Origin of the sequence: Paenibacillus periandrae (assembly GCF_022458865.1) — a bacterium.
Lineage (GTDB): Bacteria > Bacillota > Bacilli > Paenibacillales > NBRC-103111 > Paenibacillus_S > Paenibacillus_S periandrae.
Map to the genome: position 1 here is coordinate 57,378 of NZ_JAJNMU010000022.1, position 115,343 is coordinate 172,720.

The following is a 115,343-nucleotide window of genomic DNA, read 5'->3' on the forward strand; positions in this document are numbered from 1 at the left end:
AGGATACCATCGTAGCCAAAAGATACGCAAAAGCGCTTTTTGAGCTAGCCAAAGAACAGAACAAGATTGCTCAGGTAGAAGAAGAACTGAAGTTTATCGTAGCGGTTTTAAAGGAAAACAGTGACTTGCACAAGCTGATCAAGCATCCAGGGATCGGGACTGTATCCAAAACAGCGCTGCTGAAAAACATTTTTGAAAGTCAGCTTTCGGAAATTACCTTTAGCACTTTGCTGTTGCTCATCGATAAAGGCAGGGAAGAATTGCTGGAATCGCTAGTGGGTTACTTTGTAACGATTGCCAGTGAGGCCCTTGGTCAGGCAAAAGCCACTGTTTATACGCCGGTTGTTCTTCAACAAGCTGAGCTTGATCATATTGCTGCGACATTCAGCCAATTGGTTGGCAAACAAATTCGTGTTGAAACGGCTATTGATACAAGCTTGTTAGGCGGAATTAAAGTGCGCATCGGTGATCGTCTGTATGACGGCAGTTTATCCGGCAAGCTGGATCGACTGCAAAAATCCTTGAATTCAACTCAAGCACTGTAGATAGGGGTGAGGAAATATGAGTATCAAACCTGAAGAAATCAGTACGCTGATTAAACAGCAAATTGAACAATATAAATCTGACATTCAAGTCGTTGACGTAGGTACAGTTATCACTGTCGGTGATGGTGTTGCCCGTGCGCACGGTCTTGAGAATGTTATGGCAGGCGAATTGCTTGAGTTCCCCAACGGTGTTCTTGGCTATGCCTTTAACTTGGAGGAAAGCAACGTAGGTATCGTTATTTTGGGACCTTTCACGGATATTCGTGAGGGAGACCAAGTAAAACGTACCGGTCGTATTATGGAGGTTCCTGTAGGTGAAGAATTGATCGGCCGCGTTGTTAATGCGTTGGGTCAACCCGTGGATGGAAATGGTCCTCTAAGTACAACAAACACACGTCCGGTTGAATCACCGGCTCCAGGTGTTATGGCTCGTAAATCCGTATTCGAACCTATGCAAACCGGAATTAAAGCGATTGACGCGATGATCCCGGTAGGCCGTGGTCAACGTGAGTTGATTATCGGTGACCGTCAAACAGGTAAAACAGCTATCGCGATCGATACGATTATTAACCAAAAAGGCAACGGCGTGAAATGTATTTATGTTGCTATTGGACAAAAACAATCCACTGTTGTTAACGTAGTTGAAACCCTGCGTCGTGCTGGCGCGATGGAATACACTATCGTTGTAACAGCAAGTGCTTCCGAGCCTGCTCCAATGCTGTGGCTGGCTCCTTATGCAGGCTGCGCAATGGGCGAATATTTCATGTACAAAGGCGAGCACGTGCTGATCGTTTATGATGACTTGTCCAAGCAAGCAGCTGCATACCGTGAGTTGTCGCTCTTGCTTCGTCGTCCACCGGGTCGGGAAGCTTACCCAGGGGACGTTTTCTACCTGCATTCCCGTTTGCTTGAGCGTTCAGCCAAGCTGAGCGATGCACTTGGCGGCGGATCGATCACAGCTCTTCCGTTTATCGAAACACAAGCTGGTGACGTATCCGCTTATATCCCGACGAACGTTATCTCGATTACAGATGGTCAGATTTTCCTGGAGTCCGATTTGTTCTACTCCGGTCAACGTCCAGCTGTTAACGTTGGTATCTCCGTATCCCGGGTAGGTAGCTCCGCACAAATTAAAGCAATGAAAAAGGTTGCCGGTACGCTGAAGACTGACCTCGCCCAATACCGCGAGTTAGCCGCTTTCGCAGCATTCGGATCCGATTTGGATAAAGCTACGCAAACTCGTTTGAACCGTGGATTGCGTACATTGGAAATTTTGAAACAAGGCGTTCATCAACCACTGTCCGTTGAAAAACAGGTCGTTTCGATCTACACGGTTGTTAGAGGACATTTGGACGAATTGCCAGTACAAGATATTCGCCGTTTTGAAGCTGAATTCTTGGCTTTTGTAGATACGAAGCATCCTGAAATATTCCAAAGCATCCGTGATACAAAGGATTTGACTACGGATAATGAAAATGCTTTGAAAGAAGCGATCAAGCAATTCCAAAAAGGCTTCGCTACTTCGACTGTATAATACACAATGAACAAGGGCTTCTCTTTATAGGGAAGCTCGGTGTTCCATTTTAAGTCTTTTATCAGGCTTTTCGAGTGAAGGCTTTTCCTAAACAGAGAAGCTTCGAGAGAGAGGTGAGTCAGTTGGCAAAAGGAATGCGCGAAATTAAGCGCCAGATCAAGTCCGTACAAAACACAAAGCAAATCACCAAGGCGATGGAAATGGTAGCTGCATCGAGATTGAGAAAAGCTCAGGCAGCTGCTGAGGCTTCACGTCCTTACACGGATAAGCTTAAGGAAGTTGTCGGTAGTATCGCTGCAGGCAGCAAAGGTTTGAAGCATCCGATGCTCCAAAATCGCGAAATCAAGAAGACCGGATATCTTGTTGTTACGTCAGACCGCGGTCTCGCTGGTGGCTATAATGCTAACGTATTGCGCAGAGTGATGCAGGAGATCAAGGAAAATCACAAATCACCTAGTGAATATGTGATTTTTGTAATCGGTCGTAAGGGCCGCGATTTTTTCCGTCAGCGCAATATCGCCATAGCAGAAGAGGTAACGGGAATTCCCGATTCTCCGAGCTTTGCGGATATTAAATCGATTGCTGCGTCGGCAGTGAAAAACTTCGAGAACGGTTCATTCGACAAGTTGTATCTGGTTTATAACAAATTTGTTAATGCCATCACGCAGGAACCGATGGTTAAGCAGCTTTTGCCTATGGAAAACATGGGTGGTGTTGCATCCGTTGCTAACTATGAGTATGAGCCGTCTCCTGAGGGTGTGCTTGAAGTACTGCTGCCTAAATATGCGGAAACTTTAATTTATAGTGCGGTATTGGAAGGTAAAGCAAGTGAGTTTGGTGCCAGAATGACGGCTATGAACAATGCTACGAAGAATGCTACCAAGATGATCGGATCTTTGACACTGGTGTATAACCGTGCTCGTCAGGCTTCGATTACACAGGAAATTTCGGAAATTGTTGCTGGTGCAAATGCACAAGCTTAAAACTTGCTAGTAAAGAAAGTTTTGCTTAAGCAAAACTTAGCATATGCTTACGAAGCAGCTTTATCCAAAAATAAAGCTTAGGAGGAGAAAACATTGAGCAAAGGGCGCGTTGTGAATATAACGGGGCCGGTTGTCGACATTGAGTTCGAACGTGGACAGCTCCCTGAGATTTTGAATGCAATCACAATTGAGAAAAAAGCCGAAAAAGCTGGCGAGCAGGACATCAAGTTAACCGTTGAAGCTGCTGTGCATTTGGGCGATAACCTGGTTCGTTGTGTTGCGATGTCAACTACGGATGGTCTTGTTCGTGGTACAGAAGCAATCGACACAGGTGCAGCGATTTCGGTACCGGTAGGTGCAGCAACACTTGGACGTGTATTTAACGTATTGGGTAACCCGATTGACGGTAACGAAGTAGTAGACCGTACATTAACGAGCCCAATTCACAAAAGCGCACCTGCATTCGACAACTTGTCCACGCAAGCGGAAATTTTGGAAACAGGTATCAAGGTAATCGACTTGATGGCTCCTTACGTTAAGGGTGGTAAAATCGGATTGTTCGGTGGTGCCGGTGTAGGTAAAACCGTAACGATGCAGGAATTGATTCACAACATCGCATCCGAGCATGGCGGTATTTCCGTATTTGCCGGTGTTGGTGAGAGAACGCGTGAAGGTAATGACTTGTATCACGAAATGAAAGAATCTGGCGTTATTGACAAAACCGCAATGGTTTTTGGTCAAATGAACGAGCCTCCAGGTGCACGTCTTCGTGTAGCCCTGTCCGGTTTGACAATGGCAGAGTATTTCCGTGATCAAGAAGGCCGTGATGTGCTTCTGTTTATCGATAACATTTTCCGGTTTACTCAAGCGGGTTCCGAGGTATCTGCCCTTCTGGGTCGTATGCCATCCGCAGTAGGTTACCAGCCAACGCTGGCAACGGAAATGGGTCAATTGCAAGAGCGTATTACTTCAACTAAAAAAGGCTCTGTAACATCAATCCAAGCGATTTATGTTCCTGCCGATGACTATACGGATCCGGCTCCTGCTACAGCATTTGCCCACTTGGATGCAACAACAAACCTTGAGCGTAATATTGCTGCAATGGGTATTTTCCCGGCGGTTGATCCACTTGCATCTTCTTCCCGTATTTTGACTCCTGAAATTGTTGGTGAAGAGCACTATAACGTAGCGCAAGGCGTTAAAAAAACTTTGCAACGGTATAAGGAATTGTTGGATATTATCGCAATTTTGGGTATGGATGAGTTGTCTGAAGAAGACAAGCTTACCGTATACCGTGCAAGACGGATTCAATTGTTCTTTGCTCAACCGCTTCACGTTGCTGAAGCATTTAACGGGATTCCAGGGCTTTTCGTTCCGGTTAAAGATACCGTGCGCAGCTTTAAGGAAATTCTTGAAGGCAAGCATGATCATCTTCCGGAGCCAGCATTCCATAACGTGGGTGCAATTGAGCAAGTTATCGAAAAAGCAAAAACCATGTAAGTTTGCATTAGCCAATTGAGTAGCGGCATACACAATGAGTTTGCATACGCAAACCTGGTGCAATATAGCTTCTATTTGAAAGGTACAGATCATGCTTACGAAGTAAAGCTTTCCTTACGGAAAGCTCTTAGGAGGAGTCCAAGTGAGTACTTTCTTGCTGGAAATTGTTACCCCCGAGCGTAAAGTGTATGCCGATCAGGTGGACATGATTAGCGTGAAGGGTGCAGAAGGAGAGCTTGGTATTCTGCCAAATCACATCCCTTTGGTGACTCCATTAAAAGTGGCACCGGTTATCGTGAAGCAGGGCGGTAAGCAGCATTATATCGCCGTGAATGGTGGCTTTATGGAGGTACGTAAGGATAAGGTGGTCATATTGGCGGAAAGCGCCGAGCTGCCGGAACAAATTGATGTCGATCGTGCTAAAGAAGCCAAAACACGTGCTGAACAGCGTATGTCTTCCAAACAGGATCAAGTCGATTTCAAACGCGCTGAACTGGCTTTGCAAAGAGCGGTTAATCGGATCAACGTTTCCAGTAAATCATAAGGAAACGAACATAAACGGAGGGACACATGTTCCTTCGTTTTTTGTGTTATATAAAAAATGTGATATGGAATATTGATTAGACACCTAAACACCCATTTGATATAATTGTGGGGCATATACGAACAGAAGTTATGTGCATGTTTCGATTTGCAAATGAGGGAAGGCTTCGCGATTGCAACTTGGGTGCGCTTACAAGCTTACATGAATGGACTTTTCTTATAAATCTGACAGCACATTTCCATAAAGCTTAACTATTTTAGCATGGGGAGGCGAGTCGTTCACGATGTATATGAACAATTACGTTGTCGTATCCATTTTTCTCATTCTTGGAGTATTGCTTCCTGTTGTAGCGCTTACGGCAGGCCGTTTCTTGCGTCCTTACAAGCCGCTGGATGAGAAGTATACTACTTATGAGAGTGGTAACGAACCGGTGGGCGAAAGCCATGTGCGCTTTAACATCCGGTATTATTTATTTGCGCTGATGTTTGTCATTTTTGATGTGGAAACTGTATTTTTGTATCCTTGGGCCGTTGCGTTTAAGCAACTCGGCTTGTTTGCTGTTGTTGAAATGGCGATTTTCGTAGGATTGCTTGTGGTTGGATTAATTTATGCTTGGAAGAAGAAGGTGCTGCAATGGACTTCAATCTAGAGTCAATTACTCCGGAAGAAAGAGAAGAGCTGGAGCGCAATGTGTTTATGACAACGCTTGAGCAGGTCAAGGCTTGGGCAAGAAGTAATTCGTTGTGGCCTTTAACCTTTGGATTGGCATGCTGTGCGATTGAAATGATGGGTGCCGGGGCTTCCCACTACGATTTGGACCGTTTTGGCGTTATTTTTCGGACTTCACCAAGGCAATCCGATGTTATGATCGTAGCAGGTACCGTAACCAAGAAGATGGCTCCGCTGCTGCGCCGCCTTTATGACCAAATGCCAGAGCCCAAATGGGTTATTGCGATGGGCTCCTGTGCCACCGCCGGTGGACCTTACGTCAAATCCTATGCCGTTGTTAAAGGCGTGGATCAGGTCGTACCGGTTGATGTCTACATTCCAGGCTGTCCACCGAACCCTGCCGCTCTGATTTATGGAATTAATAAGCTGCAGGAGAAAATTCGTTACGAGGCGAAAACCGGCAAGCAGGTGACTAATCGATGAGTGATGAACAAAAGAAAGATGAATTGGATACAGATAAACGGAATACGGATAAAACGGAGACTGAGAGCCCTTCAGCTCCAGATGCAGATGCAGATGCAGCTACAGTAGATGCAGACAAGGAGGCAAAGGCTAAGGCTGACGCGGAAGCGCGAGCTGCCAGAGCCATCGCCCGAGCCAAAAGGGCTGAGGCTGCAGCCGGGGCGTCTCCTACTGCGGCACAAGGCGCTGCTTCGACAGAAGTTACCGCGGGTGATCCAGCAGCAGCGGATGATGAGAAGGAAGCGAAAGCGAAGGCTGCCGCTGAAGCACGCGCCGCTCGTGCCGCTGCCAGAGGCAAGAAAACAGAGGGTGAAGAGGACGCAGGTCCGAAGGTACCTTCACCTTTACAACCGCGGCTGGATCATTGGGTAAAGCTGATCAAGGAGCAGGTAGGCGAGACTGCGATCGAAGAAGCTTTTATTAATGAAAGGGATGCACATTTGCCTTATGTGATCATTAAGAACGAACACTGGGCTGGAGTTGCATTATTGTTGAAGCAGCATTGTGAGCTGAAGCTGAACTATTTACGAAATGTTTCAGGTATTGATCAGGAGACTCACATGGAGGTTGCCTACCACTTGCTCAGTCTGGACACGAAGGCGGAGATGTGCGTGAAAGTGAAAACGTCTCGTGAAACACCATCCATACACTCCGTCACACCGATATGGCCAACTGCCAATTGGAATGAGCGTGAGATCTTTGATCTGCTCGGTATTGATTTTCCCGGACATCCGGACTTAAGAAGAATAATGATGTCCGACGATTGGGTCGGCCATCCGCTGCGTAAAGATTATGAAGCGCTTGATCCGGAGGTGTAGAAGCTTTTGATTAGAACGGAAGAATTGCTGCTGAATGTTGGACCTCAGCATCCCAGTACGCACGGGGTGTTTCGGATAGTGGTCAAGCTGGATGGTGAAATCATCACTCATGCTGATCCTGTTATGGGTTATCTCCACAGAGGGACGGAGAAGCTCGCAGAAAATTTATCGTATACACAAATCATTCCTTACACGGATCGTATGGACTATGTTTCGGCGATGACCAATAACTATGTGCTTGTGCATGCAGTAGAAAAGCTGATGGGATTGGAAATACCGGAAAAAGCTGATTTTCTGCGACTTATTGTGATGGAACTGCAGCGGGTTGCCAGTCATTTGGTGTGGTGGGGAACCTATTTGCTGGATATTGGCGCGATGAGCCCGTTTTTGTTTGCATTTCGCGACCGGGAAATTATTATCGATCTGTTCAATGAATTGTGCGGTGCCCGTTTAACCTATAATTATATGAGGGTTGGCGGCGTGAAGTGGGACGCTCCTGAGGGCTGGATCGAAAAAGTACGCAAATTCATACCCTACATGAAAGAGAAATTAATTGAATATGGTAATTTAGTTAGCGGTAATGAGATTTTTCTGGCACGGATCAAGGGCGTTGGCAAATATGATGCAGAAACAGCGATTGCTTATGGGCTGAGCGGTGCTAATTTGCGCTGTACAGGAATCAATTGGGACATTCGCAAGGATCAGCCTTATTGCTTGTATGACCGGTTCGATTTTGATGTGCCTGTAGGTACCACAGGGGATTGCTATGATCGTTACCTGCTGCGTTTTGAAGAGATGAGACAGTCGCTGCGGATATTGGAGCAGGCCGTCGAGCAGTTTCCCGCAGAGGGTGAGATTATGGGTAAGGTGCCTCGTGTGCTTCGCGCTCCAGAAGGAGAGGTATATGCCCGAATTGAGTCGCCTCGCGGTGAAATCGGATGTTATATCGTATCCAGAGGCAAGGATAAGCCATATCGGTTGAAGTTCCGCAGACCTTCCTTTGTAAACCTGCAAATATTGCCCAAATTATTGGTTGGAGAAACAATGACCAACCTCATCACGATACTCGGAGGCATTGATATTGTCGTCGGGGAGGTGGATTGCTAATGGCCCAACTTTTAAATGAGCAGTTAACGTGGATCAATTTTGCGATTTTTTTCGCATGGGGTGTCGTACTGCTGATGGTTGTATTAGGCTTCGTTACTTATGCGATTTATTTTGAGCGAAAGGTTATTGGCTGGATGCAGATGCGTATTGGTCCCAATCGGGTAGGGCCGCTTGGGCTCTTGCAATCGGTAGCCGATGTACTGAAGCTGTTAATCAAGGAGGATACGATTCCTCATAAGGCGGAGCGGGAGCTGTTTATTTTGGCTCCGGTCATCACGTTTATCCCGGCTTTTGTCGTTATCGCAGTCATTCCGTTCAGCGACAAGCTGTTTAGTACAAACCTCAATATCGGGCTGCTGTTTTACGTGGCGCTATCGGGAATATCGACGATCGGCATTGTGCTTGGGGGTTGGGCCTCCAACAATAAGTATGCCTTAATCGGTGGTATGCGCTCCGCGGCACAGATGATCAGCTACGAAATTCCGTTGGTCATTTCCGTTATCGGTGTTATCATGATGTCAAGCAGCTTGAATCTGAATATTATCGCGCAATCACAGGCCGGAGGATTCTGGCATTGGAATTTCCTGCCCCAAATTATTGGCTTTGCGGTGTTTGTAATTGCGGGGGTATCGGAGCTGAATCGAACTCCATTTGACCTTCCAGAGGCGGAGTCAGAGCTGGTGGCGGGCTATCACGTAGAGTACAGCGGGTTCCGGTTTGCGTTCTTTATGCTTGCGGAGTATGTTTATGTGTTCGCCATTGCCGGACTTGCAACCACGCTGTTCCTTGGGGGATGGCATGCACCCTTTGCTTTTCTTGATTTTATCCCAGGCTTAGTCTGGTTTTTATTGAAATTCTCAACCATCGTTTTCTTCTTGTTCTGGATTCGGGCTACGCTGCCGCGGATTCGCGTCGATCAATTAATGGGATTGGGCTGGAAGCTTTTGCTTCCGTTAGCGTTAATCAATGTGCTTGTTACTGCTGTTTATATGAGCATTGGCAGGTCATAAGCCCTTGCAGTCGGTGTATTTCTTCAAATAGGAAGGGTGAGAATTGATGAAAGGGATAGTGAAAGGACTCAGAGTTACCCTCAAAAGCATGACGCAAAAAAAAGTAACCTATGCTTACCCTGAAGTACCGATAAAGATGCCGGACCGGTTTCGGGGAATTCAACACTTTGATCCTGAAAAATGTATTGTGTGCAACCAGTGTGCCCGTATTTGTCCAACTGAATGTATTACGCTAACAGGTAAAGCCAATCCGGATCCAGAGAAAAAGGGCAAAGTTATCGATACGTACGATATTAATTTCGAGCTCTGTATTTTGTGCGATTTGTGTACAGAGGTGTGCCCGACTGAGGCTATTGTCATGACGAATAACTTTGAGCTTAGTGCTTACAGCCGTGACGACCTTTTCAAAAATTTGGCATGGTTAAATGAAAACAATGTGAATGTGCGCAAGGAAAACAATTCAGCGCTTCCGAAAGGCGGGGCTAAGTAGCATGTTGAGCAATATGGGGACTTTTTTGTCCAGCGGCGAGAACATTGCCTTTTTCATCTTTGCTTTAATGGCTATCGGCGGTGCGATCTTTATGCTAAGCTTCACAAAGGTTGTGCATATGGTCGTGGCAATTGCAATGACTTTTATTAGTATGGCTGGGTTATATGTCATACTGAATGCCGAGTTTGTCGCATTTGTGCAGGTGCTGATTTATGCAGGCGCCATTTCGATCCTGATGATATTCGGGATTATGATGACCAAGCATCAGGGTGAAGAGATCGAACCGAAACGACCTGTGTACAATACACTGCGCTTTATCGGGGCGGCAGGTTTGTTCGGGGTTCTGTTCTACGCCATCCAAAATACAATGATGCCCACAGGTGAATTCAAGGACGCAGCAGACAACACGATGGAAATCGGGAAGCTGCTGTTCAAACAGCACGTCATTCCGTTCGAAATTATGTCTGTGCTGCTGACGGTGTCTTTTATCGGTGCTATTGTTGTAGCCAAAAGGGAGGAGGATTAATCGTGAGTGGATTAGCGATACCTTACTTAACACTGGCGGCTATTTTGTTCTGTATAGGGCTTTATGGCGCTTTGTCCAAAAAGAATGCGTTGATCGTGCTGCTGTCGATTGAACTGATGCTCAATGCGGTCAATCTAAATCTGGTCGCGTTCTCCAAGCTCGGGATACACCCTAACTTAACGGGACAGATTTTTTCTTTGTTCAGTATATCTGTCGCGGCAGCAGAGGTTGCGGTTGGTATTGCGATTTTGATCACGTACTATCGCAACAGAGGCACAACGGATGTTAATGAAATGAATTCGTTAAAACGATAAGACGTTGTTAATGGGGTTCATAACGCTTTCGACGTAAGCTTGCTAAAGCAGGCTTGAAGTAATGCTTTCGATGTAGCTTGCTGTGCAAGCTTGAAGGAGGACTTGAATTCATGGTATCGGCCTACTCACAGTACGCCTGGCTTATCCCGTTGTTTCCGTTGCTTTCTTTTTTGATTATGACTGCTGTCGGTCGTCAATTGAAAGATGCAGGAGCCTATATCAGTATTGTTGCCATCTTCGCTTCCTTTGTGGTTTCCCTGATGATTTTTATTGAGCGTTTGGGTGGCAATATCGAAGACTATACATGGAACAAGCTGCAGTGGATTAAGCTCGGAACGGGTTCCCTCACAATGGGATTCGAAATCACAAATTTAAATGCGCTAATGCTGGTTATTGTGACTTTGGTTAGCTTGCTGGTGAACCTGTATTCCAAGGGATACATGCACGGGGACGAGCGAATCAATGTGTTTTTTGCTTACATTGCGCTGTTCACCTTCTCTATGCTGGGTCTGGTCATTTCGGAAAATCTGATCGAACTGTACATATTTTGGGAGCTTGTCGGGGTGTGTTCGTTCCTGCTGGTCGGTTTCTGGTACTTCAAACCCGAGGCGCGCGCTGCTGCGAAAAAAGCTTTTATCGTTACACGGATCGGTGATGTCGGACTGCTGATTGCAATATTGCTGTTATTCTGGGCAATGCCAAATCACGCAATGGATTTCACCTCGATTCATAATGCATTTACGACTGGCAAAATTTCCGGAGGCACAGCCACACTGATTGCGATTCTGATCTTTGTAGGCGCTGCCGGAAAATCGGGTCAATTTCCATTCCATACTTGGCTTCCTGATGCGATGGAAGGGCCAACACCAATCAGCGCCTTGATTCACGCGGCAACGATGGTTGCAGCCGGCGTATATTTGGTTGCCAGAACGTTTGACATTTTCCAGGCTTCGCCAACAGCGCTTCTGGTCGTGGCATGTGTCGGTGGCTTTACAGCTATTTTTGCTGCAACGATTGGTACAGCGCAAAATGATATTAAGCGTATTCTTGCTTATTCCACAGTCAGCCAGCTCGGGTATATGATGATGGCTCTTGGAATCGGAACGTCAGTGGCGTATACAGCCGGTATTTTTCATTTACTGACGCATGCCTTCTTTAAAGCCCTATTGTTTCTTGGTGCTGGTAGTGTCATCCATGCAGTCCATACACAGGACATTCATGAAATGGGTGGAGTCGGCAGTAAAATGAAGGTTACCGCATGGACGTTTGGGATCGGAACACTTGCCATTTCCGGTATTCCTCCTTTGTCTGGATTCTGGTCGAAGGATGCGATCTTGTCCGAGGCGTATTCACACAATATGCCGTTATTTTGGGTAGGGCTTATCGCAGCATTTTTCACGGCATTCTACATGTCAAGATTGTTTTTCCTCGTATTCATGGGCAAGCCGCGGCATCAAGTCAAGCTGCATGAGTCTCCTACGAGTATGACGCTGCCATTGATTGTTTTGGCAGTACTGGCCGTAGTTGCCGGATTTGTATTTACACCGTTCAGTCCATGGCTCGGCACCTGGCTAAGCGGACATGCAGAGGCGGAACATGCGAATATCGTCGTGATGGTGCTGTCCACGCTGGTCGGTTTATTGGGTATTGGACTTGGTTATTTGGTTTATATCAAGCGTTCGATTCCAAGCGATGCTATATCCAGCCGTGTACCATGGCTTGTTCGTTTACTGCAGCGTAAGTATTATATCGATGAAATCTACCATGCTGTATTCGTAGAACGGCTCAAAGGCCTTGGTAGTCTGCTCCACCTATTTGATGTGTATGTGGTTGATGGTATTGTTCGATTGGTAAGCTTCTCGGTGGTCGGTGTAGGAAGGGTAGGCTCGCGTCTACAAAACGGTCATGTACAAACCTACGGACTGGCAACACTGCTGGGTCTGCTTATTTTGATCCTGGCTATAGCCGGAAGGAGGTTCATCAATGCCGGATAGCTTGCACCTCTTATCGCTCATAGCTTTTTCACCACTGCTTGGTGTATTGATCCTGTTGTTTGTGCCAAAAAATCAAGGGCAATGGATCAAAGCCATAGCGATCATCACGACACTTATCCCACTGGGGTTGTCCGCGTGGTTGTATGCGGCATTTAATCAACAGGTGGCGGGTATGCAATTCAAAGAGGAATTAAGCTGGATTCAAATACCGCTCAATCATGAGGTATTAAACGGGATCACTTCATTTTTCTTTGAATTTAAGTATATGATGGCGGTTGATGGTCTTTCCTTACCGCTTGTCTTTTTGACGGCACTGGTTGCCTCGATGGCGGCACTTGCTTCGGTGTATATCAAAAAACGCTGGAAGTCGTATTATATTTTATTTTTGCTGCTGGAGACCGGAATGTTCGGTGTGTTTATGGCTCAGGATTTGTTCTTGTTCTTCGTGTTTTTTGAAATTACAATTATTCCGATGTTCTTTCTTATTGGGATATGGGGATACATGGACCGCGAAAGAGCGGCTAATAAATTTCTGATCTACAATGGAGTTGGCTCAGCGATCATGCTGATTGCTTTCCTGATTCTTGTCAGCACGGCGGGCTTTGGACAGATCTCGAATGAGACAGGGAATTCCTTATATTACAGCGGGGATATCAGCGTCATTACCAATCATTTATTTGAGACAGAAAACTCCTATGTCAATGCGGAGGACATCCAGAACCCATTCTATATGGGCGCGGGCATGAAATGGACCTTGTTCATTATGCTGTTGGTTGCGTTCGGCATTAAGCTGCCGATTTTCCCTTTTCATACCTGGATGCTCAAGGTACATACGGAGGCACCGCCATCGATTGTCATGATCCACTCCGGTATTTTGCTGAAGATGGGGGCGTTTGGTTTAATCCGTTTCGGGATTCTGCTCTTTCCAGAGCAGGCGACGGCATGGGCGACAGTGTTGACTGTGCTCGGCGTCGTTAACATTTTGTATGGGGCTATTCTGGCTTTTGTACAAAAGGATTTCAAGCTGGTGCTGGCCTACTCGAGTATAAGCCATATGGGTATTGTGCTGCTCGGTATCGCTGCGTTTAATACGATTGGGATGGAAGGCGCAGTGTTTCAACTGGTGTCCCATGGCTTGATCTCGGCGCTAATGTTTCTGCTCGTGGGTGCTATCTATGAACGAACAAAAACAACGATGCTGGATGAGCTTGGCGGCTTGGCAAGAACGGTGCCTTTTATATCGGGGATTCTGTTAGTATCCGGTATGGCTTCACTCGGTCTGCCTGGATTATCTGGTTTTATAAGTGAATTTCTTGTGTTTGTTGGTTTATTTCAAACTGCGAAGATTCTTACCGTGGTTGGAACGCTGGGTGTTATTTTTACGGCTGTTTACATATTACGAGGGGTACTGGGTATTACCTACGGCCCAACCAAGGTGCTGCCAGAAGGCATTCGCGATGCGCGTTTAGTGGAGGCAATTCCTATGATCACGCTGGTTGCTTTTATCGTCGTATTGGGTATTTATCCAGCCGTGCTCAGTGAGCCTCTGCATCAAACCGTTAATGGCTTCGATCAATTTATCCATACAATAGCAAAGACAGGGGGCTAGACCGGTGGAACAACTACATCTCCAATGGAGCGATCTTGGATATATGACACCGGAGTTGACTCTGGTTATTGCTGCGGTGGTATTATCGTTGCTGGATCTGGTGCTGCCTAAGCGAATTAATAGAACCATGCTCGGCTGGTTATCCTTGGCGAGTATTCTCATTTCTATAGGCTTTGTCATTAGCTTCCTTCAGCCTGCGGAAACGAAGCAGCTGCTTGGTCTCAGCTATAGAATCGATGATTTTGCCAATATCATCAAGCTGATCCTGCTTACAGGAGCGGGCTTTGTTACCTTTATGAGTATCGGCCTGATCAAAGAACGCGAAATCCCGCATATCGGCGAGTTTTTCTATTTGCTGCTTCCTGCAACATTAGGTGGTATGATCATGGCCTCCTCCGGGGATCTGATTACCCTATTTGTAGGCCTTGAGCTGCTAAGCATTACGTCTTACATCTTGGTCGCGATGCGCAAAAAAGATCTACGGGCCAATGAAGGTGCCTTTAAATATATGGTCCTTGGCGGAATTTCCTCGGCTATTATTTTATACGGAATGTCGTTTTTATACGGGATGTCCGGATCGACCAATATTGTCGAAATTGGCAGTGCAATCGGTCAAAATGCGGCAGAACTGCTGCCATTGATCTATGTTTCATTTTTCCTGCTGCTGGCAGGCTTTGGATTCAAAATCGCCGCGGCACCCTTTCATATGTGGGCTCCTGACGTGTATCAAGGGGCAGCTACGCCAGTTACGGCTTTTCTGGCTGTCGTGTCGAAGGCTGCTGCTTTTGCCGTCACATTCCGCATCATGTATGTTGTTTTTGCTGTAGGGCCTTTGAGTCAACTGCCGATTCATGATGATGTGCTGCTATCATTGATGGTGGTTGCTGCGCTGGCGATGGTCATGGGTAATTTTACAGCGCTTCGTCAAACCCATATGAAGCGACTGCTGGCGTATTCCGGTGTTGCCAATTCAGGCTACTTGCTGGTGCCGCTGGCAATCTACTTTTCCCAGGTCCATTTCGCCAACTTCTCGGAGTTCACCTTCTACTTGATTGCCTATCTCTTTATGAACATCGGAATCTTTGCTGTTGTGATGATTATCGAGCATTCTACAGGTGATGAGACTACGAGCGGTCTTGCTGGTTTGTACTATCGGGCACCAGCAACTGCAGTGGGCACTGTGTTTCTCGTACTCAGTTTGGCGGGATTGCCGATATCGGGTGGGTTCTTCGGAAAGCTGTACATTTTACTTGGCACCTTGCAAACCCACAATTATTGGCTTGCTGCAGTGCTGATCGGGACGAGTGTCGTCTCCTATTACTATTACTTCGGATTGATCCGTCAAATGTTCATGCGCAGTGATATGGAGTCGCGTGAGGTGTTCATTACATGGCCGCTTGGTATTACCCTGTGGTTGTGCGTTGCAGCCAGCGTTGTCATGGGGATTGTGCCTCAATGGGTGCTGGGCTGGATCGAACGAATATTTTCGTTAACACAGGATTTGCTGTTTATCGGTTGATTCTGTCTCTCTAGGATTACAGGCCTGGTAGCTGCGCAGTTTGCGCACCTGCCGGGTTATTTTCATTGCTTGCAAAGGAACCCTTCCTCTGTTCGCATCATGGCTGCTTCTGGTGTTTCATCCCCATCAATCAGAGAAAATCATCGCTACTTGGAAAGAGCTTAAAAGGCCATAAAGATAATTCAAGTCCACCTGTTTGCTGAATGAGTCTCTTGGGTAATTACCAGCATGTAATGTTCATAAAACCTCCACTATTTACTATCCCTTTTTCTTCAATCAAGGCAGGTAATTCATATCTCACTATCGAATACAAGAAGGCTACACCATAATGAAGGAAAAGGAATCAAGGATATGCTTCTAAAACAAGTCATCGCGAAGCTGCTACATTGTATGATTGGAGTTGCTCTGTTCGCCCTATTCTCAGGTATTGTTCATGGAGAAGAGCAAGCTGTTACCGTTGCTGCTAGCGGAGATGATCCTTTAGCGGGGAAGCAATCCTATTTAAAACAAATCCACGCTGAGGAAGCCTGGGACACGGTTAAGGAAAATACTAACCTTACCATCGCTATTGTCGATACAGGTGTGGATTTAAACCATCCTGATCTCGTAGCTAACCTTGTTCCCGGAGTAAATCTGATTAATAGCAAACGAACACCGCAGGATGATAATGGTCATGGCACGAATGTTGCAGGGGTAGTTGCTGCCGCAGGAAATAATGATACGGGAATTACAGGTATTTTGTGGAAAGCCCGAATCATGCCGATTAAAGCGTTGGAGTCTGATGGTTCTGGCGGCGAGGCTAAGCTTGCTGAAGGGATTCGTTACGCAGTTGATCATGGCGCCAAGATTGTCGTGTTATCTCTCGGATTAAATAAGTATTCGACCCTTATGAGCGAGACTGTAAAATATGCAGAGGAACATGATGTGCTGCTGGTAGCGGCAACGGGGAATGAAGGTAACAGTGTCAAGTATCCTGCTGCCTATGCTACCGTATTGGCGGTTGGAGGGATGACAGCAGACCGTGCAGCGGATGTCCGTTCCAACAAAGGAATGGAGATTGATCTGGTGGCTCCCTGGGATGTGTTTACGACAGCTCTTGGGGGTTCGTATGAATATAAGGACGGTACCTCCATGGCTGCGCCCCAGGCAGCAGCTGTTGCAGCTCTGGCTTGGAGCCGGCACCCTGAGCTGCAAGCCTACCAAATTCGACAGCTGCTCAGACAGACGGCAGATAATCTGGGATCACCCGGCTGGAACGCGTCCACAGGTTATGGCTTGCTGCGTGCAGATCGTGCTGTCAATGAAGCGCCGCTGCAGGATATGTATGAGCCCAATAACCGCAAGGATCAGGCTAAGTCGATATCCATAAGCAAGATGCTGACGGCTTCCTTCGCCGACGGGTCCGATCCGGATTGGTTTTACTTCGATGCTCCGTATGATGGAACTGTTCAACTGACGTTTGATTTAGCTGCCGACCAGCAGGTTGCTGTGCAGCATACAGATGTCACTGGCGCTTTTACCAGTGTGACGGCGGTTCCAGGCACTCCTGTCAATTTGAAAGTAAACAAGGGTCGCAGCTATGTGCTGCTGCAGCTTGCTAATCGCAACTGGAAGCAGGAGGTTCCTTACAAGCTTACGACTGATTTTCAAATTTATCGTGATCAATTCGAAGATAATGACCGACAGTTCAAAGCTTACGTACTGCCTTCCAAAAGTCAGAGCCTTACTGGCACCTTTCATCAAAATGAGGACCAGGACTGGTTTGAATTTCCTGTCGAGCAATCCGGTAGCTTGAGTATTGAGGTCAGCACAGATACGGCAAGAATGGATCTGGTGCTGTTCGTGCAAAAGCAAGGTGAAAAAGCCTATACGGTGGACGAGAACGAGGATGGTGGCTCGGAATCCTTGGTACTCCCTCAAGTGTTTCCGGGAAATTATTTTATCCGGGTTACGAACGTGAAGGACTACGCATTTCCTATTGCCGGCGAGTACACATTGAAAATTAACTATAATGTCAAGCAGATGGATCCGAATGAGCCGAACGATCGATCTTATCAGGCAACAACGATTTCCTTAGGAACAGCTTATTATGGTTTAATTGATAAAGTGGATGATCTGGACTGGTTCCAGTTCAAACTGGATGAGGAGAGCATGACCCAGATCGAGCTCACGGATATACCGGATGGTTCTACGATGTTTTTATCCCTATTTGATGGAGCCTTGAAGCCTGTGTATAATACGGGTGGAGTTACTGAAATCAGTGCCGCACAGCGATTGACAGCGGGAACGTATTATGTGAAGCTGAGTGCGAATCAACCGTTTGACCGCAGTCTGTATCAATTCATGGTGAATGCGAAGCCGCTAACTGGTGGGTTCTCAGACATTCGCGGACATTGGGCTCAGGATGCGATTCTTTCAATGAGCGCCAAACAGATCGTCAATGGTTATGATAATTACACCTTTCGACCGGACCAAACGATCACACGTGCTGAAGCGACCGCGATATTGGGGCGTGCCTTTCAGCTAACGCAGTCCAAAACTATTGCTTATACGGATCTTACACCTAAACACTGGGCATATGACTGGATCGCTCGTGCTGCAGGAAGAGGCATTATAGACGGCTATCCAGATCGCTCATTTGCTCCAGATCAACCGATTAGCCGAATGGAAATGACCTCTATGATGGCCAGAAGCATGAATATAACAGGAAACCAACGAGGAGCAGTGCCTTTTACCGACGTGGACGACCAGTATTGGGGCGTCGGCATATTGCGGCAAATGAAGGCCGGAGGCTGGATTGGCGGCTATGCTAATGGTTCCTTCCGTCCGGATCAACAAGCGACACGAGCTGAGTTCATCACCATGCTGACACAAATACTGCGGTAATCGCGCATGAACGGTTCAAGATTGTAATAAAGGAGTACTCGCATGGATTATGTGGAACAAATGAATTCCTCACTTGGTATGAATGGCTTACTGAATATCTTTATTGCTTTGTTCTGCATAGGGTTCTCCTGGTGGGCGCTGCAGGAGCTGCAGCTGGAACGAATATTGAAAAGACCCAGAGGCACGCAGGCCAAGCTGTTGCAAATTTTGCTGTCTATCGCTTTGGGCTATCAGGTTGCCAAATTTATTATCGATTATTTCCATTGGTCCACCTGGCTTCCGGGGATGTTTTGAGTCGAATTCCGCATAAACAAGGTGGATTTTGTCAACAATGGTTAGTATAGCGACCTTAAATTTTTAGTTGGTTTCGAATCCTATCTTACAGATCAGTCAGATAAATCAAATTTACACGCTGCAGGTTCAATGCTAAACTAGACAAAGCTTGCATAGAAAACAGCGCAGAGGGGGACCATGATGAACAGAATTATTGTCCGCGGCGGCCGACGATTATCAGGCAGAGTCAAAATACATGGGGCTAAAAATGCCGTCCTGCCGATTATCGCAGCCTCAATTCTGGGTATAGAGGGAGATAGCGTTATCCATGATGCACCTCCTCTAGATGACGTTCTTGTGATTAACAGCGTCCTGGAAAGCATCGGAATTGAAGTCGAATATCATAACGAAACGATACGTGTTAATGCGCAAAATATTCGTACTTGTGAAGCATCCTATGAATTGGTACGTAAAATGAGAGCTTCATTTTTGGTCATGGGTCCTTTATTAACCCGTATGGGACAGGCGAGAATTTCTCTGCCTGGCGGCTGCGCGATTGGCACACGTCCGATTGATCAGCATTTGAAAGGCTTTGAAGCGATGGGGGCGGAAATTGAGCTCGGTCAAGGTTATATCGAAGCCAGGGTACAGGGAAGACTGAAGGGTGCCAAAATTTATCTGGATGTAGCGAGCGTAGGGGCTACCGAAAATATTATGATGGCAGCAACCTTGGCTGAAGGAACGACAACGATTGAAAATGCAGCCAAGGAGCCGGAAATCGTCGATTTGGCTAATTATTTAAATGCGATGGGTGCAACGATACGCGGTGCAGGTACCGGACTGATCCGGATTGATGGCGTGGAGAAGCTTAGAGGCGCTGTACATACGGTAATTCCAGACCGGATCGAAGCCGGTACATATATGGTCGCTGCGGCGATTACACGAAGTGATTTGTTTATTGAAGGAGCTATTGCCGATCATTTACGTCCGATCATCTCGAAGCTGCAAGAAATGGGAGTTCAGATCGAGGAGGACGAGAATGGATTACGTGTCTTTACCGATAAGCCGCTCCGAGCCGTAGATGTGAAAACATTACCGTATCCTGGATTTCCTACCGATATGCAGTCCCAGATGATGGCTCTGCTGCTAACGGCTGATGGTACGGCCATTGTGACAGAAACCGTGTTTGAAAATCGTTTCATGCATGTCGAGCAGTTGGTCAACATGAACGCTCAAATCAAGGTTGATGGACGAACCGCGGTGATTAGCGGAGGCAGTAGACTGCAGGGAGCCAAGGTTTGCGCGACCGACCTGCGTGCCGGAGCTGCTCTAATTCTCGCTGCGCTTGCCGCAGACGGTGAAACGGAAGTTACCGGAGTCCATCATATTGACCGGGGTTACGTAGATATCGCCTACAAGCTGCAGCAGCTGGGAGCCGATATTCAGTGCTTATCCCATAAAGTAGTTCCTGTAGAGGAAGAAGAAGAGATGCAGATCTTCTCAGTGAGCCCGATTTTGGCTTAATTGCTAAAGGCATTTACGATAAAAAGACTCTCTCCTGTTTGTGGAGAGGGTCTTCTCTTTGTGTGAGGCTGTTCTATTCTATCTTTTTGATTCATACAATGAGGTGACTAAGCATAGTTTTCAGGCTGAGTGATCTTGGAGTTGACAAAAGAAAAGATGGAGGGACAAGCCTTGGACCCAAAGAAAGCAATCCGCCTAGCGCTCCTGTGTTTGTCCAGCTTTGTTGCAGTAGTCGTAGCAGCGCCTTCTATTATCTGGAAAAATAGCGCGCCCGTGTCGCTGTCACCCGTAATATCAGCTAATCCGACTGCCGAGAAGGACTCTTCCTTACCATCCGTCTACCGACAGGGAACGCCGTCACTGTTTATTCCAGTATATCTCACAAAGGAGAAAAAGGTAGAGTCACTGCCGCTAGAGACATACGTACGAGGGGTATTGGCCGCGGAAATGCCCATAGAATTCGAGCTGGAGGCGTTAAAAGCGCAAGCAATGGCTGCTCGTACCTATATTATTCGCAAGCAGCTTGAGCAGGACATGGGTAATATACAGCCTGGGGAAGCTCTAGTAACCGATACGATCAATCATCAGGTTTATGTGAGTGATCTTGAGCTTAAAGCGCGCTGGGGGTCATGGTATGAAGGCAATTCGGACAAGCTGGATCAGGCCATACGGGAAACAGAAGGAATTGTTTTAACCTATGATGGGAAGCCGATCGAAGCCAATTTTTTCTCTACCAGCAACGGGTATACGGAAAATTCGGAAGATTACTGGAATACATATATTCCTTATTTGCGCAGTGTGCCAAGTCCGTGGGACCGCACGCTTTCACCACGTTTCAAGGAGACCATTGAGCTGTCAGCTGCTGCTTTAAGAAATAAGCTTGGCATTAGCAGCACCCTCTCTGTTTCTGCGGGTAGTGGCAGCGGCTTGCAGATTATAGAGCTGTCTCAAGGACATCGCATCAAAAAGCTGAGGATTGCAGGTAAGGCGTTCAGCGGGCGTGAAGTACGCGAAAAGCTTGGGCTGAATTCATCCCAATTTCAGTGGAGCTGGCAAGGAGACCGCTTGCAGATCACGACTTATGGTTACGGCCATGGAGTGGGTATGAGTCAATGGGGGGCACAGGGAATGGCCCTTGAAGGACGTAAGGCCGAGGAGATCGTCAAATACTTTTATACTGGAATTGAAATGGGCGAAGCTGCAAACTTCTCAAAAGGAAATAATTTGCAAAAAAAATAGTAGTCTCGCGTATAAAACTCGCAACCGTGGCAACAATGGTTAGCGAGGTGATAGTCTATGAGTGATCAAAAAAGAGATTTACAGACCAAGCAAGAAGCTCCTAAATCAAACACGGGAGCGCAAGGCAATGCAGCATTTTCGTGGAAAAGATTGTTGTCCAAAAAATGGGTATTTCCAGCAACCTACATGGCAGCGGCGGCAATTATCTTAACGTTAATGTGGGTTTATCAAGACGCCGGCAAATCGGTTCTCAAGGGCGAATTCGGGGTCGGGCAGGATATAGCCAAATCGACAGTAACCGAAAACGTCATGAAGCCTGAAACGCTGCCAGTCAACGTAGCCACAGAAACGATGCAGAGGCCTTTTAAAGAAGCGGGCGAGCTGGAAGTAACACTTCCCTTCTTTGACAGTAAAGCTTCTAGCGAAGTGCGCCAGGCTGCTATGGTTGAGTACGGGGATACTTTCACCCCACACATGGGTATCGATTATGCCCAACCCGACAATCAGCCCTTTGATGTAGTCGCAGCTATGAGCGGCAAGGTAACGGCAGTAGAGAAAAATCCAATCGTCGGCAACCTGGTGGAAATCACGCATAGCAATGGCCTTGTGACCGTATACCAAAGCTTGAGCGAGTTGAAAGTTGCCAAGGATGCTGACGTCAAAAAAGGCGATGTCATCGCCAAGGCAGGACGCAATGAATTGGAAAAAGATCAGGGTGTGCACCTTCACTTTGAAGTTCGTCAGGGCCAGGGTGGTCCTGCTGTTAATCCCGATCCGTTCTTTAGCGAGCATTAATCCCAGATAAATGAGTGTTTCTTGGAGCGCAATTGCGCTCTTTTTTTATTTTTAGCGCTTTTTTTGAAAATAATGGTCATATAAAGCTTGTCACGCTTGGAAACAGAGAATATAAGCTAGCTCCCCTCATATAATGTACCAAACTGACTCGAGTAGGGAGGCGAGGGGAGTGCACGATTACATCAAAGAGCGAACCATTAAAATCGGACGTTGCCTAGTGGAAACGAAGCACACGGTTCGCACCATTGCAAAGGAATTTGGCGTTTCAAAAAGCACGGTGCACAAAGACCTGACGGAGCGTTTACCAGAGATTAATCCCGATCTGGCTAATCAGGTAAAACACATTCTGGAGTATCACAAATCGATTCGTCACCTGCGGGGAGGAGAAGCCACCAAGATCAAATATCGCAAAACCCGCAATCCGAAATCGCATGACAAGCTTGTAACAGCCAAATAAACAGGGAACCGCAAGTCATGAAAAACCTCCCGAAAACACGTCTAATAAAAGAAGCAGGTTTTGTCGATAAAAATGATATAAAAAAAGAGGAATTTGCAATTTAATAGCGAAATTAGTTGAGATAACGGTTATAATAGGAATACCGCTTCTTTTCGAGGATGGACGGTTTTGTTTAGGGAGGAACTTTTCAATGTTAAGCAAGGATATTGGCATCGATCTAGGGACAGCGAACGTCCTTATTCATGTGAAGGGACGCGGAGTTGTGCTGGATGAGCCGTCTGTCGTCGCTATAGAAAGCGATACGAAGCGGGTGCTGGCTGTCGGTGAAGAAGCATTTCGCATGGTGGGACGTACACCAGGGAATATTATCGCCATTCGCCCGCTTAGGGACGGTGTTATTGCCGATTTTGAAATTACAGAAACGATGTTGAAGCATTTTATTAATAAAGTAGGGGGCAAAAAATGGTTCAGTCATCCCAGAATCCTTATTTGTGCCCCTACCAATATTACGTCTGTCGAGCAAAAGGCCATTCGTGAGGCTGCAGAACGAAGTGGAGCTCGCGAGGTGTTTTTGGAAGAGGAGCCTAAGGCAGCAGCTATTGGTGCGGGCATGGACATATTTCAACCCAGCGGCAACATGGTTGTAGATATTGGCGGTGGAACTACAGATGTAGCGGTATTATCGATGGGAGACATTGTTACCTCTTCTTCCGTGAAGGTAGCAGGCGACATGTTTGACTCAACGATTATGAAGTATGTAAAGACCAAGTATAAGCTCCTCATTGGGGAACGCACTTCAGAGGATATTAAAATCAGAATTGGAACGGTATATCCAAGCGGCCGACGTGAATCGATGGACATTCGCGGCAGAGATATGGTCAGTGGCTTGCCGGTAACTATTTCTATTAACTCGGAAGAGATTTACGAGGCGCTGTGGGATCCGGTTTCTTCGATTGTTGCATCGGCAAAAAGCGTGTTGGAGCGAACGCCTCCTGAGCTGTCGGCTGATATTATTGATCGTGGTGTGATTCTGACTGGCGGTGGAGCACTGCTGCATGGTATTGATCAATTACTGGCGGACGAGCTTAAGGTTCCTGTGCTGATAGCCGAGGATCCTATGCATTGCGTCGTCAAAGGTACGGGCATTATGCTGGACAACCTGGATAAAGTAGTCAAGCGCAAATTTTGATCGGAATTGCCATCACACCAAATCGCCAGCCTATAAGGGGGAGCCTCGATGTTAAGAGGACTATACACTGCTGCATCTGCCATGATCTCACAGCAGCGGAAGCATGATATTGTGACTAATAATATTGCGAACATCAATACACCAGGCTTTAAGCAAGGGTACGGAATAAATCGTTCATTTCCCGAGATGTTGATTTCGCGTATTAATAATGGCTTGGGTGAGCCCGGTGCTGTACCTGTTGGTCGTCTGAATACAGGCGTTATGGCAGAGGAGAATATCGCCTTGCACACACAGGGTGATATGCAGGAGACGAATAACCCATTCGACTTTGCGTTGGTTTCGAATATTCAATTGCCAGGAGCGACGTTCGATGCGTCAGGTAAATATGTGGATGCGAACGGACAGCGGACGATTCAGCCGCAAGCTTTCTTTACCATCCTTAACGATAACGGTGAGCAGCGCTTTTCACTGAATGGAAAGCTCTCTGTAGATGGGACAGGCCAACTCATCACCCCGGATGGTTATCGGGTATTGGGAGGAGATGGGCAGCCAATCCTGCTGCTGGATCCTGCAACACAAACGCCTGTAACCAATTTTCGTATTACGAAGCTTGGACAGTTCACGAATTCGGATGGTTTGTTCCTGCAAAACGCAAACAATCAGCCATTGAATTTGCTTATCAGTCGTGTCGAGGATCCGAATCAACTGGTGCGTGAAGGAAATGGCTTATACCGACTGAATGCGGGCAGTGAAGGCTTGGCCAGAGCCATTAATCCGGAAGATCAGGTAGAAGTTCGTCAAGGGTTTGTTGAGCGTTCCAATGTGGATGCAAGTCAATCGATGGTGGATATGATGGCGGCATCACGCGCCTATGAAGCGAATCAGAAGATCATTCAATTTTATGATCGAAGTATGGACAAGGCAGTGAATGATGTAGGTCGTGTATAATTGTCCTTGTATGAGGATGTTATTTAATTCAGCTATTGATCACGAGGCTGCATAGAGAGCATGTTCGGTATCGAATCCTGCAATCAGGTTCGAAGCGCGGTGCCGATAGGAGGAAACCAAATGAATAACTCCATGATTAATTCATCCGTGTCCATGCATGGACTTCAGCAAAAGCTGGACATGCTGGCTAATAATATCGCTAATGTTAATACGACCGGCTATAAACGTAAAGAAGCCTCCTTCCAGGATGTTCTTACCAGCCTTAAACAGCAGCCAAAGGGCTTCGAAAAAGAAGGCAGACTTTCCCCCTTAGGATATAACCAAGGCTGGGGCTCGCGGCTCGTTCAAGCTCAATTGACGATGCTGCAAGGTTCACTGAAAGCTACGGAAAACCCATTGGACACGGCTATTGAAGGCAATGGTATGTATGAGATTAATACTTTTGTAAGAGATGCCAACAACACTCTGATTCCGCAGACAGCATGGACTCGTGACGGCTCGTTTGAGCTTACACCCTCTGGGACGGACCCTAATACATTGTTATTAACGACCAAGGATGGACACTATGTGATGGGCGCCGATGATCAACCGGTTCAGGTTCCGAGCAATCATCGTGTGAATATTCAACCGGATGGCAGGATCATGGCGTACGATGATGCTGATAAAACAGCGCCACCTATTGAAATGGCTCAAATTAAGCTTGTGCGTGTGATACGTCCACAGTTGCTTCAGCAATTAGGAGATAATTTGTTTACTTTGCCAACGGGTCTGGCCAACCAGCAGGATGTGCTTCAAACTGTTGATGCTGCCAATAATGCAGTGGATCCTATTACAATCAAACAAGGCTTTTTGGAACAATCCAATGTAGTTTTGGCTGAAGAAATGACAGACTTGATTCAAGTTCAACGCGCGTTCCAATTAAATTCCCGAGCCGTTACTTCTTCGGATACGATGATGGGCATTGCGAATAACTTGCGCAACGGCTAGCAGGAACCCTTGAAGTGAGGTTGGTAAATATGACGGAAGCAAATGATGAAAAGGCTCCAGCACCAGCGCCGGCCCCCAAAAAGAAAGCGAAAGTGCGTAAGAAACGAAGGCGCTGGGTTGTTCTTGCTTTGCAATGGATTGGCATTCCTTTATTGTGTATAGTTGCTCTCGGCATTGGTTTAGTCATCGGTTACGTATATATAGGCAAACAACCGATGGAAGATGTTTATGAGATTGAAACTTGGCGCCATCTGTACGATCTGGTATTTGCCGAGACGTGAATAGTCTGACTGCTGACTCCCTGACCGGGAGTTTTATTTTTGTTTCAACAACGGTATAATAAACAGAAAGGATCAACGTCTTGTGGGGGGAGGCATCATTTAAGTGCGGAATTTACCGAACCTGTTAACACTATGCCGTTTTTTATTAATCCCTCTGTACATACTGGTTTTTGAAGCGGGTTATGTGCGCACAGCTTTTCTCGTACTGCTGGTCGCAGGCTTGACGGATGTGTTGGATGGCTACATAGCACGCAGTCGCAACCTGGTCACCCCACTGGGCAGCATGTTGGATCCGCTCGCGGATAAATCGATGATGATTACCGTACTATTATCACTGGTATGCTCTGGAATGATCTCCGTACAAGCAGCTATCGCTATGTTTGTACGAGAAGCGGGAATGATTATCGGTTCGGCCATTTTTCATTTTCGTGGCAAGCAGACCGTTCCGGCCAATGCTATGGGCAAATTAACAACGGTTTTATACTATGTAGCTATTATGCTTCTTATTTTTGAGTTGCCTTTGGCAGAGCTTTATTTGTGGCTAGTCATCGCAGTATCCTTTTTGACCTCCATCATTTATATTTTCCAGTTTTACAAACTTAATAATAAACCGGAATATGAACGTAAATGATGATGTGATTTTTTAAAAAGAGCTTATGTAAGAGTAAGCATAATTTGAATGCATGCAAACCGATACATAAGCTCCCTTATATCAACCTTCAATACTGCAGATCATGAAGGAATGCTGTTAGTGTAAGTTAAATCGATATTTTTTATACCACCTTGGAGAGGAGCAATGAAACTGTGTTAGATGCCGTACAAATTCAAGCGATCATACCCCATCGATATCCTTTTTTGCTAGTAGACCGAATTTTAGAGGTGGAAGCAGGCGTCAGTGCCAAGGGGATCAAAAATGTAACGATCAATGAACCGTTTTTTGCAGGCCACTTTCCATCATATCCGGTAATGCCCGGCGTGTTGATCGTTGAGGCCCTTGCTCAGGTTGGAACAGTTGCCATGCTGTCTTTGGAAGCCAATAAAGGAAAGCTTGGTTTTTTTGCGGGAATTGATGAATTTCGCTTTCGCGGACAGGTCGTACCTGGAGATACTTTGACGCTTGAGGTTACCATTACACGATTAAAAGGCTCTATCGGCAAAGGCAAGGCTGTTGCCATGGTAGGGGATAAGATCGTAGCTGAAGGTGGATTAATGTTTGCGTTATCAGACGCAGCCAAAGAATAGGAGATGAATTTATGACGGTACATAATCGAGTTCAAGAATTATATGAGCAATGGATAACAGATCCGGCAATTGATGAGAGTACAAAGGCAGAGCTTAACCATATTAAAGAGCAGCCTAAGGAAATCGAGGACCGCTTCTATCGTGATCTTGAATTCGGTACGGGGGGGCTGCGTGGTGTTATTGGGGCAGGAACCAACCGGATAAATCGTTATACCGTAGGTCGGGCCACACAAGGACTGGCAGATTTCGTCAACGCTTTGGGAGCAGAGAATCCGTCCGTGGTCATCGCTTACGACTCCCGCAATCAATCTCCTGAATTCGCACTGGAAGCTGCCAAAGTATTGGCTGGTAACGGCATTAAAGCGTATGTATTCGAATCGCTGCGGTCAACTCCTGAGCTCTCCTTCTCTGTACGGGCTCTGCAGGCTTCTGCTGGTATTGTGATCACAGCTAGCCATAATCCACCTGAATACAATGGATACAAGGTGTACGGCTCTGATGGAGGACAGCTCGTTCCCGATCAGGCGGAGCAGGTTATTGCCGCTATCCAGCAGGTACAATCCTTTGCAGATGTGAAACGTGAGAAACGGACGACTGCAGAAGCCAAAGGTCTATTGGAGTGGATTGGTCAAGATATCGATGAGCAATATATCAAAGCTGTGACTTCCGTGAGCCTGAATTCGGATATCGTGAAACGGACTACCAATCAATTTAAAATCGTATTTACACCGCTGCATGGTGCCGGTAATCTGGCTGTAAGGGCTGCTTTAAAAACGATAGGTTTCAGTCAAGTGGTGGTTGTAGCGGAGCAGGAGCTTCCTGATGCCAAATTTTCCACAGTCAAATCTCCAAATCCAGAGGAAAAAGAAGCTTTCACTCTCGCTATTCGCAAGGCCAAGGAAATAGATGCGGATATTATTATCGGTACAGACCCCGACTGTGATCGGATGGGTGCGGTTGTCAAAGATGAGAAGGGTCAATATTTTGTCCTAACGGGCAATCAATCCGGAGCCATTATGGTTGATTACCTACTTAGCAGCCTGAAAAAGCGGGGTCAGCTACCCGACAATGGTGTTGTTATCAAGACGATTGTGACGAGCGAAATGGGCGCGGCAGTAGCTAAGTATTACGGTGTGGAGACCATTAACACGTTAACTGGATTTAAATATATTGGTGAAAAGATGTCGCAATTCCAAGCGTCCGGCGATTCCACCTTTTTGTTTGGGTATGAAGAAAGCTATGGTTATCTCGCTGGTGATTATGCCAGAGACAAGGATGCAGTCATTGCCTCCATGCTGATCTGCGAAGCAGCTGCCTACTACAAAAGCAAGGGCAAAACGTTATATGACGTTCTTCAGGAGCTGTATGTTCGACATGGCTATTTCCTTGAGAAGCTCGAGTCCCGTACCTTGAAGGGTAAAGATGGCGTTGAGCAAATTCAAGGTATTATGAACAATTGGCGCGATCAACCGCCTACCGAAGTGAATGGGCAAACCGTTACTAAAATCGAGGACTTTTCTCAAGGGCTGTATGGGCTGCCGGTTGAAAATGTGCTCAAATATACATTGGCCGACGATTCGTGGTTTTGCTTGCGGCCATCAGGAACAGAACCGAAAATAAAAGTGTATTTTGCTGTTCGCGGTACAAGCGCAGAAGCTGCCGCTAAAGCCATCCAGGGATTAGTTAGCTCCGTGATGAGCAGAGTTGACCAATAATACGGCAGGAGTGAATGTATTGATCGGGCGTTACTTACAATGGAATAAGAAAAGCATGAAGTGGTTATGGTGGCTGGTTATCCTTGGGATGCTGGCCTCCATTCCTGTTGCTTTTGAAAGGTCGCAAACAGAAGAAGGCTCGGGCCGTAAAGTTGAGTTTGTTTTTGATTATCGTGATTTGCTGGAGATTGGGGATCTGCAAACAGACCCGCGGCAATTCGTAAACACACAGCTGAAGGAATTGAAAAAAAACGGTGTGCATTCAATGGCACTTTATGAAGCAACATTGAACGAATTGCGATTGAGCCGTCGTATCGAAATTTTCTCGTCACACGAAGCGACTGCGCTTACGCAAAGTCCGATATCGCCTAACGAGAATTTTACCTATATTTTATTTGCTGAAAAAGAATCGCAGGACAAACTCGAGTCTTTGATTACCAAAGCATTTGGCAGTCTGAATGCCAAAGTTCGTCCGTGGACCTTTAAGAATCAAAATGGTCTCATTATCGAGATGAGTCGGGATGAAGCTGGATTGGTCACGATGGACCCGGATCCGATTGCACTGCAATCACTTAAGGACCAAGGCTTCCATATCGTTGTTCGGATGTCCAATCGCCGACCTTTCAATGCGGAGCAGATGGAAGTGCTGCTAGCTAATTTGCAAAAGTACGGAGTAACACGCTTCATTGTTGATGGAGAGACCGTGCCTGGTTACGTGAGTGACACTAATCTCGCAAATCTGGACACGATGGCTGAGCTCATGAAAAAATATCATATTGGGCTGGCTAACATCGAGCTGCAAAAAACGCAGCAAAAGGGCTTCAATCGCTTGTCGAAAATGATTCAATATGATGTCGTCCGTCTTCACTCCTTTACCGAACGAGACGGCGAGAAACTGACGGAAAACCTGACAGAAGCTGAATTAGAGGACAGAATTCAAGTGGTATCTGACAGGTTCGTTCTTGCGGTTAAGGATCGTAATATCCGGATGGTTTTTCTGAATGCACGTGCTGTTAAGAACCTGGATAAGGGCAAAATCCTGAACCCTCTTGATTCCATATATGAAAGCTTAACGGGTAAGGACGGAGCAATCAAGCGTATAGAAGCAGCTGGTTATGTAATGGGACCTGCAGGGAAATTTGTTTTGGTGCATTCCAATTGGCAATCAGGAGCCAAGCTGCTGCTTTGGATTGGTGCTGTGGCTTTAATAGCGCTGACGATTTCTTATTTTGTTTCCGAGCTTACGCTGCTCGTATTTTTGCTTGGAATGGTGGGCTCGGCTGGATTATTCGTACTCTCCTCCAGTTTGTTTGCCCAGGGACTCGCTTTAGGAGCGGGAACATGTGCACCGATCCTGGCCATGATTATGGCTGTAAAATCTGTTCGCAGCAAATATCAGTCACAAATGGGATCGAGGTTAGGATATGCGATTTGGCTGCTATTGAAAACCGCGGCAATATCCGTCATTGGGATCTTTTTTATAGTGGGTCTGCTGAACCAGATTACGTATTCACTTGTGCTTGAGCAATTCCGGGGTGTTAGCCTGTTGCATTCACTTCCTATTGTAGCGATTGCTTTCTACTGGCTGCTATTCAACGATAGTCTTTCTCACAAGGATAAGCTGAATAAGGCTAAAAAGCTGCTTGCTTCTTATATCAGCGTACTATGGATTATAGGGGCCGCGGCCATTGCGGCTGTAGGATTTTATTATTTATCACGTACGGGTAATGAGGGACAGGCTTCAGCTTTTGAAAAGCTGTTTCGTTCCTTCCTTGAAAATACATTGGGCATTCGTCCGCGTTTAAAGGAATTTTTAATTGCCCATCCGCTGTTTATTTTGGGTGCTTACCTGGCGGTTAAATATCGTAATGCGGTATTGCTGGTCTTGATTGGGGTCATAGGTCAGGCATCCATCGTAGATACCTTTGCCCATCTGCATACGCCGCTGCTCATTTCATCCGGACGTATTGTGTACGGTCTAGCATTTGGTATTTTGATTGGGATCGGTTATATCGCAGTTTGGGAAATTGTCATAAGGAGTTGGCGTCGTTGGACACCCTTGCTGCTAAAAAGATCGTAATATCAGGGTACTACGGCTTCGATAACAGTGGGGATGAAGCGGTATTGCAATCGATTTTGCTCGCTTTGGAGGAGCAGGGGCGCCAGCAGGGTATTCGTTTTATTCCTGTGGTGTTGTCTGCCGATCCGGCCAAAACGAGTCAAACCTATGGTGTCGAAGCTGTGCACCGGATGCGTCCGGGCGCTATGTTTCGAGCGATCCGCAGAGCCGATGGTTTAATTAGCGGAGGCGGCAGTCTGCTGCAGGACGCCACAGGGGCGAAGACCATTCCTTATTATTTAGGAGTTTTAAAGTTAGCCCAATGGCTTGGGAAGCCGACATTTATTTACTCGCAAGGGATTGGGCCCGTTTATCGTGGGATGTTTTTTGGATGGATACGCTCAGTATTTAATCGCTGCCGTCTTATATCTGTTCGTGATGCCGAATCGAAGCAGCTGCTTTTAAATATGAAGGTAACAAGTGAAATTATTGTAGTACCGGATCCGGTAATGGGGATGCCGCGTAGTGATGGAGAACAGGGTCAAATCGAGCCTTTATCAACGGATAAGCCAGTCATAGGTATATCGGTTCGATATTGGAATCAGGATCGGTCAGAGCTAAAGGCGCTTGCAGAAGCTGTCTCCACGATTTTGAAGCAGACGGATGCGCATATTCGCTTTTTACCCTTTCACCTGCCTTCGGATGAAGAGGCATCCAACGTTATAAAAGCTCAGTTGAGCAGCCAGTATGACGATCGAATTTCGATTTCTCACGGAGCCGTACATCCCCAGCAGATGCTGGCTGAGGTTGGCCGCTGCGATTTGTTGATCGGCATGCGGCTGCATTCCTTGATATACGCTGCCTCACAGCAAATACCTATGCTGGGCATTTCCTACGATCCAAAGATTGATCAATTTTTAAATCGTTTGGATATGCACGCAGTGGCACATACGACTTCGATTCATAATGAGACGGGTGGCAGCATAGCAGCTGAGGCTGTCAAGCTTTTGGAGCAGCGGTCGAAATGGCAATCCGATAAGCAGCTGCTTATCGAACGTTTGAAACAGGAAGCACAAACTCCAGCTGAGCAAATCGCTTTATTTTTTACTAAAGGAAGGGATCATCATTGACTATACCTAAAGTGTCGATATTCGGTGTTCCCTTCTCCAAATTAAGCATGAACGAGACCGTTAATTTGGTTACACGTATGATTGAATCCAGGGAGCCTCATCAAATTATTACGGCGAATCCGATTATGGTTATGTCGGCTGTAGATAGTCCTGCCTATTTGGAACTTCTTCAAGCGGCTGATCTGGTAGTTCCAGATGGAGCAGGCATCGTATGGGCCGCCAATTATGTGGGCAATCCCGTTGCTGAGCGTGTAGCCGGATTTGATTTGCTTCATCGGCTGATGCAGCTTGGAGAACCAAAAGGCTGGAAAGTATATTTGCTGGGTGCTTCTACGGAAATGATAGAAGCAGCTGCCAGCAGTTTAAAACGACAATATCCTGCACTGCAGCTTGTCGGTTACCGTGATGGTTACTTTCAAGCCGATGAGGATGCTGCTGTTATTGCGAATATTCGGGAGCATGATCCGGACATCCTATTGATAGGTCGATCAGCTGATAAGCAGGAGCCGTGGATTGCACATTATAAACAGCAGCTGGGAGTTCCTGTTATTATGGGCGTAGGAGGAAGCTTCGACGTACTGTCGGGGAAGCTGAAGCGTGCACCTGGGATTTTTCAAAAGCTGCGTTTGGAATGGTTTTACCGTCTTCTACAAGAGCCTTGGCGTTATAAAAGAATGCTTGTACTGCCGAAATTCGCAATGAAAGTGATCCGTGAGAAGAAAAACGTGCAAAATCGTGGGAAATAACATAATTAAGACTGGAAATCAACAACTTTCATATAAAATGAAGGTAGTAATATGCGCCCGGACGGAGTATAATTTAAATTGTTTTCTGGGCTTTTATAGATACAAAGGGGCTGTGTAAATAGAATGAACGTATTGTACGGAATTGGCTTTGTAGTGGCCTGCTTGATTGCCTTGCTGATGACGCCTTTGGTGAAACGCTTTGCATTTTGGGTAGGGGCTGTGGATGCACCCAATCACCGGAAGGTACATAGTCGGATCATGCCTAGACTAGGTGGACTTGCTATTTTCATTGCATTTGTAGGGGCATATTTTGTGGTTTCACCTGCGGTTCAATCCGATGTAGCGTTGGGCCTGCTGGTGGGTGGAGCAATTATCGTGTTGGTAGGGGCCTTGGATGATCGTTTTGACCTATCTCCAAGAATCAAGCTGCTTGGACAAATTATTGCAGCCTGTGTCGTTGTGTACTCAGGGGTCGTAATTGATCTGGTTAATGTGCCTTTTGGAGATACGATGATTTCCTTGACGTGGCTGTCTGTACCTCTTACGATCTTCTGGATTGTTGGGGTAACCAATGCGATTAACTTAATTGATGGATTAGATGGTTTGTCAGCCGGTGTTTCCGGCATTGCGATAACGACGATTCTTGTGCTTGCTTTAATGATGGGGAATGTGACCGTAGTTCTACTCAGTGTCATTTTGCTTGGCAGTATTATTGGTTTCTTATTTTATAATTTTCACCCGGCCAAAATTTTTATGGGGGATTCGGGAGCACTGTTTTTGGGATTTGCACTGGCAACCTTATCCATTCTAGGGTTTAAGCAATCGATCGTGCTATCTCTGCTAGTTCCTATTATGATCCTCGGGGTTCCGATTTCGGATACGTTATTTGCGATATTAAGACGTTGGGTCAATAAGACACCAATCTCCAAGCCGGACAAAAGCCATCTTCACCATTGTCTGCTGCAATTGGGCTTTAGCCATCGGCTTACTGTACTGATTATTTATGGGATTGCATCGATATTTGGTGCATCAGCGGTCCTTCTATCTTATATGTCAGAGCAAGAAGTTATCTGGGGAATGGTTTTGCTGATTGTCGTGTTGATTGCCATTCTTGTACTGGGTGCTGAAGCGATCGGAATCATCAGCCAAACGAAAAAGCCGGTTTTACGATCATTGCAAAAAATCAGAGTACTATTAAGCGCACGTTCACGTATGACCAAATAAAATGAAAAAGAAGCCTCGAACCCATTAGGTTCGGGGCTTTTGCTTATGTAACAGATCGGCCCAAATCAAGATATATACATGGAAAATAATACGTGATGACGCAGGCGTATAGTTCGTTGTATACTAAGTTTCGTAAGAGAGGCAATACGAAATTGATAGACAACCTGATATACGAAATCAGATGAAATGAGTTGATCAAAAAATAAAAAGTTTTTTTAGAACAGCGCAACTTTTTATACAACGCCGCGTTTAATACATTGAAACACAAAACATCAGGTTGGTAAGCAAGAGGTTGGATATATTTTGCAACGCACCTCTTTACCTTACTAGGATTGCAGTGTATAATGTACAAGGGTGTACGATTGGCTATCTTTTCATTCTATTGTTTACTAGTTTCTGCAAACTTATACTTGCAGACCTTAATAAATAAAAATTCATTTCGCTCAACTCTGGGAAGGGGGTGAAACGGCTAATGAGTGCATCGAGCTATAATCCATCTAAACAGAACTCTAAAAAACCGAAAGATATTCGAGGAGGAGAACAAAAGGTTATGAAGAAAAGTTTATCTACGATTTTATCCTTGGCTATGGCATTCTCGATGTTTTCATCTGTAGCACTTGCTGCAGAAGCTGACGCTACTAAAACATCCGCTGATTTTACAGATCTTAAAGATCTGGATGCAGCTACAAAATTAAAATTTGATGCATTGATTTCCGCTGGTGTGTTTGACGGCGTAAAAGAAGGTACTTTTGGTCTTAAAGACGAAATGAACCGTGCTCAATTCGCTAAAGTAGCAGCTTTGATCTTTGGATTGAAAGTTGACACTACTTTGAAAACATCGACTTTCACTGATGTTAAATCCGATGATCCAGCTAACGGCTACGCGCTTCCTTATATTGAAGCAGTTAAAGCAGCAGGCATTACTGATGGTTATGCACCTGGTGAATACAACCCAGCTGGTAAAGTAACTAAAGAACAATTGGCAGCTTTCTTGCTTCGTGGTCTTGGTAAAGACGCTGCAGCTAAAGCAACTCCAGGCGTTACTGACACTACTGTATCCGATTGGGCTAAAGGTTATGTAGCATTGGCTCTTCAATTAAAATTGCTGAGCAATGGTACTGATGGTAAATTTGCTGGTACTTCCAATGCAACTCGTGATTTGTTGGTTCTTAGCGCTTCTGAAGCTAAAGCACAATACAAACCGATTTTCAACGGTAAGTATTCAATCGCTTCTTTCAAAGCAACTGATGCTGACAAATTGACTCTTCAATTGAACGGCGCTTTGACTGACGAAGCTGCTAAAGCATTGAAAATTGAAATCAAAAAAGACGGCAATGTAGCGACTAACTACACAACTAAGTGGAGTGACGACAAAACTACGGCTACTTTGACTTTCGACACTAAATTCCAAAACAATGTATACGGAGTAACAATCAGTGGTCCTAGCAACCTTGACACTACTGCAGTAACTTCTTCCGTAACTACAACTATTGAGAGAATTGCGAAAATCGAATTCTTGACTGCAGCAGAAAGCTTGCCGCGTACTACAAACAAATTAAGAATCAACTTCAAAGCTACTAACCAATACGGTGCTAAATCTAGCTTGTCTTACAATAACTTTACAATTAACGCAGGTAGCAACATTTCTGTTACTGGTGTGAGTGGAGAGCAATCATTCTACATTCAACAACCACAAAAATCGGGTATCACAAACCCTACTAGCAACGACAGTGCTTTGGAACGTAATGACCGTATTTCTGTAACGATCATTCACGAGGATTCTGGCGCAACTGCGAACAAAGTATTTGCAGTGGGCGATTCCCCTAACGTTTCAAAAGTTGAAATTGGCGATTTGTTGAACAGTGCTAACACCAAGATTGAAACAATCGAAGCTAACAAGGACACTTATTTGGGTCTGAAAGCATATGACCAATATGGTATCCCTGTAGAAGATTCCGAAACTTTGAACAGAGGTATTACTTTCTACTCCACAGAGGGTAATGTTGTTCGCGTAGCTAAAGACAAAAACAGCAATGATGCTTGGTTTACACAAACAAGTGAAATTGGTGACGATGCTGCTGACTTGAAATTCAAGTACAACAAAATTGAATCCAAAGAAAATATCACTTTGACTGTTATTGCTAATGGTTCCGGCCAAACAGCTACTAAAACTGTTAAGGTAAATGCTCCTAAAACTCCTGCTTCAGTTGAAATTGGTGCTTACAACTATACTTTGGCTGAAGGCGATGTAAAAACAGGTGATAGCGCTTTGGATCAAAAGTTCTATGTACCTCTTGTTGTTAAGGATGCTAAGGGTGATCTGTTGACTCCGAGTGAAATTGCAGACAATGCTTATAAATTCTCGATTTATGGTACTGGTAGCGTAAACCCTGATACAACTAGCAAGGTTTACAACTCAGATACAAAATCGGAAACAACTACTGCAATTGTTCAAACAGGTGAGCACAAAGGTCAAATTGCCATTGCTTCCGTTGGTTACAAAGGATCTGCTGGTATTACAATCATGTTGCTAGACACACCTAATGTTAAAGCTAGCTGGAGCACTAACGTAGCTGAAAAACGTAGAGCTGACAAAATCGTATTCTCTGCAACACCTAAGAAATATATGGTCAACAACACAGACAATGAGTTCAAAGTTAAAGTGTATGACCAAAACGGTGGCGAATTGAAATACAATCTTGACAATACTCGCGTAAGATTTGCTTTGCAAGCAGCGAATGAAACTTCTGTAAATGCTGGAACTAACCCTTCTAACCTAACTCTTAAGAGTAATGAAGTAGCTGCTGCGGGAATCAACCCTGTTACTAAAGCACTGCAATCTACAGTTGATCCAATTGTTGATAACTCTGTTGCGAACAACACCAGAAAGTTCATCTTGAACCCAACTGTAGTAGGTACAGTTTATACTAATCAGTATGACTACTCCGCAAATAACGGTAGCTATGTTGGTAACACAGATTATACATTCCCATTGAGCGAAGTATTTGATAAGTCTTACAAATTCTTTACACCAGCTAACGCTAAGTTAGGTACTAACTTTACGTTTAATGCTTATCTGGAAACTTATGATAACAGTACTGGTAAATGGAACAGCATCAGCAATGTAAATACTAACTTGGAAGTTCTGGATACTACTAAATCCACTAACAAGTTGACTATCGAAGCATTTGCTGATAAAGCTCTTAATAATACTTTGCTGGCGGCTCGTGATTACTTGGGTGAATCCGCTATTGCTGCAAACGGAACTACAAGTGTACAAGAAGCAACTTATGTTTATAACACCAATAAGAAACTTGCCAAAGAAATTAAGTTGTTAGCTAAAACTAGCAGCGGTGATTTGGTAGCTGTTCCTAACGGTAACATCAAAACCATTACTAGTAGCAATCCTAAGGTTGCAGAAGTAGTTTCTGGTCAAAGATTTATTGTAGGTCTTGAAGCTGGTACTGCAAAAATTACTGTAACTTATGTTGATGGTAAGGGAGACTATAACACTTCTGCTTTCGATGTAACTACGAAAAACGAAGGTCCATCTGTAACTTCCATTACTACTGAGAAATCCAGCAATACTATTTCTGGCGCTGAGGCTCAACTCAAAAAAGACAGAGGTATGTTGTATGTCTGGGATACTAATATGGCTAAGAAAGTGACTATTAAAGATCAATTTGGTGGAGAATATGTATCTGATCGTACTCCTTTGACAAATATTGGTGGCGTTTGGTATGGTACTCTTAAAGATGATAACAGCAAACAAGTTCTTACACTTGCTGATTCTTCTACTGACCAATTCATCCAAAAACATGCTAACATCTTGAACATGACTTTCTATGCTACAGATGTTAAGTCCACTAGTGGAACTGGTAAAGTTGAAATTGACAATACTGGTAAAATCACTACACTTAGTGCAGACGTTACAAGCTTCACTATCAACATCTTCTCACCAAGTGGCAAGTCCGCAACAACATCTGTAACTGTAAACTAATATCTTATTAGTTTCGGAAAAGAAGACCTTTCGGGGTCTTCTTTTTTTTTATGTTTAATTCGGATATACTTAAAATCATATTGCCCTATGACTAGGAGGAACTTAATGTTTAAATATACTTTGAAAGTTACGGTTATGGCTGCATTGCTTTGGACAACTTCTATTGTAGTTACTAACGCCGATGGAGGTTCAACCAACCCACAAGCAGGAACCATTGACGACCCTGTCATCACCAAGAGTTATTTTGAACAAAACATTAAATTAAAAGTTGCTGAGGAACTAAACAAGCAAACCATTACAGAAGAAAAAGTTAAACAAATCATTGCTAGTGAACTTTCTTCATCTAAGCCAAATCCAGGGGATAGTGGCAAGACAACACCTACTCCCGTAGTGGACGTTCCCAGTCAGACGGGTAGTTCAAATCTATCGGTAATTAAGCTTGATCCAGGCCAATCCATCTACGGTGGGGCAGGAACAGAAATTATCATTCGAACAGGCAGAGTCACAATTGTCAGCTCAGACGATAATGGGATCCCCGATGTAACCTCGGGTAAAGATATCGCTGCAGGAGCAGTTGTTGACTTAAATCATCTGCTTATAGTTCCTCGCGATGGGCGAGGCATTAAATCAGACCCTAAGCTTAAGCAGGATATTTATGTAATGATACGTGGTTCGTATTTGATCACCAATGCTGACGGCAGTAAAGTAACTACATAAATTTTGCCCAATATGACAATTGTTTATACGAGTGCTGATCCGTGCAATGGCCATACTACGATTATCATGGATCGGGAGGTGAATGACTGTGGCTAGTCGTAAGAAGATTGTGCCGGAAAGCCATCAAGCCCTTGATTTGCTAAAGTACGAAATAGCAGCTGAAATGGGATTGCCGGTAGGTAAATCTTTGGCTGATATGAATGTTGAATTTGCTACTGAATTAGGTGGAATATCATCAAGTTCAGTCAAGGAAGATTATTGGGGACACATCACATCCAGAGATGCTGGAGCTGTAGGCGGAGCGATTACAAGCAGGTTAATTAGGAAAGCCGAAGAAACGATGTTTAGTTTATAGCACATATACTAAGATTAATTAGAACTCATGCAAATTTATTGACAGTACCCTACAAATCCAGTAACATAACTAAAGAAGGTCATATTGAATGTAACCTTTTCCGATAGGAAAGGGTTGATTTTTTTGTCCATGCTTCATCTCATCATAGGATTAAGAAGAAGCAATTTTCTACGAAAATTTTAAGGAGGTCGATAGTATATGTCATCAACACCACGCGGTCGGCGCTTATTTACATCAGAATCAGTAACTGAAGGACATCCAGATAAAATTTGCGATCAAATTTCTGATGCTGTACTTGACGCATTTTTGGCTAACGACCCAAATGCTCGTGTTGCTTGCGAAGTTTCGGTTGCAACCGGCTTAGTGTTAGTTATTGGAGAAATTTCAAGTCAATCTGAATATGTAGATATTCAATCTATTGCACGTCAAACTATCAAGGATATCGGTTATACTCGCGCTAAATTTGGATTTGATTCCCAGACTTGCGCAGTGTTGGTTTCTTTGAATGAACAATCAGCTGATATCGCACAAGGCGTTGACCGTGCTCTTGAAGCACGTGAAGGTTTAATGTCCGATGATGAGATTGAAGCCATTGGAGCAGGGGACCAAGGAATGATGTTCGGATTCGCGGTGAATGAAACTCCTGAGCTAATGCCGCTTCCTATTTCTATTGCACATCAACTTTCACGTAGATTAACAGAAGTTCGTAAAAATGGTACATTGCCTTACCTGCGTCCTGATGGCAAAACTCAAGTAACGGTTGAGTACGATGGAGATACACCAGTGCGTGTAGATGCTATTGTAGTATCGACCCAGCACAGTGAAGATACAACATTGGAACAAATCCAAGCAGATATCAAAGAACATGTCATCAAGCCGATCGTACCTGAGAAATTCCTTGATGCCGATACTAAATATTTCATTAACCCAACAGGCCGCTTTGTAATCGGTGGACCTCAAGGGGATGCTGGTCTAACAGGACGTAAAATTATCGTAGATACATACGGTGGATATGCACGTCATGGCGGCGGAGCTTTCTCCGGTAAAGATCCGACAAAAGTAGACCGTTCAGGCGCTTATGCTGCACGGTATGTTGCTAAGAACATTGTAGCAGCAGGTTTGGCTGATAAATGCGAAGTGCAATTGGCTTATGCCATTGGTGTCGCGCGGCCAGTGTCGATTGCTGTAGATACATTTGGCACAGGAAAAGTTAGCGAAGAAAAGCTGGTTGAAGTGGTTCGTGCACATTTTGACCTGCGTCCAGCTGGTATTATTAAGCAGCTTGAGCTTCGTCAACCTATTTACAAGCAAACTGCCGCATACGGACATTTTGGTCGCACAGACGTAGATCTTCCTTGGGAGCGTACAGATAAGGCTGAGTTGTTAAAACGCGATGCGCTTGCATAATATTTTTAAGACAAGCTATTAAATAAGCTATAAAAGAGAAGGCAGGTGGGATGATACCCATCTGCTTTTTGTTTGTTAAGGTACACCATTATTACATATTTGGACACCATTATATATTTTAAGGTGCAAATAACGTAACTTTTTGACTGGTTATAGAGTCTATAATGAGTAGAACGGGAATAAGAAGGGAGAACGCAGCGTGGTTAAGCACAATAAATTAGGGATGAAAGTCATAACAATCGCACTATCCGCTATGATTCTTTTATCGCCAATTATAACAACTGACAAAGTTTTTGCAGATGAGCCAACGGTTACAGAGGTTAGTCAAGAGATATTAACTTCGGGTGCCATTATGAAAAAATATGTGTGGAAATCAATTCGCAACAAAAAGGAAGTAACCGTGAACGGAAATGTAGTTGAGGTGGATTTGACGAATCCGCTAGTCAAGCTTGATGTCATGAGTGGTACAAACAATCAATTCACGAAGAAACAAAGTGTACTGGGTATGACAACGGAAACCGGAGCTGTTGCCGGTATTAATGGCGATTTTTACAACACCCAAGCTGAAGGTGTCCCGATGGGCCCTGAAATAGCGAATGGACAATTGATGGCAACTCCGCCTTATTTACCGGGTTTCTATACATTTGCGTTATCCAAAAATAATGTACCTATCGTCGATTTATTTACGTTTCAAGGTAGTGTAACCGCCAAGGATGGAGCTAAATTCACATTGGGCGGTATTAACAAAACGTATTACTGGTTCGAGCCAGGTGGAGAGCACAGCCATATTGATGCGATGTTTATGTATACCAATGCGTGGGGACAGGCTGACCGATCTAATGATGGGACCACTGTGCCTACTGAGGTTTTGGTCGAAAACGGAATTATTAAGCAAATTGCGGAGAATACAATCATTAATGTCATAGCGCCGAAGGATGGTTATGTATTGAGATCATCGGGTCTGGCCGCGGACTTTGTTAAGCAGCATATGAAGGTTGGCGATCCACTTACTGTCGATTATCAAATACTGCCACAGGATGCAAGCAAAACGTATGATACGAAAAACTTTAAAATGATGATTGGCGGTCATACGATTATGGTCGATGAGGGCAAACCGGCCGAATTTTCGCGGGAAGTCGACAGTTTATGCTGCAACCGATCAAGAACAGCCATCGGCTATTCGAAGGATCAAAAAACAGCTTACCTTATTACCGTTGATAATGCAGGTGATAGTAAAGGTCTTTCGATGACCGAGCTTCAGCAGTTTATGATCAAAGTAGGCGTATGGAAAGGTATGAATTTGGATGGCGGCGGATCTACACAGCTGGCCACACGTCCTCTTGGTGAAACGACACCGGTTCTTACTAATAAAACGGAAACAGGTATTCAACGTAAGGTTGTTAATGGCGTAGGGGTTTACTCAACAGCGCCTAAGGGTGCGGTCAAAGGTCTAGTCATACAAGCACCAAGCTTCTTGTTTGTGAACGAGCAGGCGGCATTGGGTTTTAAAGGCTATGATGAGTATTATAATCCACTCGTGGATACTGATAAAATACCGGCTACATGGTCTGTTAGCAATGATGTCGGTACGTTTAAAGATAATATCTTTACACCAAGCAAGCCTGGAACTGCGCAAATTAACGCGTCGTCAGGAACAGGCAAGCAGTCGGTAGGCATCGAGGTTGTCGGGAGAGATCAAATTGCCAGTTTAAAAATTGATGCCCCTAATATGGTGCTGTCCCAGGGTGGCAGCTACAAACTGCCGGTTATAGCGAAAACCAAATCCGGTAAATCCCGAGAGGTGCCTGCTGAATCGATTCAGTGGGAAGTGCTGGGCATGAAAGCTGAGGTTAAGAACGGCATCCTGAACGTCATTGATTTGGCAGGAACGAATCAGGCTCAGCTCATTGCACGCTATGAAGGTTTTAGCACAATGCTGACAATTGCCGTAGGTAAGGACAAGGTTTGGTACGATCTGGAGAAAAATGCGGTCATGACGATGTCGCGTAGTAAGCCTGAGGGTGTAACCTCCTCTGTGTATATTAAAGAAGACCCGAGTAAAAATCATTATTTGGAATTAAACTATGACTTCACGCAAGGTAAAGGCACCAAATGGGCTTTTGCCGATTTTGATGCCGGAATTCAAATCGATGGACAGCCTCAATTCATGAAGCTTAAGGTCAATGGGGATGAAAGTCTTAATGCTTTGAAGACCGAGATTCGGGATAGTGCAGGTAGTGTTTTCTATGTGGAGCTGGCACCAATCCTGAATTGGAAAGGCTGGCAGGTTGTGTCCGAGGATTTGAGCAGCTACAATTTTAAATATCCGATCACGGTAAGAAGCATTTATGTGGTCAATGAGGAAATTGGGCAGGATGAACGAGCGGCTAAAGGGAAGATTGAGCTGGATGATATTACATTTACGTATAAAGGTGATATTGTAAAGCCTTCTAACAATCAGGTGAATCTGACGATTAATAAAACGACCGTTGCGGTAAATAAGAAAAATATGACGCTTGAGCAGGCACCTGTCATAGTAAGCGGAAATACGCTGATTCCGATTCGTTTTGTCGCAGATGCATTGGGCGGTACGGTGAAATGGGATGAGAAGGAACGTAAAGTGACGGTGATTCGTGGGGATAAGCTGATCGATTTATGGATTGATAATCCGGAGCTTATTATTAACGGGCAAAGAGTGACGGCTGAAGTCGCACCCAAAATCATGAGTAATGTGACCGTCGTTCCACTGCGTATTCTGTCCGAGAATCTAGGTTGGAAAGTGACTTGGGATGAGAAAACGCAGCAAATCACTTTACAATAATTAGTTCGTTATAACTTCTTACAAACGCGTCGAAATATGGTACTATATTGCATAGGAGTCTGTTCGGGACTGCAGATTTTGACGAGCAGACTTTTGTGTATGGAATCGCTGGAAGGAGTCGGACTGGGATGCAAGTGGATGCTTTGGATCGCGTTATTAAAAATGCGATTGATGTCATGGAAAGTAGCAAATATCAAATTTTCGAAATCTGTGAAAGCGTTCGGTCAGAACGACAAGCTCTGAACAGCGAATTACAGCAGGTTATGGAAGAAACAACAAACACGATTAATAAAGTTGACCGATTTGAAATGGAGTACCGCCGGGCACGCGTGCGTCTGACCGAAGTCAGCCGTGATTTTAAACGGTTTAAGGAAGACGATATTCGTGCAGCTTATGAGCTTGCGACTCAAATGCAGACTCAGCTTGCTATGCTAAGAGAAAAAGAGCTGCATTTGAAAGCAAGACGTGATGATTTGCAAAAGCGAATCAAAAATGTAGATAAGCAGCTTGAGCGTGCCGAGTCGGTCGTATCCCAGGTTAATGTGGTGCTGGAATATCTGGATGGTGATTTGGATCAGGTTACACGTTTATTGGAATCAGCGAAAAATCGCCAGTTGATAGGGTTGAAAATTATTTTGGCACAAGAAGAGGAGCGCAAACGGATTGCAAGGGAAATCCATGATGGATTGGCGCAAACCTTGGCTAATGTCGTGCTTCGTACCGAAATAGTTGAACGGATGCTGAACAGGGATACCATTAGCTCTGCCAAGGAAGAGCTTGTCGACTTGAAGATTCAGGTCAGAAGCGGGATTGAAGAGGTTCGTAAAATTATTTTCAATCTTCGTCCGATGGCACTGGATGATTTGGGACTTGTCCCGGCACTTCGCAAGTTCATTCAGGATTATGAAGAAAAAACAAAAATACGCACCAAAATCGAACTGGCTGGGAAAGAAGCACGGTTGCCCTCGGGAATGGAAGTTGCCATTTTTCGAGTTGTGCAGGAAGCCTTTTCCAATGTACTGAAGCACTCGCAAGCCTCCCATGTAACATTGGAGCTTACCTATCAACAGCAAATGGTGAAGGTGACCGTCAAGGATAACGGAATTGGTTTTGTAGTCGAGCAGATCGATAAAAAAATCGATAAAGGCAGTCATTACGGTCTGATGGGGATGCGAGAACGTGTTGAACTGCTGGAAGGCAGAATGGAAGTTGAATCAGACGTAGGTGCAGGGGCGAAGGTCTCAATGCTAATTCCTATCAAACTAGAATCGAAGGAGGGGTAATTATGGAGGTAACAGCAGGGAGTACGAAACGCAATATTCGATTAGTTCTTGCCGATGACCATCAGTTGTTTCGCGAAGGTGTCAAGCGAATCTTAAATATGGAAAATGACCTTGAGGTTGTAGGCGAATGTGGTGACGGGATTCAAGTCATCGAGCTGTGTAATACACTCAATCCGGATATTGTCCTGATGGATATTAATATGCCTATTGAAAATGGTGTCGTAGCGACTGGCAAGTTGAAGGAAATCTTTCCGGACATCAAGGTTATCATTTTATCGATTCATGATGATGAGAGCTATGTATTTGAAACGCTGCGCAAAGGCGCGTCCGGTTATTTGCTGAAGGACATGGAAGCCGAGTCGTTAATTAATGCGATTCGCTCTGTAGTAGCAGGACATGCTTATATACATCCCAAAGTGACAGGGAAGCTGATCAATCAGCTGCGGCGCATGACCTATCTGGATGAGGTTGGTGTAGCGGGTGCAGGTATTGTCTCCAAGGAAGCAGGAGTCAAGTATATACATAGCGAAAGCAGTCCACTTACAAGAAGAGAAGCGGAAGTCTTGCGTTTAATGGCGGAAGGTAAAAGCAATAAGATGATCGGTGAATTTTTGTTTATTAGTGAAAAAACAGTCAAAAACCATGTGAGCAGTATTTTGCAAAAAATGGAAGTTGATGATCGTACGCAAGCAGTTATCGTTGCGATCAAAAACGGCTGGGTCACGTTGTAGCCTTAGGAACCAACCAACTCGTCGCGGCATATAATGGCTTAAGGAGGGAGCCGCGATGATGGTGGGGTTATTATGGATTGTGGGCAGCTATGCTGCCAGTATCGTCTTGATGCATTGGTATTATCGGCGGGAGCTTCAGACAAACCCGAAAAAAGTATATGTCTGGTTGATCACTTATAATAATCAAACACAGGTGGAATGGTTCATTCGATCCTTGCAGTTCTTCTCCAAGCTAAAGGGTAGAGATATTCAGATGATTATAGCGGATCAAGGCTCAACGGATGAAACGTTGGCGATTGTTGAACGGCTGAGGATAACTTATCAAATTGAGATTCAAAGCTTTGATGAACAAAATACGCTTGATGAATGGATAGCACGACACGAAGATCAGCAGGTTATGGTAATTCGGCTAGGGCATCAAGAAATTTTAGAAACCGCTTACAAAATGCTGTGAAAATTCAGGTGGTAAGGGTGAGAGATGAAGACGGTCATTTATGCATTAATAAACGATAAAGCCTATTCGTGGCATTTAACTTTGGATGTAAGGGCCGATATGGCCTATTGGTTCGGCGAGCATCCGAATTCTCTGAAGATTTGGGTGCTTGAACCTGCTGTTTCATTTGGACAAGCTCTTGCGTTGACTGTCAAGCTGAATGAAATGCAAAAAAAGACCAAGCAAGCCAAGAGTTGCTCTCCGGATGTTCTGCTGAGGGAGATTCAACAACAGGCAGAACGCCTGGATATACCGCTAGCGAGACGAGTTGACAGCCATCAGGGGCTTCTGCTTGAGTGTGACGCCCTCCAATGGGAAGGATACAGGCAGACGGCGGAAGGAAGTGCGACCGTCCGACAGGACGAGCTTGCGAAGCTGATTAGCATCTTGCAAGGTCGCAGCTTACTTATAGAGGAAATGAATCAATTGATGGAACACCATGGGCTGCTGGGGGCTATGAAGGAACCTTTACTCTATATGCAAATGGGTTATTTGCACGGTAAACTGCAGTTGAGTCAAGGCATCAGCTTGCATTATAAACGAACCTTTCCATCTCTGAACCACAAGCCGGTCTATGAATGCCGACGCTGTGGAGCGGATGCCATGCATATGGTGATGACGGATTGTTTGTTTTGCGGGACCTCTTGTCCCTATTGTGAGCAGTGTTTGACGATGGGCCGCTCACGCTTTTGTTCTATTCTGGTCAGTGTACCTGCTAACCAGCATATGGATCAGGAGAAAAGTCCGAAGGCAGAAAAAGAACATGATCTCCAACGATACATAGAGCCTTGGGGATTGAGTAATGTGCAGGCAGAAGCCTCTTATTTAGCATTAACTTTTTTGAAAGGAAATGAATGGGAGTCTGGTTCCAAACCTAAATACCATAATAAACCGCAGCAGTTTTTGATATGGGCTGTTACTGGCGCTGGTAAAACCGAAATGATTTTCCCTATGATTCAATATATGCTGAACCGAGGCAAATGCGTTGTCATTGCTACTCCCAGACGTGACGTGGTGCTGGAGCTCAGGCCAAGGCTGGAAAAGGCTTTTGCTCCGCTGCCGGTAGTCACGTTGTATGGGGGAAGCGAGCAGCGCTGGGATACCGGAACCCTGACGATAGCCACCACACACCAACTGCTGAGATTCGAGCGTGCGTTTGATCTGGTTATTATCGATGAGATCGATGCGTTTCCTTACCACAATAGTCCCATGCTTGAATATGCGGCCCGTAAGGTCTGCACGACTGGTGGTGTAACCCTGCTGCTGTCAGCAACACCTCCCAGACAGCTTCAGAGAGCCGCTGAGCGCGGTAGGCTCCCTCATGTGAAGGTGGCAGCAAGATATCATCGTCATCCGCTGCCAGTACCTGTCCTGCTGCCTACACCTTCCTTGTCACAGCAGCAAAAACGTGCCGCTATTCCGCGCAGCCTTCATGATAAACTCAACATTTCGTTAAACAGAGGCGCACAAATTTTTATTTTTGTACCCAAAATCCAGCTTATAGAGCCGTTCGTGCTGCTCCTGAGACGCATATTCCCTGGAATCGTCATACAAGGCACCTCCTCCAAGGACGAGCTGCGCGCGCAAAAGGTCACCGATTTTCGCAATACGAGCATCCGTATGCTGGTGACAACGACGATTCTGGAGCGTGGGGTAACGATAGCCAAATCGGATGTATATATTATGGATGCTGACGCCCAGCTATTTGATTCGGCGTCACTTGTGCAAATGGCTGGTCGCGCGGGTCGTTCTGCGGATGATCCGGCAGGTCTGGTATTTTTTGCAGCCAAGGAACGAACACGTGAACAAGTGGAAGCCGTTCGACAAATCAAGGCGATGAATGCCTTAGCCAGAAAGAAGGGATATTTACGTTCAAAGAAAGAACAGAGCCCATGAATACACCGGGTAACCCGCGTAAGCAAGGTCCGGTTCCAGTTAAGAGTACGGGTGCACGTATAAGTCAGTGGCTATCAGATCGTCTGAAGCAAGCAGAGCACCTGTTGTCGCCAAGCCGTTATTCCTGCATTGCATGCAGTGGTTCCTATACCAAACGCGGGGAGCTGCCCTTATGTCATACTTGCAGCGCCTCCATTCCATGGATCTTGCATGTTGAATGCGAATGCTGCGGTCGCCCCGAAATCTGTGGGGACTGCAGTCGGCGCCAAGAGACCTTTTTTGTACAAAATCGCAGTGCTGTCAGCTACAGCCCGCTCATGAAGGAGTGGCTTGGGATTTTTAAATACCGAGGTCATGAAAAGCTGCGAGCCTTGCTCGGCAAAATGCTGCTACACGCCTATCATATGCACCATAGGCAGGCTGAATCTCAAAGCACTGCAGGCTCTTATGTTGAGCTGCTAACCTACGTGCCTTTAAGTGAAAGACGATTAGCCGAGCGTGGCTTTAATCAAGCAGAGCAGCTAACCGAGGAACTTGGCCGGCTAACCGGTATTCCGGTAATTGGTCTGCTCGAACGGGTGCGCCATACGGATAAACAAAGCTTCAAGACACGCGGAGATCGATTGGCTGATTTACAAGGGGTATTTGCGCTTAATCCTGCTGTCCGCAGCAGCTTGCAAATGATGACGTCACGTAAGGCCGTAAGACTGTATGTGATTGATGATGTATATACCACTGGCAGTACATTGAATGAATGTGCAAAAGTGATCACAATGGAGCTGGATATAGCCGTATACGGGATTAGCTGGGCAAGATAAATATTTATTTCCATAAACGTTCCAAATTATAGTGTACAAGCGTTTGACTTGTAAGCTACACTAGATGTAACATGATGCTATTTTTTGATGTTTCGGAAGGGGATAAAATAATGACTTTAAATGTGGCTAATTGTCAACGTTGTGGGAAAGTCTATTTAAAGAATATGTATGGCATGTGTGGAAATTGTATTAAGGAAATCGATCTGCAGTATGAGAAATGCTTGAAGTATTTAAGAGAGCACCGTTCCTGCTCTATCACTGATTTAAGCGAAGCGACCGGGGTATCTCATCAGCTCATCACCAAATTTATTCGTGAAGGGCGCATCTCGATTAAAGGCAACCCGAATATGAGCTATGATTGTGAAGTATGCGGTACTGCAATTCGTGAACATACGATGTGCGATTCATGTCGCTCCAAGCTGGCCAAGGACACCAACAATATGCTTGAGGACGAACATCGTAAAAAGCTGAGGGAAACCCAAGAGAACCACAACACATTTAAAATTCAGGATCGTTTAAAGGATCGTTATTAAAACAATTCATTCTCAAAACTTAATATAAACTTTTGCTGTAACTTCACCGATAAAAAGTATAACGCTTTATCGGTGAAGTTATTTTAATTGAAAGAAGGTGTTTTCATGAAGATAAATGGAACTAATCGGATCGGTGCCGTTAATCAATATCAAAAGAACCATGATGCTCTGTCTGTCTCCGCAACTGGTAAATCCGGTAAGAAGAAAGATCAAGTGGAGATATCGAGTGAGGCCAAGGAGCTGTTAGGTTCATTGAATCCTTCAAAGGTGGAACACTCAAAAGAAAAAATTGAATCATTAAAAAATTCAGTTGCAGCTGGAACTTACAAATTGGATGCCAGGACACTTGCAGAAAAGCTTTTTCCGTTTATAAATTAATACTGAATCTAAACAACTAGGTGGATGAGTAGTATGGCATTTCAGGCTTTGATTCAAACAATGACGGCATTCAATGATGTACATGATGCCTTGTGCGAGTTGGCTGAAGAGAAGAAGCAGGTGCTCATCCACAACAATGTGGAGAGGCTGACGCAAATCGTTAACAAGGAAAACAAACTGATCAAGCAGCTGGGAGAGTTGGATCAGCAGCGCTTGGAAGTGATCGGAAAATTTTTAATGGAAAAGGGCTACAAGCCTAATCCCAAAGTGACCGTGAGCGATTTAACGAAAATCATTTTTAATATGGAAGAAAAGAAAACCTTGCTGGCGCTGCAGAAGCAGCTTCTAGGTACGATACGAAAGCTTAGGGAAATGAATCAATTGAATCAACAGCTAATCGAGCATTCGTTATCTTTCATCGATTATTCTTTGGATTTAATCGTGGGACCGCCCGATGATGAAGCCTTTTATCATAAGCCTCAGCACAATGCTCGTGGCAACAACAAGCGACTTGGCATTTTTGATACCAGAGCATAACAGGCACAAGCCTCACATTATACACGAGCACGATCAATTGGAAGGAGACCTCGCGCTATGCGTTCAACATTTGGTGGAATAGAAATATCGAAGCGTGCCTTATTTACACAACAAGAGGCGTTGAATACAACCGGTCATAACGTAGCCAATGCCAACACACGCGGATATACTCGTCAAGTAGTCAATATGGTTGCAGCAAAGCCAATGGAAGCCATTGGACTTCAGAGAAGCACAGTGCCTGGACAGATGGGACAAGGGGTTGAGTTTTCCTCGATTACACGAATTAGGGAAAAGCACCTTGATTCCCAGTTCTATAATGAAAATAAATCATCCGGCGAGTGGACCGTACGTCAAGATACGCTTGATAAGATCCAGGGCATAATTAATGAACCATCGGATACAGGAGTTCGACAAGTAATTCAAAATTTTTGGAATGCATGGCAGGAGCTAAGTAAAGCTCCAGATAATTTGACGGGGCGTGCCGTTGTTAAGGAGAGTGCCTTGGCGATGGCAGATGCATTCAATTTTGCATCGAAGCAATTGAGCAATCTTTCTCAAGATTTGACTGATAATATTAATGTAAAAACGACCTATATTAATTCAACAACTGATCAAATTGCTAAGCTTAATAATGAAATCTACCGCATTGAGGGTTTGGGGAATAATGCGAACGATCTTCGAGATCAACGTGATGTATTGCTGGATGATTTATCGAAAACCATTAATATAACCGTTAAAGAGGATGATAGCGGCTATACGGTATCCATGGGCGCTCAGGTCCTGGTAGATGGTTTTAACGTGGCTTCTACGGTTACTGCTGGTTCGCTTCAGGGAAGCTATGGTGGCGATTTAAGCAGTGGAGAAGTGTATGGCATGATCCAATCAAGAGATGTATTGGTAACTTCATATCAGAACGAAATCGACACCATGGTTAAAACGATGGTCGAGGGCGATGTAACAGTTACCTTGCCAGCAGGGTCCGTTGTTCCGGAAGGTACCGTTGTAGGCACGAAAACTTATTCAGGATCAGTAGCAGATAGAACACTTAAGGAATCGGATAATAGAAATATTACCGTTAAGGGCTTTAATGGACTGCACAAGCTTGGTTATGTACTCAATAATGGTACGTTTGCTACGGGTGAGGATTTCTTTAAAAGTAGTGATGGTGGTGCTATCACTGCAGCTAACATTATCGTGAACCCTACTATTGAACACAACGTTTCCAATATTGCTGCAGCACTCAGAACCTATGTAGATCCGGTAGATAATGTGGAGAAAGTGGTTCGAGGTAATAACGATATGTCGCTACTCATAGCAGGACTTCGTCAGCAATCCTTCAACTTCGATCCGACGGGCACGGGGACTGTCGTTTTGAAGGACGGTACGTTGGATGAATTTTTCCGAGCTGTGGTTGGGCAATTGGGTGTGCAGGGGCAAGAGGCTGATCGGCAGGCCGCGAATCAAAAGGTTCTGGTTGAGCAGGTGGATGCCAGAAGACAATCGGTAAGCGGAGTTTCCATGGATGAAGAAATGGCGAACATGATTAAATTCCAGCATGCTTATAATGCAGCGGCCAGAGCGATGACCGTCTACGATGAAGCACTCGATAAAGTAATTAACAGCATGGGTGTCGTAGGCAGATAATATTCGTTAGTTTCTTGAAAGAAAGGAGATGTCCAGATGCAAAGAGTTACCCAAGGGATGATGAGTACTCAATTCCTGCGTAATTTAAATAATAATCTCAAAGGTATGGACAATTTGCAAAATCAGCTGTCAACAGGACGACGGTTGAATAAGCCATCCGATGATCCAGTAGGTATCAGCTTTTCAATGCGTTATCGCAGCGAATTATCGGCCAATGAGCAGTTCCAAGCCAATACAAATTCTGCTACCTCATGGATGTCGTTTACAGACACTGTAATGGGTCAGGCAGGAGAAGTAGTTCAGAAGCTTCGAGAAATGGCAGTGAAGGCCTCGAATGGAACAAATCCACAAGCTGCTCTAGATACGATGAAAGCAGAGTCCTCTCAGCTTTACGAACAAATGGTCGACATTGGGAATAGTCAATTCAATGGTAAGTATGTTTTTAACGGTGAGTTGACCAACTTAAAGCCTTATACACTAGAAAATGCAGTAACCGAAGAATCCGATACTGGGATGATAGATTTCGAGATTGGTGCTGGGGTTAAAATAGCTGTGAATGTTCCCGGTAATCGTGTGTTTGGCGAACAAACAGATACGGATAATATGTTTAAAATTACACAGGATTTTATAAAAGCACTCGGTGATGGTGACTTCACGGCAATCAATAAGGCCATCGGGGACTTTGATTCACGAATGAACAAATTTCTGGATGTACGTGCCGATATTGGAGCTAAAATGAATCGAATTGAGCTTACCGATGAGAGATTGAAGGATATTAGCTTAAATGTAGAGAGTCTGCAATCCAAGACGGAGGACGCCGATATGGCTGGCGTTATTACGAATCTGAAGGTTGCAGAAAATATTTATCAGGCGTCCTTATCAACTGGAGCCAAGATTATTCAACCGAGCTTAGTCGATTTCTTGAGGTAATTATTAAGGGGGCCGATTGAAATGTTTCCTATTCCTCAGCTTCAATTTCGCTCAGAGAATGCAAGCTATCGGATTGATTCCGATGCTGCAGAACAACAAATCAGGCAGCCGCGTCCAACGCAGGAGATTGAGCAAGTGCCTGCGCAAATGGATATCAAGCAACCTAAAGGGACTATGGATATCGATCAAAGCAAAGCATGGGACGCTTTGGGCAAGGCTAACAATATGGAAGTGATGCTTCGCATTTATTCCGGAGCGCGTGACGTTTGGCTGCAGGGCATAGCCAAAAGGGTAGAGGATGGCAACCGGATGTGGGCGATCCATGAGGGTGGGAATCCTATCGCCGATATGGGCCAGGATTTCCGGGTCAGTTTTCCAGAGATGAATTTTGCCGGGGAACCCTCTTACGATAATGTCGACATTCATTATGAAGCGGGTAAACCGGATATTCAGGTCCAAGAGGGTGGAGCGAAGATCACAGCGAGAGTCAATCCACCGGAGATCAGTGCTCAACGAGGTAAATTTGACTTTCAGATGTTGAGCTATGCCAAAATTGAGTTTACTCCACCGCAAATTGATACTAAACTATAGACTAACAAGTCTATAGTTTTTTATTTTTTGGGAGGGACTACACTATTATGGAAATAAGCACGTTTCGTTTTGGCAAGATCGAGATTCAGAATACAGAGATCATTACTTTTCCTCAGGGAATACCTGGGTTCGAGCAATTGCACCAGTTTGTTATTATTAAGCCGAACATGGAACTTCCCTTTTCTTTCCTCCAATCCGTTGAGGATGGGGATGTTGCATTCATAGTTGTAAGTCCATTTGCCTTTTATCCAGAGTATGAATTTGAAATCTCTGAGGACGTAAAGCAGGAATTAACCATTGAGGAAGAAACAGATGTACTGGTTTGGAATATCGTATCGATTCGTGAAAGCCTGGAAGATGCGACAATCAATCTGCTTGCGCCCATCATTCTAAATAATAAAGACCTTCTGGGTAAACAAATTATTCTGCAAGGAACGAAGTATACAGTTAAGCAAAAATTAATTCCCATCGAGCAATCCATTATGGAAGGGGGAGATGTGTAATGCTCGTCCTTGCCAGAAAAAAAGGTGAATCCATTATCATTGGTGATCAGATTGAAGTCATTGTGTTAGGTGTAGAAGGTGATGTGGTCAAGCTCGGTATTCAGGCCCCTAAGAATGTGCAAGTAAATCGTAAGGAAGTGTATGAGGCGATTAAACAGAATAACCGAGAGGCATCTTCTGGAATGGCTGATATGGAGCAGCTTAATAAGTTGTATGGGAAGCGGGAAAAATAAAATCTGGAATATTTTAAAATCACTATTCATATTTGGAGTTGAAAGTTCGATATAGTCTATAGGCACTATTCGACAGGAACGGCCGACCTGTTAGGGTAGTATGTCAGAATCCCCCACATGGAAGTGGGTAACCCATTCAAGGAGTGAAAAGACAATGAGAATTAATCACAACTTAGCAGCAATGAACACGCACCGTCAATTAACGAACAACACAGCAGGCACTAACAAATCTTTGGAGAAATTGTCCTCAGGTTACCGTATTAATCGTGCAGGCGATGACGCTGCTGGCTTGGCAATTTCCGAAAAAATGCGCGGTCAAATCCGTGGTTTGGATCAAGCTTCCCGTAATGCTCAGGATGCAATCTCTTTGGTACAAACAGCAGAAGGCGCAATGAGCACAACCCATAACATTCTTCAACGTATGCGTGAACTTTCCGTACAATCCGCGAATGATACTTCAACTGACTCCGACCGTGCCCAGCTTCAAAAAGAAGTTGAACAGTTGAAATCCGAAGTTGACCGCATTGCTTATACAACTGAATTTAATACAAAAAAATTGTTGAACGGTAGCTTGACTGCAACTAAAGAATTGCAAGGAACGAAGGCTGCTTCTGTTAAGATTGATGCTGCTGATCTGGCTGCATCGGCTGGACAAGCTACTGGGGGAGCTTCGATTTCTGAGCGTGGGGCTGTACAGACTGTTACGGGTACTGGATACTCCGATACAGGCTTTAACGCACTGGACGAGAAGGTGAAAATCGTTACTGGTGTTAATGATACTTTTGGTTTCACAGTAAACGGTACACAGTTCTCCGGTGGACAAATTGCCGCTTCAACTGGATCAGGTTATACACGGGATGAGTTTGCTAAAGCAGTAGAAGCAGCAATTAACAATGTATTAACTGCATCAGGAGTAAATGTAGAAATTAATCAGGTTAAAGTTTCGGTTACATCTGACTTTAAGTTGAAGTTATCTACAGCTGAAGCTGGCCGTGAAACAGCTTTATCAATTGATGTTCCATCCACTAGTGGCCAATCTGCTCTAGCAGCAATGGGCTTTAATGGTTATCAGAATAAAATTGAAAGTACACTTGATTACAGTGCGGGTAAGACATTTATTGATGGTTCCGGTTCTGGCTCATTTACTGTAATATTGGGTGGATTATCTGGTACTGTTACTTTTGTTTCCGGTCAAGCTTATGATAAAACAGGAATTATTAATAATATTCAAACTCAACTGGATACAGCATTCGGTGCTGGTGTGGTTAAAGTTGGTGACGCAGATGGCGATGGCAAGATTGAGATTGAATCTTTAGTTAAAGCCAAAACCTTCACACTTTCTGGTACTGCAACTCAAACGGGTGTTGCTGATATCTTTGGTGGCACTAACGGAGATTCAGGTGGAATTGTTAACTCCGGTACATCAGTAAAAACAGCTGGAACCAACACAACTCTTGGTTACTCAACAGGTATTAATATCGCTGCTGGCGTCAATGACCAATTTAATCTTGCTGTTGACGGTGGAGCGGCTGTTACCTTAACATTGTCTGCCAAGCTGTACGCAACCAAACAGGATCTGGTAAACGAAATTAATAACCAAATTGGAAGTAACACTGATTTGACAGGTAAAGTTCAAGCGAGTTTGGATGCTTCTAACAAAGTGGTCTTTACTTCTGTTAAAACAGGTTCCGCGTCTTCGGTAACCGTTTCAGCATCTCCAGCAGCAGATCAAAGTGCACTAGGAGCAATTGGATATGGTCCTTCCGTAGGAGTAATTTCTGGATCGGTTGATATCTCATCTGGCTTCAGATTCAGCGGAAGTAACAGTACAGTTGATAACTTCAAGCTGACTGTAGTTCTCGGTAACAAATCAGCAACGATCAATCTTCTGGATCAACCGAATATTCTGCAAAGTACTTCAGTAGCTTCTGGTAACCAAACTAAGGATTCGATTATCAAGGGTCTACAAGCAGAATTGGACAAAGCGTTTGGTAAAGATGCGATTAATGTAAGTACGGTTATATCGGGTGATACGGAAACCCTAAGACTTACTTCAATTACAGCAACCTCCAAATTCACTATTACGTCAGCAATAGGTGCGGGTTCTGGTGCATCTGCTCTATTTAATGCAACAGGTTCAGGTGCGGGAGTGTTGGGTACGACACCGACAAATGTTACTACAACAGGAGTCGATGCCGTTGACAATACGCTTGCAACGAACACATTGTTAAGCAATTTGACTGATAAAGATAACAATAATCTTGGATTAACATCCGGTAATGTTATTACTTTTACAGGAACCCAAAATGGTAAGGAATTCAAGTCCACCTTGACACTTGATTCGAATTCCACAATTGGCGATTTGCTAGGTAATATCCGCGCGGTTCCAGCTTTTGCAGGAGCTTCCGTTGCCCTTGACCTTGCCAAAGGAACAATCAACATTACTGGTAAAAACGGTGAGAAATATGATTTGAGCAATTTAAAGCTGCAAGCTCAAAAATCGGCTGTTGATACTACCGCAGTCGGTAATTTCAACAGAGCCTTTGGTTCTTTCGAAGTTACTCAAAAAGCACAAGATGCTGCTACTGATTCTTCCCTAAGCATGCAAATTGGTGCTAACCAAGGTCAAACTGTTGCTCTTGATATTAATAATATTGATGCCAGCACATTGAAAATCTCTAATGTTGACGTAAGTACAAAAGAGGGTGCTCAATCTGCAATCAGTGTTGTTAATAACGCAATTGAATCTGTATCCCAAGAGCGCGCTAAGCTTGGAGCCATTCAAAACCGTTTGGAGTACACAATCAACAACCTGGGAACATCTTCGGAAAACTTGACAGCATCCGAGTCCCGTATCCGCGATGTGGATATGGCGAAGGAAATGATGGACTTCACCAAGAACAACATCCTTTCTCAAGCAGCTCAAGCAATGTTAGCTCAAGCGAATCAACAGCCGCAAGGCGTTCTTCAACTCCTTCGTTAATCTTTGACACCAGGCGAAAGACTCTAGAGATTTCTAGAGTCTTTTCCTGTATATGCTTACGTGGCGATTTAATTCCACAGAAGTGGTCTGAAGGGAGAAGGGGAGCGGCATGAGAATAAATCATAATATGTCGGCAATCAATACGCATCGACAATTTACAGATAATAACCAGGCTGTACAGAAATCAGTAGAACGATTATCTTCGGGATATCGTATTAACCGCGCAGGTGATGATGCAGCTGGCTTGGCTATTTCAGAGAAGATGCGTGGGCAAATTCGAGGTTTGGACCAAGCATCCCGTAATGCGCAGGATGCCATCTCATTGATCCAGACAACCGAGGCGGCTTTAAGTACAACACATAGTGTATTGCAGAGGATGAGGGAGTTGGCTGTCCAATCGTCCAACGATTCCAATACCGATTCCGATAGACTGCAGGTTCAAAAAGAAATGGATCAGCTTAAACAAGAGATCGACAGGATTGCATATACATCAGAGTTTAATACGAAGAAGCTATTAAATGGAAGTTTATCGGCTGCCAAGAATCTACAGGGTACAAAGGTAGTTTCGAACGCTATAGATGCGGCTGACCTAATGGGAACAGCAGGCCAGGCGATAGGTGGCAGTTCTATTACGGAAAGAGGAACTGTGCAGACGATTACCGGCTATGGATACTCGGAGACGGCTTTCAATGCATTGGATAAGAAAATTAGAATCATCACAGGTGTAAATGATAATTTCACATTTAACATTAATGGTGCAACTACTGTATCCGGTGCATTCATTGCAGCAAGTACGGGATCAGGGTATACCCAGGAAGAGTTCAGCAAAGCAATCGAACAAGCGATTAATACAGCATTAAAGCAATCAGGGCTGTATGTGGAAAAGAACCAGGTGCAAGTATCGGTCATTGATGGCAAACTTCAAATCATGACCAAGGAAGCAGGAGACCAAACTATTTTTTCAATAGGTTCTGGTTCATTTAATCGATCTGCTTTATCTGCGATGGGCTTCAGGGGCTATCAGGATAAAGTTGGGGGAATCATGGATGCGAGTGCTGGAATCAATATTACGAGTGGTGCAACCTCAGGGCAGTTTGTTGTAAACCTTGGAAGTGGCACTGCTACCATTACACTTGCTGATAATACGAACTATTCCTTTGAAGAATTGAAATCAGAGATACAGAGGCAATTGAATACTGCTTTTGGGGAAAACGCTATTCGGGTAGGTAGTAGCTCGGGGAAATTGGAGTTATCCTCTCTTGTTAAGACTGATCTTTTTAATGTTTCTGGGGCAGCAGGTCTCACGAATATTTTTGGTCTTTCAACGAATACCTCAGGTGGAATTATTCAATCGGGTTCTGTGATCTCACATGAGGGATTGAATTCTACTTTGGGCTATTCCGATGGAATTTTCATTGCTTCCGGGGTTAACGATCAGTTCAGGCTAGCAGTAGATGGAGGCGAGTTACGCACCATAACATTAGCATCCAAGCTTTATACCACCAAGGAACAGCTAATCAGTGAGATTAATAACCAGATTGGGGCAGACGTTTCATTGACGGGTAAAGTGCAGGCTCGTCTTTCTGCCGACAACAAAGTGGAGTTTGAATCGGTGTCTACAGGCTCTAACTCCTCAGTGACGATTGTTAATCCGGAAGCAGATGACCGAAGTGCCTTAGGTGCATTGGGGTTCGGTGCTGTTGCAGGTAATATCTCAGGAACTGTTAACATCGCAGGTGGTGTAAGCTTGAGTGGTCTTGGAAACAACCTGGATCAGTACAAGCTGAATATTGTTTTGGGAAATAAATCAGCGACCATAAACTTGCTGGATCAGGCGAACATAGAAAGAGCAACGACCACAGGCTCCGGGCTTACGACGAGAGATGCGGTCGTCAAAGGTTTGCAAGCGGAGTTGGATAAAGCGTTTGGTTCAGGGGCTATCCATGTATCAACCAGTGTCAGTGGTCTTAACGAGACATTGCGCTTAACGACAGTAACCGCCGCATCGAAGTTTTCTATAAGTTCAATTGCAGGGGCATCGGGTGCAAATGCGTTATTTGATACCTCATTAGTTGCCGGGGCTAAGATAACAGCGGCTGTAGGTACAACACCAACGAACAGAGTTATTACAGGTACTGACAATGTTGACCGTACACTCTCAACGAGTACGAGGTTAGCTGATCTGATTGATGATAACCATAATAATCTGGGTCTGGAAACGGGTAATGTAATTACATTTACCGGTACGCAAGGAGGCAAGGGCTTTAGTGCATCATTTGTGGTAAAGGATCAATCGACCATTGGAGACATAACGGCATTAATGAGATCTGTAGAAGCGTTTCAAGGTGCTTCAGTAGGATTGGATTTAAAAAAAGGTGCTATCAGCATTGATGGTAAACAAGGTGCTCAGTATGATTTGAGCAATTTGGTGCTATCAGCAACTAAATCAGCTACCGATTCTACCCCTGTTGGTGGATTTAATCGACCATTTGGGGAGTTTCATGTTACTCAACAGGCTCAGGATGCGACGAAGAATACATCTCTGTTGGTCCAGGTTGGTGCAAATCAAGGCATTGTTGATTCCATCAATGTGAATAGTGCGGATACAACATCGTTAAGACTCACTCATATTGATGTCAGCACAGCTTCAAGTGCTCGTTGGGCTATTTCCGTCATCGACAATGCCATAGAACGGGTTTCTGATGAGCGTGCTACACTGGGTGCTATTCAGAATCGCTTGGAAAATACGGTTTATAATCTAAGTGTATTTTCTGAGAACTTGACATCTTCGGAATCCAGGATTAGGGATGTAGATATGGCTAGAGAAACAATGTCCTTTGCAAAAAATAATATACTATCTGAAGCATCAAAAGCCATGCTGGCTCAAGCCAATCAGCAATCTAAAAGTGTTTTGATGCTGTTGGGGTAGCCCTTTTAATAAACAAATAAATAAAGAGATTCCAAAGAAGTCCCATGGAATCTCTTTATTTATTTGTTTATTCAGAATTTAATGAACCGGAATCATAACAATTAATTTATGGGGGTAAGAGACTTCATTATTAATATCTAAAATTCGGTTCATAGAATAAGCAAGCTCATAGCGATTTTTTGTGGTTTCATCAATTATTTTGTTAACTAAATGGTTTGTAAAGTTGTGAGTAGATATTCAAATTTTAGTAATTAATGCATTCTCATCATTCTGTTCAAGTTTAAGGAAAAAAATTTCAAGAGCAACGGAGAATAATTTTCCTCTATTGATTTTTGTGAAAAATGCCGATATAAGTACTTATTGAAGATTATTGGGGGACATACTATTATGATAGTAACAATTAATGAAAAAAGGTACAGTTTTACACAAGATGAACAGGGGGTTAAAGAGTTATTTGAGACTATAACCAAACTAGAACAAGAGACGAAATTAATCTTTGATCATATGAGTGTAAATGGAAGCCAGTTATATAATAAGGAATTAGATTTAGACTTGCTAACTGAGGAGTTATTAGAAATAGAAGTTGCACTTTTCTCAAAAGAGGAGCAAGTTGATAGCCTTAAGCAAAGTACAAATGAGTATGTAACAGGAGCTACACCCATTATTTTGGACCTATCCGAAGATTTTTATAGAACTCCTTCAGTCGAGGCATGGAACCAATTAACGGTATTATTCGATTCTCTGGGCTGGGTATCAGATGTTCTCTCTCTTCTAGAGCAGAATGTAACTTCACCAGAAAATATTAAGATAATTGAATTGAAAAAGGAATTAATTCAAAATGTTGAAGAGCTTCAAGAGGCCTTGAACAATAAAGATCATATTATGATCGGAGATATTCTAAAATATGAAACTAGCAAAATATACTCAGGTATAGCGGAATACACCCAATGATAAATCAGGAAAAGAGAGATAACATGATTCTTATTGATAATGTGGCGTACCTTAAAAAAAAATACTCTAATATCATCAATTTTTACGAGTCGGTAGAAGATCAATTGCAGTTAGAGCACTTAACGGTAGTTACTTCCAAGAGTGGATTGCCTACTCTTGAGATAGTCAACGACAATAGTAAGTCTCTCTTACACAGTAAGTACGACCCTAAAGAAGAAGCGTCCTATTGGATTCGTGAGTATGAGAATCAGATCCATGAGTATGATCATTTGTTTTTTTATGGTATCGGTTTTGCTTATCATGTTGAACTGCTAATGGAACGCTATCCGGATAAGACTTATTCTTTATATGAACCTGATATCAGCATATTGTATAAGTATTTATCAATGCGAAGTCTTTCTGAGCTACCCCTTAAACAGTTGAAAAACTTTTACGTAGACTACATGCCTGCTTTTACAGCAATAAACGTCTCTCAATTTGTTGAGAATATGCAAGAGAAAGTACTCGTTATCACACACCCTGTATATACAAGGATTTATGCAGAAAAAGTAAAAGGATTTGAGAAGCAATTTAAGGAAACCATTGCTACGCGGAGGTCTACATTAAATACTAATGTTGCTTACGAAAAGTTGTGGAGCGTTAATAGCTTGCATAATTTTTATAAGGTATTGGAGACAACCAATATTTTTCAATACAAACAATATTTCGAAGGTAAGCCAGTCATTATGGTAGCTGCAGGCCCCTCGCTTGAAGATGAAATTGAGAACCTTCGTGAAATAAAGGAAAAAGGGTTGGCCTACATCTTCACGGTAGGATCTGCGAATAAAGCTTTAATTACTCAAGGGATTTATCCTGATGCTATTTGCACATATGATCCTAACACATACAATCACTTGGCATACGAGGAAATTATAACTAATCAAATCAAAGAAATTCCTATGATATTTGGAACTAGCGTGGGGTATAAAACCGTTGAGCTTTATCCGGGTCCTATGCTTTATATGGTTACAAACCAAGATACAGTTTCACAGTTTTATTTTAAGGATCAACATCTGGCAGAAAATGATCAGATTGTTGCAGATGCGCCTACAATTGCTATTGTTACACTTCAGCTTCTTTATAAATTAGGTTTTAGTCGGATTATACTAGCAGGTCAAAACTTTTCTTATCGGAACAATCAATACTACGCTAAGGGGATCAAGTATCAATATAGACAGAGTGAGGAATTGAGTGAAGCAGAGAAGGCTAACTTAATTATGATTGAAAGTGTTGACGGCTCGGAAGTCCCAACTGTAGCTAGTCATGATATGGCTCGCAAGCAGATGGAGTCAATTATTTCTAATTATAGGGAGCAATATGGCTCTGAAATATATAATACAACTCAGGGTGGAGCTAAGATTGAAGGGGCGCCATTCAAGTCCTTACTGGAGATTACCGACGAATTCTTAACCGAATCTATCGTTGAGAAGGAATGGTACAAGAAGGCGACTCCCGCTTTCGATACTGTTCAATTATTGAAGCAGTCCAGACTTATGTATGAAAAGTATGAAGTATTTCCTAAGTTTTACAACGATGCAATAAAGCAACTCAAAAAGATGGATACTTTAGTTAAGGTTAAAGGGGCATCTCAACTTAGTAAACAATTTCCAAAGCTTGATAAGATTTTCAAAAGTATGTTTAAAAACGAATATTACGATGTCTTTATCCGACCTATGAGTAGAAATCAATTACAATATTTAAATTTGGCCTCACAAGAAATTAGAACCGAAATGGATATTTATAAAAAGGCTGAAAAAACCATCACTGCATTTACTCAATTTTTGGCTAATATACAGAAACTTTATACAGAAATTGAATTTTTGTTCAATAGTCTGACCAAGATTATTGAATATACCGCACAAGAGAATCAGGAGATAGAGAATGCTGGAGGAGATAAAGGATTGAAACAGGAACACCTTTGGACAAGTGATTTCGGAGCACTTTACACTGAAAGAAATATATACTCGACCAATGAATTAGATGATGCCTATAAGACTGACTATGGTGTAACACGTACAGAACTCAACCAGAGGTTTCTGGATGGGGTACAGATAGAATCGATTCTTGAAGTTGGTTGTAATGTAGGAAATCAGTTGAGAGTGTTACAAGATATGGGGCAAGACAAGCTTTATGGAATTGAGTTACAGTCATATGCAGTCGAGAAAGCCAAAGAACTAACAAAAAATATTAATATTATTCAAGCCAATGCTTTTGATGTTCCTTTCCGTGACCGATATTTTAGTATGGTCTTCACGAGTGGGGTGTTGATTCATATTTCACCGGATAATCTCCCGAAAATTATGAGCGAAATGTATAGAATGACGGACCGTTACATTTGGGGCTTTGAATATTATGCAGAGCAGTTGCAAGAAATTGCATACCGTGGTCATGATCAAGCAATGTGGAAAGCAGATTACGCCAGAATGTTTATGGACATGTACCCAGATCTGGAATTAGTTAAGTTTGAGAAAGTTAAATATGTAAATTCGGATAATGTCGATGCGATGTATTTGCTGGAGAAGAAGGGATAGATTTTATGGAGATTATCCCATTTAGGATGGAGTCAAAAGAAGATTGGGATAGTTTTTGTATGAATCATCAAGGTTCATGGTTTTGGCATACTACTACCTGGATGGAATATACAATGAACAGTAGTCTATCGGCATGTAAAGAAAACCTCTCATTTTTTGTGAAAAAAAAGGAACAAATTTTGGCTATTGTACCTTTAATCAAAGAAAAAAATGATAATGTAGTAACATTATCTTATAGCGGGGGCCCTTTACCCGCTCCTCTGGTTAGAGCTGGTTTGAGTGAAAAGGAAAATAAAGCAGTGGAAACTGCTATTTTTGAGAACATTAAGATACAAGGAATAAATCATCAAGCCTTGCGATTGCAAATGAGGTTATCAAATGCAAAGATTTCAGAAGTATCAGATGTAGAACCTAGTTATTTGAAATATAATTATTATGAAGTGCCTTCTTACACATCAATTCTGAATATTAGTAAGAGTTTTGATCTTATCTTTACTGGAATTCATCCAAAACATAGACAATCCATTAAACAAGCCCAAAAATTTCTAGCTGTCGCTCGAATATACGATGCGAATTCAATTTCTTCAGGCACTATAAAGCAGTTTAAAGAAGCATATTTCAAAGCGGCTGGAAAGGTAACGAGACCTCAAAAAACCTTTGATATATTATATGATATGATAATGGGAAAAAGGGGTATCTTGCTGGAGCTATCAATAGGTTCTGAAATTCATTCTTATATTTACATTATTTATTATAAAAAGTATGCTTATTATGCAATGGCTTGTAGTGATGCCGAGAGCCCGATAGGTTCCCATATTCTTCATGTAGAGGCTATCAAATATTTAAAAGATATTGGAGTCACTCATTACGAGTTGGGTGAGCAATTTTATGGTTCTTCTCCGTACTATGAAGTCAACGATAAATTAGTAACGATAAGTAAATTCAAAAAACGATTTGGTGGGGCGTTAGTTTCGCAGCCTTTTGGAGAGTACGTCTTTAACAAGAGTGAGATCGCTCCTATTTGGAATCAGAGAGTGGATTCTTATATAGGCCAAATCGATAGATAGGAGGCGTATTATGTTTCAACTTTACGGATTACTTGGAGAGCAAATCAACGATGATACTCTGGCGGTTTGTAGAACAACGTATCAAAAGTTTTCTTTGCCATTTATGATTAATGAAGTAGCTATGAAGCTTAAGCTGAACGAAAATGATACCTTACTGGAGCTTGGTTGTGGCACAGGAACCTTATTATTTCCATTATCGCTCAAGGTTAAATCAGTTGTAGGTATTGACCATATAGGAATGATAGATAGGTTGCGCAAATCGCCGATAATGGACAACTGTACACTTTTAGATGGAAATTGGCTTGAGGATAAGTTTGTTTTACCACCAGTAAACAAAATATTGATATACAGTGTCATTCACTATATGAAATCCATGGAGGAAGCATTTGTATTTATTAGCAAAGCGTTGGACTCATTAAAGCCGGGTGGCATGATGTTAATTGGCGACATTCCGAATATGGATAAGAAGCAAAGATTCAATACTTCGGATATTGGAAGGCGGTTCCAAGAACAGTGGAACAAGGAAAGACAAAAGTTTCGTACAGAAGAAGAAATCAAAAGAGATGAGTATCTGAGCGGAGTGACCAAAAGAAACGATGAAAACTCCTTAACATATGGACAGGATGAGGAAGTATTAAGCTTTGATTTTACTGATGAAATGATTGCCCAAACTATTTTGTATATAAGAAAACTTGGTAATGAGGCATATTTGCTTCCACAAGATAAATCTTTACCATTTGGATATACACGAGATGATTTGCTTATTATTAAGGGATAGCCATGAATTATTATAACGCGGCAGTTATTGGTCTTGGCAATATTGGTCTATATTATGATCTGGATCGTAAAAGAGTTCGTCCTTCTAGCCATGCTCTTGCTTATGAACTGAATGGAAGCTTCAGATTGATCGCAGGTGTCGATGTAAGCTATGAACGTCTGAAAACCTTTAAGGGTATGTTTCCCCATGCAACAGTGTTTTCAAAAATATCAGAAATGCTGAGTGGAGATACTCTGGATGTAGTTAGTATTTGTACACCACCTCAAGGAAGATATAATATTATTAAAGAGATATGGATGGACTCGAATATTCGATTATTATTTTGCGAGAAACCTATTGCTTCAAGTACCGAAGAGGCGCTGATTATACGTTCAGAAATTCCAAGGAGTAAAGTCGTTCTCCCTAACCTTTCAAGACGTTACCACCCTGTTATGCGTAAACTAGCAACTGATTTGAATTTGTTGAAATGGGGAAAAGTCCAGAAAATTCAAATTAAATATACAAGAGGTATTCGAAATACAGGCTCCCACATCTTTGACTTGGTCAGATGGCTCGTTGGTGAAATTGTCTCAGTAAACGTAATTAATAGAGTTTGTACCAGTTCAGATAAAGAGCAAGACCCTACGTTTACATTTTCTTTTCAAACTGATAATAATGTTGAAGGTATTGCAATCGGCTATGACGATCAGCATTATTATATGTTTGAGATAGAAATTTATTGTGAATCAGGAAAGATTGAAATAAAGAAGAGTGGGGATGAAATCGCATATTACGATGTAGGTGAGCATCCTTTATTTGAAAGCTTTGGTTATTTACATGTACGAGATAATCAGACCAATCTACTAAGCAATTCCAACATGAGTTCTGCACTAGAGCATATACAAGACATTTTAGATAACGGAGTTGCTCCTGTTTGTTGCATAGACGATGCCATTGTCCCACTATTTATTGCTGAGGCAATAGAACGTTCATATCAAGGAGGTAACTCTCAAGAGAAAGTGAGGAAGCTCTGTGAGTAAGCTAGCTCTACTAGGCGGTCAGCCCGTCAGGAAAGAAGCCCTCCCATGGGTGAATACTATGGGGCCAGAAGAGACCGCAGCAGTTGTTGAGGTCATGAATTCTGGTTGTATATCAGCCTATTACGGTCGTGCCGGGGACAGATTTCTAGGAGGTCCGAAGGTTCTTGGGATAGAACGCGATTTTGCGCAGAAATTCGGTTCCCGCTTTGCAATATCCGTTAACTCTGCGACGACTGCGCTTCATACTGCTGTCGCTGCTTGTGGGATCGGCCCTGGCGATGAAGTATTGGTCACCCCTTATTCGATGGTTGCTTCGGCTACCGTAATTGTTATGAACAATGCAGTACCTGTATTTGTAGACATCGATCCCGAGACTTATAATTTGGACCCGAGCCAAATTGAGAAATGGATAACTCCGAGAACCCGCGCGATTATTGTAGCCAATATTTTTGGCTTGCCAGCGGCACTGAACGAGATTATGGTGATTGCCAGGAAGCATGGACTTTATGTCATAGAGGACAATGCACAGTCTCCGGGGGCGTCCATCAATGGCAAGCAAGCAGGAACGATTGGCGATATAGGGATTATCAGCTTGAATTACCACAAGGTTATTCACAGTGGCGAAGGCGGTATTCTTCTAACAGATAATCCAGGCTTGGCACACAAATGCCAACTGATCCGCAACCATGGAGAAGCTGTAGTCGATGACTTAAATGACCATGAAACCGTAGTCTTAGGCTCCAATTACCGTATGACGGAACTACATGCGGCAATTGGTATTGAACAGCTTAAGAAGCTGGATTCTTTTCTAGCACAAAGGCGGGCTTTGGCTGAAAGATTTACAGCTGGATTAAAGCAGATTGACGGATTAAAAGGTGTTAGGATTCCAGAAGGTTACGAGCATTCGTATTATGTGTATCCTATTCAATATAGTAAGGAAACATGGGGCATTTCTCGGGACACTTTTGTGCAAGCCTTAAAAGCAGAGGGCTTTCCAATGGGTACTGGATATGTGAAACCGATCTATTGGCTACCTATGTACCAGCACAAAAGGGTGTACAATCAAACCCAAATTCCTTTCTCGTTAATCGATCATCCGATTCAGCAGTACGTTAAGGGAATTTGTCCGGTTACAGAACTGATGTATGAGGAAAAAATGATCGTTGCCGATGTATGTAGGCTTCCATATACGGAAACAGATATCGACGACGTGTTGGAAGCTATCGAGAAAATAAGGTCAGAAAGAGGCCGTCTCCATGAATACGAAACTCATGGTGTTTCTAGCGCATGACCCTGGTAGCTATGATGTAACAAATCCTGTTTATACAAAATTGTCTGATAGGAATCATACTGTTAAATATTACTGCATGGGGCCTGCAGCTTCCTTAAATCCACAGTATGCAGCTTCTGAACACGATTTTTTAGCAGAACTACATGCATATTTGGGAGCAGGGATAATAAGTGTCTTGGTGACGGGTAGGAGCTGGGGAACCGACCTGGAGCCTCGGGCAATCCGCTTATGTCAGGACTTCCATATTCCAACGGTGGCCATATTGGATTACTGGAGTAATTACACCATGAGGTCAGCAGATCCTTCTTGTACTTCAATTTGTCCAGATCACTATGTAGTAATGGATGAGCTCGCCAAGAATGAAGCGGTATTGGCGGGTGTGCCACAGTCGGTGATTCGTGTTCTTGGCCATCCAGGCTTGGACCGTTACGTGGGCTATCGGTCTCTACAGAGCAAGCCGATCAGCAATGTGCCCAAGCTATTATTTTTATCTCAACCCTTATCTCAACTATATGGAGATTCATGGGGGTATACCGAACAATCCGTGCTACAGGATTTGCTTCGTGCAGTTGAGCAGGTTCCTATGCAGTTGGATGTAAAGTTTCATCCTAAAGACAACTCATCCTTTAAAGAGCAATATGGATCGATATCGGTTACAGGTGACCTGATTGAACTAATACCTCAGTATGATTTGGTTATTGGTATGAATTCCATGGCTCTTCTACATGCAGTCATCATGGGAGTCCGTGCAGTAAGCTATCAGCCGCAGCTACAAATTCCAGACGTATGCATAACGACCAAGCTGGGTTTAACGCCGTTGATTAGTACCTACTCGCAGTTGACAGCCTATTTACAATCATTACCGTTATTATTGGATAACAAGGAAACTGACATACAAATCCATAATAAAGCTTATCTGTGGTTCGATGGACAATCAGCGGAAAGAGTTGCTTTATTTATAGAGGATGTGAATCGTAATGGGCAAAATTAATGTCATAGTCGCAGCTAGAATGACTTCATCTCGATTGCCGGGCAAAATTTTAATGGAGCTTGGAGGAAGACCTGCACTGGTTCGTCTGATCGAACGTCTCAAGCAATCCAAGTATATTCATAATATAGTTATCGCTACAACAACGAATATACAAGATGATAAGGTAGTAGCAACTGCAGTGGAGCAAGAGGTTGAATACTTCAGGGGAAGCGAAGAGGATGTTCTGCTTAGAACGGTTCAGGCAGCGCAAGCAACAGATACGGAATTCATCGTGCAGGTTACTAGTGATTGTCCTTTAATTGACGCGGAAACAATAGACGCAGCGATTGCTAGAATGCTAGAAAATCCTTATTTGGATTATGTCGGTAATCATCTTGTTAGGACTTATCCGCTTGGCTTTAGTGTAGAGGTTTTTAGAACAACTACATTAGCGGAAATAGCTACGATTACGAATGACCCTGCTGATCGCGAGCATGTATCACTTTATATGTACGAGCACCCTGAGGTTTACCGGTTATCTAATGTGGAAGCACCATATTTTTTAAGACATCCTGAGTATAGATTAACTTTGGATACACGAGACGATTATGAACTGATCAAGCAGGTGTTCGAACAGCTGTATCCGGCAAATCCGAATTTTACACTTTATGATATTATTCGATATCTAGATAATAATCGCCAATTAACCAAAGTAAACCAACATATTACACAAAAAAAAGCCAGGTAATCAGAGAGGGGGATACATGATGAAAGGCTTTTTTACAGATAAAAAAGTGTTGCTAATTGGAGGTACGGGAACGATTGGTTCGAGCTTGCTTCGAACGATTTTGTTGGACAATCCAGCAGTAGTACGTATATTCAGCAGAGACGAACACAAGCAATTTGAACTCCAACAGCGTATGTCCGGCTATCAAAATATTAGATATTTAATTGGGGACATTCGAGACCCGATTCGCGTGGAGAGAGCGATGCAAGGTATCGATTATGTATTTCATACCGCAGCTATGAAGCACGTGCCTTCATGTGAATATAATCCGTTCGAAGCAGTACAAACCAATATTATTGGAACCCAGAACGTTATTCAAGCGTCGCTTAACGCAGGTGTGAAAAAGGTTGTGTTCACAAGTACAGATAAGGCAATAGCCCCTACCAATACTTATGGTGCATCCAAACTGATGGCTGAAAGATTGATTGCTTCTGCCCAATTTCAAACCGGGCCCAAGTCGACGGTTTTCTGTGGGGTTCGTTTTGGCAATGTGATGGGTTCGCGTGGGTCAGTCATTCCGCTATTCCAGTGGCAAATTATGAATAAGCGTGAAATTACAGTTACGGATATGGCGATGAGCCGTTTCATGATGACCCTTAGGCAAGCTACGGATCTTACTATTCAATCACTGCAGCAAGCTCAAGGAGGCGAAATATTCGTACTCAAAATGCCGATAATCCGTCTTCGGGACTTAGCAGATGTGATCATTGCACACTCCAGTCGCAAATTGCAGATAGATCCGGAGTCGGTTGCTATTAAAGAGATCGGTTTACGGCCCGGAGAGAAGATGTATGAAGAGCTGATGACAGATGATGAGTCTGCCAATGCAATTGAATTGAAGGATATGTTCGTGATTCCTAACACTTTCCTTGATTTCGTGCCTCAGTATGAAGATGCTCGGCCAGCTGAAAGGCATACCTATTCTTCGCACTCTACTGAGCCAATCTCCAAACAGGATCTTGAGACATTGCTTACTAGTCATCAGTTATTGGATTCTTATGAATAGGGGATTAACTATGAATACAGTAATCATTATTCAAGCCCGCATGGGCTCTACAAGGTTGCCAGGTAAAGTAATGCTTCCTCTGCAGGAGCAGTCGGTATTATCTCATGTGATCCAAAGAGCGAGCGCGGTTAGTAATGCAACCGCTGTTTACGTGGCTACGTCTGACCTCGTTGCCGACAATATCATTGCTGCTGAAGCATTGAAGTATGATGCTTTTGCTAGTCGTGGTAGCGAGAGCGATGTTTTGTCTCGTTACTATGAGGCTGCCGTTCAAGCACAGGCAGATCATATCGTACGTATTACATCGGATTGTCCCTTGATGGATCCGCGAGTGGTTGAAGACATTATCGCAGCGCACTTATTAAGTGGGGCGGACTACACTTCGAATACACATAAGCGTACATATCCACGTGGGCTTGATGTTGAGGTATTTACGATGCGTGCGTTGAAGGAATCCTATGAGCTTGCAGATTCAATACTCCAACGAGAGCATGTGACTCCTTATATATATCAGCACCCTGAACAATATCATATAGAACATATATGCTATGAACAGGATTTCTCGGTTCATCGCTGGACGTTGGATACGGAAGAAGATTGGCGAGTCATTCGTGCTATATACGACGGGCTACATCCACTGAAACCACTTTTTGGTTGGCTGGATGCATTGCAGTATGTCAACGCTCATCCCGAAATATCGACATGGAATGAGCATGTAGAACAAAAGAAGTAAGGTAAATTACGGTGATAAATAAAATACGAAAGAAATAAATAAAGCAGGTGACAGCTAGTGGAACAGCGGGCTCAGGTACTAAAAGGGAAGATGATATGGTTTCGTGCAGATGCTTCTATACAGACGGGCAGCGGCCATGTAATGCGTTGTTTGACTTTAGCCAAACAATGTCGGGCACATGGAGCCGATGTCCATTTTTTTTGTAGGCAGACAGTGGGAAATCTGTTTTCTTTTATTGTTAAGGAAGGATTTCAACTTCATTCCTTCCCCCAATTAGCCGATAATAGGATTGAGACTCCACACGAAATGTTGGAGTATCTGGCAAATCACACATCACCCGATTGGCTAATTGTGGACCATTATGGCATCGACTATACATGGGAGGCTCCTATACGGAAACAGATAGGCAATTTGTTCATTATTGATGATTTAGCCAATAGAAAGCATGATTGCACTGGGCTGCTGGATCAAAATCTGCAACCGAATATGGAGTATCGCTATATAGATTTGATTCCGAATGGCAGCAAGCTGTTTCTTGGACCCAGTTACGCACTGCTCAGAGAAGAGTTTTACAAAGAACGTGTTCAGCTTCGTAATCGAACTGGTCCAATACGCCGCATCTTGGTTTCGTTTGGTGGAAGTGACCCAACGGGAGAGTCGAGAAAGGCTTTATGTGCTTTAAGGGAATGGTCCAATCCTGATTTCCAAGTGGATTTGATAGCGGGATCCCTTAATCCGGATACGGAATGGCTAATATCACAAGCGCAGGCAACTGCTCATATTAAAGTACATCGATTCACTGACCGGATGTCATCGTTTATGGCTCAATCGGACCTGGCTATCGGTGCCGGAGGCTCCTCAACATGGGAGCGATTGTACTTAGGGCTGCCTTGTGCAGTCATTGTGGTAGCCGACAACCAGTTAACAATGACCGAAGAGGCTGCCAAACATCAGCTCTGCTGGTCGTTAGGAAATAGCGCAAATGTTACAGCAGATGGAATTCGTTCATGGGTGAAGACCCAACTTGATGATCCTAGGGAATCACTGGTAATGAGTAGGAACGCTCTGGCACACATGCCCTTAGTTAAGGAAAGTGATGTGTCGCCGATAATCCAATTCCTGAAAGGGGGCAAGATTCCATGACGGTTGGAGTAAGCTCCTATGTTCGCCCTATTGAGATGGAGGATCTCCCACTTGTATTGGAGTGGAGAAATGCTGAGCGAATTCGTCAATGGATGTATACTGATCATATCATTACTTGGGAAGAGCATCTTCAATGGTTTACAAGGCTACAAACCGTGAATGACAAGAAGACTCTATTATATATGAGCGAAGGAAAGTCCGTTGGGATAGTCAATTTTACCCAAATCGCGCCAGAGCATCGCCGTTGTACATGGGGATTTTATCTGGGACCTGAAGGGCTCCCGGCAGGGACAGGATACACAATGGGAAGCTTGGCATTGCAGTATGCATTTGCGCAGTATCCGATTGACAAAATAAACGCAGAAGTGTTTGATAGTAATGAAGTGAGTATTCGATTTCATCTTAAACTGGGATTTGCTCAAGAAGGATTGTTTCATAGACATATCTTCAAGGGTGAACAATGGCATGATATACGTTGTTTCGCACTATTTCGGGATCAATTCGAGGAGAGGAATCTTAAATGAAATCATTTAAAGTGGGCAACACTCATATTGGGCTGCAGTACAAGCCTTTTATAATAGCCGAAATGTCAGGCAACCACAACCAGTCTTTAGAACGAGCCTTGTTGATTGTCGAGGCAGCAGCAAAATCAGGTGCTCATGCCTTGAAACTGCAGACATATACGGCAGATACGATGACACTTGATGTCGAGGGCAACGAATTTTCGATTACAGATCCTATTTCTTTATGGACAGGGACTTCGCTTCACAAGCTTTATCAGGAGGCTTATACACCGTGGGAATGGCATAAGCCTATTTTTGATAGGTGCACCGAGCTTGGGATGATCGGGTTCAGCACACCATTCGACGAGACTGCGGTTGATTTCCTGGAGCAGTTGGATGTGCCATTATATAAGATTGCTTCATTTGAGAACACGGACATTCCGCTCATTCGTAAGGTCGCGGCTACTGGAAAACCGATGATCATTTCTACCGGGATGGCAACTGTTGCCGAACTGGATGAAACAGTACGAGCTGCACGTGAAGCAGGGTGTAAGGACCTCGTGCTCTTGAAATGTACAAGCACCTACCCAGCAACTCCGGAGTATTCCAATCTGGCGACGATTCCTCATTTACGTCAACTGTTTCATTGTGAAGTCGGTTTATCTGATCATACAATGGGTGTAGGTGCTTCCGTCGCAGCTGTTGCTCTTGGAGCTACTGTAATTGAGAAGCATTTCACTTTAAGACGAGCAGACGGAGGTGTGGATTCAACCTTCTCATTGGAGCCAGAGGAGTTGAATTCGCTTGTTATAGAATCGGAGCGAGCTTGGCAAGCACTAGGTGCGATCAGTTATGGACCTTCCGAACGCGAGAAGCCTTCGCTGCAATTTCGGCGTTCGTTGTATATAGCCAAAGATATACGAGCTGGTGAACTACTCACACCGGACAATCTTCGTGCTATACGTCCAGGATTTGGGCTACCTCCTAAGCATTTGGCCGAGCTTCTAGGAAAACCAGTTAAGGTTGATGTCAAAAAAGGTACACCACTTTCGTGGGATTTATTATTGTAATTTAAAGGGGATAAGGGTCATGAACATTTTACTCACTGGCGGTGCCGGGTTTATTGGCAGATGGGTTGCCAAGCGCTTGCTCGAAGAAGGGCACAGCCTGACGATTCTGGACGACTTGTCCAACGGGCGTAAGGAAAACCTGGACGAATTCAGCAATCACTCAGGACTTAAACAATTTATCGTCGGCGACATCAAGAACGAGACTCTATTAGCCGAGCTTTTTGACGAAACAGCATTTGATATTTGCTACCATCTTGGTGCTTCCATCAATGTCCAGGATTCTATCGATGACCCGCGAACCACCTTTAATAACGATACAATTGGAACATTCTCTGTTATGGAGCAATGCCGCAAGCATAATACAAAAGTTGTTTTTATGAGCACATGTATGGTCTATGACCGTTGTGTTGAAGAAAATGGTATAACCGAGCTGCATCCTATCAAACCCGCCTCTCCTTATGCTGGGGCCAAAATTGCTGCAGAGAATATGGTGCTCTCCTATTATTACGCTTACGGATTGCCGACGGTTGTCATTCGTCCGTTTAATACATATGGTCCGTTTCAGAAAACAGGTGGTGAAGGCGGAGTTGTTGCCATCTTCATCAAAAACAAGCTTGCAGGCTTAGACGTGAATATATATGGAGAGGGCACTCAAACCCGGGATTTACTATATGTAGAGGATTGCGCACGATTCGTTGTTCAAGCCGGTTTCACGGATCAAGTGGACGGACATATTGTCAATGCTGGATTAGGTCGAGATATTTCGGTGAATGATTTAGCTATGTTGATAGTTGGAGATAAGTCGCGCATCAAGCACGTTGAGCATATTCATCCGCAAAGCGAGATTCAGAAACTGTTGTGTAACTCCAGTAAAGCCAAGCAATTATTAGGTTGGGAGCCGCGAGTATCGTTGGAAGAGGGAATCGCTTTGACAGAGAATTGGATTCGGACGAGCTATTTAATGTAACAGAAGTACAGTTATGTATGCTGTCTGGCGAGCTGCGAGTAGATTCGCTGTACTTACTTAGTAACATTACGATGAACGGAGGCAGGTCGCATGGAAAAGCTGTCGCTGCATGGAGGTCAACCGGTACGCAGTCAAATGCTATTTTACGGTCAGCAGTGGATTAATGAAGACGATATACAAGCCGTAGTCAGCAGCCTGACAAGTGGTTATATCACGCAGGGTCCTGAAATCCCGAGGTTTGAACGGGCAGTAGCCGATTATGTCGGTGTCAAGTACGCGGTTGCGTTCTCCAGTGGGACTGCGGCACTGCATGGGGCTTGCTATGCTGCCGGTATAGGCGCAGGTGATGAAGTGATTACAACACCTATTACTTTCGTTGCTAGTAGTAATTGTGTTTTATACCAAGGTGGCACACCTGTATTTGCCGATATTGATCCGAATACCTATAATTTGTGCCCAGAGGATACGGAACGTAAAATTACAGGCCGTACCAAGGCGATTATTCCTGTTGATTTCTCTGGACAACCCGTTCAAATGGATCGTTTTCGGGAATTGGCCGATCGTCACGGTCTGGTTATTATTCAAGATGCGGCTCATTCACTTGGCGCTAATTATGAAGGAAAGAAGATTGGCACACTTGCCGATATGACGATGTTCAGCTTTCATCCGTTGAAGCATGTGACATCTGCTGAAGGCGGAATGATCGTAACAGATAATGAAGCTTATTATAAGAAGCTGCTGCTTTTCCGAAGTCATGGCATTACGAAGGAACCGGAGCTGCTGCAGCAGAATGAAGGCCCTTGGTACTATGAAATGCAGGATCTGGGTTATCATTATCGAATGACCGATTTACAGGCAGCGCTTGGTACATCCCAAATGGACAGGTTGGACACGTTTATTGCAAGAAGAAGAGAAATCGCGGCTTTGTATACGGAGGCATTTCGCGATATCTCGGGCATTACTGTGCCTTATCAGCATCCAGAAGCCCATTCGAGCTGGCATTTGTATATCCTGCGTTTCGATACGAATACATATCCCGCGGGTAGAAAAGAGCTGTTCCAAGCGTATCGAGCTGAGAATATTGGTGTTCACGTTCATTATATTCCTGTATATAACCAGCCTTATTATCAACAGCTTGGTTATTCTAAAGCACAGTGTCTTAACGCCGAAAATTATTACGAGGAGGCCATTACGCTTCCCTTATTTCCTAAAATGTCGAACCAAGATGTAGCAGATGTCATTGAGGCCACGAAAAAAATAGTTGGATTTTTTAGAAAACTACCAATTTCTATCTAATATAATTTTCTTTTTAAGCCGATATACAGTATAAAGTGTGTTGGAGGGATTAGCATGGAAGCAAATTTCACTACAACAGGGATGTCGAATTACGGAACAGCAGCAAGCGCCCCGGCGCCAGTCAAAAGCTCAAATGATGAGGTTATTGTGGATTCATCATTAGCAGCTATTCAGTCGATGAAGGATATGAAAATAGCTGAGTCCAGAGGAGAACATGTCTCCATCAGCGATGAGCAATTGATCAGGACGATCGACCGCGCCATTAAAGCCGTAGAAGGAAGCGCAACATCTCTGGAATTCTCTGTTCATACCAAAACCAATCGGATTATGGTGAAGGTACTGGAGAAGGATACTGGTAAAGTCATTCGTGAAATTCCACCCGAGAAAACGATGGATATGGTAGCGAAGCTATGGGAGATGGCAGGCATTCTGGTAGACGAAAGAAGATAAAGTTAAGGTTGGTGAATGATTATGGTGACGCGAATTAGCGGTTTGTCGAGCGGATTTGATACTGAGGGAACTGTTGCCAAGCTGATGCAGGCCCAAAGAGTCCCTTATGACAAGCTGAGTCAGAAGAAACAAACAGTTGAATGGCAGCGGGATGCCTATCGGGATATCAATCTGAAAATGACTGAATTTCGTAACACAAAATTGTTTAATTTCAAATTGGAAAGCACGTTTAACGCTAAAACTGTTAATATAACAGGGAATACTGATGCGGTGACAGCGAAGGGAACTGCTAGTGCTACCAATACGAATCTACAAATTAAGGTAGATGGGTTGGCAGTTGCGGCCTCCAAATTTAGCGAGAGTGAGATTGCAACTAAAGATTTCGATCCTTCTCAGACTTTGGCAAGTCAAAGCGCTAACATGACTAATGCCCCTGTAACTGGCAATTACAAGTTCAAAATTAACGGAACAGAAATTCAAGTCGACTCCACTAAAGAATCCTTGAACGATGTCATCAGTAAGATTAATAAAAATACGAATGTAACTGCTTTCTATGATGCATCTCTAAAGCAGATCTCGTTTATGGCGAACAATACGGGTGAGACCAATGGAGCCGATGGCAAAGGATCAGTAATTACCTTTGAGGATACATCCGGTAATATGCTGAATAAGGTTTTTCAAGTTAATACAAATAGCACAACGAATCGTGTGGCAGGAGCCAATGCGGATGTGACTATTAATGGTCTTAAAACAAGCCGTACCAGTAATACATTTACAGTTAATGGTATTGAAGTAACGCTTAAGAAATCAGGTGGGGTTGCATCAACCATCTCGACGAAATCAGACACTGACAAGATAGTGGAATCTATCAAAGGATTTGTTAATGATTATAACGACATATTAAAAACCTTAAATGATAAAAGAACGGAAACCAAGAATCGGGATTACCAGCCACTAACAAAAGAACAGAAAGAAGCATTATCAGAAAAGCAAATAGAGAGCTGGGAAGCCAAGGCAAAGGCTGGTGTTTTAAGGAACGACCCTATCTTGGACAGCATGACTCGGACGCTTAGAACGGATATTACAGCTGTGGTCGATTCAGGCTCCAGTAAATATAATTCGTTGGCTTCTATTGGTATCGACACGGGACAATATTATGAGAATGGAAAGCTTTATATAAATGAGGAAAAACTGCGGGCGGCGATTGAAGCTAATCCAGATGCGGTTAAGGCTATATTTACAGGAGATGCCACCGATGACAACCCTTCATTAGCTGGAGTAGGTGAAAGATTATATACTCACTTAAATGATGGGCTTACTTCATTAACGAAAAAAGCGGGATTAGGCAATATCTCTTATGACGATAGTCTGTTGTCCAAACAAATTTCCGATATTGACGTTGAAATGAATGTTAAACTCAAACGGTTAAGTACGATAGAGGATAGCTATTATAAGCAGTTCTCAGCAATGGAATCAGCTCTAAATAAATTGAACTCTCAAGGCTCACAACTATTGAGCCAGCTTGGTAGCAAATAAGGCTTCATTAGGAGGCATCCATGATTAATAATCTGCAAGTTAATAAGTATTTGGAAAATGCCATTCAGACAGCATCACCTGCTCAATTATTAATCATGTTGTGTGACGGTGCCATGCGGTTTAGCAAGCTGGCTATACAAGCTATACAGAAACAGGATTATATTGACGCTAACATCCAAATTGGTAAGGTCCAGGACATTATTAATGAATTTGTCATTACACTCGATCCTAATTCTCCAGTAGCTGATGGGTTGCTCAAGCTATATGATTATTTTCTATACAGGTTGGTTCAAGCTAATACCAAGAAAGAAGTCGAACCGATTGAAGAAGTAATCCAATATTTTGTTGAGCTAAAGGAAACCTGGATACAGGCCGCGAAAGCTAATAATGCTCTACGTCCAAGCACAGGGAATCAGGCATGAGCAAGGTTGAGGAAATCATGAGCCGGATTGAGAGTGTTACCGATCAAATGATCATGGATCTTGGAACTGCGAGCTACATAGATTTAGCGGACTTTGTGGATGAACGTGATCAGTGGATAACCGAACTTCTGGAGCTTCATGACTCTCTGGACCTTGCACCATTCGAATCGAGAATCATGCGAATTCTTGAGCAGGATAAGCTGCTTAGCGCCAAGATGATAGATTTCAAAGAAGAAGCTCAAAAGACAATTCAAAAGTTTCAAGCGGCTGAGAAATATAAGCAGGTTTATGATAAGGAATATACGCTAGACAGTGTATATTTTAATAAAAAAAAGTAAATTGATCAAAATTATTCACTTGATAAGCCCCGTACAAAAATACTTGTACGGTTTTTTGCTTTTTGCTCTAATGAGAATCTCCAGGCAGAAAGATGCTTTTGCTTGAAACTAATTAACAGCTGAATTTGTGGACAATGTGGATAACTCTGTGCACAACTTTGTTGAAAACAGCCATGTAAGCTTATTTCTATTGCATTTATGCCTGTGAATTAGTTATTAACGGAATGTTAATACGTGAATTTTCTAAATATTTGGCTAACAAACCGTGGATAGAATTGACACCTGGAAAGGGAGGGTGATATATTCAAATTGTGGGTACAATGCGTACTGATTCAATCATAGAGGGGAATGTTTGGCATGCAGGGTAAAGTGAAATGGTTCAATGCAGAAAAGGGATATGGTTTCATCGAGCGTGAAGATGGCGGGGATGTATTTGTGCATTTCTCTGCAATCCAAACAGAAGGCTTCAAATCTTTGGATGAAGGCCAGGCGGTTGAATTTGATATTGTAGAAGGCGCTCGTGGTCAACAGGCTGCTAACGTAACCAAATTGTAGGTTCCGGTCTCTTTTGCCAATATGGCATAAATCATGATTAGATGCAGGGTATTCTTTTATCAGACAGCACCTCGCGATTTTTGTGCGGGGTGTTTTTTATTTGATAGATTTGCTTAAACTTTGTGGATTACGGTTAATGTGGAAGGGGATTGTAAAGATTCTTTGAAGAATATCGGGGATTATAGTATACTGGGTTCATGAAAGGAGGAGAAGTACAATGAAATTCAACATCCGTGGACAAAACATCGAGGTAACCGAAGCGCTGAAAGACTATGTTGAGAAAAAGCTGACCAAGCTCGAAAGGTACTTTGAAACTCCCCCTGCTTCAGAAGTTAAGGTAACGTTAAACGTAATTAAAGGATTACAAACCGTAGAGGTGACGATTCCATTAACGGGTGTCGTACTGCGGGCTGAAGAGAAAAACGCCGATATGTATGCTTCCATCGATCTGGTAACGGACAAGCTGGAAAGACAAATTCGCAAGCACAAAACCAAAGTGAATCGTAAGATCCGTCAAGAGGGCGGCATCCAGGATGTAATACGGGTGGATTCACCTGTACTGGTTGGTGAAGAAGATGAAGATTACGAATTGGTGAAGACCAAGAGCTTTTTGATGAAACCGATGGATATTGATGAAGCGATTCTGCAAATGAACATGGTGGGACATAGCTTCTTCGTATTTTCCAATATGGAAACTGAACAAGTGAACGTCGTCTACAAAAGGGATGACGGTAAATACGGCTTGATCGAGCCGGCTAGATAAGACAATGAACCGGGAGCTTGCCTGAACAGGGCAGGCTCCTATTAGATTGATAGAGCTTGAATAGGCGAATGCCAGTATATATTGCCAAGGATGGTCAGGAGAAGCTCTGGCGGTCCTTTTTGCGTAGGGAACGCGGACAATTTTCAAGCTTCCTTGCGACTCGCGCTGCAAACTGCTACAATTTAAGGCAAACCGTTTTATAAAAAGGGAGATGGGCCCATGTTAGGACTCGTTAAAAAAATATTCGGCGATTCCAACGAGCGCGAAGTCAAGCGGCTGTGGAAAACTGTCGAAGTCATCAACAAGCTGGAGCCGAGTATCGAAGTATTAAGCGATGAAGAGCTGAGAAATAAAACTGTAGAGTTCAGGGAGCGTCTGGAAAAGGACGAAACTCTGGATGATTTGCTGCCGGAAGCTTTTGCCGTTGTACGTGAAGCGTCCAAGCGTGTATTGAACAAGCGTCACTATGACGTCCAGTTAATCGGGGGTATGGTGCTTCATGAGGGCCGTATCGCGGAAATGAGAACCGGAGAAGGGAAAACCCTTGTTGGGACCCTTCCGGTGTATTTGAACGCTCTATTAGGCAAAGGCGTCCACGTGGTGACGGTAAATGATTACCTTGCCCAACGGGACAGCTCGGAAATGGGTAAAATTTACGAATTCCTCGGTATGACGGTAGGTGTAAACCTGAACACGCTGGAACATGATGAGAAGCAGGCTTCTTATGCTCAGGATATTACCTATGGAACGAATAATGAGTTTGGCTTCGATTACCTGCGTGATAATATGGTGCTGTATAAAGAACAAATGGTACAGCGCCCCTTATATTTTGCCGTTATTGATGAAGTGGATTCGATCCTGGTCGATGAAGCCAGAACGCCGCTAATTATTTCAGGACAAGCTGCCAAATCGACGGACATGTATTATATGGCAGATCGCTTCGTGAGTCGGTTAAAGGATGAAGAAGATTATATTATCGATGTGAAAATGCGCTCTGTAACCTTGACAGAAGCAGGTGTTACCAAGGCTGAACAGACCTTTAACATCGAAAATTTATTCGATCATGCGAATGTGACGATTAATCACCATATTACGCAAGCCTTGAAGGCCCGTGTCATTATGAAGCGCGATGTCGATTACGTGGTTCAAGAAGAAGAGGTCGTGATCGTTGATGAATTTACAGGTCGTATGATGACAGGCCGCCGCTATAGCGAAGGCTTGCACCAGGCGATTGAGGCAAAGGAACAGTTGAAGGTTCAGAATGAATCCATGACATTGGCTACAATTACGTTCCAGAACTATTTCCGGATGTATCGCAAGCTGTCCGGGATGACAGGAACGGCGAAGACCGAGGAAGAAGAGTTCAAAAAGATATACGGATTGGATGTTATTATCGTTCCTACGAACCGTCCGATGATTCGTCAGGATAATGCGGATATTGTATATAAATCTGTGAACAGCAAGTTCCGTGCCGTTGTAGAAGAAATTGTGAAAAGGCATCAGAACAACCAGCCGATACTCGTGGGAACGGTATCCATTGAGAATTCCGAGCGCTTATCCGAGATGCTGAAGCGCAAAGGGATTCAGCATAAGGTACTGAACGCCAAATTCCATGCAGAGGAAGCGGAAATTGTTGCTCGTGCGGGTCAGCCGGGCTCAGTAACAATCGCCACGAACATGGCGGGACGTGGTACGGATATTGTGCTGGGCGAAGGCGTACATGAAGTAGGCGGACTGCATATTATAGGTACAGAGCGGCATGAAAGCCGTCGGATTGATAACCAGCTGCGCGGCCGTGCAGGCCGTCAGGGCGACCCGGGCTCCTCACAGTTCTATCTATCGATGGAGGATGAGCTAATGCGCCGTTTCGGTGCGGAGAACATCATGGGCATGATGGATAAGCTTGGTTTTGAGGAGGACCAGCCGATTGAGAGCAAGCTGATCTCCCGTGCGGTTGAATCGGCACAGAAGCGTGTTGAGGGTAACAACTTTGACGTGCGGAAGGTCGTTCTCCAGTACGATGATGTCATGAATCAACAACGGGAAATCATTTATAAGCAGCGTCGCGAGGTATTGGAATCGGAAAACATTCGCGACATTGCGCTTGGGATGATTTTGCCGGTTGTGGAACGTATTGTAGAAGCGCATTGCCCATCGGACCTGGTGCCGGAAGAATGGGATTTGCAGGCTATTGTTGACTACGGCAACGGAACCTTCCTGCAGGAAGGCCAACTGACGACTGAAGAGCTGTGGGGCAAGGAGCAGGATGAGATCACGCAGTACATCAAGGATCTCGTTCAGCGTATTTATGAAGAGCGTGAGCAGATGATTGGCGAAGAATTTATGCGTGAGTTTGAAAAAGTAGTTGTGCTGCGTGCAGTTGATTCCAAATGGATGGATCATATCGATGCGATGGACCAGCTGCGCCAAGGGATTCATTTGCGTGCCTATGGTGGTACCGATCCATTGCGTGAATACCAGTTTGAAGGCTTTGCGATGTTCCAGGAGATGATTCAAAGCATTCAGGAAGAGGTTGCTACCTACATCATGAAGGCGCATGTAGAAATGAATCTGGAGCGTCAGCAGGTCGTCGAAATTCAGGCAGTACCGTCGGATGGAGAAATATCTCTGAAAAAGCCGGTTGTTAATGACGCTGACAGGATTGGTCGTAATGATCTTTGTCCTTGCGGTAGCGGCAAAAAATATAAACAATGTCATGGTGCTTCGTAAACACAGTATAGTGACAGCTACAATAAGCTATAAGGTGTAAGAAAAGGGGCCGGTGAAATGAACCCGGCTCCTTTTTTTGAATAACAGATCATAATCATAAAGGAGACAACCATATGTTGGAATCAGAAATAAAGCAGGATTTACGCGAAACAGCGGTGCGTTTGGCTGAGCTTAGGGGGTCTCTTTGACTTAGATCTGAAGCTGGAGCAAATCGCCAACTATGAGGAAAAAATGTCGGCTCCTGATTTTTGGGATGATAATGAGCAGGCACAGAAGCTGATTGCCGAGATGAATGCCATTAAGGGCGATACAGATCATTTCCTGCGGATGGCCGCTGAGTTTGAGGATCTGGAAATGCTGGTAGAGCTGCTGCAGGAAGAGCAGGATGACAGCATGGCAGCTGATATCGTAAAAGGAATTACAGCACTCGTTAAGGAACTGGATAGCTTTCAGCTGCAGCTGCTGCTCAGCCAGCCGTATGATAGGCTGAATGCAATCCTTGAGCTGCACCCGGGAGCAGGAGGTACAGAATCGCAGGACTGGGCGGAAATGCTGCTGCGTATGTATCGGCGTTGGGCGGAGAAGCGTAACTTTAAGGTTGAATTGCTCGATTATTTGCCTGGCGATGAAGCGGGTGTTAAAAGTGTGACATTATTGATCAGTGGGCACAATGCGTATGGTTATTTGAAGGCAGAAAAAGGTGTTCACCGGTTGGTTAGAATTTCACCATTTGATGCTTCGGGACGCCGTCATACCTCCTTTGTATCCTGTGATATAATGCCGGAAATCGATGACGATGTGGAAATTACGATTCGTACCGAGGATCTGAAAATTGATACGTACCGTGCGAGCGGTGCAGGTGGTCAGCATATTAATACAACGGATTCGGCGGTGCGGATTACGCATATGCCAACCGGAGTCGTAGTCAGCTGTCAGCAGGAACGCTCGCAAATTAAAAACCGTGAAAAAGCCATGAAAATGCTTCGTTCCAAATTGTACGAAAGAAAGATCGAAGAACAAATGAAGCAGCTGGCAGAAATCCGCGGCGAGGTGTCTGACATTGCGTGGGGCAGTCAAATCCGTTCCTATGTGTTTCATCCTTACAGTATGGTCAAGGATCATCGTACTTTGGAGGAGACCGGCAATATAGGAGCGGTAATGGATGGCGATTTGGATGCCTTTATCGATGCGTATTTACGTCTTCAGATCAAACCGAAGGCTGCTGAGCAGTAATCTTTATTAATAGAGCTTGAAAAAGACGAGTATCTGGCCGCGCAAGCAAATGACCAGGTTCATAATTCATGTATGTTCAGTAAATCCTACACATAAACCATACCAAAACCTGAAAGCGCGGTTAAGGCTGTACAGCTAACGAAGAGCTGGGACTTATCCGGATACAATGCTTGATGAACAAGGTATGGAGCGTGTGTGGATTTTTTGTGCTTTCAGCTGAAAAGGGCAAGCAAGGGTTAATCTTGTCGTTCAACTGAAAACAGACAGGGGGTGTGAGCGATGAGAGTGCAGCGGCGAGAGCGGAGAGTGGAGAAGCTCAGGCGCAAAAGCAGGCGTGATATTGTGGTGGAATATGGACTTCTGTTGTTGGGGGCCATGGTTATAGCAGCTGGATTTAATATGTTTCTGAGCCCGAATCAGGTCGCATCAGGAGGGACATCGGGTATCAGTATTATTGTACAGTCGGTTTTTGGCTTCGAGCCGGCAATAACCCAATGGGTTTTGAATATCCCTTTGGTGATGTTAGGAACGTATTTGTTGGGTCGTCAGCACGGTGTCAAAACAATAATTGGTGCCGTATTGCTGCCGTTGATTATTTTGCTTACCCGTCAATTACCTGCTTTGACCAATAACCTGCTGCTGGCGAGCATCTACGGGGGGATTTTGCTCGGGATCGGAGTGGGTCTTGTTTTTCGTGGTAAGGGATCTACGGGTGGATTGGATTTGGCAGCACAAATATTGCATAAGTATACAGGACTGAGCCTTGGATTAGCTATGGCGCTGTTGGATGGCTGTGTCATATTGACAGCGGGAATTGTGTTATCGCCGGAAAAAGCGCTGTATGCGCTGATCGGCCTGTTTGTGACGAGCAAAACCATTAATATTGTGCAGATTGGACTCAGCTACTCCAAGGTTGCTTTTATCATATCGGACAAATCAGACGAGATCCGTCAGCAGATTTTGCTGGAAATGGACCGCGGTTTGACGCAGCTGCAAGCTACAGGTGGATATACGGGCCACAATCGAATTGTGTTGATGGTGGTAGTCGGGCAAACCGAGGTCAACCGTCTGAAGGAATTAGTGCAAAAGACAGACCCAACAGCTTTTGTCATATTGAGCGATACGCACGAGGTTCTTGGGGAAGGCTTCAAATTCAATGGTCATGTATAAATGAAGGGGATATGAGGAAAGCCGCGTCAGGTTGACTCCATAAACGTAACATAATCGTAAGAAGCTGAATATATACGAGCACGGTGTAACATGGTAAAATTCATAGGGGCCTCTAACATCTGAATCGCTGTTGTGTATCTACAGGGATGCAAGATTTATATATACGATTCTGCAGTTAAGGATTATTTGTTGTGAATTAAGTTTGAATAATTCGTTGAATTATTATTCTTTTAAATGTATAATAATACATACTTTATGTTTGGAGGATACGGCTATGTCTACGAAATTAAGAGCTGCTATAATCGGGGCAACAGGATACGGTGGGGTTGAATTAATTCGCCTGCTGCTAACGCATCCGTATGTGGAAATAACATCAGTTATGTCTTCGTCAAATGCTGGTGCGCCACTTGCCGACGGCTACCCGCATTTGAACCAGATTGTACTCGATAATTTGGATGCTATTGATGTGGAGCTTATTAAGCAAAAATCCGACGTTGTCTTTCTGGCAGCACCTCATGGAGTTGCAAGTGGATTGGCACCGCAGCTGATCGACGCCGGACTGAAAGTTATTGATGTATCAGGAGATTTCAGGCTGCAATCAGGAGAAACCTATGAGCGTTGGTATAAGCACAAGCCAGCTGATCCTGCTTATCTGGCGAAGGCGGTCTATGGATTGGCTGAAGTATTTGGCGAAGAGGTAAAAGGCTCGACATTTATTTCCAACCCAGGCTGCTATCCAACTGCTACCTTGCTTGGACTAGTGCCAATCGTGAAGCAGGGCTGGGCAGATACTTCTTCTATTATCGTGGATGCCAAATCCGGCGTGTCCGGAGCGGGACGAGGCTTGGGGTTGACAGCGCATTTTTCGGAAATGAATGAAAATTTCCTGGCTTATAAGGTGAATAAGCATCAGCATACCCCTGAAATTGAGCAGGTGCTCGGTCGTGTTTCCGGGGAAGAGGTTCTCATTACCTTTACCACACATTTGGTGCCGATGACACGCGGGATTTTATCGACTATTTATGTTAATCTGAAACAGAAGCATACAGAAGATGAAATTATCGATCTTTATCGTCAGTATTATGAAGGACGTCGTTTTGTACGTATTCGCGAGAAGGGCAAATGGCCTGCGACCAAGGAAGTATGGGGCTCGAACTATTGTGATATCGGACTGTCGCTGGATGAGCGGACGGGTCGGTTGACGATCATTTCAGTCATTGACAATATTGTAAAAGGAGCCGGCGGTCAAGCGGTTCAAAACTTGAATTTGATGATGGGCTGGGACGAGGCGACCGGTTTGGCGTTCACTCCTGTATACCCGTAACCCGTAAAATTAAGGAGTAGATGAACAGGTGAGCAAGCTAACAAAGGAACTATATTCGGTCGTGCCCGAGGGTTCGATTACGATGCCTCAAGGATTTCGTGCTGGCGGTCTGCATTGCGGTTTGAAAAAAACGAGCCGTTTTGATCTTGGTGTTATTGTCTGCGAGGTTCCGGCACAGGCTGCAGGTGTATATACATTGAATGCGTTTCAAGCGGCGCCGCTGCATGTAACCCGTGAGAGCGTAGCTGTTGAAGGCAAGCTGCAGGTGATGCTGGTTAATAGCGGCAACGCGAATGCTTGCACAGGCAAGCAGGGAGATACGGATGCACGCGAAATGCGTTCAGCTGCGGCTGAAGCATTTGGTGTTGCCGAGCATTTGGTAGGCGTCACATCAACAGGTGTTATTGGCGAGCTGCTTCCTATGCCGAAGGTGCTTAGCGGTATCGAAAAGCTGCCTGCACAGGTGAAAGCAGATGGTGGAGAGGACTTTTGCCAGGCGATTCTAACCACGGATCTCGTGCAAAAAATGACCTGCGTACAGCTGACCGTTGGCGGTAAGACGATACATATCGCGGGATCGGCCAAAGGATCGGGTATGATTCATCCGAATATGGCAACGATGCTTGGATTTATGACAACCGATGCCAATATTGAAAGTGCACAGCTGCAAAAGCTGTTGAACGCCGTAACGGATTCCACCTTCAATATGATAACGGTAGACGGTGACACGAGCACGAACGACATGGTTGTCGTGATGGCGAGCGGTCTGGCTGGTAACGATACGTTAACACCGGAACATCCGGACTGGGCTGCATTCGAAGCTGGATTTAAATATGTTGGCGAGTATTTGGCCAAAGCGATTGCTCGTGACGGAGAAGGTGCAACCAAGCTGATCGAGGTCACAGTGGCGGGAGCTGCAACACAAGAAGCTGCACGTGCTATCGCCAAAACCGTCATCGGCTCCAGCCTGGTGAAATCCGCTTGCTTTGGCGCCGATGCCAACTGGGGACGTATTATTGCCGCTGTCGGTCGTGCCGGTCAACCTGTTCACACCGAAACCGTCGATATCAGCTTGGGCGATATTGTCGTATTGGAGCAATCCCGTCCGGTTAAATTCGATGAAGAACGCGCCGCTGAATATTTAAAAGGCGACTTGGTTGTCATCCATGTCAACCTGCACATGGGCAACGAAACTGCCACCGCTTGGGGCTGCGACCTTACTTATGATTATGTAAGAATTAACGCTGCTTACCGGACATAGGGAACCGAACTGAATCGTAAACAGCCATAATAATTATGTTAAACATCATAAGAATTAAGAAAACGACCATTGTCACTCCTTAGTCCCTTTTCCTTGCTGTAACGATGTCACACATCGTTACAGCGTGTGCAGAGCGAAGCAATTGCACCCATCACTAAAACCAACTCCAAGCACCCAAATAAAGCGTGTCCCGCAGGGACGAAAAGCGCTGATAATATCATCAAAGTCCGCAAACGTTCCGCGGCCACAAGTAAAGCGTGTCCCTGAAGGGACGAAAGCGTTGTAACCACGCAGTATCCATCAAAAAAGCACCAACAGCATCAGTATTCCTCGGCTTATAGGGGGAGTCCAGAGGGCACAGCTCTCTGGGGCCCTCCCTATCAGGGAGGGTTTGGGAGGGTAATCACCATTATGTTTGTCATGAAATGCGGCGGAAGTACGCTGGCGGCGCTGCCTAATTCTTTTTTTGAAGATATGAAACGGCTGCAGGATGAGCAGATCATTCCGGTAATTGTACACGGAGGCGGACCTGCGATCTCGGATACGCTCAGCAAGCTGGGCATCGAAACCGAATTTGTCAATGGGCTGCGCAAAACGAACGAAGCCGTACTCGACGTTGTCGAGATGGTTTTGTCAGGGCAAATTAATAAAGAGATCGTCCGCAAGATTCAGCTGGCGGGCGCAAAAGCAATCGGTATCTCTGGTGTGGATGGCCATTTGATTCAGGCAGAGCCGGTAGCCAATGCCGATGAGGTTGGCTTGGTTGGTGATGTGACCCATGTGAACGCGGAGCTGCTGCAAGGTATTATCAAGCTGGGCTATATGCCGGTCATTGCTCCAGTGGGCTTGGGAGCAGACGGAGGTCAGCGCTACAATATTAATGCCGATACAGCGGCGGGTGCTGTAGCTTCACATCTGGGCGTGGAGAGAATGATTGTCGTGACCGATGTACCAGGCATTATGAAAACGATCAACGGCGAGAAAAAGGTGCTTCCGCTCGTTACCGTGCAGGAAATCAACGAAATGATTACAAGCGGCGATATTTATGGAGGCATGATTCCGAAGGTGCGTGCAGCGATCCAATGCATCCAAGGCAAGGTAAGTGAGGTTGTTATCGTGAACGGAGCCGAGCCGGAAGTGTTAAGCAGAGTCATTAAAGGTGCAGAGATCGGTACACGAATCGTCAGATAAGTTTTCGAGCAGCAAGCAAGCGTGATGCAACAAACCAAACAATCAGGAAAAGGAGTGAGCTGGCATGGGAGAAGGAGCCAAATCTTTATTTCCGAATTACGGCAGCAGGTACGGGTTGACGTTTGTGAAGGGTGAAGGCAGTCGACTGTGGGATGAGCAGGGCAAGGAATACCTCGACTTGATGAGCGGAATTGCTGTTACGAATCTGGGGCACGTCCCTAAGCAGGTTACCGAGCGTCTGAAAGCGCAAATCGACCAGCTATGGCATACCAGCAATTTATTTCATATACCGAATCAGGAAAAGCTGGCTCAATTGCTGACCGACAACAGTTGTGGCGATGCCGTGTTTTTTTGCAACAGTGGTGCCGAAGCCAATGAAGCGGCGATCAAGCTGGCCCGTCGCTATTTTAATAAAGTTCTGGGCAAGCCGGAGCAGTATGAAATCATTACGTTTCAGCAATCTTTTCATGGGCGTACGTTAGCGACGCTGACGGCAACTGGGCAGGATAAGGTAAAAGACGGCTTTGCACCATTGCCGGAGGGCTTTTTGTTTGCGCCTTATAATGATGCAGAGGCACTGAAGCAGCTAATCGGTCCCAAAACCTGCGCGATTATGCTGGAGATGGTTCAAGGCGAGGGTGGTGTGAACCGCGCTGAGCCGGAGTTCATCAAGCAAGTGACAGCTCTTTGTGAACAGCATGGGCTGCTATTGATCGTTGACGAAATCCAGACCGGAATCGGTCGTACAGGCAAGCTGTTCGCCTATGAGCATTATGGCATTCAGCCGGATATATTTACATTGGCCAAAGGTCTTGGCAGTGGAATGCCGATTGGCGCCATGGTCGGTAAAGAGAAGCTTCGTGAAGCATTCTCTGCAGGCAGTCACGGCTCTACATTTGGGGGCAATTATTTGTCTACTACGGCGGGTGTGGCAACACTGGAGACGATTTTGAATGAAAAGCTGTCCGAGCGCGCGGCAGAAATGGGCGATTATATCGTTAATGAATTGTCGAAGCAATTAGCTGATAACCCATTGGTAAAGGAAGTGCGTGGTTTAGGATTGCTGATCGGGATCGAATGCACGCAGCCGGTTGCCGACTTGGTCACCGCACTGCAGGAGCAGGCTGTTCTCGTAATCTCGGCAGGTCCAAACGTAATCCGATTGGCACCAAGTCTGTTGATCACGAAGGAAGATGCCGATCGGGGCATATCCGTTATCCGTTCGGTGCTTAGCAAACAAGCGGCCGCTGCGGTACAATAAAAGCTGAATTTATTTTTGAGAGGGGCAGAGAACCTTGACAATCACAGAGCAACAACTAGCCGTTGATTTAAAAGGCAGAGATTTTTTGGGTCTATCTGACTTTACAACCGAGGAAATTCAATATTTGCTGGATATGGCGATAGATTTGAAAAAGAAACGTAACGCAGGGGAAGTATTCCATCCCTTGAAAGGCAAGACGCTGGGAATGATTTTTGAAAAGTCATCCACTCGCACAAGAGTTTCCTTTGAAGTCGGAATGTATCAATTAGGCGGTCATGCCTTATTTTTGAGCAGTAACGATTTGCAGCTGGGACGTGGTGAGACGATCTCCGATACAGCACAAACGATGTCTCGCTACCTGGATGGCATTATGATTCGTACTCATGCCCACCGCAAGGTTATTGATTTGGCTCGCGGCGCAACGATTCCCGTTATTAACGGACTGACCGACCGGTCGCATCCGTGTCAGGCATTGGCTGATTATCAGACGATATTGGAGCACAAAGGGCAGCTGCGCGGCTTGAAGGTTGCTTATATCGGAGACGGTAATAACATGGTGCATTCCTTGATCATGGGTGCGGCGAAGCTCGGAATTGATTTTGCGGTCGCTTCGCCTAAGGGCTATGAGCCTAATGAGAAGATCGTATCCTCAGCAGTAGATGTAGCGAACCAGACTGGAGCCAAGCTTTACGTTGGCAACGACGTCAAGGAAGCGGTAGCGGATGCCGATGTTATTTACACCGATGTGTGGGCGAGCATGGGCTTTGAGGAAGAGCAAAAAGAACGCGAAATCGCCTTTAAACAATTTCAAGTGAATGAGGCGCTTGTTAGTCTGGCGAAAAAGGATTACCTGTTCATGCACTGTTTGCCTGCCCACCGTGGCGAAGAAGTCAGTGAGGGTGTTATCGACGGACCGAACTCGATCATTTTTGATCAAGCCGAAAACCGACTGCACGCCCAAAAAGCGATCATGGCAGCGATTATGTAAAGAACTTATTTGTACATTTTAATTGTAATTTTTAATTGTAATTATCAAAGGAGCGCGGAATCAAACATGGCTAAACAAAAAATAGTTCTCGCCTATTCAGGCGGTTTGGATACTTCGGTTATTTTAAAATGGTTAAAAGAAACGTATGATGCTGAAATTATCGCTTTTACAGCAGATATCGGGCAAAAGGATGAGTTGGACGGTCTGGAAGAAAAGGCGCTTGCGACAGGTGCATCCAAAATTTATATCGATGACCTTCGCGATGAATTTGCCAAAGACTTCATTTATCCAATGTTCCAGGCTGGCGCCTTGTATGAAGGCCAATACTTGCTTGGAACAAGCATTGCGCGTCCCCTGATCGCCAAGCGGATGGTCGAAATCGCCCGTCAAGAAGGCGCTACAGCGATTGCCCACGGTGCAACAGGCAAAGGTAATGACCAGGTGCGCTTCGAGCTTACAGCGGCAGCCCTGGCGCCTGAGCTTGAGGTTATTGCCCCATGGCGTCTGGATTCGTTCCGTGAAACGTTCCCGGGCCGTGCGGAAATGATTGCATACGCCGAAAAACATAACATTCCGGTAACGGCTTCGGCCTCCAAGCCTTATTCCACTGACCGTAACCTGCTGCATATCAGCTTTGAGAGCGGTATGCTGGAGGATCCTTGGTTTGATCCAAGCGCAACCTCGAACAAAGACATGTTCGTTTTGAGCGTTGACCCTGAGGATGCGCCGGATCAGGCAGAATACGTAGAATTGAATTTCGAAAAGGGTAACTGTGTAGGGGTTAATGGCGATCTGATGACTCCGCTGCACGTAATGGAGTATTTGAATGAATTGGGCGGCAAGCATGGAGTGGGCCGTGTCGATATGGTAGAAAACCGTTTTGTAGGAATGAAGAGCCGCGGCGTGTATGAAACACCGGGTGGCACGATCCTGTTCACTGCACATCGCAAGATGGAGTCGCTGACGATGGACCGTGAGGTTATGAGCCTGCGTGATTCGTTAATTTCCCGCTATAGCATACTTGTATATAACGGCTTCTGGTTTGCGCCGGAGCGGTTGGCCGTTCAGGCTTTAGTGGATGAGAGCCAGAAGAATGTAACAGGTACGGTACGCTTGAAGCTGTACAAAGGCAATGTCATCGGAGCGGGCGTGCAAAGCCCTGTGAGCTTGTACAACCCGAACATTGCAACGATGGAAGCTGATCCGACTCAGGCTTATAATCAAGGTGATGCGACTGGCTTTATTCGTTTGAACGCTTTACGCTTGAAGGTTTCCTCCGGCGTGGAGCAAAATGCGAAGTCGTAAGTAACCGGAACAAGGGAAGTAAAATCCGAGTTGTGAGCAAATAGAAGGCATAGGCTTTTCTGAGCTGTCGCATAAGCAGCTTGGGAAAGCCTTGCATTGTGTATAAGAGACCCAAGATGGGAATCAACTATGAACACACGGCTTTCATGCAGAAAGCTGTAAGAGAGGGGCTGTAACGGTGTCAAAGCTGTGGGGTGGACGTTTTACGAAAAAAACCGATCAATTGGTAGAGGAATATACAGCTTCCATTTTGTTCGATAAAGAGCTGGCCGAGGAAGATATACAGGGCAGCTTGGCGCATGTGACTATGCTTGGAACCTGCGGAATTGTTCCTTTGGAGGATGTAGACAAGATCAAAAACGGCTTGCTCAAGGTACAAAGCAAGATCCGTCAAGGGGAAATCGAGTTCACGGTAGGCGACGAGGATATTCATATGAATATCGAGAAAGCGCTGATCGAGGAAGTTGGTCCCGTAGGCGGGAAGCTGCACACCGGACGCAGTCGTAACGATCAGGTCGCAACCGATATGCATTTGTATTTGCGTAAGCGCGTTGTTGAGTTTGTCGGGCTGTTGAACAAATTACAAGAGGCGCTTCTCGGACAAGCCAGTCAAAACCTGGATACGATTGTGCCGGGGTATACACATTTGCAGCGTGCCCAACCGATTCTGTTTGCTCACCATCTGATGGCTTATGTGTCGATGTTCCAACGTGATATTGAGCGCCTGCAGGATAGCTACAAACGGATTAATGTGCTGCCGCTTGGTGCTGGTGCATTGGCGGGAACAACCTTTCCGATCGATCGTCATTTTGTAGCGCAGCAGCTAGGCTTTGACGGTGTGTACGAAAATTCACTGGATGCGGTGAGTGATCGTGATTTTATTATTGAATTTTTGTCGAATGCTTCAATGATCATGATGCATTTGTCACGTTTATCAGAGGAAATGATTCTGTGGTCGTCTACAGAGTTCCGTTTTGTCGAGCTGGACGATGCGTTCTGTACGGGCAGCAGTATCATGCCTCAGAAGAAAAATCCGGATGTTCCCGAGCTGGTTCGCGGCAAAACAGGCCGTGTGTACGGTAATTTGTTTGGTCTGCTTACGGTGCTGAAATCATTGCCGCTGGCTTATAACAAGGATATGCAGGAAGACAAGGAAGGTATGTTCGACACAGTACGGACACTGCAGGGAGCGCTTCAATTGTACGCTCCAATGGTTAGCACAATGAAGGTCAACAAGGATCGGATGCGTCAAGCGGTCAATCAGGACTTCTCAAATGCGACCGATATTGCTGATTATCTTGTGAATAAAGGTCTGCCTTTCCGTCAAGCGCATGAAGTGATTGGCAAAACAGTGCTTTATTGCATCCAGAACGGGAAGTTTTTACTCGACTTGAAGATTGAGGAATACCATCAATTTTCCGAGCTGTTCGAATCCGATATTTATGCAGTACTGCAGCCAGAGCAAGTCGTGAATGCACGTAATGTGTATGGTGGAACGGCAACCGGACAAGTCAGTGCTGCCATTAGCCGCGCTGAGGCTGTGAAGCTGCAGACGGATGAGTGGTTCGAGCAATTTTATAATAAAAGCAAGTAGCTTTTTCAATTCACGAGTAATGGCTATCAAAAGCTTAACATAGCTCCAGTCCGGCAGTGTCTCCATAACTGCCCGGATTGGAGTTTTTTTCTGAGCCATAAAGGCCTAACTTTCTTTTATCTGTACACAGGTCCCTTAATCCCATCCTCGACCAAGGGTGCCTCATAAGGCTTGGCGGGTTGAAGCTTGGGATCAGGCTGACCCGAGGGAGTGGTCGGGTATACCGCGATAATCGTCGGCTGTGCGGCATAAGTATCCAGCGATATACGCTCCTGGGAAATGATCCGGTCTGCTTGTTTCTTATAGCGTATAGTATCCACCACATAACCTGGTTTACCTTCACTAATAAGCTGCTTCTTGCCAGGTGATAAAGTAGGATTAGCCACATAGCGGATTTCGGGCTGAAGCGTGCGAATCGTATGGGATTCGATGGCATATGTCGTATCGATGGGAATTTGACCGAATAATTTAACTGTCATTTGCCAATCATCTACCGCCGTACGGATGAGCAGGTACTTGTCAGTGCTATTGCGAAATTGAAAATTAATGTGCCCAGCTGCAAAGGTCGCATCTTGTCCGAGTGCTACATAGCTGACAGGCAAGGAATGATGGCGTCTTTCGACAATCGTAAGCCCAGCACGAAGCACAGCGTTGTAAAGGGTGGAGGACACCTGGCAGATACCGCCGCCAATACCGGGGACGAGCTTGCCGTTAACGATAACAGGAGCCTCCTGAAAGCCGAATCGAGCCTCGGTCTGTGCTATATAGGTTGCATAATCAAAGGTATCTCCTGGTTTCATCAGCAGGTCATGGATCGTAGATGCCGTCGAGCGAACGTTATGCAGGCGGCCCTCGCTGGTTTGCATAAGTGGTGTTGAGAACTCGCTGATTTTGCGGTCCACCCCTTGAGCCTGGAGAATGGGGAGCGTGAGGTCTGGCTTTTGAGTCACAAAGGGGAGAGCAATATTGACGGATACTACTTGTTCTTCGGAGTGTGGAGATATCTCATTCCTAGTCCCCAGTGGACGAATTTCCTTTTGCAACTGCTGAAGCAATGCTGCCTCGTCTACTCGGTTTACTGGCCTTTCAGGGATATAGCTGATCTCATCAGTAGGTCCCACGATGCGCTGAGCAGGGCTTGGCTGTTGTTCATACAGAGTAGGCAATTGCTGGATAAGAGCTCCATGAAGGACAGCGGGATCAAATTCATAGTGGAGTGACTGATGCCGTTCACGCAGCTGCCAACGGGATACTGCACGAGTCCAGGGTGAGCCCATACGCAGCTGAACCAATGGAGCAAGTGCATCTTCTACGGACACACGAAGGCCCAACTGCTCCATTGTAGCAGTGAAGGCAGGCAGCTTCATATCGGGCAGCTTGTTGACCAAGCTAACAGGCTGCTGCTGCACAAGCTGTGTGTGTGCGGTAAGCTGCTGCTCGAATTCCGTGTACGTAATCCCGCCCACATGCCATTCATCTATTGTATAGCCTGCGGGCATTCGATTCTGCAGTCCATACAGAGCAATTCCCACACAAGCGACAGCAGCTATCATCAACATATAAGCCAACATACGTATATATGGGTACCGGTATTTCACGATAGGATGCACTCCCTTTTTTGAAAGTACCTTGTCCGTTCAAGGGGTTCTGCTCGTACATTTGATGTATATGCGATCCTCTTGGGGAACTTGACTAGTTCTCTATTCCAGCAAGAAAACTGAAAAAATGCTGAAAATCATTTCCATACGAAGGAATTTGGCTGTTAGTGTCGAAACCATATAAGCTAGCGAGGTTAATCGGCGTGATGATTCGAACAGGATGGCTATCGTTTACTCAGGTAGCGGGTGCGTATAAGCAAATGTATACGTTCTTATCTACTTAAACAATCAGGATGTGATACCGTGATAGAAATGCAAGATGTGTGGAAAACGTACGCAGACGGCAGTCAAGCATTGAAAGGGATCACCGTCAAAGTAAATCGCAACGAATTTCTGTATGTCGTTGGACCGTCCGGCGCAGGGAAATCGACATTTATGAAATTGATTTATAGAGAAGAACGGCCAACCAAGGGGAGTATTTTCGTAAACGGTTTTAATCTGGAGAAGCTTAAGCAGCGCAAAATACCCTACGTGAGGCGCAATATCGGCGTGATTTTCCAGGATTACCGACTGCTGCCCAAGCTGACCGCCTATGAGAATATCGCATTTGCGATGGAGGTTATCGAGGCGCCGAAGAAGATCATCAAGAAGCGTGTGCTTGAGGTTCTGGAATTGGTCAAGCTGCGGGATAAGGCGAGCTCACTGCCCACACAGATGTCTGGTGGCGAGCAGCAGCGGATCGCGATTGCCCGGGCTATCGTGAACAACCCGACAGTTATTATTGCGGATGAGCCGACAGGTAACCTGGATCCCGATACGTCGTGGGGCATTATGAAGCTAATGGAAGAAATTAATTTTCGCGGTACGACCATCATTATGGCAACCCATAATAAAGAAATTGTGAATACGATGCGTAAACGTGTGCTTGCGATTGAAGATGGTCAAATTGCCCGCGATCAGGTCAGGGGTGAATACGGCTATGAGGATTAGCACAGGGTTCCGCCATATTCGCGAGGGCGGTAAAAATGTGATCCGCAATGGCTGGATGTCATTTGCCTCGATCAGCTCGATTTCAATTTCATTGTTTATTCTCGGCGTCTTTTTGCTGCTGACCTTGAATGTCAACTATTTGGCAGAGCAGATTGAATCACAGGTTGAAATTCGTGTGTATCTCGATGTGGAAATTCCTAAAGATCAAATACAGCCTCTGCAAAATGAAATCAGTGCGATTCCTCAGGTCGACAAGGTGAAATTTGTGTCTAAAGAAGAAGGCATTGTATATTTACGCGAAAAGCTTGGTGAAAGCGGTAAACAGCTGCTGGAAGGCTTTGAGGGTGAGAACAATCCGCTGAACGACTCGTTTACCGTCGAGGTTCTGGCACCGCGCGAGGTGGCGAATGTAGCCCAAAAGATTACAGAAATCAATAATAAAAAGCCGACTAAACCGATATATCGTGTCAGCTACGGGCAAGGAACGGTAGAAACGATGTTCAAGGTCACGAAAATTGTTCGTTATGTAGGTCTTGCTATGGTTGCGGGACTGGCGCTTACGGCGATGTTCCTGATCGCGAATACAATTAAGCTGACGATTATCGCGCGGCGGCGTGAAATAGCTATTATGAAGCTGGTGGGAGCCACCAACTCCTTTATTCGCTGGCCATTTTTTATAGAGGGTGCACTGCTTGGCGTGGTGGGCTCTGTCATACCGGTTGGTGTCCTGCTGTACGGCTATTGGCAAATGATGGAGTCGACTCAATTGGATTTAAATTTACTGATGATTAAGCTGCTGCCGTTTCAACAGATTTACTTGACGATGTCGTGCTTATTGCTCGGGATCGGAATCTTGATAGGTATTTGGGGAAGTACGCTGTCCGTTCGCAAATTTTTACGGGTCTAAACCGGTTGCTGGTAATTGCTTAATGTCCATACCCGACTAGTCTATTTATGGGGGGAACCGCAGTTTGAAGAAGAATGTGTTAGCTTTCATCATATCAGCAGGATTGATTAGTACAGTAATCGTGCCTCAGTTTGCTGGAGCTGCTAGCTCTGCTACTCAACGAATCGAGCAGGAGCTTAACCAGCTAAGAAAAGGACTTGCTGATAATCAGAAAAAGGCCGCTGAGTCAAAATCCACAATTGATAAACTCGCGCAGGAGAAGCAGGCTGTTACTAAGGATCTGAACACGCTGCTAGCGGAGATTGTGACGGCCAATCTGAAGCTGAATGATCTGAATAATCAAATTAGTGAGGGCAAGGAAAAGCTGGCTATTAACGGCAAAGAGCTGGAAGAGGTTGAGGAACGCATTGATTCTCGGGACAAGCTGTTGAAGTCTCGTCTCCGTTTGATGTATATGAACGGTGTGGTTTCGTATGCAGATGTATTGCTGAGCTCTACGAGCTTCGGTGATTTTCTGGATCGTTTTAATGCTCTAAATGCTATAGTGAATCAAGATAAGCATATATTGGAGGACAATCGCAAGGATAGAACGGAGAAAGAGGGCAAAGAAAAGCAGATTAAGCAGGAGCTGAGTCAGGTTGGGGATTTGTATACCCAGCAGGCTGCTCACAAATCCGATCTGGATAATAAAGAGAAAGAAAAGCAGGTCATGATCGCCAGCCTCTCGCAAAAGGAAAAGGAAGAGAAACATACACTCGAGGATATTAGTGAGGATTCGGAAAAAAAGCTGGTTGAAGAAGCACGCAAGCAGTCGGCGCTGGCTGAAGCCAGACGTAAAGATGCTGAGGCTGCTGCGGCAGCCGCGGCGGCTAAAGCCAAAGCAAAGGCAGGCAATAGCGCCACCCCTGGCAACAGCACAACTCCAGCTCCGGCAGCACCATTCACAGGAGGTAAATTCGCCTATCCATTAGCTAAGGTGGCTCCAATGACCTCCGATTTTGGCTATCGCTCCGATCCCTTTAATGGGAAGAAAACGATGCATAAGGGCATCGACCTCGGAGCCCCCAACGGAACGAGCATTTTGGCTGCTGGCGATGGTGTCGTGATTGTTGCTTCCTGGTGGAGCGGATACGGTAATACAGTTATCATTGATCATGGTAATGGTTATTGGACATTGTATGGACATATCCGTAACGGGGGTACGGTTGTGGAGAAGGGAGATAACGTCAAACGAGGCCAAAAGGTAGCTGAGGTGGGGTCAACCGGGGAATCAACGGGCAATCATCTTCACTTTGAGGTTCGTATTAACGAGGATCCTGTAGACCCTAAGCCATATCTTCGCTAAACCGCTGTTAATAATTTCTAGAGGCTTGTCATACAATACAAAGACGAGTCCAATAAAGGTAGTCATAAAGGCGGTGTATTTATAAGTATGAACTTCAAGGGACGTACGGTTATATTATTTGTTTTGCTGGCCATGTTCGCCAGCAGCATCATGACGCTCATGATCGTGAACCCTTCGACATTGGCGGCAGGTTTGAAGGGTGGGGCCGTAGGCTCCACAGTGGCGTCTGGACTAAGCACGAAAGACATGAATAAGCTGTCGACTACCTACAAGCTGATCGAAGGCAAGTTTTTGTCCCAGGTTGATCATGATAAGGTTATGACAGGTGCGATCAATGGCATGCTTTCCTCGTTAGAGGACCCTTTCACGGTCTATATGGATCAAAAGGAAGCCAAGCAATTCGATGAGAGCATCACTTCGTCCTTTCAGGGGATTGGCGCGGAGGTATCCTCCGAGGAGGGCAAGGTCACGATCGTTTCTCCAATCAAGGGCTCGCCTGCGGAAAAGGCGGGATTGCATGCCAATGATGTCATTTTATCGGTCAATGGAGAGAAGCTGGATGGCTTAACGCTAAATCAGGCGATTATGAAAATCCGCGGACCCAAGGGCACACAAGCCAAGCTGGAAATTGTACGTTCCGGCTCTTCAGACCCGATTCAAATGACGGTTGTGCGGGATGATATCGACGTTGAAACGGTGTATGCGGAGATGCTTCCGAACAATATCGGTAAAATTGAAATTCGTCAGTTTTCCAGCAATACATCCAAAAGGTTCAAGGATGAACTTGCAGGACTTGAAGCCAAAGGGATGAAAGGCTTGGTTATTGATGTACGGAACGACCCGGGTGGTCTGTTATCGGCAGTTGTTGAAATTGTCGAGCCGTTTGTACCGAAGGGGAAACCCATTGTGAAGATTGAGAACCGCAAGGGTGAGCAGGAGGACACCACCTCCCAGGGAGCAGGCAAAAATTATCCCGTGACGGTACTGATCAATAAAGGCAGTGCCAGCGCATCGGAAATATTAGCGGGAGCCCTGCATGATTCCTCCGGCAGCAAGCTGATAGGGGAAACCACATATGGTAAAGGTACCGTGCAGGTTACGTTTGAAAAAGAGATGGGCGATGGCAGCAATATCAAAATGACGGTATATAAATGGCTCACACCAAATGGTACCTGGATTCATAAAAAAGGGATCGCGCCTGATATTGCCATTGATCAGCCTGCTTATTTTAAAGTAGCTCCGTTAACGAAGAAGACAACTCTGGTGCAGGATTCGAGCAGTGAAGATGTTAAAAATCTGCAGACGATGCTAAAGGGACTTGGCTTGAATCCGGAACGTGCGGACGGTTATTTTAGTGAAAAAACAGCGCTGGCGGTCAAAGCCTTCCAGCGGATGCAAAATCTACCGATTACCGGAGAAGTCGATACCGAAACGGCAACACGTCTGGAGAAGATGATTTTGGCAGAAATTAAAGATCCCAAAAATGATCTGCAGCTCAAGGCGGCAACGCAGCATTTGCAGTCCATTATGCCGAAGTAACCGTATAAATGTAACAGCTGCAGAAATCTTGAGTGATTGAGACATAAGGTTTATATAAAGTGGTGGGCAGGAATCGTGCTGCTCAGCGTCGAATCATAGTGAGGAGGGTGGATACGTCCGCCTTCCTATTTTATTGTTGCAGAGGGAGCTTTCCACATGAACGTGTTTATGGAGATCGCACTTAAAGGGCTGCAGGCCCTGCTTCAATTGTTGATGAATCCTTTTTATTATGTAGGTATATGTTTTGTTATTTTACAATATCGCAGACAAATTAGTCTGGAGCGTAAACTGTTTCATACCAAGCTGCATTCAGTACTGTCGCAAACGTGGCAGACGCTGCTGTGGGGCTTAATCGGAGGCATTGCGGCATCTATAGTCATGGCGTTCATTGGTGCAACGATCCAAGTCGAGGCTGTGCTTTTAATATGGGTTATCGCTCTGCTGCTGCTCTTTATTCGGGTGCGATTTTTATGCTGGGCTTACGCGATTGGGATTATCGGCATCCTGCAAACGATATGGATATTAATCCCCGCCCTACATGCTGTAACCGGTCTGTCCTGGTTAACGGAGCCTTTGCTTGCATTGAATATGCCCTCTTTACTGGCATTGATTGCGATCCTGCACGTGGTGGAGGCTGTATTGATTCGCATGAGGGGGGCTCGTACGGGAACCCCCATGTTCTACGAGAGCAAACGCGGAAAAATCGTTGGAGGTTACCAATTACAGGGTTTTTGGCCGGTTGTGTTGTTCCTTGTGGTTCCTTTTCAGGGAGGAGGTACTTTGCTGCCGTGGACACCGTTGCTGGGGGCAGGACTGTGGAGCGGAGGCTGGACCATTATCGGGTTTCCGATGATGATCGGGTTTGCTGATATAACCTTATCCCGGCTGCCGCAAGAGAAAGCGAAGCTCAGCTCAAATCTGTTGTTCATGTATGCAGGTGCGGTGCTGCTGCTGGCGGCTCTCGCTTACTTAGGGCCTGTAGCGACCCTGATTGCATGTCTGGGCTGCATATTGCTTCACGAAGGACTAAAAATGTACAGCCGTTGGGACGAATCGAATCGAAAGCCGTATTTTGTGGAAGATCCGCGCGGATTAAAAATATTGGGAGTCCTGCCTGGCAGTGCAGGGGATGAGATGGGCATACAAGCAGGAGAGATTATCCATAAAGTCAACGGCCTGCCTATTAGGTCCAAACATGAATTGCACCATGCGATGCAATTGAACTCGGCCTTTTGCAAGCTGGAGGTACTGAACCTGGCTGGAGAGAGTAAATTTTTGAAGCGACCTATGTTTTCTGGAGAGCATCATCAGCTGGGCATTCTCCTCGTTCCCGATCAGGATGCACCTTACTACGTAGAAGAGAAACCGGTACATTTTTGGCGGTATTTAAGCAGAAAGCTTCCGGGAGCGATAAGCAAGTGAGATTTGTATGTAGAACATATTAAATAAAAATTGTTCCACAAGGAACAAAAAAGCTGCCGGAAATAAATTCCGATAGCTTTTTTACTATCTATACTGAAGACTTGCTATACAACGTGCAAGCTCTGATTTGGACAGTGACCACGGATGGCTCACAGTTGTGATTAAACCAGTACCATTCACTTATACGTTCCAACTCAAGTGGTGGAGTTAAGGCTTAGTGGGCTCACGCAGCACAATGATTTCAACCCGGCGGTTTTTGGAGCGATTCTCAGGGGAATCATTATTGACAACCGGATGGGTATCGGCAAATGCACTGGACATGAATTTTTTGGAGTCAAGACCCATTGTATCTGTAAAATAGCGAAGTACAGAGAGCGAGCGCTCCGATGAAAGTCTCCAATTATCCTTGAACAAGGACCCGGTAGCTAACGGCAGATCATCCGTATGACCCTCAATACTGATGGTTGAATCCAAGGAAGGGAACAAGCTCGTTAATTGATTCAGAATCGGATAAGCTTCTTTTTTCAAATCAGCTTTACCCAGGTCAAATACAAACAGATCGTTCAAGGTAACGGTAATTCCTCTTGGCGTATTAGCGACAAATACTTGAGATTGCAGGTTTTGCTGTTGTATATATTGCTGGATTTTTTCCATCAGATCCTGAAGCTGTTTTTCACGAAGTTCTTTTTGTTCCTTATCTTCTTTATCCTTCTTATCCTTGTCTGCGTTCTGATTCTTATTGCCTTCATCCGCCTTGGATATATTGACACGACCGAGTACTCCATCGCCGCCAGGCAGCACCGATTCTGCTTTGGTATATTGAAAATTCAGCGATTGGGCAAGCACTGAATACTTATCAGTATCAATTTTACTCATCGCATACATGATCACAAAGAAGATTAATAGCAGTGTAATTAAATCCGCATATGTGATTAACCATCGTTCATGATTTTCATGTTCAGGATGCTTTTTCTTATTCCTCGCCACCTGGATCACCTGCGCCTTCAGCTTTCTTATGGCTCTGATGCTGGAACGATTTTAGCTTTTTCTTGATCAATTGTGGATTTTCGCCGGCTTGCAGAGCCAGTATGCCTTCCAGCATCAATTCCATTTCGGAAATTTGTTCCTTACTGCGAATCTTGATCTTAGTGGCGAGCGGGAGATATATCACATTGGCTGAGGAAACCCCGTACAACGTAGCGGTAAATGCAACTGCGATAGCAGGACCTAATGTACCTGGATCGGATAGGTTGCCCAAGACATGAATCAAACCCATAACGGTTCCGATAATACCCATGGCTGGCGCATAGCCACCCGCAGTTTCAAAGATTTTGGCCCAGCCCTCATGATGATGCTCCAGCGCGTCCATTTCCAGCTCGAGGATCTGCCTGGTTAATTCAGGATCGGTACCATCGACAACCATCATCAGGCCATCACGCAAAAAATCGTTCGGGTTTTCCTGTGCGCGCTGCTCCAGTGCGAGAACACCTTCCCGCCTTGCGACAGTAGCCATATCCACAAGCTCTTCAATAATCAGGTTCGGATCCCGTTTCTTTTCCTTGAAAGCCATACCGAGCGCCTTTGGAATTTCTTTTAAGCGCGACATCGGAAAGCTGATAGCAACAGCACCCGCCGTACCTCCAAAAATGATGAGCATGGCGCTGGGGACGATAAGCGCATCAAGATGACCGCCATCCCACATATATCCCCCTATTAAAGCACCCAGACCGATAACAAGACCTAAAATCGTTGTTAAATCCACTTTTCCTACCACCCTTACAATGAGTAAAATGCTGGCCTTCTATGGATCAATTATGTCTTGCTTCCAGGGTCAACTTGTTAAAGTTGGAAGCATTCTCAGTTTGCAACAAAAGATGAAAAAAGGTATAATACATGGGAACAGGTATTCCTATGCAGCTCAATGTCGATGATTGTAAGACTTCGTCGAGAGTTGCATATTATTTATCGGAAGCAAGCGGTCAAAAGTTTAGAAAAATTGATCATTCGATGGACGGTGATGGAATGAACGAAGTGACGATGAGCAATAAACCCTTTGAATTGATTTCGGATTATACGCCTCAAGGCGATCAGCCGCGAGCTATAGAACAGCTGCTGCAAAGCATCCAATCCGGACAAAAGCATCAAACGCTGCTTGGTGCGACAGGTACAGGTAAAACGTTCACGGCAGCTCAGGTCATTGCCAAGCTCAATCGGCCAACGCTGTTGATTGCTCATAATAAAACGCTCGCCGCTCAGCTATGCAGTGAGCTGAAAGAGTTTTTCCCTAACAATGCGGTTTCCTACTTTGTCAGCTACTATGACTACTACCAACCAGAGGCTTATATTGCTTCTTCAGATACTTTCATTGAGAAAGACTCCAGTATTAACGAAGAAATCGACAAGCTGCGGCACTCCGCTACCAGCTCCTTATTTGAACGGCGTGATGTGATAATCGTTGCCAGCGTATCGTGTATTTACGGTTTGGGTTCACCGGTAGAATACCGTAATCTGGTCCTTTCGCTGCGGGTTGGCATGGAACGCTCACGCAATGAGCTGCTGCATCGCTTAATCGACATTCAGTACCAACGAAATGATTTGAATTTTGTACGCGGCACGTTTCGTGTTCGCGGTGATGTGGTGGAAATTTTCCCGGCCTCCCATAGTGAGCAAGCGGTTCGAGTGGAGCTGTTCGGGGATGAGATTGAACGTATTACAGAGATTGATGTATTAACGGGAGAAATATTGGGCGAGAGGGACCATATCGCGATTTTTCCGGCCTCTCACTTCGTAACCCATGAGGATACGATGAAACGGGCACTTGTCAATATTGAACGGGAGCTAGAGGAACGTCTGGCGGAGCTTAATGCCAAGGGCAAGCTGCTTGAAGCCCAGCGTCTGGAGCAGCGGACCCGCTACGATATCGAGATGATGCAGGAAATGGGTTTTTGCTCAGGGATCGAGAACTACTCGGGACCGTTAACCTTCCGTGAGTCGGGTGCGACGCCTTATACGCTGTTTGACTACTTTCCGGATGATATGCTGATCATGGTCGATGAATCTCATGTGACGCTGCCGCAAATTCGCGGGATGTACAACGGCGACCGTGCACGGAAGGAAGTACTTGTGGAGCATGGCTTCCGGTTGCCTTCAGCGATGGATAACCGGCCGCTGCGATTTGAGGAATTTGAGGATAAGGTCACCCAGGCTGTGTTTATATCGGCGACTCCGGGACCATATGAATTGGAGCATTGTCCAGTCATGGTCGAGCAGATTATTAGACCTACCGGTTTGATTGATCCGATTATCGAAGTACGGAAGACCAAGGGTCAGATTGATGACCTGCTGGGAGAAATCAATGAGCGCATCCGTAAGGATGAGCGTGTGCTCGTTACCACGCTAACGAAGAAAATGTCGGAGGACTTGACGGATTATTTCAAGGAAATCGGCATTAAAGTGCGTTATCTGCATTCCGATATCAAGACATTGGAGCGGATGCAAATTTTACGTGATCTGAGGCTCGGCGTGTTTCATGTACTCGTCGGCATTAACCTGCTGCGGGAAGGTCTTGATTTGCCGGAAGTATCGCTCGTTGCCATTCTGGATGCCGATAAGGAAGGGTTCCTGCGCTCTGAGCGTTCGCTGATTCAAACGATTGGCCGGGCGGCCCGGAACTCCAACGGACGTGTCATTATGTATGGAGATAAAATTACGGATTCGATGGCTAAAGCTATGGGAGAAACGAGTCGCCGTCGTGAAATTCAGCTTGCCTATAACGAGCAGCACGGTATAACACCACAAACGATTCAGAAAAAAGTCCGTGATGTGATCGAGGCGGTCAAGGTAGCCGAGCAGAAGGCTGACTATTTGACCGATATTAAGGGCGCCAAAATGTCCAAAAAAGATAAAATTTCCTTGATCGAACGGTTGGAAAAGGAAATGAAGGATGCCGCCAAAAACCTGCAATTTGAACGAGCGGCTGAGCTTCGTGATGCCGTCATGGAATTAAAAGCCGATTTGTAGTGGATAGGAGTAATCGGCTGAATCGTTTATAATGGATAAGATGGCAGACGCTTGACAATCCGTTGAAATCAAAAGGATGGTGTTATGCACGTGATCAGAGATAATATTGTGATCAAGGGCGCGCGAGCGCATAATTTAAAAAATATTGATGTTATGATTCCACGGGATCGTTTTGTTGTGCTTACAGGCTTAAGCGGCTCAGGCAAATCGTCGCTTGCTTTTGATACCATCTATGCTGAAGGGCAGCGCCGTTATGTAGAATCATTGTCTGCATATGCGCGGCAATTTTTAGGGCAAATGGACAAACCTGATGTGGATTCCATTGAGGGGCTATCCCCGGCGATTTCCATTGATCAGAAAACGACAAGCCGTAACCCGCGTTCTACTGTTGGAACGGTCACGGAGATTTACGATTATCTTCGGTTGTTATTTGCTCGTATTGGGCGTCCACATTGTCCCGATCATAAGATCGAGATAACGTCCCAGACCATTGAGCAGATGGTAGACCGGATTATGGAGTATCCGGAGCGAACACGTCTGCAGATACTGGCTCCGATTATATCGGGTCGCAAGGGCGAACATACGAAGCTGTTGGCTGACATAAACAAGCAGGGCTTTGTACGTGTGCGCGTGAATGGCGAAACGATGGATTTGTCCGAGAAGATAGAGCTCGATAAAAATAAAAAGCATAATATCGAAGTGGTTGTTGACCGTATCGTTGTTAAAGACGATGTGCAGAGCCGGTTGGCCGATTCCTTGGAAACGGCGCTTAAGCTCGGTGAAGGCAGGGTGCTCGTAGATATTATCGATCAGGAAGAGCTGCTGTTCAGCCAAAATCTGGCTTGTCCAGTATGCGGGTTTAGCATCGAAGAACTGGCTCCCAGAATGTTTTCCTTCAACAGCCCGTTCGGCGCTTGCCCGGATTGCGATGGACTAGGCAGTAAAATGGTTATTGATCCCGATTTGCTCGTTCCAAACCCGCAGCTATCGATTGAGCAAGGAGCTTTCGAGGCTTGGGCAGGCAGTACATCGAACTATTATCCGCAGTTTCTGGCTGCCGTATGTGAGCATTACGGGATTTCACGGACGACCCCCGTAGCTGATTTGACGCCCGAGCAGATGAAAAAGCTGCTGCTGGGTACAGGCGGCGAGAAGGTAAGGTTCCGTTACGAGAATGATATGGGGCACAGGAAAGAAGCAATGGTTCCATTTGAGGGTATTATTCATAATCTGGAGCGTCGTTATCGGGATACGTTCTCAGAAGGTATTCGTGAGCACATCGAGAGCTATATGAGCTCGAAGCCGTGCGGCAAATGTAAAGGTCAGCGCTTGAAGGCTGAATCGCTGGCTGTCACCATCAATGGGAAAAATATTGCTTTTGTCACTTCGTTATCCATCGGTGACTCAGCAGAATGGTTCGATTCCTTGTCGTTGACAGATAGAGAAATGCAGATAGCCCAATTGATTCTCAAGGAAATCAAAGCGCGCTTGGGCTTCCTTGTTAATGTAGGGCTGGATTACCTTACGATGCATCGCGCAGCGGGTACACTATCCGGTGGTGAGGCACAGCGGATTCGTTTGGCGACTCAGATCGGGTCGAGCCTGATGGGCGTGCTCTACATTTTGGATGAGCCCAGCATCGGACTGCATCAGCGTGATAATGACCGCTTAATACAGACGCTTGAGCATATGCGCGATCTCGGTAACACCCTAATCGTGGTAGAGCATGACGAAGACACGATGATGGCAGCTGACTACATTATCGATATCGGTCCTGGTGCTGGTGTGCATGGCGGAATGGTCGTGTCACAGGGAACACCACAGGAGATTATGGATGATCCTCATTCGTTGACTGGCCAATATTTAAGCGGCAAGAAATTCATCCCGATTGCTGCTTCACGGCGGGAACCGAATGGGAAATGGCTGGAAATCAAGGGAGCTAAGGAAAATAACCTGCGTAATGTGAACGTTAAGCTGCCGTTAGGCGTATTTACCTGTGTAACGGGTGTTTCCGGATCAGGGAAAAGTACATTAATCAATGAAATTTTGTACAAAACTTTGGCCAAGGAGTTAAATAGAGCCAAGGTACGCCCGGGTGAGCATAAAGAATTTATCGGGCTTGAGCATGTGGACAAGGTGATCGAGATCGACCAATCGCCAATAGGCCGAACACCGCGATCCAATCCTGCTACCTATACTGGGGTATTTGACGATATACGCGATTTGTTTGCTACTACCAATGAGGCTAAAGTGCGTGGCTACAAGAAGGGGCGCTTCAGCTTTAATGTGAAGGGTGGACGCTGTGAGGCTTGCAGCGGGGACGGAATCATCAAGATCGAGATGCATTTCTTACCTGATGTGTATGTACCTTGTGAGATTTGCAAAGGCAAACGGTACAACCGGGAAACACTTGAAATTCATTACAAAGGCAAAAGCATTTCCGACGTATTGGCCATGACCATTGAGGATTCATGCGAATTTTTCAAAAATGTACCTCGGATTCATCGTAAGCTGCATACGCTTCTTGAGGTAGGTCTCGGTTATATGGATCTGGGTCAACCAGCGACAACCTTGTCAGGTGGAGAGGCGCAGCGGGTGAAGCTGGCGGCTGAGCTGTATCGCAGAAGCACAGGCAAAACGATCTATATTCTCGATGAACCAACGACCGGACTGCATATTCACGATATTGATCGATTGCTTAAGGTGCTGCACAAGCTGGTAGATAATGGGGATAGCGTTCTTGTCATCGAGCATAATCTGGATGTCATCAAGACAGCGGATTATATGATTGATCTCGGTCCCGAGGGCGGCAGTAAAGGTGGTACGATCGTGGCTACGGGAACACCTGAGGAAGTCGTAAAGGTAAAAGGCTCCTACACAGGGAAATACCTCAAGCCTATCTTGGAGCGAGATAAAGCGAGATCCGCCGAATATATAGAGCAGTTGGCCTAGCATTTTATCACATCGGGAGTTATAAATGTTAGATGCAATGGACACTGTATAGATACACAGTTGTTTTTTGAACAAGTATCCACGTAGATGCAAGAAATGTTGACAAAGTTGTTACACTTCAGCAAATCACTTGCACTTCGCAGCTAGTCAAGCTAAGATAGAATATATGCAATTTTGTAACCATGAGGAGGTCTCTCGATGTTTTTGGCCGAAGAGGCAGCAAAAGCAGCGCAAGCCGCATCAACTTTTAACGGGTTTGACGTATTCGTGATCTTGTTCACGATTGTAATCGCTATTGGTGTAGTACGTTTACTGGCATCTCCTAAGAAAAATATTTTTGCCATCGGGTTTGGTGGAATTAGTTTGGTCGTTTTTTTAGTGATGGATGCTGTAATGGTTATGAGCTGGATGGGTAAACTCTAGACACTTAACACAGGCATCACCTATTATGAACCTTACCCTATAACGAAGAGAAGCCCTTGGACCCGAGTCCGAGGGCTTTTTTTGTATGTCGAACTGTTCAACAATCAATGGGACGACTGAATCTTCAGACATGCATTTAAAAAGCCGAGGCGCATGAGCCCTCAGCTTTTTAAAATACATATCCTTGAATAACCATCAGTCAAACTCTCTGTCCAAGCAGAGACTTACACTGTGATTAAACCCACCACATCTCACCAACCGGATCTTTAATCAAAATTTGCTGCAGGTTTTGTACGGCCTTAGTAAAGCCTTCATCTACGGACATCAAGCCATCCTCATGCTCAATACTAACTACATAGTCATAGCCGACAAGACGAAGTGCGCTGATAATATCAGCCCATGTTTTCAAGTCATGACCGTAACCGACAGTACGGAACTGCCATGCGCGATCCAGCATTAAAGTGTACGATTGCATGTCGGTAACGCCATGCTTGTTAACATTAATCGGATCAATGGTTGTATCCTTGGCATGGAAATGATGGATAGCGTTGGCACGGCCTAATATTTGCACCGCTTGTACCGGATCAATACCCTGCCACCACATATGGCTTGGATCAAGGTTAGCGCCGATAACGTCGCCAGCAGCTTCGCGAAGACGAAGCAATGTAGCTGGTGTATGTACAGAGAAGCCGCCGTGCAGCTCAAGACCGATTTTGACATTGCGGTCAGAAGCGAATTTACCTGTTTCCGTCCAGTAAGGAATAACCTTGTTCGTCCACTGCCAGTCCAGAATTTCCTGATAATCATTCGGCCATGGTGCTACAGGCCAGTTTGGATATTTGGCACCCTCATGATCGCCCGGGCAGCCAGAGAATGTATTGACGACAGGAACCTCCAGCTTTTCAGCCAGCTCTATCGTTTTGATGATCGTATTATGATGATCTGATGCAATAGGATGCTGCGGGTGGAGTGGATTACCATGGCAGCTAAGCGCACTAATAGTGAGCCCACGGGATTCTACTGCCTTTTTAAAAGCCTTCAGCTTTCCTTCATCAGCCAATAATACTTCCGGATTGCAATGTGCATTTCCAGGGTAGCCACCTGTTCCAATTTCAATCGCTTCCAAGCCTTTAGCAGCAATGTAATCGAGGGTTTCTTCAAGAGATTTTTGGGCAAATAATACGGCAAATACGCCTAACTTCATAAGACACCTCCGAGAAAATAAGAAATGTACGCGTGTACGCACTATAACAAATTATAACATTGTTTGCTTGCTAACTCAAAGTGCAAGATGAGGACATTCCTATTTGAGTTGGGTATACATTTACTTGCCTACTAGGCGAATGAACAAGCGCGAATGAAAGACCCACATATACTGTACCATTCACAGAGAAGGAGATGATCCATTTGGCTTACAATAACAATTTCCAATGTCCGCCGGCTGACCCGGTTTTTACAGATCCAACGCAGGTGATCCGCAATTTTTACTATCCACAACCGGTACCGGTAATTCATCCTGTTGAAGTGGTTAATCGTCATCATTGTGTTCCAGTACCCCACCATTTTGTGTCCTGCACTGTCAAGGATGAAGTATGTACGGTTAGCAGCCGTAATATGAAGAAACGGGATGCGGGCGGCGCCAGAGCAAAGGTATCGCGCACCAAGCTGAAAAAGTAATCAGTGAGCCTCCTTCAGGCTGCCTGTTGATGGAGCTCTCAGGCCCATGATAACGCATCCTGTTCAAAAATTCGCTCTTTCTGTCCAAACGGAGTACCCGCAGCTTGCAGTATGCCGAGCTCAGCGTCTCATGAAAAGAGTCTCTTACCCGGGATAACCGGATAGAGACTCTGGGTACTTGATAAGTATGGCGTACAGCCGGATCAAGGATCCCTTCCGGTTGAAAAACAAGCAAGCGGGCTGCTTCAGGTGTGAGCTAATTGGTTAAAATGGCCAATTCAGCAGTCCGCGGTAAATTTTCCATACGGTTTCAGTGTTACCACTGTAGATAATGACGGAGAAGGTGACAATAGCTTGGGTGAGCACGCAGCGGGCGAGGAAATAGGAACGTGATACCTTTTTCTTATTGACTGTCGATTTGCCAAGCAGATTTTCCAATGCAATCACGATTCCGTGATAAAGACCGTAGAAAAAGTAGAGCCAGCTAAAGCCATGCCAGAGGCCGATCAGCACCATAATCAGGATGGACAAGCCTGCTGCTGTCACTTTGCTGGGAGCTTGACGTGAAAAAAACATGAAGATATGCTCGCGAAACCAATCTCCCAATGTTGCATGCCAGTTGCGCCAAAATTGAGTCAAGGTCGGAGACTGAAACGGTTTTTTGAAATTTTCGGGAATATTATAGCCCATTAAGCGACCAAAGCCGATGGCGATATCGGAATAACCTGAGAAATCGAAAAAAATGAGCGCGTAAAACCAGACCATCAGAAACAGTGATTGATGCGTATGGAGCTCACCCTGCTGCATATGGTTGAACACGTCGGTCATCCAGGTAACGATTACGATCTTTTTGAACAATCCCATAATAATTCGTTTGACATTGTCCTCAACCTGCGACGAAGACAGCTTGTAGGGCTGCTTCGTATCCGCCATAAAATCACGGAATTTAAGAATAGGTCCTGAAGTAAAGGTTGGCACGAAAAGAATATAGTTAGCGTAATCCATCAGCCCGGCACGAGCGTCTTTACCGATAAAATAGGCGAAATAATGCGCATCGATAACCTTCAGCACGTTGTAGATCAGACCAAGCAGCATCACTGTATCGAACAACGGGTTTTCAAATATTTGCATTCCGTACATACGCATTCCGCAAACGCCGACGATATTAAGAGCAATGAGTGTTATAAACCAGCCTCTGCGCCAGGAGGTGGTCTGACACAGGAATCGAAAGGCGATATAATTTACAATCGTATAGATGATGTAAAAGACAAATAGCTTCTTGCTGAACACCAGCAGGAAGCTGAGGTTGAACGCCAGCAGTAATATGCGTTTATTGTGGGGCCACCAGCGGGTAAGCGCCAGAATGAGAATCATTCCACACATGGCCATGACTGCGTTCATGTTCAAATACCACATAACCTGACTCCCTTGATTGAAAGATGGCCGAGCCTTGAAGAGGCTCAGAACCCCTCGTATATAAACAATCCTTTACCTGTAAAATAGATCAAAACAATAATGAGCATCGCCGTATACACAATTACTTCGACGATTTTGCGAGGGATTGGAGCCATGCGTCAACCTCCTTGGTAAATACCGGAGCCCCGACTTCACGGCTCAAATGGACGAGATCATGAAATTGTGCGGGCTTGTAGGTGCTGAGAAGATCCAGCACAGGAACCTGATGCTGAGCAAGTTTTTGATTCACTGTGGCTTGTAAGCCTGCCATATATTTGGGAACCGGATACGCCGGATTCCAGGGCATCCAGATCACACGTACAGGCAGCTTGTGATCATCAGCATATCGCAAAATAGAATCGAGTGCCTGTAAATTATCCTTGTAATCAGGCTGTGACATCCAGCCGAAGCGGCGCTCGTAATCATCCCACTTGGTCTTTAGCTCATCATCGGTCTTTTTGCCGTAATAAAGCTCCTTATCAATCCAGCGAGGCACGTAAGCGAACAGCTTGGAGCGGTTCAGCTCCAGTGCACCCTCATACAGCTGCCGAACGGCTTCACCGCCGGAATCCCTGAAATAGTCGCGATATGTATATACATAGGGCTGGTACCAGGGCTTGAACCATTGATAGGTCGGGTCTGTTTCCAGACTGTCGATCATCGTATGTACATCGATAGCAATCACAAGCTGATCCTCGACGTGAAAAAGCTGCCGCTCCAGCAGCTCCTGCAGATCGGTTAGCTTCCCGTAGGACAGTCCCAGCTCAATAAGCCCCGATTTGGATTGCTCTTCGATATAGGCACCTGTGACGGAGGAATTTCCGAAGAAAACCGGTCCATGATCCAGCCAGCCGTGATGATATAAGGTTTTGGTAAAGTCATTTTTGTAAAAACGCCGCGAGGTGACCATCGGGTCCCAAATCGAGATCAGAACGTCCGATAGCACAAAAGCGGCGAGCAGCAGCAGCACAAAGCTGTTTTTACGGAAAAAGGCGATCAGTTTCATAAGGAACCCACATCTTTGTTTAGTGTTAAGAATTATAGAGATTTTTGCTGCCATGCGTGATATTGCTCGTGGAACGTTGTTGGCCAATCGGCTTCATTCAACCCAAACTGGGCCAGGAAGGCAAAGGTCCAACGTTCAATCCCGAAGCCTACGCAGCCAGTAACAGCGGGACGTTTACCCATTTTAATTTGAAAGGCATTGCCGAACGTGTTGCTGTGAAAATTAATCGACCCGCAGGCAATTGATTTTTTAATGTGAGGTATCGTCAGACGAAGCTCATATTTCATCTCCTGATTGCGTTGAAACGAAGCCTTAGTTTGAAAATCATTGGTGAAAAAAGGATCATTGGCAATTTCCAGCATACAGTCAACATTCCACTCAACAGCCAATTCTTTCATATATTCAATAGCACGCAGGCGGTTTTCCTTAACAAACTCAGGTTTGCCGACGAAAATAATTTCGCGCATGCTGAAATCCAGCAAACGTCCAAAATCGCTGTGGTTACGGGATTCAAAGCGATGGCATTTGGAAATAGCGGAAACGATTAGACCGTCGCCCTCCAGCGTTTCATTTTGCAAGCCCTCATAACAGTGATAGCAGGTCGAAGGGTTCATCGTGAACTTTGGTGACGGCATTGTAGTATTCATATCGAGCGGAGCGTCTGACTTCCAGCCACCAGACTCACGAATGGATTGTGAAAAGGCTTCAATAATGTCCAAGTCCTCACGCAGGTGTGTCAAGAAATGGATATGCTCGGGAAACGATGTAAAATGGTTCGTTTTATTCAGTGTTTCGCAATGAATAACAGCCGGATAGGATTCTTCCTTGATGCCTTCGAAGCGATTGCCGACCTTAGTGACGAACGAATAGTCAAAAAAGCGCATCAGGCTGGAAAACGGTTCACGGAAAATGAACAGGCCTTCCTCCAGAACCTTAATGATTTTGCGGTCTACGAGCTCGGCAATAATATCGCCTTCATAAGGAGTGTTCACCTTTTGCTCGAACAAAATATTTTCTTTGAAGCCAAAATCACCATGTGAAAAACGTTCGATCAAGCGGCGTACTTGTGCTTCAATCGCAGCATCGCCTTTGGGTGATTCATGGACAATATGAATATGATTATTTTCAAGCCGAATATCGCGAATTTGTTCGTCGATGAAGGCGGCCGCGTATTTCAGCTGGCCATGCTGGCTTAGTGCCAATCCTTCGAGGGAAACGACGCATTCCATAGGTCATTACCTCGCAGTCTTTTTTTGGATGAAGTCGGCGATTTCACGCACTGTATTCATAGAATACAGCATCAGGTCCTGATTCGTCACCTGAATGCCATACGTTTGCTCGATATGCGCAATCAACGCCGTTGCGCCGATGGAGTCCACATAACCGTAATCGAAAAGATGGACATCTGGGGTAAACTCATCGTCATCCGCTTCTATTTCGTAGCGATTGCGGATATGCGATTCTAACTGGGAAAGCAGGTCTTGCATGTGGGTTTCCTCCTTGTTTGGGCAGTTCTGAAAGCTAAGTATAAAGGCGGCAGGTACCGACTAATAATGAATAAGGATCGTCGTTGCTG

At 44.9% G+C, this 115,343-nt stretch carries 101 protein-coding genes and 3 pseudogenes (2 of these 104 cut by a window edge); 95 read left to right on the forward strand and 9 right to left on the reverse strand.

All coding sequences use genetic code 11. From position 1 onward, the window contains the following. From LRL21_RS31795 to argH, 86 genes and pseudogenes are all read left to right on the forward strand, one after another. A protein-coding gene (locus LRL21_RS31795; RefSeq protein ID WP_240419800.1) for a F0F1 ATP synthase subunit delta crosses the window boundary here: on the forward strand, window positions 1-545 show its 3' portion. It extends 7 nt beyond the left edge of the window; only the last 545 of its 552 coding nucleotides appear in the window; the start codon falls outside the window, past its left edge; the stop codon is at window positions 543-545. A 16-nt stretch (window positions 546-561) separates the two neighbouring features. Next, complete coding sequence (gene atpA, locus LRL21_RS31800; protein WP_240419801.1) at window positions 562-2,079, forward strand: F0F1 ATP synthase subunit alpha; 1,518 nt, start codon at window positions 562-564, stop codon at window positions 2,077-2,079. A gap of 122 nt (window positions 2,080-2,201) precedes the next feature. Beyond that, on the forward strand, window positions 2,202-3,062 hold the full coding sequence (gene atpG / locus LRL21_RS31805) for an ATP synthase F1 subunit gamma (protein WP_275901001.1): 861 nt from the start codon (window positions 2,202-2,204) through the stop codon (window positions 3,060-3,062). Window positions 3,063-3,155: 93 nt separating this feature from the next. Next, window positions 3,156-4,562: a F0F1 ATP synthase subunit beta gene (atpD, locus tag LRL21_RS31810; RefSeq protein WP_240419802.1), complete on the forward strand. Its 1,407-nt coding sequence runs from the start codon at window positions 3,156-3,158 to the stop codon at window positions 4,560-4,562. A 142-nt stretch (window positions 4,563-4,704) separates the two neighbouring features. Then, window positions 4,705-5,106, forward strand: a complete 402-nt coding sequence (locus tag LRL21_RS31815) for a F0F1 ATP synthase subunit epsilon (RefSeq protein WP_240419803.1) — start codon at window positions 4,705-4,707, stop codon at window positions 5,104-5,106. A gap of 283 nt (window positions 5,107-5,389) precedes the next feature. Continuing rightward, window positions 5,390-5,755: an NADH-quinone oxidoreductase subunit A gene (locus LRL21_RS31820; protein WP_240419804.1), complete on the forward strand. Its 366-nt coding sequence runs from the start codon at window positions 5,390-5,392 to the stop codon at window positions 5,753-5,755. Continuing rightward, a complete protein-coding gene (locus tag LRL21_RS31825) occupies window positions 5,740-6,258 on the forward strand; it encodes a NuoB/complex I 20 kDa subunit family protein (protein ID WP_240419805.1) in 519 nt (172 codons plus the stop codon). The genes LRL21_RS31820 and LRL21_RS31825 overlap by 16 nt, the downstream gene beginning before the upstream one ends. Continuing rightward, window positions 6,255-7,115, forward strand: coding sequence for an NADH-quinone oxidoreductase subunit C (locus LRL21_RS31830; RefSeq protein ID WP_240419807.1), 861 nt, complete (start codon window positions 6,255-6,257; stop codon window positions 7,113-7,115). The genes LRL21_RS31825 and LRL21_RS31830 overlap by 4 nt, the downstream gene beginning before the upstream one ends. A gap of 6 nt (window positions 7,116-7,121) precedes the next feature. Then, window positions 7,122-8,222: an NADH-quinone oxidoreductase subunit D gene (locus LRL21_RS31835; RefSeq protein WP_240419808.1), complete on the forward strand. Its 1,101-nt coding sequence runs from the start codon at window positions 7,122-7,124 to the stop codon at window positions 8,220-8,222. Then, window positions 8,222-9,232: an NADH-quinone oxidoreductase subunit NuoH gene (gene nuoH, locus LRL21_RS31840; protein ID WP_240419810.1), complete on the forward strand. Its 1,011-nt coding sequence runs from the start codon at window positions 8,222-8,224 to the stop codon at window positions 9,230-9,232. Before LRL21_RS31835 ends, nuoH begins: the two co-directional genes overlap by 1 nt. Before the next feature lie 46 nt (window positions 9,233-9,278). Beyond that, entirely contained in the window at window positions 9,279-9,722 is a 444-nt protein-coding gene (gene nuoI / locus LRL21_RS31845; protein WP_240419916.1) for an NADH-quinone oxidoreductase subunit NuoI, read from the forward strand. A gap of 1 nt (window position 9,723) precedes the next feature. Beyond that, the gene (locus LRL21_RS31850; protein WP_240419812.1) at window positions 9,724-10,248 is read left to right on the forward strand and encodes an NADH-quinone oxidoreductase subunit J; all 525 of its coding nucleotides are present in this window, start codon (window positions 9,724-9,726) and stop codon (window positions 10,246-10,248) included. 2 nt (window positions 10,249-10,250) lie between these two features. Next, a complete protein-coding gene (gene nuoK / locus LRL21_RS31855; RefSeq protein ID WP_076233609.1) occupies window positions 10,251-10,562 on the forward strand; it encodes an NADH-quinone oxidoreductase subunit NuoK in 312 nt (103 codons plus the stop codon). A gap of 110 nt (window positions 10,563-10,672) precedes the next feature. Continuing rightward, window positions 10,673-12,556, forward strand: a complete 1,884-nt coding sequence (gene nuoL, locus LRL21_RS31860; RefSeq protein WP_240419814.1) for an NADH-quinone oxidoreductase subunit L — start codon at window positions 10,673-10,675, stop codon at window positions 12,554-12,556. Further along, complete coding sequence (locus LRL21_RS31865) at window positions 12,546-14,165, forward strand: complex I subunit 4 family protein (RefSeq protein ID WP_240419816.1); 1,620 nt, start codon at window positions 12,546-12,548, stop codon at window positions 14,163-14,165. The genes nuoL and LRL21_RS31865 overlap by 11 nt, the downstream gene beginning before the upstream one ends. 43 nt (window positions 14,166-14,208) lie before the next feature. Continuing rightward, a complete protein-coding gene (locus LRL21_RS31870) occupies window positions 14,209-15,684 on the forward strand; it encodes an NADH-quinone oxidoreductase subunit N (protein ID WP_240419917.1) in 1,476 nt (491 codons plus the stop codon). A 390-nt stretch (window positions 15,685-16,074) separates the two neighbouring features. After that, window positions 16,075-18,570 carry a S8 family serine peptidase gene (locus LRL21_RS31875; protein ID WP_240419817.1) on the forward strand — a complete coding sequence of 832 codons (2,496 nt, stop codon included), beginning with the start codon at window positions 16,075-16,077 and terminating at the stop codon, window positions 18,568-18,570. A gap of 42 nt (window positions 18,571-18,612) precedes the next feature. Then, the gene (locus tag LRL21_RS31880) at window positions 18,613-18,864 is read left to right on the forward strand and encodes a DUF1146 family protein (RefSeq protein WP_240419818.1); all 252 of its coding nucleotides are present in this window, start codon (window positions 18,613-18,615) and stop codon (window positions 18,862-18,864) included. Window positions 18,865-19,044: 180 nt separating this feature from the next. Continuing rightward, the gene (gene murA / locus LRL21_RS31885; protein WP_240419919.1) at window positions 19,045-20,367 is read left to right on the forward strand and encodes a UDP-N-acetylglucosamine 1-carboxyvinyltransferase; all 1,323 of its coding nucleotides are present in this window, start codon (window positions 19,045-19,047) and stop codon (window positions 20,365-20,367) included. Window positions 20,368-20,508: 141 nt separating this feature from the next. Next, on the forward strand, window positions 20,509-21,606 hold the full coding sequence (gene spoIID, locus LRL21_RS31890) for a stage II sporulation protein D (protein ID WP_420832517.1): 1,098 nt from the start codon (window positions 20,509-20,511) through the stop codon (window positions 21,604-21,606). A gap of 57 nt (window positions 21,607-21,663) precedes the next feature. Then, entirely contained in the window at window positions 21,664-22,401 is a 738-nt protein-coding gene (locus tag LRL21_RS31895) for a M23 family metallopeptidase (RefSeq protein WP_240419820.1), read from the forward strand. Between the two features lie 169 nt (window positions 22,402-22,570). After that, the gene (gene spoIIID / locus LRL21_RS31900; protein ID WP_076233526.1) at window positions 22,571-22,858 is read left to right on the forward strand and encodes a sporulation transcriptional regulator SpoIIID; all 288 of its coding nucleotides are present in this window, start codon (window positions 22,571-22,573) and stop codon (window positions 22,856-22,858) included. A gap of 190 nt (window positions 22,859-23,048) precedes the next feature. Continuing rightward, window positions 23,049-24,047: a rod shape-determining protein gene (mreB, locus tag LRL21_RS31905; RefSeq protein WP_240419821.1), complete on the forward strand. Its 999-nt coding sequence runs from the start codon at window positions 23,049-23,051 to the stop codon at window positions 24,045-24,047. Between the two features lie 48 nt (window positions 24,048-24,095). Beyond that, the gene (locus tag LRL21_RS31910) at window positions 24,096-24,995 is read left to right on the forward strand and encodes a flagellar hook-basal body protein (protein ID WP_240419822.1); all 900 of its coding nucleotides are present in this window, start codon (window positions 24,096-24,098) and stop codon (window positions 24,993-24,995) included. Between the two features lie 120 nt (window positions 24,996-25,115). Beyond that, window positions 25,116-25,982: a flagellar hook-basal body protein gene (locus LRL21_RS31915; protein WP_240419823.1), complete on the forward strand. Its 867-nt coding sequence runs from the start codon at window positions 25,116-25,118 to the stop codon at window positions 25,980-25,982. Between the two features lie 29 nt (window positions 25,983-26,011). Then, the gene (locus LRL21_RS31920) at window positions 26,012-26,263 is read left to right on the forward strand and encodes a DNA-directed RNA polymerase subunit beta (protein ID WP_240419824.1); all 252 of its coding nucleotides are present in this window, start codon (window positions 26,012-26,014) and stop codon (window positions 26,261-26,263) included. A 103-nt stretch (window positions 26,264-26,366) separates the two neighbouring features. Next, window positions 26,367-26,894 carry a CDP-alcohol phosphatidyltransferase family protein gene (locus LRL21_RS31925; protein WP_240419826.1) on the forward strand — a complete coding sequence of 176 codons (528 nt, stop codon included), beginning with the start codon at window positions 26,367-26,369 and terminating at the stop codon, window positions 26,892-26,894. Window positions 26,895-27,067: 173 nt separating this feature from the next. After that, window positions 27,068-27,505 carry a 3-hydroxyacyl-ACP dehydratase FabZ gene (gene fabZ, locus LRL21_RS31930; protein ID WP_091173793.1) on the forward strand — a complete coding sequence of 146 codons (438 nt, stop codon included), beginning with the start codon at window positions 27,068-27,070 and terminating at the stop codon, window positions 27,503-27,505. 11 nt (window positions 27,506-27,516) lie between these two features. Continuing rightward, window positions 27,517-29,220: a phospho-sugar mutase gene (locus LRL21_RS31935; RefSeq protein ID WP_240419827.1), complete on the forward strand. Its 1,704-nt coding sequence runs from the start codon at window positions 27,517-27,519 to the stop codon at window positions 29,218-29,220. After that, the gene (locus LRL21_RS31940) at window positions 29,210-31,300 is read left to right on the forward strand and encodes a DUF5693 family protein (protein ID WP_338044709.1); all 2,091 of its coding nucleotides are present in this window, start codon (window positions 29,210-29,212) and stop codon (window positions 31,298-31,300) included. Before LRL21_RS31935 ends, LRL21_RS31940 begins: the two co-directional genes overlap by 11 nt. Continuing rightward, a complete protein-coding gene (gene csaB / locus LRL21_RS31945) occupies window positions 31,270-32,409 on the forward strand; it encodes a polysaccharide pyruvyl transferase CsaB (RefSeq protein WP_240419828.1) in 1,140 nt (379 codons plus the stop codon). Before LRL21_RS31940 ends, csaB begins: the two co-directional genes overlap by 31 nt. 47 nt (window positions 32,410-32,456) lie before the next feature. Further along, a complete protein-coding gene (locus LRL21_RS31950; RefSeq protein ID WP_240419923.1) occupies window positions 32,457-33,155 on the forward strand; it encodes a WecB/TagA/CpsF family glycosyltransferase in 699 nt (232 codons plus the stop codon). A gap of 123 nt (window positions 33,156-33,278) precedes the next feature. Then, entirely contained in the window at window positions 33,279-34,379 is a 1,101-nt protein-coding gene (locus tag LRL21_RS31955; RefSeq protein WP_240419829.1) for a glycosyltransferase family 4 protein, read from the forward strand. A 472-nt stretch (window positions 34,380-34,851) separates the two neighbouring features. Further along, a complete protein-coding gene (locus LRL21_RS31960; RefSeq protein ID WP_240419830.1) occupies window positions 34,852-38,379 on the forward strand; it encodes an S-layer homology domain-containing protein in 3,528 nt (1,175 codons plus the stop codon). A gap of 105 nt (window positions 38,380-38,484) precedes the next feature. Continuing rightward, the gene (locus LRL21_RS31965) at window positions 38,485-39,096 is read left to right on the forward strand and encodes a hypothetical protein (RefSeq protein ID WP_240419831.1); all 612 of its coding nucleotides are present in this window, start codon (window positions 38,485-38,487) and stop codon (window positions 39,094-39,096) included. Window positions 39,097-39,178: 82 nt separating this feature from the next. After that, window positions 39,179-39,451, forward strand: coding sequence for an alpha/beta-type small acid-soluble spore protein (locus LRL21_RS31970; RefSeq protein ID WP_240419832.1), 273 nt, complete (start codon window positions 39,179-39,181; stop codon window positions 39,449-39,451). A 198-nt stretch (window positions 39,452-39,649) separates the two neighbouring features. Next, on the forward strand, window positions 39,650-40,858 hold the full coding sequence (gene metK, locus LRL21_RS31975) for a methionine adenosyltransferase (protein WP_076233511.1): 1,209 nt from the start codon (window positions 39,650-39,652) through the stop codon (window positions 40,856-40,858). 223 nt (window positions 40,859-41,081) lie between these two features. Then, window positions 41,082-43,679 carry a stalk domain-containing protein gene (locus tag LRL21_RS31980; protein ID WP_240419833.1) on the forward strand — a complete coding sequence of 866 codons (2,598 nt, stop codon included), beginning with the start codon at window positions 41,082-41,084 and terminating at the stop codon, window positions 43,677-43,679. A 128-nt stretch (window positions 43,680-43,807) separates the two neighbouring features. Continuing rightward, window positions 43,808-44,962 (forward strand): sensor histidine kinase, encoded by a 1,155-nt coding sequence (locus LRL21_RS31985; protein ID WP_076233510.1) that lies wholly within the window; start codon window positions 43,808-43,810, stop codon window positions 44,960-44,962. 2 nt (window positions 44,963-44,964) lie between these two features. Next, window positions 44,965-45,693, forward strand: a complete 729-nt coding sequence (locus tag LRL21_RS31990; RefSeq protein WP_240419835.1) for a response regulator — start codon at window positions 44,965-44,967, stop codon at window positions 45,691-45,693. Window positions 45,694-45,748: 55 nt separating this feature from the next. Beyond that, complete coding sequence (locus tag LRL21_RS31995; RefSeq protein WP_240419836.1) at window positions 45,749-46,147, forward strand: glycosyltransferase family A protein; 399 nt, start codon at window positions 45,749-45,751, stop codon at window positions 46,145-46,147. Window positions 46,148-46,171: 24 nt separating this feature from the next. Continuing rightward, a complete protein-coding gene (locus tag LRL21_RS32000) occupies window positions 46,172-48,082 on the forward strand; it encodes an ATP-dependent helicase ComFA (protein WP_240419837.1) in 1,911 nt (636 codons plus the stop codon). Continuing rightward, the gene (locus LRL21_RS32005) at window positions 48,079-48,900 is read left to right on the forward strand and encodes a ComF family protein (RefSeq protein ID WP_240419838.1); all 822 of its coding nucleotides are present in this window, start codon (window positions 48,079-48,081) and stop codon (window positions 48,898-48,900) included. The genes LRL21_RS32000 and LRL21_RS32005 overlap by 4 nt, the downstream gene beginning before the upstream one ends. Window positions 48,901-49,010: 110 nt before the next feature. After that, entirely contained in the window at window positions 49,011-49,433 is a 423-nt protein-coding gene (locus LRL21_RS32010) for a flagellar protein (RefSeq protein WP_240419839.1), read from the forward strand. 105 nt (window positions 49,434-49,538) lie between these two features. Beyond that, on the forward strand, window positions 49,539-49,811 hold the full coding sequence (gene flgM / locus LRL21_RS32015) for a flagellar biosynthesis anti-sigma factor FlgM (RefSeq protein ID WP_240419840.1): 273 nt from the start codon (window positions 49,539-49,541) through the stop codon (window positions 49,809-49,811). A gap of 33 nt (window positions 49,812-49,844) precedes the next feature. Beyond that, window positions 49,845-50,348 (forward strand): flagellar protein FlgN, encoded by a 504-nt coding sequence (locus LRL21_RS32020; protein WP_240419841.1) that lies wholly within the window; start codon window positions 49,845-49,847, stop codon window positions 50,346-50,348. Window positions 50,349-50,405: 57 nt separating this feature from the next. After that, a complete protein-coding gene (gene flgK, locus LRL21_RS32025; protein WP_240419842.1) occupies window positions 50,406-51,992 on the forward strand; it encodes a flagellar hook-associated protein FlgK in 1,587 nt (528 codons plus the stop codon). Window positions 51,993-52,028: 36 nt separating this feature from the next. Beyond that, window positions 52,029-52,922: a flagellar hook-associated protein FlgL gene (flgL, locus tag LRL21_RS32030; protein WP_240419843.1), complete on the forward strand. Its 894-nt coding sequence runs from the start codon at window positions 52,029-52,031 to the stop codon at window positions 52,920-52,922. A 21-nt stretch (window positions 52,923-52,943) separates the two neighbouring features. Continuing rightward, the gene (locus LRL21_RS32035) at window positions 52,944-53,513 is read left to right on the forward strand and encodes a DUF6470 family protein (protein ID WP_240419844.1); all 570 of its coding nucleotides are present in this window, start codon (window positions 52,944-52,946) and stop codon (window positions 53,511-53,513) included. Between the two features lie 47 nt (window positions 53,514-53,560). Next, entirely contained in the window at window positions 53,561-54,016 is a 456-nt protein-coding gene (gene fliW, locus LRL21_RS32040; RefSeq protein ID WP_240419845.1) for a flagellar assembly protein FliW, read from the forward strand. Then, a complete protein-coding gene (gene csrA / locus LRL21_RS32045; protein ID WP_240419846.1) occupies window positions 54,016-54,249 on the forward strand; it encodes a carbon storage regulator CsrA in 234 nt (77 codons plus the stop codon). The genes fliW and csrA overlap by 1 nt, the downstream gene beginning before the upstream one ends. Window positions 54,250-54,430: 181 nt before the next feature. After that, window positions 54,431-54,763: pseudogene (locus LRL21_RS46965) on the forward strand (flagellin N-terminal helical domain-containing protein); the annotation flags it as partial. 2,217 nt (window positions 54,764-56,980) lie between these two features. Then, window positions 56,981-57,232: pseudogene (locus tag LRL21_RS46970) on the forward strand (flagellin); the annotation flags it as partial. A 109-nt stretch (window positions 57,233-57,341) separates the two neighbouring features. Beyond that, window positions 57,342-57,762 (forward strand): annotated as a pseudogene (locus LRL21_RS47360) (flagellin N-terminal helical domain-containing protein); the annotation flags it as partial. Window positions 57,763-59,552: 1,790 nt separating this feature from the next. Continuing rightward, entirely contained in the window at window positions 59,553-60,161 is a 609-nt protein-coding gene (locus LRL21_RS47365; protein WP_275901017.1) for a flagellin, read from the forward strand. A gap of 387 nt (window positions 60,162-60,548) precedes the next feature. Then, window positions 60,549-61,112, forward strand: a complete 564-nt coding sequence (locus tag LRL21_RS32070) for a hypothetical protein (protein WP_240419847.1) — start codon at window positions 60,549-60,551, stop codon at window positions 61,110-61,112. Then, window positions 61,109-63,682 carry a pseudaminic acid biosynthesis-associated methylase gene (locus LRL21_RS32075; RefSeq protein ID WP_240419848.1) on the forward strand — a complete coding sequence of 858 codons (2,574 nt, stop codon included), beginning with the start codon at window positions 61,109-61,111 and terminating at the stop codon, window positions 63,680-63,682. The genes LRL21_RS32070 and LRL21_RS32075 overlap by 4 nt, the downstream gene beginning before the upstream one ends. Before the next feature lie 26 nt (window positions 63,683-63,708). Then, window positions 63,709-64,749 carry a hypothetical protein gene (locus LRL21_RS32080; protein ID WP_240419849.1) on the forward strand — a complete coding sequence of 347 codons (1,041 nt, stop codon included), beginning with the start codon at window positions 63,709-63,711 and terminating at the stop codon, window positions 64,747-64,749. A gap of 10 nt (window positions 64,750-64,759) precedes the next feature. After that, window positions 64,760-65,527, forward strand: a complete 768-nt coding sequence (locus LRL21_RS32085) for a class I SAM-dependent methyltransferase (protein WP_240419850.1) — start codon at window positions 64,760-64,762, stop codon at window positions 65,525-65,527. A gap of 2 nt (window positions 65,528-65,529) precedes the next feature. Beyond that, window positions 65,530-66,546: a Gfo/Idh/MocA family protein gene (locus LRL21_RS32090; protein WP_240419851.1), complete on the forward strand. Its 1,017-nt coding sequence runs from the start codon at window positions 65,530-65,532 to the stop codon at window positions 66,544-66,546. Beyond that, window positions 66,539-67,837 carry a DegT/DnrJ/EryC1/StrS family aminotransferase gene (locus LRL21_RS32095; RefSeq protein ID WP_240419852.1) on the forward strand — a complete coding sequence of 433 codons (1,299 nt, stop codon included), beginning with the start codon at window positions 66,539-66,541 and terminating at the stop codon, window positions 67,835-67,837. The genes LRL21_RS32090 and LRL21_RS32095 overlap by 8 nt, the downstream gene beginning before the upstream one ends. Beyond that, the gene (locus tag LRL21_RS32100; protein ID WP_240419853.1) at window positions 67,803-68,828 is read left to right on the forward strand and encodes an alpha-2,8-polysialyltransferase family protein; all 1,026 of its coding nucleotides are present in this window, start codon (window positions 67,803-67,805) and stop codon (window positions 68,826-68,828) included. The genes LRL21_RS32095 and LRL21_RS32100 overlap by 35 nt, the downstream gene beginning before the upstream one ends. Further along, window positions 68,815-69,555 carry a cytidylyltransferase domain-containing protein gene (locus LRL21_RS32105; protein WP_240419854.1) on the forward strand — a complete coding sequence of 247 codons (741 nt, stop codon included), beginning with the start codon at window positions 68,815-68,817 and terminating at the stop codon, window positions 69,553-69,555. Before LRL21_RS32100 ends, LRL21_RS32105 begins: the two co-directional genes overlap by 14 nt. 19 nt (window positions 69,556-69,574) lie before the next feature. Then, entirely contained in the window at window positions 69,575-70,600 is a 1,026-nt protein-coding gene (locus tag LRL21_RS32110) for a UDP-N-acetylglucosamine 4,6-dehydratase family protein (protein ID WP_240419924.1), read from the forward strand. A 10-nt stretch (window positions 70,601-70,610) separates the two neighbouring features. After that, window positions 70,611-71,333 carry a cytidylyltransferase domain-containing protein gene (locus tag LRL21_RS32115; protein ID WP_240419855.1) on the forward strand — a complete coding sequence of 241 codons (723 nt, stop codon included), beginning with the start codon at window positions 70,611-70,613 and terminating at the stop codon, window positions 71,331-71,333. 90 nt (window positions 71,334-71,423) lie between these two features. Continuing rightward, window positions 71,424-72,476: a UDP-2,4-diacetamido-2,4,6-trideoxy-beta-L-altropyranose hydrolase gene (gene pseG / locus LRL21_RS32120; RefSeq protein ID WP_240419856.1), complete on the forward strand. Its 1,053-nt coding sequence runs from the start codon at window positions 71,424-71,426 to the stop codon at window positions 72,474-72,476. Further along, on the forward strand, window positions 72,473-73,000 hold the full coding sequence (gene pseH / locus LRL21_RS32125; RefSeq protein ID WP_240419857.1) for a UDP-4-amino-4,6-dideoxy-N-acetyl-beta-L-altrosamine N-acetyltransferase: 528 nt from the start codon (window positions 72,473-72,475) through the stop codon (window positions 72,998-73,000). The genes pseG and pseH overlap by 4 nt, the downstream gene beginning before the upstream one ends. Beyond that, window positions 72,997-74,049, forward strand: coding sequence for a pseudaminic acid synthase (gene pseI, locus LRL21_RS32130; RefSeq protein ID WP_240419858.1), 1,053 nt, complete (start codon window positions 72,997-72,999; stop codon window positions 74,047-74,049). The genes pseH and pseI overlap by 4 nt, the downstream gene beginning before the upstream one ends. A 19-nt stretch (window positions 74,050-74,068) precedes the next feature. Further along, window positions 74,069-75,016, forward strand: a complete 948-nt coding sequence (locus LRL21_RS32135) for a dTDP-glucose 4,6-dehydratase (protein ID WP_240419859.1) — start codon at window positions 74,069-74,071, stop codon at window positions 75,014-75,016. A gap of 90 nt (window positions 75,017-75,106) precedes the next feature. Next, window positions 75,107-76,312 carry a UDP-4-amino-4,6-dideoxy-N-acetyl-beta-L-altrosamine transaminase gene (gene pseC, locus LRL21_RS32140; protein WP_240419860.1) on the forward strand — a complete coding sequence of 402 codons (1,206 nt, stop codon included), beginning with the start codon at window positions 75,107-75,109 and terminating at the stop codon, window positions 76,310-76,312. A 54-nt stretch (window positions 76,313-76,366) separates the two neighbouring features. Continuing rightward, window positions 76,367-76,762 carry a flagellar protein FlaG gene (locus LRL21_RS32145; protein WP_240419861.1) on the forward strand — a complete coding sequence of 132 codons (396 nt, stop codon included), beginning with the start codon at window positions 76,367-76,369 and terminating at the stop codon, window positions 76,760-76,762. Window positions 76,763-76,777: 15 nt separating this feature from the next. Beyond that, a complete protein-coding gene (gene fliD / locus LRL21_RS32150) occupies window positions 76,778-78,298 on the forward strand; it encodes a flagellar filament capping protein FliD (protein ID WP_240419862.1) in 1,521 nt (506 codons plus the stop codon). 20 nt (window positions 78,299-78,318) lie between these two features. Beyond that, window positions 78,319-78,720 carry a flagellar export chaperone FliS gene (gene fliS / locus LRL21_RS32155; RefSeq protein WP_240419863.1) on the forward strand — a complete coding sequence of 134 codons (402 nt, stop codon included), beginning with the start codon at window positions 78,319-78,321 and terminating at the stop codon, window positions 78,718-78,720. Beyond that, entirely contained in the window at window positions 78,717-79,058 is a 342-nt protein-coding gene (gene fliT / locus LRL21_RS32160; protein ID WP_240419864.1) for a flagellar protein FliT, read from the forward strand. The genes fliS and fliT overlap by 4 nt, the downstream gene beginning before the upstream one ends. Before the next feature lie 357 nt (window positions 79,059-79,415). Next, window positions 79,416-79,613 (forward strand): cold shock domain-containing protein, encoded by a 198-nt coding sequence (locus LRL21_RS32165; RefSeq protein WP_076233479.1) that lies wholly within the window; start codon window positions 79,416-79,418, stop codon window positions 79,611-79,613. Window positions 79,614-79,830: 217 nt separating this feature from the next. Then, a complete protein-coding gene (gene hpf, locus LRL21_RS32170) occupies window positions 79,831-80,376 on the forward strand; it encodes a ribosome hibernation-promoting factor, HPF/YfiA family (protein WP_240419866.1) in 546 nt (181 codons plus the stop codon). A 219-nt stretch (window positions 80,377-80,595) separates the two neighbouring features. Continuing rightward, window positions 80,596-83,106, forward strand: a complete 2,511-nt coding sequence (gene secA, locus LRL21_RS32175) for a preprotein translocase subunit SecA (protein WP_240419868.1) — start codon at window positions 80,596-80,598, stop codon at window positions 83,104-83,106. 113 nt (window positions 83,107-83,219) lie between these two features. Continuing rightward, window positions 83,220-84,339, forward strand: a protein-coding gene (gene prfB, locus LRL21_RS32180) for a peptide chain release factor 2 (RefSeq protein WP_240419869.1) whose coding sequence is annotated in 2 segments (ribosomal slippage) — window positions 83,220-83,291 and window positions 83,293-84,339 — 1,119 coding nt in all. Because the reading frame shifts where the segments join, the coding sequence is not laid out codon by codon here. Window positions 84,340-84,618: 279 nt separating this feature from the next. Continuing rightward, entirely contained in the window at window positions 84,619-85,509 is an 891-nt protein-coding gene (locus LRL21_RS32185) for a YitT family protein (RefSeq protein ID WP_240419870.1), read from the forward strand. Between the two features lie 274 nt (window positions 85,510-85,783). After that, on the forward strand, window positions 85,784-86,833 hold the full coding sequence (gene argC / locus LRL21_RS32190; RefSeq protein WP_240419871.1) for an N-acetyl-gamma-glutamyl-phosphate reductase: 1,050 nt from the start codon (window positions 85,784-85,786) through the stop codon (window positions 86,831-86,833). 82 nt (window positions 86,834-86,915) lie between these two features. Next, the gene (argJ, locus tag LRL21_RS32195) at window positions 86,916-88,094 is read left to right on the forward strand and encodes a bifunctional glutamate N-acetyltransferase/amino-acid acetyltransferase ArgJ (protein ID WP_240419925.1); all 1,179 of its coding nucleotides are present in this window, start codon (window positions 86,916-86,918) and stop codon (window positions 88,092-88,094) included. 411 nt (window positions 88,095-88,505) lie between these two features. Further along, window positions 88,506-89,285, forward strand: a complete 780-nt coding sequence (gene argB / locus LRL21_RS32200) for an acetylglutamate kinase (protein ID WP_275901005.1) — start codon at window positions 88,506-88,508, stop codon at window positions 89,283-89,285. A gap of 64 nt (window positions 89,286-89,349) precedes the next feature. Continuing rightward, window positions 89,350-90,546: an acetylornithine transaminase gene (locus LRL21_RS32205; RefSeq protein ID WP_240419872.1), complete on the forward strand. Its 1,197-nt coding sequence runs from the start codon at window positions 89,350-89,352 to the stop codon at window positions 90,544-90,546. Window positions 90,547-90,580: 34 nt separating this feature from the next. Further along, window positions 90,581-91,534, forward strand: coding sequence for an ornithine carbamoyltransferase (gene argF / locus LRL21_RS32210; protein WP_240419873.1), 954 nt, complete (start codon window positions 90,581-90,583; stop codon window positions 91,532-91,534). A gap of 66 nt (window positions 91,535-91,600) precedes the next feature. Further along, window positions 91,601-92,839: an argininosuccinate synthase gene (locus tag LRL21_RS32215; protein ID WP_240419874.1), complete on the forward strand. Its 1,239-nt coding sequence runs from the start codon at window positions 91,601-91,603 to the stop codon at window positions 92,837-92,839. A 178-nt stretch (window positions 92,840-93,017) separates the two neighbouring features. Continuing rightward, on the forward strand, window positions 93,018-94,433 hold the full coding sequence (gene argH, locus LRL21_RS32220; protein ID WP_240419875.1) for an argininosuccinate lyase: 1,416 nt from the start codon (window positions 93,018-93,020) through the stop codon (window positions 94,431-94,433). 116 nt (window positions 94,434-94,549) lie between these two features. On the opposite strand, the gene LRL21_RS32225 is transcribed toward argH, so the two are convergent. Next, window positions 94,550-96,031, reverse strand: a complete 1,482-nt coding sequence (locus LRL21_RS32225) for a VanW family protein (protein WP_240419876.1) — start codon at window positions 96,029-96,031, stop codon at window positions 94,550-94,552. A 303-nt stretch (window positions 96,032-96,334) separates the two neighbouring features. Between LRL21_RS32225 and ftsE the strand changes: the two genes are divergently transcribed. The 5 genes from ftsE (at window position 96,335) to LRL21_RS32250 (ending at window position 102,234) form a co-directional block, all read left to right on the forward strand. After that, window positions 96,335-97,021 carry a cell division ATP-binding protein FtsE gene (gene ftsE, locus LRL21_RS32230; RefSeq protein WP_240419877.1) on the forward strand — a complete coding sequence of 229 codons (687 nt, stop codon included), beginning with the start codon at window positions 96,335-96,337 and terminating at the stop codon, window positions 97,019-97,021. Then, a complete protein-coding gene (gene ftsX / locus LRL21_RS32235; RefSeq protein WP_240419879.1) occupies window positions 97,011-97,928 on the forward strand; it encodes a permease-like cell division protein FtsX in 918 nt (305 codons plus the stop codon). The genes ftsE and ftsX overlap by 11 nt, the downstream gene beginning before the upstream one ends. Window positions 97,929-97,992: 64 nt before the next feature. Beyond that, window positions 97,993-99,273: a murein hydrolase activator EnvC family protein gene (locus tag LRL21_RS32240; protein WP_240419880.1), complete on the forward strand. Its 1,281-nt coding sequence runs from the start codon at window positions 97,993-97,995 to the stop codon at window positions 99,271-99,273. A gap of 87 nt (window positions 99,274-99,360) precedes the next feature. Continuing rightward, complete coding sequence (locus tag LRL21_RS32245; protein ID WP_240419881.1) at window positions 99,361-100,812, forward strand: S41 family peptidase; 1,452 nt, start codon at window positions 99,361-99,363, stop codon at window positions 100,810-100,812. 156 nt (window positions 100,813-100,968) lie between these two features. Continuing rightward, entirely contained in the window at window positions 100,969-102,234 is a 1,266-nt protein-coding gene (locus LRL21_RS32250) for a PDZ domain-containing protein (RefSeq protein ID WP_240419882.1), read from the forward strand. 207 nt (window positions 102,235-102,441) lie between these two features. Here LRL21_RS32250 and LRL21_RS32255 read toward each other — a convergent pair whose 3' ends face one another. Continuing rightward, window positions 102,442-103,221 carry a flagellar motor protein MotB gene (locus tag LRL21_RS32255; RefSeq protein ID WP_240419883.1) on the reverse strand — a complete coding sequence of 260 codons (780 nt, stop codon included), beginning with the start codon at window positions 103,219-103,221 and terminating at the stop codon, window positions 102,442-102,444. Further along, window positions 103,208-103,996, reverse strand: coding sequence for a flagellar motor protein (locus tag LRL21_RS32260; protein WP_240419884.1), 789 nt, complete (start codon window positions 103,994-103,996; stop codon window positions 103,208-103,210). The genes LRL21_RS32255 and LRL21_RS32260 overlap by 14 nt, the downstream gene beginning before the upstream one ends. A 260-nt stretch (window positions 103,997-104,256) precedes the next feature. Between LRL21_RS32260 and uvrB the strand changes: the two genes are divergently transcribed. The 3 genes from uvrB (at window position 104,257) to LRL21_RS32275 (ending at window position 109,629) form a co-directional block, all read left to right on the forward strand. After that, a complete protein-coding gene (uvrB, locus tag LRL21_RS32265; RefSeq protein WP_240419927.1) occupies window positions 104,257-106,254 on the forward strand; it encodes an excinuclease ABC subunit UvrB in 1,998 nt (665 codons plus the stop codon). Window positions 106,255-106,344: 90 nt separating this feature from the next. Beyond that, on the forward strand, window positions 106,345-109,206 hold the full coding sequence (gene uvrA / locus LRL21_RS32270; protein ID WP_240419928.1) for an excinuclease ABC subunit UvrA: 2,862 nt from the start codon (window positions 106,345-106,347) through the stop codon (window positions 109,204-109,206). Between the two features lie 198 nt (window positions 109,207-109,404). After that, window positions 109,405-109,629 (forward strand): hypothetical protein, encoded by a 225-nt coding sequence (locus LRL21_RS32275; RefSeq protein WP_240419885.1) that lies wholly within the window; start codon window positions 109,405-109,407, stop codon window positions 109,627-109,629. 235 nt (window positions 109,630-109,864) lie between these two features. Here the strand turns inward: LRL21_RS32275 and LRL21_RS32280 are convergent, their stop codons facing one another. Next, on the reverse strand, window positions 109,865-110,833 hold the full coding sequence (locus LRL21_RS32280; RefSeq protein ID WP_240419886.1) for a sugar phosphate isomerase/epimerase family protein: 969 nt from the start codon (window positions 110,831-110,833) through the stop codon (window positions 109,865-109,867). 203 nt (window positions 110,834-111,036) lie between these two features. Between LRL21_RS32280 and LRL21_RS32285 the strand changes: the two genes are divergently transcribed. Beyond that, a complete protein-coding gene (locus LRL21_RS32285; RefSeq protein WP_240419887.1) occupies window positions 111,037-111,306 on the forward strand; it encodes a hypothetical protein in 270 nt (89 codons plus the stop codon). Between the two features lie 264 nt (window positions 111,307-111,570). Here LRL21_RS32285 and LRL21_RS32290 read toward each other — a convergent pair whose 3' ends face one another. The 5 genes from LRL21_RS32290 to LRL21_RS32310 all read right to left on the reverse strand — a co-directional run. Further along, window positions 111,571-112,722, reverse strand: a complete 1,152-nt coding sequence (locus LRL21_RS32290) for an MBOAT family O-acyltransferase (protein ID WP_240419888.1) — start codon at window positions 112,720-112,722, stop codon at window positions 111,571-111,573. Between the two features lie 121 nt (window positions 112,723-112,843). Continuing rightward, window positions 112,844-113,767, reverse strand: a complete 924-nt coding sequence (locus LRL21_RS32295) for a hypothetical protein (RefSeq protein WP_420832514.1) — start codon at window positions 113,765-113,767, stop codon at window positions 112,844-112,846. A gap of 32 nt (window positions 113,768-113,799) precedes the next feature. Then, the gene (locus LRL21_RS32300) at window positions 113,800-114,996 is read right to left on the reverse strand and encodes a hypothetical protein (RefSeq protein WP_240419889.1); all 1,197 of its coding nucleotides are present in this window, start codon (window positions 114,994-114,996) and stop codon (window positions 113,800-113,802) included. Between the two features lie 6 nt (window positions 114,997-115,002). Next, a complete protein-coding gene (locus LRL21_RS32305; RefSeq protein WP_076233452.1) occupies window positions 115,003-115,254 on the reverse strand; it encodes an acyl carrier protein in 252 nt (83 codons plus the stop codon). Window positions 115,255-115,314: 60 nt separating this feature from the next. Continuing rightward, window positions 115,315-115,343, reverse strand: the end of a protein-coding gene (locus tag LRL21_RS32310) for an FG-GAP-like repeat-containing protein (RefSeq protein ID WP_240419890.1). The gene runs 3,388 nt beyond the window's last position; the window shows 29 of its 3,417 coding nt (coding positions 3,389-3,417); its start codon lies beyond the right edge, outside the window — the gene reads right to left on this strand; it ends in the stop codon at window positions 115,315-115,317.

Bases quoted from the DNA above. Each gene is read 5' to 3' on its own strand.
- pseG (WP_240419856.1), top strand. From the start codon at position 71,424: ATGATATGGTTTCGTGCAGATGCTTCTATACAGACGGGCAGCGGCCAT.
- LRL21_RS32245 (WP_240419881.1), top strand. From the start codon at position 99,361: ATGAACTTCAAGGGACGTACGGTTATATTATTTGTTTTGCTGGCCATG.
- LRL21_RS31880 (WP_240419818.1), top strand. From the start codon at position 18,613: ATGGATTATGTGGAACAAATGAATTCCTCACTTGGTATGAATGGCTTA.
- atpA (WP_240419801.1), top strand. From the start codon at position 562: ATGAGTATCAAACCTGAAGAAATCAGTACGCTGATTAAACAGCAAATT.
- LRL21_RS31910 (WP_240419822.1), top strand. From the start codon at position 24,096: ATGTTAAGAGGACTATACACTGCTGCATCTGCCATGATCTCACAGCAG.
- hpf (WP_240419866.1), top strand. From the start codon at position 79,831: ATGAAATTCAACATCCGTGGACAAAACATCGAGGTAACCGAAGCGCTG.
- ftsX (WP_240419879.1), top strand. From the start codon at position 97,011: ATGAGGATTAGCACAGGGTTCCGCCATATTCGCGAGGGCGGTAAAAAT.
- LRL21_RS32005 (WP_240419838.1), top strand. From the start codon at position 48,079: ATGAATACACCGGGTAACCCGCGTAAGCAAGGTCCGGTTCCAGTTAAG.
- LRL21_RS31960 (WP_240419830.1), top strand. From the start codon at position 34,852: ATGAGTGCATCGAGCTATAATCCATCTAAACAGAACTCTAAAAAACCG.
- fliT (WP_240419864.1), top strand. From the start codon at position 78,717: ATGAGCAAGGTTGAGGAAATCATGAGCCGGATTGAGAGTGTTACCGAT.
- LRL21_RS32105 (WP_240419854.1), top strand. From the start codon at position 68,815: ATGGGCAAAATTAATGTCATAGTCGCAGCTAGAATGACTTCATCTCGA.
- LRL21_RS31920 (WP_240419824.1), top strand. From the start codon at position 26,012: ATGACGGAAGCAAATGATGAAAAGGCTCCAGCACCAGCGCCGGCCCCC.
- LRL21_RS32115 (WP_240419855.1), top strand. From the start codon at position 70,611: ATGAATACAGTAATCATTATTCAAGCCCGCATGGGCTCTACAAGGTTG.
- flgM (WP_240419840.1), top strand. From the start codon at position 49,539: ATGAAGATAAATGGAACTAATCGGATCGGTGCCGTTAATCAATATCAA.
- LRL21_RS32165 (WP_076233479.1), top strand. From the start codon at position 79,416: ATGCAGGGTAAAGTGAAATGGTTCAATGCAGAAAAGGGATATGGTTTC.
- LRL21_RS32215 (WP_240419874.1), top strand. From the start codon at position 91,601: ATGGCTAAACAAAAAATAGTTCTCGCCTATTCAGGCGGTTTGGATACT.
- murA (WP_240419919.1), top strand. From the start codon at position 19,045: ATGAACAGAATTATTGTCCGCGGCGGCCGACGATTATCAGGCAGAGTC.
- LRL21_RS32110 (WP_240419924.1), top strand. From the start codon at position 69,575: ATGAAAGGCTTTTTTACAGATAAAAAAGTGTTGCTAATTGGAGGTACG.
- LRL21_RS32205 (WP_240419872.1), top strand. From the start codon at position 89,350: ATGGGAGAAGGAGCCAAATCTTTATTTCCGAATTACGGCAGCAGGTAC.
- LRL21_RS31865 (WP_240419816.1), top strand. From the start codon at position 12,546: ATGCCGGATAGCTTGCACCTCTTATCGCTCATAGCTTTTTCACCACTG.
- pseC (WP_240419860.1), top strand. From the start codon at position 75,107: ATGGAAAAGCTGTCGCTGCATGGAGGTCAACCGGTACGCAGTCAAATG.
- nuoI (WP_240419916.1), top strand. From the start codon at position 9,279: ATGAAAGGGATAGTGAAAGGACTCAGAGTTACCCTCAAAAGCATGACG.
- LRL21_RS32075 (WP_240419848.1), top strand. From the start codon at position 61,109: ATGATAAATCAGGAAAAGAGAGATAACATGATTCTTATTGATAATGTG.
- flgL (WP_240419843.1), top strand. From the start codon at position 52,029: ATGCAAAGAGTTACCCAAGGGATGATGAGTACTCAATTCCTGCGTAAT.
- LRL21_RS32100 (WP_240419853.1), top strand. From the start codon at position 67,803: ATGAATACGAAACTCATGGTGTTTCTAGCGCATGACCCTGGTAGCTAT.
- LRL21_RS31870 (WP_240419917.1), top strand. From the start codon at position 14,209: ATGACACCGGAGTTGACTCTGGTTATTGCTGCGGTGGTATTATCGTTG.
- LRL21_RS32020 (WP_240419841.1), top strand. From the start codon at position 49,845: ATGGCATTTCAGGCTTTGATTCAAACAATGACGGCATTCAATGATGTA.
- LRL21_RS47365 (WP_275901017.1), top strand. From the start codon at position 59,553: ATGAGATCTGTAGAAGCGTTTCAAGGTGCTTCAGTAGGATTGGATTTA.
- fliS (WP_240419863.1), top strand. From the start codon at position 78,319: ATGATTAATAATCTGCAAGTTAATAAGTATTTGGAAAATGCCATTCAG.
- pseH (WP_240419857.1), top strand. From the start codon at position 72,473: ATGACGGTTGGAGTAAGCTCCTATGTTCGCCCTATTGAGATGGAGGAT.
- LRL21_RS31830 (WP_240419807.1), top strand. From the start codon at position 6,255: ATGAGTGATGAACAAAAGAAAGATGAATTGGATACAGATAAACGGAAT.
- LRL21_RS31955 (WP_240419829.1), top strand. From the start codon at position 33,279: ATGAACGTATTGTACGGAATTGGCTTTGTAGTGGCCTGCTTGATTGCC.
- fliD (WP_240419862.1), top strand. From the start codon at position 76,778: ATGATTATGGTGACGCGAATTAGCGGTTTGTCGAGCGGATTTGATACT.
- metK (WP_076233511.1), top strand. From the start codon at position 39,650: ATGTCATCAACACCACGCGGTCGGCGCTTATTTACATCAGAATCAGTA.
- LRL21_RS32010 (WP_240419839.1), top strand. From the start codon at position 49,011: ATGACTTTAAATGTGGCTAATTGTCAACGTTGTGGGAAAGTCTATTTA.
- LRL21_RS31965 (WP_240419831.1), top strand. From the start codon at position 38,485: ATGTTTAAATATACTTTGAAAGTTACGGTTATGGCTGCATTGCTTTGG.
- LRL21_RS32035 (WP_240419844.1), top strand. From the start codon at position 52,944: ATGTTTCCTATTCCTCAGCTTCAATTTCGCTCAGAGAATGCAAGCTAT.
- csrA (WP_240419846.1), top strand. From the start codon at position 54,016: ATGCTCGTCCTTGCCAGAAAAAAAGGTGAATCCATTATCATTGGTGAT.
- LRL21_RS31915 (WP_240419823.1), top strand. From the start codon at position 25,116: ATGAATAACTCCATGATTAATTCATCCGTGTCCATGCATGGACTTCAG.
- LRL21_RS31970 (WP_240419832.1), top strand. From the start codon at position 39,179: ATGACTGTGGCTAGTCGTAAGAAGATTGTGCCGGAAAGCCATCAAGCC.
- LRL21_RS32295 (WP_420832514.1), bottom strand. From the start codon at position 113,767: ATGAAACTGATCGCCTTTTTCCGTAAAAACAGCTTTGTGCTGCTGCTG.
- LRL21_RS31935 (WP_240419827.1), top strand. From the start codon at position 27,517: ATGACGGTACATAATCGAGTTCAAGAATTATATGAGCAATGGATAACA.
- LRL21_RS31850 (WP_240419812.1), top strand. From the start codon at position 9,724: ATGTTGAGCAATATGGGGACTTTTTTGTCCAGCGGCGAGAACATTGCC.
- LRL21_RS32185 (WP_240419870.1), top strand. From the start codon at position 84,619: ATGAGAGTGCAGCGGCGAGAGCGGAGAGTGGAGAAGCTCAGGCGCAAA.
- LRL21_RS32250 (WP_240419882.1), top strand. From the start codon at position 100,969: ATGAACGTGTTTATGGAGATCGCACTTAAAGGGCTGCAGGCCCTGCTT.
- LRL21_RS32280 (WP_240419886.1), bottom strand. From the start codon at position 110,833: ATGAAGTTAGGCGTATTTGCCGTATTATTTGCCCAAAAATCTCTTGAA.
- secA (WP_240419868.1), top strand. From the start codon at position 80,596: ATGTTAGGACTCGTTAAAAAAATATTCGGCGATTCCAACGAGCGCGAA.
- fliW (WP_240419845.1), top strand. From the start codon at position 53,561: ATGGAAATAAGCACGTTTCGTTTTGGCAAGATCGAGATTCAGAATACA.
- LRL21_RS31825 (WP_240419805.1), top strand. From the start codon at position 5,740: ATGGACTTCAATCTAGAGTCAATTACTCCGGAAGAAAGAGAAGAGCTG.
- LRL21_RS31875 (WP_240419817.1), top strand. From the start codon at position 16,075: ATGATTGGAGTTGCTCTGTTCGCCCTATTCTCAGGTATTGTTCATGGA.
- pseI (WP_240419858.1), top strand. From the start codon at position 72,997: ATGAAATCATTTAAAGTGGGCAACACTCATATTGGGCTGCAGTACAAG.
- LRL21_RS31895 (WP_240419820.1), top strand. From the start codon at position 21,664: ATGAGTGATCAAAAAAGAGATTTACAGACCAAGCAAGAAGCTCCTAAA.
- nuoL (WP_240419814.1), top strand. From the start codon at position 10,673: ATGGTATCGGCCTACTCACAGTACGCCTGGCTTATCCCGTTGTTTCCG.
- LRL21_RS31995 (WP_240419836.1), top strand. From the start codon at position 45,749: ATGATGGTGGGGTTATTATGGATTGTGGGCAGCTATGCTGCCAGTATC.
- LRL21_RS31950 (WP_240419923.1), top strand. From the start codon at position 32,457: ATGAACGAGACCGTTAATTTGGTTACACGTATGATTGAATCCAGGGAG.
- LRL21_RS31820 (WP_240419804.1), top strand. From the start codon at position 5,390: ATGTATATGAACAATTACGTTGTCGTATCCATTTTTCTCATTCTTGGA.
- mreB (WP_240419821.1), top strand. From the start codon at position 23,049: ATGTTAAGCAAGGATATTGGCATCGATCTAGGGACAGCGAACGTCCTT.
- LRL21_RS32305 (WP_076233452.1), bottom strand. From the start codon at position 115,254: ATGCAAGACCTGCTTTCCCAGTTAGAATCGCATATCCGCAATCGCTAC.
- uvrB (WP_240419927.1), top strand. From the start codon at position 104,257: ATGAACGAAGTGACGATGAGCAATAAACCCTTTGAATTGATTTCGGAT.
- nuoH (WP_240419810.1), top strand. From the start codon at position 8,222: ATGGCCCAACTTTTAAATGAGCAGTTAACGTGGATCAATTTTGCGATT.
- LRL21_RS32290 (WP_240419888.1), bottom strand. From the start codon at position 112,722: ATGTGGTATTTGAACATGAACGCAGTCATGGCCATGTGTGGAATGATT.
- LRL21_RS32085 (WP_240419850.1), top strand. From the start codon at position 64,760: ATGTTTCAACTTTACGGATTACTTGGAGAGCAAATCAACGATGATACT.
- LRL21_RS31980 (WP_240419833.1), top strand. From the start codon at position 41,082: ATGAAAGTCATAACAATCGCACTATCCGCTATGATTCTTTTATCGCCA.
- argJ (WP_240419925.1), top strand. From the start codon at position 86,916: ATGCCTCAAGGATTTCGTGCTGGCGGTCTGCATTGCGGTTTGAAAAAA.
- LRL21_RS32275 (WP_240419885.1), top strand. From the start codon at position 109,405: ATGTTTTTGGCCGAAGAGGCAGCAAAAGCAGCGCAAGCCGCATCAACT.
- LRL21_RS32135 (WP_240419859.1), top strand. From the start codon at position 74,069: ATGAACATTTTACTCACTGGCGGTGCCGGGTTTATTGGCAGATGGGTT.
- LRL21_RS32090 (WP_240419851.1), top strand. From the start codon at position 65,530: ATGAATTATTATAACGCGGCAGTTATTGGTCTTGGCAATATTGGTCTA.
- flgK (WP_240419842.1), top strand. From the start codon at position 50,406: ATGCGTTCAACATTTGGTGGAATAGAAATATCGAAGCGTGCCTTATTT.
- argB (WP_275901005.1), top strand. From the start codon at position 88,506: ATGTTTGTCATGAAATGCGGCGGAAGTACGCTGGCGGCGCTGCCTAAT.
- LRL21_RS32000 (WP_240419837.1), top strand. From the start codon at position 46,172: ATGAAGACGGTCATTTATGCATTAATAAACGATAAAGCCTATTCGTGG.
- LRL21_RS32145 (WP_240419861.1), top strand. From the start codon at position 76,367: ATGGAAGCAAATTTCACTACAACAGGGATGTCGAATTACGGAACAGCA.
- LRL21_RS32080 (WP_240419849.1), top strand. From the start codon at position 63,709: ATGGAGTCAAAAGAAGATTGGGATAGTTTTTGTATGAATCATCAAGGT.
- LRL21_RS31990 (WP_240419835.1), top strand. From the start codon at position 44,965: ATGGAGGTAACAGCAGGGAGTACGAAACGCAATATTCGATTAGTTCTT.
- LRL21_RS32300 (WP_240419889.1), bottom strand. From the start codon at position 114,996: ATGGAATGCGTCGTTTCCCTCGAAGGATTGGCACTAAGCCAGCATGGC.
- argC (WP_240419871.1), top strand. From the start codon at position 85,784: ATGTCTACGAAATTAAGAGCTGCTATAATCGGGGCAACAGGATACGGT.
- LRL21_RS32070 (WP_240419847.1), top strand. From the start codon at position 60,549: ATGATAGTAACAATTAATGAAAAAAGGTACAGTTTTACACAAGATGAA.
- LRL21_RS31985 (WP_076233510.1), top strand. From the start codon at position 43,808: ATGCAAGTGGATGCTTTGGATCGCGTTATTAAAAATGCGATTGATGTC.